The following is a 110589-nucleotide window of genomic DNA, read 5'->3' as shown; positions in this document are numbered from 1 at the left end:
CCGCCCGGGGGGGGGGGGGCCCCCCCCCCCCCCTGCGCGCTCTCAGAAATCGAGATCATTGTAATGGCGCGGCGGCGGGAATCCCGGAACCTGGTCGGCGAGGATCGACCGGAAGGCCGGGCGCGACTTGATCTTGGCGTACCAGTCCTTGACCACGTCCGAGCGGTTCCAGTCCACATCCGAGATGTAGTCGAGCGACGACAGATGCGCCGCGGCGGCGAAATCCGCCAGCGTCATCGTGTCGCCCGCCAGCCAGCGCCGGTGGTCGAGAAGCCATTGCATGTAGTCGAGGTGATACTTGATCGCCTTGGCCCCGGCCTTGATGCTGGCGCTGTCCGGATAGCCCTGTTTCATCACCTTCTTGTTGACCCGCTCGTAAAGCAGCTTCGAGGTCACCTCGTGATGGAACTTGTCGTCGAACCAGGACACGATCCGGCGCACCTCGAAACGCGCCGCGGGGTCCTTGGGCAACAGCGCCGGCTCCGGTCGCGTCTCCTCGATGTATTCGCAGATCGCCGTGCTCTCGGCCATCATGATCCCGTCGAGCCGCAGCACCGGCACCTTGCCGGCCGGGTTGCGGCGCATGAAGTCCGGATCCTGTTCCCAGTAGCGCTCCTCGACGAGGTCCACCTCGATCTTCTTCTCGGCAAGGCTCAGGCGCACCTTGCGGCAGAAGGGAGAGAGGGGGGCGTGGAACAGGCGGGCCATCAGGTCTTCCGGGGTTGCGTCTCGTCGCCGTCCTCAATGCCCGTTAGCCGCGCCCGTTTCAACTCTCGAAACAGGCCGCGCGCCCGTCCGCGCGAATCGTCGCTGCGCCGTCGGCGATCCCGCGCGCGCGGCGCTGCACGAAATCCGACGGACGCGACGCCGACCGACCCTTGGGATCGGGCAGGATCGCCGCCAGACGTGCGGCCTGCGTAGCCGACAGGTCCGCCGCCGAAACCCCGAAGTAATGTCGTGCCGCCGCATCGACCCCGAAGATGCCTTCGTCGAACTCGGCCACGTTCATGTAGACCTCGACGATCCGGCGCTTGGACCAGACCAGCTCCACGACCGGGGTCAGCAGCGCCTCCAGCAGTTTCCGGGTGTAGGTGCGCCCGTGCCAGAGATAGACGTTCTTGACCACCTGCTGGCTCAGGGTCGAGGCGCCGCGTTCGCCACCGTCCGCGATCGCCGCCTTGATCGCCTTGAGATCGAACCCCCAGTGCGTACAGAAATTGGCATCCTCCGCCGCAACCACGGAGCGCGCCATCACAGGCGCGATATCCTCGATCGGAGCCCAGGTGCGCTCGAGCCCGCCGAGACGTCGGGATTCGGAAAGCATGTAGGGCGTGACAGGCGGGTTCACGACAGAGAACAGCACGATCAGCCCCGCCAGCACGGCCGCCGCGATCAGGATCAGGCGGAACGCCCAGCGCAGGACGCGCCGCGGCACGTCGCGGATCGCCTGCAGCGGCGCTGCCTCTTTTTTCTTCGCCCTGCTTCGTCTTGCCATGGCCGCACAGTACCGGGCGCCCCCGGCGGACACATCCGAAAAACGCAAGGGCGCGGCGGCAGCCCGCCGGTCACGCGGCGCGGCGGCAACAGCACGCCGCGCCGGGGCCGGATCACTCGGCCGGCACCGCCTTCTGCTCGTGGCTGAGCGGGGCAGGCAGATGCACCAGCATCTCCTTCGGGCAGACCTGAACGAAGTTGTCCTTCTCGCTCTCCCAGTGCTGCAGGATCTCTGCCGCGCGGCGCGAGCCGGTCTCCTCGAGGTGCCGTTCGAGCAGCTCCTCGAGCTGGCCGAGCCAGTGATCGACGGAGACCGGGCAGGTCACCAGCGTCTCCATGTTCATCAGCGCCGGCGCCTTGCCCTCGGGGTCATAGAGATAGGCCATGCCGCCGGTCATCCCGGCCCCGAAGTTCGCCCCGATCTCGCCGAGGATCACCGCGACGCCCCCGGTCATGTACTCGCAACCGTTCGATCCGCAGCCCTCGATCACCACTCTGGCGCCCGAGTTGCGCACCGCGAAACGCTCGCCCGCGCGCCCTGCGGCAAAAAGGTAACCGTCGGTCGCCCCGTAGAGCACGGTGTTGCCGATGATGGTGTTCTTCGACGCCTCGATCGGCGAGGACATCGGCGGACGCACCACGATGGTGCCGCCCGACAGACCCTTGCCGACGTAGTCGTTGGCATCGCCCGACACTTCCAGCTTCAGCCCCGGCGCCGCGAAGGCCCCGAGCGACTGGCCGGCGGAGCCGGACAGCTTGACCGTCAAATGATCCGGCTGCAGCGCGTTACGCATCCCGAACTTGCGGACGATATGGCTCGAGGTGCGCGTGCCGACGGTGCGGTGGGTGTTCTGCACCGCGTAGGACAGCTGCATCTTCTCGCCGTCGTTCAGGAAACGTTCGGCATCGCGCACGATCTCGGCATCGAGCGTGTCCGGCACCGCGTTGCGCGGCTTGGTCCGGTCGTAAACGATATCCGCCGCGCCATCGACGGTGATCAGCAGCGGGTTGAGATCGAGATCATCGAGATGCGCCGAACCCCGGCTGACCTGCGCCAGCAGGTCGGCGCGCCCGATCACGTCGTCGAGCGAGCGCGCGCCGAGTTCGGCGAGGATCTCGCGCACTTCCGTGGCGTAGAAAGTGATGAGGTTCACCACCTTGTCCGCCGTGCCGGTGAACTTGTCGCGCAGGCGTTCGTCCTGCGTGCAGACGCCGACCGGGCAGGTGTTGGACTGGCACTGACGCACCATGATGCAGCCCATCGCGATCAGGGCCGCGGTGCCGATGCCGTATTCCTCGGCCCCGAGCATCGCCGCCATGACGATGTCGCGCCCGGTGCGCAGCCCGCCGTCGGTGCGCAGCGTCACGCGGCTGCGCAGGTTGTTCATCGACAGGACCTGGTGGGCTTCGGTCAGTCCCATCTCCCAGGGCAGCCCGGCGTACTTGATCGAGGTGGCGGGGCTGGCGCCGGTGCCGCCGTTGTGGCCCGAGATCAGGATCACGTCGGCCTTGGCCTTGGCCACGCCCGCCGCGATGGTCCCGACGCCCGACGAGGCGACAAGCTTGACCGTCACCTTGGCACGCGGATTGATCTGCTTGAGGTCGTAGATCAGCTGCGCAAGATCTTCGATCGAATAGATGTCGTGATGTGGCGGCGGCGAGATCAGCGTCACCCCCTTGGTCGAATGCCGCAGCCGCGCGATCAGGTCGGTGACCTTCATGCCCGGAAGCTGACCACCCTCGCCGGGCTTGGCGCCTTGGGCCACCTTGATCTCGAGTTCCTCACACTGATTAAGGTATTCGGCTGTGACCCCGAAGCGCCCCGAGGCCACCTGCTTGATCTTGGCCGAGGGGTTGTCGCCGTTGGGTTCGGGATGGAAATGCGCCGGATCCTCGCCGCCTTCGCCCGAGTCCGACTTGGCGCCGATCCGGTTCATCGCGACGTTGAGCGTCTTGTGCGCCTCGGGGCTGAGCGCCCCGAGCGACATGCCCGGCGTCACGAAGCGCTTGCGAATCGAAGTGATGTTCTCGACCTCCTCGATGGGAATGGCCGGGCCGAGCGCCTTGAAGTCCATCAAGTCGCGGAGGTGGATCGGCGGGTTCGAAAGCATCTTGGCCGAATACTGCTTCCACATCTCGTAGGAGGCACGGTTGCAGGCCATCTGCATCATGTGCATCGAGGTCGCTTCCCAGGCGTGTGTCTCACCCGACTTGCGCGCCTTGTAGAAGCCGCCGATGGGCAGCACGCTCTGCGCGTCGGCCCAGCCCTTGGCGTGGACCTCCTCGGACTTGCGCTGGATGCCGCTGACGCCGATGCCCGAAATCCGGCTGGTCATGCCAGGGAAATACTCGGCCACCATCGCCCGACTCAGGCCGACGGCCTCGAAGTTCAGCCCGCCGCGGTAGGACGAGACGACCGAAATCCCCATCTTGGCCATGATCTTCAGCAGGCCCTGGTCGATGGCATTCCGGTAGCGCGCCACCGCATCGGTCAGCGTCATGTCGAGCAGTCCGCGCTCGATCCGGTCGGCAAGGCTGTCCTCGGCCAGGTAGGCGTTCACGATGGTCGCCCCGCAGCCGATCAGCACGGCGAAGTAATGCGGATCGACGCATTCTGCCGACCGCACGGCCAGCGAGGTGAAGGTGCGCAGACCCTTGCGGATCAGGTGGCTGTGCACCGCGCTCGTGGCGAGGATCATCGGCATCGCCACCTTGCCTTCGCCCGATCCCTGATCGGTCAGGATCAGGTGCCCAGCCCCCGAGCGCACGGCATCCTCGGCCTCGTCGCGGATCCGCGACAGGCCCGCGTTGAGGTTGCCCTGCCCGGGCTCGAACGTGCAGTCGATGGTGACGGTGTCGACGTTGAAATGCTCCAGAAGCGCGTCGAACTGGGCGTTGGCCACGAAAGGACTGTCGAGCGTGATGATCTCGGTCTGGCTCGAATCCTCGTCGAGCACGTTCTTGAGGTTGCCGAACCGCGTCTTGAGGCTCATCACCCGGTATTCGCGCAGGCTGTCGATCGGCGGGTTGGTCACCTGGCTGAAGTTCTGCCGGAAGTAATGGCTGAGCGGACGGTATTGCGAAGACAGCACCGCCGAGGGCGTGTCGTCGCCCATCGAGGCCAGAGCCTCCTTGGCGTCCTCGGCCATCGGCGCGAGAATCTGTTCGAGATCCTCGACCGTGTAACCCGCCGCCACCTGCCTGCGGCGCAACTCGTTTCCGGTGAAGACCGGGGTCTCCTCGAGCCCGGTCAGCGCCTCGTCGAGGTCGTTGATCTTGCCAACCCAGTCGCCGAAGGGCTGCGACCTGGCAAGCCGGTCCTTGATCTCGGTGTCGTGAAACAACTCGCCCTCGGCCATGTCGACGGCCAGAAGTTGCCCGGGCCCAAGCGCGCCCTTCTCGACGATGCGGCTTTCGTCCTGCGGGACCATCCCCGCCTCGGATCCCGCGATCAGCAGCCCGTTGCCGGTGACCACGTAGCGCATCGGGCGCAGCCCGTTGCGGTCGAGCCCGGCACAGACCCAGCGCCCGTCGGTCATGGCGAGCGCGGCAGGACCGTCCCAGGGCTCCATCACCGAGTTGCAGTAGGAGTACATGTCGCGCCAGGCCTGCGGCAACTCCACCGCCTGCTTGGACCAGCTTTCCGGCACCAGCATGGTCTTGGCCATCGGCGCGTTGCGCCCGGCGCGCACCAGCACCTCGAACACGGCGTCGAGCGCCGCGGAATCGCTCGATCCCTGCGGCACGATCGGCTTGATGTCGTCGGCCAGCTCTCCGAAGGTCGACGAGGCCATGCGGATCTCGTGGCTCTTCATCCAGTTCAGGTTGCCCTTGAGCGTATTGATCTCGCCGTTGTGCGCGAGCATCCGGAAGGGCTGGGCCAGCCACCATTGCGGGAAGGTGTTGGTGGAGTAGCGCTGGTGGTAGATCGCGAAGGCGCTCTCGAACCGCTTGTCCTTGAGGTCGGGATAGAACTCGGCCACGTCCTGCGCCAGCATCATGCCCTTGTAGATGATCGACCGGCAGGACAGCGACGCGATGTAGAGGGAAGGCACCTGTGCCGCCGCGGCCGCCTTCTCGATCCGGCGCCGGATCACGTAGAGCTCGCGCTCGAATTGCTCCTCGTCGACGCCCTTTGCGTTCGAGATCAGGATCTGTTCGATTTCGGGCCGGGTCGCGTTGGCCTTCTCGCCCAGCACCGAGATGTCCACCGGCACGTGCCGCCAGCCGTAGATGTAGTAGCCCATGCGCAGGACTTCGGTCTCGACGATGGTCCGGCAGGTTTCCTGCGCCGCAAAATTGGTGCGCGGCAGAAAGACCTGCCCCACGGCGATCAGCTGGTCGGTGCGCGGGCTGTGGCCGGTGCGCTTGACCTGATCGTAAAAGAACTCGGTCGGGATCTGGACGTGGATACCGGCGCCGTCGCCGGTCTTGCCGTCGGCATCGACCGCGCCGCGGTGCCAGATCGCCTTGAGCGCCATGATCCCGCTTTCCACCACGTCGCGGCTCTTGCGCCCGTCGATGGAGACCACGAGGCCCACGCCGCAGGAGGAGTGTTCCTCGTCCGCGCTGTAGAGGCCGTTCTCGGCCATGAACGCACGCTTGGCCTCTTCGCGGGCGACCCATGCTTCATCATATTTGGCCATCTGAACCCTCCATCTGGACATGCGGGAAGTCCCGCTCGTATTCCTGTCTGCTGACCCGCGGGTGTGTGCCTTCCAGCGGCACGCAGGCAAAGGCGCGGTCGGCGTAGACCTCGCGTGTCAGCGGCGCGTCGCGCAGGTCCTCGAAGAGACCCGGGCAGAATTCGTAGTGGTCGGCATCGTCGTCGCGCAGCCACAGGTGCGTGCCGCAGGTGCCGCAAAAGGCGCGTTCCGCGAAAGAGGATGACCGGTAGCGCGCGGGTGTGCCAGTCACCGTCACAGCGGCATCCGGAGCGGCGAAACCCCAGAAGGCCGAGCCAGACCAGATCCGGCAGAGATCGCAATGGCAGGCCGAGACCCAGTCCTCGCGCTCCGTCACCTCGACCCGGACCGCGCCGCACAGGCAGGCCCCCTTCATGCCCCGTTCCCGTCGCTGTCGAGAACGCCGAACTTCTCGACGCATTGCGCGCGGGTCAGCGTCGTGCGGCCCTCGCCGGCATAGGCAAAGCTGTCCGGCTTGTGGTCGATGTAGATCTCGCTCGACATCTCCATGCCCCTCGGATCGTCGAACAACCCGATCGGCAATTCGGTGCCGCCCGACCATTCGCCCTCGAGCGTGACGCGGAAATAGAGGTTGGTGCCGCATTTGGTGCACCACGCCCGCTCGGCCCAGTCCGTGCTTTGTACCGTCGCGATGTTCTCGGACCCTTGCCAGTCCAGATCGCCGTCCTTGATCGTCACGCCCAGCAAAGCCGAGCCGGTCCAGCGCCGACACATCGGGCAGTGGCACGCCCCGAACCTGTCGGGAACGTTGCGCGCGGCAAAGCGCACCGCGCCGCACATGCAGCCGCCGTCCCGGTTCTTCACCATGAAGCGCTCCCCGCTGGTTCCATCGGCAAGCCGGTCATTCCGCGGCCACCGCCCGGTTCCGGTCGAACCCCTCGAGGATCGCCGCAGCACAATCGCGCCCGTCGCGGATCGCCCAGACAACCAGCGATGCGCCGCGCACGATGTCGCCCACCGCGTAGACACCCGGCAGGTCCGTCGCCCCGGAACCATACTGCGCAAGAACGGTGCCCCAGCGCGTGACCGGCAGATCGTCCTGATCCCAGAGCTTGGGCAATTCCTCGGGCTCGAAACCCAGCGCGAGGATGACCAGATCGGCGTCCTCGACGTAATCCGCACCGGGGATCACTTCGGGCGTCTGCCGTCCGCTGGCATCCGGCGCGCCGAGCCGCATTTTCTGCACCATGACGCCCGACACCGGGTCGCCGGTGAAGCCCTTGGGCGCCGACAGCCATTCGAAGACCACGCCTTCTTCCTCGGCGTTGGCGACCTCGCGCTGCGAGCCCGGCATGTTGGCCCGGTCGCGGCGGTAGAGGCATTTCACGCTCTTGGCACCCTGACGCACGGATGTGCGCACGCAGTCCATCGCCGTGTCGCCGCCGCCGATCACCACAACCCGCTTGCCGCTGGCGTTCAGCTCACCGCTGTCGAACTCCGGCACCTCGTCGCCGAAGCTCTTGCGGTTCGACGCGGTCAGAAAGTCGATGGCACGCACCAGACCCGGAGACCCGGCGCCGGGCCCCTCAATGCTGCGGCTCTTGTAAACGCCCGTGGCGATGATCACCGCGTCGTGGCGGCTTCGGATCTCGTCGAAACCGATGTCCTTGCCGACGTCGCAGTTCAAAACGAAGGTCACCCCGCCATCCTCGAGCTGCGCGTTGCGGCGCATCACCACATCCTTTTCGAGCTTGAACCCCGGGATCCCGTAGGTCAGAAGCCCGCCCGCGCGGTCGTAGCGGTCGTAGATCGTGACTTGCACGCCGGCGCGGCGCAGGACGTCAGCGGCCGCCAGTCCGCCCGGGCCCGCACCAATGATGCCAACCGATTCCGTGCGTTCCTGCGCGGGTTTGGGCGGTTCGACCCATCCTTCTTCCCAGGCGGTGTCGGTGATGTACTTCTCGACCGATCCGATGGTGACGGTGCCATGCCCCGACAGTTCGATCACGCAGTTGCCTTCGCACAGCCGGTCCTGCGGACAGATTCGCCCGCAGATTTCCGGAAAGGTATTGGTCGCCTGGCTGACCTCGTAGGCCTCCTTCAGGCGTCCCTGGGCCGTCAGCCGCAGCCAGTCGGGGATGTTGTTATGCAACGGGCAATGGCTTTGACAGTAGGGCACGCCGCACTGGCTGCAGCGGCTCGCCTGCTCAGCGGCCTTCTCGGCTGCGAATTCCGCGTAAATCTCCCGGAAGTCCTCGCGACGCACGTCGGCCGACCGTTTCTCGGGCATGTCCCGCTCAACGGTCACGAATTTCAGCATGCGCTCTCCGGCCATCTCGCACTCCCATCAGGCATTCCGTTCGGCACGCTTACTTCATGTCATACGCGATTAAAAGTCAGTACAGCTGACTTATTTGCGGGTAATTGGAGCGCGTTGCGTAGATTCTCGTATCAACAGTCTCAAATTTAGGTCCGCTTCGGTTATATTATGCAACTTCTTTTTGTTAACCAGCGAGTTATACAGTGCCTCAGCAAGCGCGTTCGCCGAAGGCCCTGAATGACCCTCTTCCATCTTTTCCTTGTCGCGATGATCCAGGGAATAACCGAATTCCTGCCGATCTCGTCCTCGGGCCATCTCATCCTTCTGCCCGGGCTGTCCGGCGGACCGGATCAGGGGCTGGCCATCGACGTCGCGGTGCATGTCGGAACGTTGGTGGCGGTCGTGCTCTATTTCTGGACGGACGTGAAACTTGCACTCACCGGCCTTGGACATCTCGCCCGCGGCAGAACGGACACGCCGGGTGCGCGACTGGCGATCCTGCTGATCCTCGCGACGATCCCGGTCATCATCGCCGGGTTTCTCATCAAGATCCTGGGCATCGACGAAATGCTGCGCTCGGTTGCCGTCATCGGCTGGACGATGCTGCTGTTCGGGCTCGTGCTCTACTGGGCCGACAGGACCGGCGCGGAGGAGAAAACCGCCTCCGACTGGACCGCGTCGGACGCATTGCGCATGGGGCTGGCACAGGTTCTGGCGCTGATCCCGGGCACCTCGCGTTCGGGCATCACGATCACCGCCGGACGTCGGCTCGGCTACGGTCGCGAGGGTGCGGCGAAGCTTGCGATGCTGATGTCGATTCCGACGATCCTCGCGTCCGGCGCGCTGCTCTCCCTCGACGTCGTGTCGAGCGCGGACTGGACGGTGGCCCGCGACGGGCTCATTGCCGCTGCCTTCGCCTTCGCGGCGGCCCTGCTTGCCCTCGCGCTGATGATGCGCCTGCTCAAGAGCGTGAGTTTCACGCCCTACGTGATCTACCGGGTGATCCTCGGGATCGCGCTGCTGATCTACGCCTATTCCTAGGTCCGCAGCTTGCGCGCCGAGTCCTTGATCGCGTCGTACTGGCCCGACGGGCGGAACCGCCAGAGATAATCGGGCAGGACAGCACCCATCGACACCGGTTCGATGCCGAGATCTTCGAAGCCGCGCGCGTCAGTCGCGACCAAGTTGTCATGCGCGAGGTTCTTGACCTGGTCGCGGGTCAGGATGCCGTTCGAGAAAAGACCGGCGGTGGCCCACTGCATGAAATCCAGCACCGAAGCCATGATCCGCGCGATCCAGTTCGGTGTGTTCATCACCAGGCGACGCCGGTGGATGACCTCGAGCATCTGGTGCATCAGCGCGCGGAAGCTTGCCACGTCCGGGCCGCCAAGCTCGTAGACCCCGGCAGGGGCCTCCTCGCGCACCGCCTTCTCGGCGGCCTTCGCGACATCGTCGACATAGACCGGCTGGAACCGCGTCGCGGCGCCGACCAGCGGCAGCACCGGGCTGAACCGGGTCATTCCGGCAAACCGGTTGAAGAACTCGTCCTCGGGCCCGAAGACGATCGACGGGCGCAGGATCACGGCCTGCGGAAAATGCTCGCGCACGCCGGCTTCGCCAAGCGCCTTGGTCCGGGCATAGTCGCTCGACGCATCCTCGTCGGCCCCGATGGCCGAGATCTGCACCAGCCGCGACACGCCGTTCTCGGCCGCGATCCGGGCGATGCGCGCCGCCCCCTCGGCCTGTACCGCGTCAAAACGGTTTTTGCCGGATTCGGCAAGGATGCCAACGCAGTTCACCACCGCCTCCGCACCCTGCATCACCTGCGCCACCGAGGCGTCGTCGCGGATGTTGCAGAACACCGGCTCGACCTGACCGACGACGCCGTAAGGCCGCACGAAGATCGCCTCGTTCGGCCTGCGGCAGGCCACCCGCACGCGCCAGCCGGCCTTCGCCATGCGCCGCGCGATGTAGCGCCCGATGAAACCGGAGCCGCCGTAGATGGTGACAAGCCTGGACATGCCGAACCTCGCTTCCTGCCTTCACCTTCCGGATGTACCGCCCGGGCCCCCCTGAAACAAGGCGCAAATCGCCGCGCGCCCCTGCCCCGCCGCGCGCTCTCGGGCCCCCAGCCAAATTCCCGACGCAATCCGCAGGATTCCGTTTGACACCCCTCCGGCGAGGTCTTAAACGCACCACTCACGACACCTGCCCAGGTGGCGGAATGGTAGACGCGCTGGCTTCAGGTGCCAGTGGCCGCAAGGCCGTGGAAGTTCGAGTCTTCTCCTGGGCACCAACACTTCTCGAGTTTGCGCAACAGGTTCGGTCCCGGCTTCGTCCCGGAGATCGAGGTGAGATGTATCGGCGCGCCTAGCCACACCCGGACATCAGGCCCGCAGCATTTGTAAGGCCAATGCCGAAAGCTCGCCTTGTCGGCGCGGGCGGGGCCGCCGTGGTCTAGCGGCCCCGTCGCCTGGTCCTAGAAAAGCTGCAGGTCCTTCGCGCCGCTCTGGATCTCGGCGAAATTCGGCATGTTCTGGATCGACACCGGAGCCGGGGCGGTGCCAGGCAACGGGACGGTCGGCTTCATGGCGGCCGCCATGCCGAAAACCGGTTGCTCGAGCTCGCCGCGGATGTCGCGCAGCAGCGTCTTGTGGTCCGGCATCGCCTTGAGGATGCGGGCGAGATCCTCGCGCGCGCCCTTCCAGTACTTGAACCAGATCGGCTTTTTCAGCGGTCGCAGCCGGTCGCGGATGCCCGGTCCGTAGCCGGTGTCGTAGACCTGCTTGCCCAGTAGGACCGTCTGGTAGACGCGGAAATCGAACAGGGTCGCGAACTCGATGTCGTGATCGAGCGGCAGGCGGTGCTGCCACAGCTCGAGGTTCTCGGCCAGCCGGTCCGGCAGCTTCATCTCGGTGCGCGCGTCGATCCAGTATTGGTCGTCGGTGCGGTTGCCCAGCCGGTAGTGCAGGCAGATGAAATCCAGAACCTCGTCGTAGAGCTTGTTGATCTGACGGTTGTACCTGTTCCGGAGCGTCGGCGAGATGTCCCGCGTCGGCAGGTGTTCGGCGAACCAGCGCACCGCGTGATCGACCATGTGGATCGCCGTGCTTTCAAGCGGCTCGATGAACCCCCCCGCAAGACCGATGGCCACGCAGTTCTTGACCCAGGCGTTGCGCACGCGCCCGATGCGCATCGGGATCACCCGCGGTGTCGCCCCCTTGCCGCTGTCACCAAGCCATTCAAGGTATTCGTCCGCCGCCTGGTCGTCGGTACGGTGCGCCGACGAGAAGACGTAGCCGGTTCCGACGCGATTGTAGAGCGGCACCCGCCATGTCCAACCCGCGCCGAGCGCCGTCGAGCGGGTAAGGCTTTCGATCTTTTCGGGATCGGGATGCTCGATCTGCAAGGCCATGGCCCGGTCGTTGGGCAGGTAGTCGGAGTAGTCCCGGAACGGCTCTCCCAGCGCCTGATTGATGATCAGGCCGCGGAAGCCGGTGCAGTCCACGACCATCTCGATGTCGTGGCGACCGGCACGTTCCAGCATCAGGTGGCTGACGTTGCCCTGTTCGTCGAGTTCGACCGATTGCACCTCGTCCTGGATATGCTCGACGCCGCGCTTTCTGCAGACCCGGGCAAGCATGCCCGCGAACTTCACCGCATCGAGGTGATAGGCGTATCCGAAGCGCTGCTCGAACTCGGGTTGCCCCAGCATTCGCGCGCCCTTGCACAGCCGGCCGAGGTCGTCATGCGGTGCCACCGATTGCGTGAAGTCCCGGTCTCCGTTGCCGAAGCGCAGGAAGTATTCAGCGGCCTCCAGCCCCTCGAGCATCTGGCCATGGGCGAAAGGATTGACGTAGTCGATGCGGTTGCCCTTGGCGTCCTTGTTCCAATTGCAGAACTTCACGCCCAGCTTGAACGAGGCGTTGGTTTCGCGGAAGAAATCCCGCTCGGAGATGCCCGCCTTGCGGATCGTGCGGGGCATGTGCGGAACCGTGGCCTCGCCGACACCGACGGTTGCGATGTTGGGGCTTTCGATCAGGCAAATGTGCGGGCGATCCTTGGGTGCCGAACTGCGCGCGAACTCGGTGTCGAGGATCAGCGCGGTCATCCATCCGGCGGTGCCGCCCCCGACGATGGTGATCTTGCGCAAACGATTGTTCATGGTGTCCTGCCCCCCCTTTTAGGTTTGCGGAGGTTTATAGCAGTTTTGCCGGGACCATCTAGGACCGTATGTGCGATTCGCCCCGCGATAACGCCGCAGGCCGCGCGCCCCACGGTCCTCTTCGATCCGCTACCGCGGTTCGGACAGGTCAAGGATCACCGGCATCTTTCCGGGCAATCCAGGCCCCGAGCGGATTGGCGGTCGCGCCGTGCAGGACGAGGCTGAACAGAACGGTGCAGGCGACAGTCAACGCCATCGTCTCTCCGTTCGGCACGCCGGCCTGCAGCACGATGATCACAAAGACGATGCTGGCCAGTCCGCGCGGACCGAACCAGCCCAGAAACAGCCGGGTCGACATCGGCTCGCCGGTGCCCCTGAGGGCGAGAACGTTGGGCAGAACCCGGACCACTGTCAGGCTGAGCAGGGCGTAAAGAACGACGGCCCACGTCGCCTTGTCGATCAGCGGGCCGAGCACGACGACACCAAACAGGAGCCAGGTCAGCAGCGCCAGCGTTTCGCCAATGGCTTCGGCGGCGTGGACCAGCCGGTGAGTACTGTCGCCGGCGATGAACCCGAAGATCATGCCGCCGGCAAAAGCGGCGATATAGCCGCTGCCGTGCAGGCTCTGGGCGGTGGCAAAGCAGGCCAAGGCCAGCGCCACCGTGGTCATCTGCACCCAGGTCTCCGAAACCAAGCCCCGTTTCCCGCAGACGCGCAGCAAGCCGCCGCCGATGAGGCTCAGTCCCGCACCCACCACAAGCCCGATGCCCAGCTCCTTCACAAGAAGCGTCAGCCCGTGGCCGCGCCCCGCGCTGGTGCCCATCTCGAGGGCGATGAACAGGAACAGGATCGGGACGCAGAGCCCGTCATTGAGGCCACTCTCGACGTTCAGACCCTCGCGCAGGCGCGACGGCACGTCAGGGTTGGTGACCACCGCCTTGCCAAGCGCGGCATCCGTCGCCGCCAGCATGGTCGCCAGAATCGCGGCCTCATAGACGCTGAGGCTTCCGAACAGCGCAAGGGCGGCAAGAAAGCCCAGCAGGATCGCGCCCGGCAGTCCGATCAGCAGCATCCGGCCCGGGATCGTGTAGCGTTCCCTCAGGACACGCAGGTTCGCGTTGGCTGCATCGATGAACAGAAACAGCGCCAGCGTCAGGTCGGCAAGTATTCTCATCAGCGTGTCGGGGTTGTCGCCGGGAAACCAGCCCAGCGCCGATGGCCCCATCAGGAAACCTGCGGTGACGAAGATCATCGGTCCCGAGACGACGGTTTGCTCGAGACTTTTCGACACGAGGCTGTAAAGGAACACGAAAGTGGCGAGGACAGCGAGCTGGTCATACATGGCGCTCTCCTAATCGTTCGTGCGCGGGACGGTGCCGAGACGGTCGTGCCGTGCAGTTTGCAAGCGCGTCATCACGGACAGGATCACCGCGACCGGGGGGCATGAGAGGCGTGGCGTCGCGCCCGGTCCTTTCCGGTGCCGAAAGGTCCGGCGTGTCTGGCCGTAGTCGATCAATGCCCGCCGAGCACAAGGGTCTGGATCGGCATCAGGATCGCCTGGATGCGCAGGATGGCCGCGTGGACAAGGCCGACCGCGTCGATGGCATGAAGCACGACCTTGCGCCCCGTGCCGATCTCCGGGTCGTCAAGCAGGTCGTGGTTGCTGGTATAGGTGTTCGCGATGCAGCTTGCGCCTTGCGGCAGCCCGTCGAGACCGCCTTCGACCAGCGGTTCGAGAATGACCGTGATGGTGCCCGTGGTCGGCATCTGCGAGATGTCGAAAAGCTGGTCGGTCGGACGCACCTGTCCGGACGCGATGACGTCCTGAACCTGGGTGACCACCACCGGAATGATCTCCCACGGCCGCGACGCGCAGGCGATCTCGCCGATCATTCCGGGCTTGATGACCTGGCTCTCAATCTGGCCGAACCCGGCGGCGAGCCCGGTCACGTTGCGCATCGGAACGAGGATGCCGGCCGGTCGCAGCATCGGGTTCACCACGTCACCGGGACGCAGCGAGAACTGCTGGACGTAGCCGTCGGTGCCCGCGACCACGAGCGTCTTGTCGAGCTGGACCTGCGCCTGGTGCAGTTCCGCCTCGGCGCGGGCCTTGCGCGACGGCAGGTGGAAATCGATCTCTGCCTGGATCGTGTCGCGCGCGGCGACGGCGGCGTCGACCGCGCCCTGCTGCGTTTCGACCTGCACCAGCGCCCGCTCGACTTCGCGCCCGGACACCGTCGTGTTTCCTTTCTGGAACAGGGCGTTGCGCGTCTCGTACTCGTCCTGCGCCTGTCTGAGCACGCCCTGCGCCTGTTCGATCCGGCCTTCCGCTTCCTTGAGCTGGGAGGCGGCGACGCGCGCCTGGGCGTCGATCTCGGCGATACGCCGTGTCGCGGTTTCGACCGCAGCGCGTTGTTCCAGATCGTCGAGACGGAACAGCGGCTGGCCCCGTTCGACCTGCTGGTTGATCTCGACGAAGGTCTCGGCAACCCGTCCGTTGCTTTCCGGCAGGATGGTCATCGTGCGGAAGATCGAGTTGGCCGACTTGGTCGAGGGGTGGAAGTAGAAGACCGCCGTAATCAGGCAGACCGTCAGCATGACGCACAGGGTGATACCCCAGCGCAGCTCGTACCAGACCGTGAACAGGTTGATTTCCCGCCCCACCCGTTTGCCCTGCACAAAGCGGCGGAACAGGAAGTCGGGCAGGATGGTGATGCTGGAACAGAGCAGGAATTCAAGCATGGCTCAGCGCTCCTGCGGCCCGGACCGGTCGGCCTCATCCGTCGGCGGAGCGTCCTGCGGCGTCAGCCCGGACATCCGGCCCAGCGACGCGGCCATCAGGTTGATCGGGGTCGAGAAGTCGGGAATAGGCACTAGCGCCAGCAGCAGCCCGACGATCCAGAACGCGTGATTATGCGTGAACAGCGCCAGCAGCGCGAGCACGGCGACGATTTCATACTGAACTTTCTGCCCGCGATGCGCCATGTGTTCGGGCAGCGCGTGAAGCTTCAGGTAGATCACGCCGATCCCGACCACGATGATCACCAGAAAGACCCCCATCGAAGTCAGAAGCCAGTCTCCGGACCCGGGCATAGTGATGAACGATGGCAGGTGATGCGGCGCCGCGGGGTGGAGGGTTGCCATCAGGTCCGCGTCTGTCGCCATGAGGTCTTTCCGCTTGTCGGTCAGGAGCGATACCGCCTTGTACGTCCGCTGCCGATTTCGATCCGGACAAGCAAAAGTTGATTGCCCCCACGCCAACACAATTAGACGAAGTTTCGCTCTCGCTCAACAATGCGCATGAGGATGCAAGGCCGCTCCGGTTTCGTGACTGAAGTTCCCGCAAGACCGCACAATTCATCCCGCCACCGGGACCGGCCGGATTGTCACGGGTAGCAGTTGGAAACCGAGCGCTGGGCGGCACCCGGCGCGGACAGCGCCGGGCGGGGAAGCGACATCAGAAATCGAGGTTTTCCACGCTCAGCGCGTTTTTCTGGATGAATTCGCGGCGCGGTTCGACCACGTCGCCCATCAGCTTCGTGAAAAGATCGTCGGCCTCGGCCACGTCGTCGATCTTGACCTGCAGAAGGGTGCGCGCGTCCGGGTCGAGCGTGGTTTCCCAAAGCTGATCCGGGTTCATCTCGCCCAGCCCCTTGTAGCGCTGCAGCGTCAGGCCCTTCTCGCCTTCCTCGAGGATCGCCTCGAGCAGACCGACAGGCCCGTGGATGACCTGGCTGCGATCCTTGCGATGCAGGGACGCGGGCAGGCCGTAGACGTCCTGCAACGCCTTGGTGAAGCTGCCGGTCTTTTTGGCCTCGCCGCCGCGCAGGATCTTGCCGTCGAGCGTCCGGACCTCCTCGACCCCGCGCAGGATCCGCGCAAGGCGGATCCCGTGGTCCTGGGTGATCCGGCCCTGCCAGCCGCGTTCGTATTCCAGCGCGATCAGGTTCAGCCGTGCCGCCACCTTGTCGGCCACGCCCTGCAGGTCGGCATCCACCGCACCCGGCGAGAAAGCCCCCGCAATGGCCGCCTGTTCCAGGATGTGGCGCGGGTAATGCGTCGGGAAGGCGTCGAGCACGCGCTTGAGCTGGCGCGCCTCCTCGACGACCCGGCGCAGGTCCTGCCCGGTGATCTCTTCGCCGTTGCCCTGCCGCAGCATGGCGCCCTCGATGCCCTGGTCGATCAGGTATTCCTCCATCGCCGCCTGGTCTTTGAGGTAGACCTCGGACTTGCCGCGGCTCACCTTGTAGAGCGGCGGCTGCGCGATGTAGAGGTGCCCGTGCTCGATCAGCTCCGGCATCTGTCGGTAGAAGAAGGTCAGCAGTAGCGTGCGGATATGCGCGCCGTCCACGTCGGCGTCGGTCATGATGACGATCTTGTGGTAGCGCAGCTTGTCGAGATTGAACTCGTCGCGCCCGATCCCGGTGCCCAGCGCCATCACGAGGTTGCCGATCTCCTGGCTCGACAGCATGCGATCGAAGCGCGCGCGCTCGACGTTGAGAATCTTGCCCTTGAGCGGCAGGATCGCCTGGGTCGAACGATCCCGCCCGGTCTGTGCGGAGCCGCCGGCGCTGTCGCCCTCGACAAGGAATACCTCGGTCTTGGAGGGATCCTTCTCGGAACAGTCCTTGAGCTTGCCGGCGAGGAAGTTCACGTCCATCGCCGTCTTGCGCCGCGTCAGATCACGCGCCTTGCGCGCCGCCTCGCGGGCGCGGGCGGCCTCGATGATCTTGCCAACCACGATGCGCGCCTCGTTCGGATGCTCCTCGAACCACTCGGCGAGCTTCTCGTTGACCAGACCCTCGACCGCCGGGCGCACCTCGGACGAGACCAGCTTGTCCTTGGTCTGGCTGGAGAATTTCGGATCCGGCACCTTCACCGACAGCACGCAGGTCAGCCCCTCGCGCGCGTCGTCGCCCGAGAACTGAACCTTCTCCTTCTTGGCGATGCCGCTCGATTGGGCGTAGTTGTTGATCGTGCGCGTCAGCGCCCCGCGAAAGCCCGCCATGTGGGTGCCGCCATCGCGCTGCGGGATGTTGTTGGTGAAGGGCAATACGTTCTCGTGGTAGCTGTCGTTCCACCACATCGCCACCTCGACGCCGATGTCGTCGCGCTCGCCGGTGATGAAGATCGGCTCGGGCATCACGGACGACTTGTGGCGGTCGAGATACTTCACGAATTCCTTGACGCCGCCCTCGTAGAAAAGTTCGGTCTGCAGGGTCTCGGCATGGCGTTCGTCGATCAGGATGATCCGCACGCCCGAGTTCAGGAAGGCGAGTTCGCGCAGACGCTTTTCCAGCGTCTCGAAGGAATAGTCGAGGTTGGAAAACGTGTCGGTCGAGGCCATGAAACGCACCTCGGTCCCGGTGCGCTCGGTCTCGCCGACGACGCGCAGGTGCTCGACCGTATGCCCGCCCTCGAAGCGCGCGTAGTGTTCCTTGCCCTCGCGCCAGATGCGCAGTTCCAGCCAGTCCGAGAGCGCGTTGACCACCGAAACGCCAACGCCGTGCAGGCCGCCCGAGACCTTGTAGGAGTTGCTGTCGAACTTCCCGCCGGCATGCAGTTGGGTCATGATGACCTCGGCCGCCGAAACGCCCTCGCCCTCGTGGATTCCGACCGGGATTCCGCGCCCGTTGTCGGCGACGGAAACCGAGGAATCCTCGTGGATCGTGACGGTCACGGAGTCCGCATGACCGGCCAGCGCCTCGTCGATGCCGTTGTCCACGACCTCGTAGACCATGTGGTGCAGACCCGAGCCGTCGTCGGTATCGCCGATGTACATGCCCGGACGTTTGCGGACAGCTTCCAAGCCCTTGAGAACCTTGATGGAATCCGCGCCGTATTCTTCGGGACGTCGCTCGTTTTCGGACATGCCGTCTCACCTTCTTATTGTCCGCGATTTATACGATTTCCGGCAGGGATTGTCACGCCGAAGACACAATATTTTGTGTCACAGCAGGGGGATGAGCAGACCGACGCAGATCAGCAGAACGCCGCAGACAAGGTTGATGCGCCGCATCGTGTCGCGCCCGGTCACGGCGCTGCGGAAATGCCCGACAAGTGCCGCAACGGCGAGGTTTCCGACCAGCGGAATCGCGACCGAACAGAAGATGATCGCCATCACGTCCAGCACGCTTACCGTGCGCAGGTCGAAGAACCCCGGCAGCACGCCCATGTAGAACAGCACGGCCTTCGGGTTGCCGAGAATTGCGACCAGCCCGGCCGCGAACCCGGCCCACCGTCCGGGGCGGGTCAGGCGGCTGTCCGCCCCGATCCGCGCGTTGGCGTGGCGGATGAGTTGCAAACCCATGACGATGAAGACGCCGCAGGCGACAAGGCGCAGCACTGCCATGAAGGTGTCGAAGACCGACAGGATCCAGCTGATCCCCAGAACGGCGACCAGCGGCCAGAGAATGTCGCCCACGCTTACGCCCAGCGCCAGGGGCCAGGCCGCGCCGAAGCCGCCCGAGAGCGCCCGCGCGGTGATCGCCAGCCAGACCGGCCCCGGCGTCAGGAACAGGATCAGCAACGCCCCTGAATACAACAGCAGGTCGGCGGCCGACGCGGTCACGCGACGGCCCCCACCTCGGAGATGCCGTCGCGCTCGGTCACCTCTAGATACTGCGCACGGTCTCCCAGCGCGTCGAAAAGCTGCGGCTCGGTCCCGGTCATCCAGGCCTGCGCGCCCAGAACGCAGATCTCGTCGTAGAGCGCCGCACGGCGGTCGGGGTCGAGATGGGCCGCGACCTCGTCGAGCAGCAGGATCGGCGCGGCGCCGAGGTCCTCGGCCAGCGCCCGGGCATTGGCGAGGATCAGCGAGACCAGCAAGGCCTTCTGCTCGCCGGTGGAACAGTCGCGCGCCGCCACGTCCTTCTCGGCGTAGGTGCCCCGCAGGTCGGACCGGTGCGGTCCGATCAGGCTGCGACCCGCGGCCATGTCCCGCGAACGATTGTCCGTCAGGGCCGCACGCAGTTCGTCCACGCTGCACGGCATGTCCGCCTCGGCCTGCACGAGGTCGAGCGCCGCCACCGGAAAGGCGGTCGCGGCCCCGTCCTGCGCCCTGCGCAGGCGCTCCAGCGCCGTGACGCGGTTCTCGTGGATCGCGATCCCGGTCTCGGCCATGCGGGCCTCGAGCGCGCCATACCAGGCCGGATCGCGCACCATGTCCTTCAGCAGCCGGTTGCGCTCTCGCATGGCTTTTTCATACGCGATCGAGGTCTCGGCATGCGACGGCGCAAAGCTGAGCGTCATGCGGTCGAGAAACCGCCGCCGTCCCTCGGCGCCCTCGATCCACAGCCGGTCCATCGCCGGGATCAGCCAGAGCACGCGGCAGAGCCGCCCCAAAGCGGTCTGCGGCGCCGGCTTCCCGTCCAGCCGGACCTGCCGCGCGGCACCGGTCTCGGACCAGATCTCGACCTCGTGGACGCCGTCCGGTGCCGCGACCACCGCCTGCACCTTCCAGCCCAGCGCCTCGGGCCGGCGTGTCATGTCCTCGGCACTGGCCCGGCGCAGGCCACGGCCCGGGGACAGAAGGGAGATCGCCTCGAGAAGGTTGGTCTTGCCCACGCCGTTACGCCCGTGGATCGCCACGGGGCGCGTGTCAGCGCTGAGACGCGCAACCCGGTGCGACCGGAAGTGGGACAGCACGAGGTCGGAAACGAAGAGGCGGCTCATGGCGCCCTACCCGTTTTCTGATCCAGAAAACGGACCGGAATTTTGCAAAATTCCGGCCGCTTCACACGCGCATCGGCATGACCACGTAGACTGCCGACGTGTCGTTGCCTTCGCGCATCAGGGTCGGGTCGCCGGAGGAGTTGAACAGGAACACCGCATTCTCGCGGTCGACCTGGCTTGCGATCTCGAGCAGGTACTTGGCATTGAAGCCGATCTCTAGCCGCTCGTCGCCATAGGCCACCGCCAGTTCTTCCTCGGCCGCCCCGCTGTCGGGCGCGTTGACCGACAGCACCAGACGATCCTCGTCGAGCTGCAGCTTGACCGCGCGCGACCGTTCGGAGCTCACCGTGGCGACCCGGTCGACGGCCCGCGCGAAATCGCTCGCGTCGACCTCCATCCGCCGGGTGTTGGCCTGCGGGATGACCCGTGTGTAATCCGGGAACGTCCCGTCGATGACCTTCGAGGTCAGGGTGATGTCAGGGGTCGCGAACCGCACCTTGGTCTCGGAGACCGAGACGGCGATCTTCATCTCGTCGTCCTCGAGCAGCTTGCGCAGCTCGCCCACGGTCTTGCGCGGCACGATCACTCCGGGCATCTCGCCGGCCCCCTCGGGCAGGTCGGCATCGATCCGCGCCAGCCGGTGGCCATCGGTCGCCACGCAGCGCAGGCTCCGCCCGTCTTCGGCATCCGCCACATGCATGTAGACACCGTTGAGGTAATAGCGCGTCTCCTCCGTCGAGATCGCGAACTTGGACTTGTCGAAGAGCCGCCGCAGCACCGGCGCGGGCGCCGAGAAGTTCGAGGCGTATTCCGAGCTTGCCATGACCGGAAAGTCTTCCTTCGGCAGGGTCGCGAGCGAGAAGTTCGACCGGCCCGCCTCGACAGTAAGCCGCCCGACCGCACTGTCGGCGGTCAGCGTCACCAGCGCCCCGTCGGGCAGCTTGCGCACGATCTCGTGCAGCGTGGTGGCGGACACCGTCGTCGCACCCGCGCGCTCGACCTGGGCCGGGGCCTTGTCGACCACCTCGATGTCGAGGTCGGTGGCCCGGAACGACACGGTGTCGCCCTCGGCCTCGATCAGGACGTTGGCGAGGATCGGGATGGTGTTGCGCCGTTCGACCACGGATTGCGCCTGGGCCACGGCTTTCAGTAGCGCCGCGCGTTCGATGCTGAGTTTCATTTGCCCTCATCCCTCCGGTCTGCCGGGATGGGCAAATTACCCCGTTCCCACGGCTTAACAAGCGTTTTCATGATTTCTCCGCGCTATTCGGCGGAGCGTCAAGGCACGCCCACGGTTGCGCCGCGAAAACCGGCATGTCGGGAGGAGGTGTGCGCGGACGGGCACACCATGGCCGCCCACTACCGGGCGCGGTCGGCGAGACTGAAGGGAAGCGCGGCCCGGCGATGCGGGCCGCGTCCGGCGTCAGGCTTCGAGCGCCCTGCGCAGCAGTTCCAGATCTTCGGCGATCTGGCCGTCGTTCTGCTTGAGCTCCTCGATGCGCTTGACCCCATGCATGACGGTGGTGTGGTCACGCCCGCCGAACCGGCGCCCGATCTCGGGCAACGAGCGGCTGGTCAGCTGCTTGCACAGATACATCGCCACCTGCCGCGGCCGCGCATAGCTGCGCAGGCGCTTCGGACCGATCATGTCGCTGAGGCGGATGTTGTAATGGTCCGACACCTTGCGCTGGATCTCTTCGACGGTGATCTTGCGCTCCGAAGCGCGCAGTACGTCGCTGAGGCAGTTCTGTGTAAGCTCCATGTCGATCTCGCGCCCGACCAGCGAGGCGAAAGCGAAAAGCCGGGTCAGGGCCCCTTCGAGCACCCGGACGTTGGTCGAGATGCGATGCGCGAGAAACTCCAGCACGCCGTCCTTGATCACCAGCCCCGGGTAATTGGCGCGCTGCGCCTCGACCTTGCTTTGCAGGATGCCGAGCCGCAGTTCGTAGTCGGTCGGGTGCAGGTCCACGATCAGCCCGCATTGCAGGCGCGACTTCACGCGGTCCTCGAGGTCCTTGATCTCGCCCGGCGCGCGATCGGCCGAGATGATGATCTGCTTGTTCTGGTCCACCAGCGCGTTGAAGGTGTGGAAGAACTCTTCCTGCGTGCTGTCCTTGCCGGCGATGAACTGGACGTCGTCGACCATCAGCACGTCGACCGAGCGGAAGATCTCCTTGAAGTCCATCATCTTGCGGTCGCGCAGCGCCTGGACGAAGCGGTACATGAACTGTTCAGCCGAGAGGTAGAGCACGTTGAGCTCGGGCTTGCGCTGCTGCAGTTCATGCGCGATCGCGTGCATCAGGTGCGTCTTGCCCAGGCCTACGCCGCCGTAGAGGAACAGCGGGTTGAAGGTCACGGGGCCGCCTTCGGCCACGCGGCGCGCGGCGGCATGGGCCAGCTCATTGGGCTTGCCGACCACAAAGCTGTCGAAGGTGAAGCGCTGGTCCAGCGGCGCGGTGTTGAGAACGCCGTTTGCCGCGGGTTTCGCCTCGGCTGCGGTGTCCTCTGCCGGGGCCGGCGCCGGGCGCTGGGTCTGCACGTTCGCCGGAACGGAAAAGGTCAGCCGGCGGACGTCCGGCACCTCGGATTTGAGTTCGTGCAGGATCAGGTCCGCGAAGTTCTGGCTGACGTAGTTGCCGAGGAAGTTCGTCGGCACGTCGAAGAAAGCCACGCCATCCTTCTGGCTGCGAAACTCGATCGGCTCGATCCAGGTGGTGTAGTTGTTCTGCCCTACAGTCTTCAGGAGCCTTTTCCGCAGCTGGCCCCATTGTTCTTTCGTCATAACCTTACCGCGTTCCTCTAGCGTTCCCATGTCAACACCGCCCCCGTGTATCGGGATCGGCGTCCGGCGCGGACATCGGCACAAACCTTCCCTTCCCGGCCTCCCCGCAGAAGCCGGCTTTGCCCCAAAAGGACAAACCGCAAGGTTGGCTTCAGGACCGCCGCGTCGGCCCAGTTCCGGACCGTTCACGCGGCAGATCGTGCCGACCGCACCTAGTCATTCGACAGGGCATGATGCCGGCAAAGGCCGGCGCATGCAGACTGTATCGTCGCGGGTCCCGCGACGCCCAGCCCCTGAAACCGATTGGATCCGCCGCAACACGGAAGGTTTCAGGGCCCGTTCCCCCAAGGCGAAATGAATCGCTGGATACTCGTACCAACTTCGCCTGCGAAGCGGCAACTGAACTTCAAACTTGACTCTGCATTTTGAGAAAAGAATCTGCGGCCGCCGAAAGGCCGTGGCAAATCGGCCATAGAAAGAAAAAGAACGCCGCACGGGGCGGCGTTCAGTTAAGCATTTGTCAACTTTTCGGAAGTGCCGGTCAGGCCAGCGACTTCACCCGCGAGGACAGGCGCGACATCTTGCGCGCAGCGGTGTTCTTGTGGAACACGCCCTTGGTGACGCCGCGCATCAGCTCGGGCTGGGCTGCCTTGAGCGCCGCCGCGGCCGCGTCCTTGTCGCCGGAAGCGATGGCTTCCTCGACCTTGCGCAGGTGGGTACGGATGCGCGAACGACGCGCCTTGTTGATGTCGTTGCGCTTGACGTTCTGACGCGCGCGCTTCTTGGACTGGGGCGTATTTGCCATGGTGCGATCACCTTCGGGTTCGTGTTGTCTCGGTCGCGCGATGCGAACCCGGTCCGGTCGGAAACGACCTGGGTGATTCTAGCCTGAGCGGGCTGCACGCGCATGTATCGGGCGCTCTATAGAGAGTTTGCGGCGGAATGCAAACCGCAATTCGACCGCGGCCTCGCGCGCCCGCTCACTTGTCGCGGAACTGCGCCTCGCGCTTTTCGAGGAAGGCCGACATGCCCTCCTTCTGGTCCTCGGTCGCGAACAGCGAATGGAACACGCGGCGTTCGAACAGCAGGCCTTCGCGCAGCGGCACCTCGTAGGCGCGGTTCACCGCCTCCTTGACGACCATCACTGTGATCATCGACTTCTCGGCGATCTTCTGGGCCGCGGCCATCGTCTCGTCCATCAGCTTCTTTGCCGGCACGACGCGGCTGACCAGTCCCGAGCGCTCGGCCTCGGCGGCATCCATGAAGCGGCCCGTCAGGTGCATGTCCATCGCCTTCGACTTGCCGACAAGCCGCGTCAGGCGCTGGGTGCCGCCGATCCCGGCAACCACCCCGAGATTGATCTCGGGCTGGCCGAACTTGGCGTTGTCGGCGCAGATGATGAAGTCGCACATCATCGCAAGCTCGCACCCCCCGCCCAGCGCGTAGCCCGACACCGCCGCGATGATCGGCTTGCGGATGCGCATGATCTGTTCGGTTTCGGGGGTGAAGAGATCGCCCGAGAAGGCTTCGACGAAGCTCTTGTCGCGCATCATCGCGATGTCGGCCCCGGCAGCAAAGGCCTTTTCCGAGCCGGTGAGAACGATGCAGCGGACCTTCTCGTTCTCCTGCGCCGCGGCGAGCGCCTCGGCAAGCTCGCCGAGCAGTTCGTCGTTCAGGGCGTTCATGGCGCTCGGCCGGTTCAGAGTGATCAGGGCGACATGGTTGTCCACGTCCACGATGATCGTTTCATAGGCCATGAAAAAGCTCGCGGTTGCTTCGGTATGAGGTTCGCAGCAATACCACGCGAACGCCCCTGTTCAACCTATCTTTGGCACCGCGCGCAAAAGAAAGAGGACCGTCCCGACTGCACGATCCGGCCGACGCTGGCGGTGCAATCGGGCGTGCGACAGGGCTGGTCCTCGCGCCCGTAGACGTGGAAGCTATGCTGGAAATATCCAAGCTCTCCATCGGCTTGCCGGAAATCGCGCAGCGAAGAGCCACCGGCCTCGATGGCTTCGCGCAAGACGTCTCTGATCACCGGAACAAGTGTCTCGACCCGGCCGGCGGAAATTCGGCCGGCATGACGCGTCGGCCTGATTTTTGCGCGAAAGAGCGCCTCGCAGACATAGATATTACCGAGACCCGCGACGACCCGCTGGTCGAGAAGTACCGACTTCACCGGGCTGCGCCGCCCCTTGAACGCCCCGACCAGATGCGCCGCGTCAAAGCCGTTGCCCAGCGGTTCAGGCCCGAGGCCGGCAAGCAGCCTGTGGGTCTCGGCGGCATCGGTCGGCACCAGGTCCATCGCGCCAAACCGGCGCGGGTCGTTGAAGGTGATGCGGGCGCCGGTGTCCATATGCAGCACCACGTGGTCGTGTTTCTCCGGCGCCGGATGATCATGCGCGAAAACGCCCAGCGGATCGCCAGACACGAGCATCCGGCCCGACATGCCCAGGTGTATGAGCAGCGTCTCGCCCGAGGCGAGGTCGGCCAGGATGTACTTCGAGCGCCGCCGCAACCGCAGGACCGTCTGCCCTGTCAGGCGCGCGGCCATGTCGGACGGAAACGGCCAGCGCAGGTCCGGCCGATTGACCTCGGCGCGCGCGATCGCGGCGCCCTCCATCACCGGCGCCAGCCCGCGGCGGACCGTCTCGACCTCTGGAAGTTCGGGCATCGGCCCCCTCGTGATTGGCCCTGTGACAAGGGGTCCATTGTGCATGCCCCCGCGCAGCCTATAACAAAGGTCCGAACGGCAAGGACCGCAAGAGCCCATGAGCGACAAGACAGACAGCACCACGCATTTCGGCTTCGAGACCGTGCCGGAAGGCGAGAAGGCCGGGCGCGTGCGCGGCGTCTTCAGCTCGGTCGCCAGCCGCTATGACGTCATGAACGACCTGATGAGCCTCGGCATCCACCGGATCTGGAAAGATGCGATGCTCGACTGGCTGGCACCGCGCCCGGGCCAAAAGCTGCTCGACGTGGCCGGCGGCACCGGCGACATTTCCTTCCGGTTCCTGCGCCGCGCGGGCAGCGGGCACGCCACCGTGCTCGACCTCACCGAGTCGATGCTGGACGAGGGTCGCAAGCGCGCCGAAGCGGCCGAACTCGGCGACAGCCTCGATTGGGTGGCGGGGGACGCGATGGCGCTGCCCTTCGAGGACGCGAGTTTCGACGTCTACACGATCAGCTTCGGCATCCGGAACGTGACCCGGCCGCAGGAGGCGCTGAACGAGGCGTTCCGGGTCCTGCGCCCCGGCGGTCGGCTGATGGTGCTGGAGTTCAGCCAGCTTCCCAACCCCGCGCTGCAGAAGGCCTACGATCTTTACAGCTTCAACGTGATCCCGCGCATGGGCGAGGTCGTGGCCCGCGACCGCGACAGCTACCAGTATCTCGTCGAGTCGATCCGCAACTTCCCCGACCAGGAGACCTTCCTCGGGATGGTGCGCGCAGCGGGGTTCGAAAACGCCAAGTACCGCAACCTCAGCATGGGTGTCGCCGCGTTGCATTCCGGCTGGAAACTCTGACATGCGCGGTCCGCACAACATCTGGCGCCTGATCCGGACCGGCGCGACGCTGGAACGCACCGGCGCGATGAACGTCGTTCTCGACGCCTTCGAGGCCCCTCCGGCCCTGCGCTTCGTCGCCCGGATGCTGGGCGTGCCGTTCAAGTGGCTGGGATATTCCGGCGATCCGGCGATGCCGCCGGCGACCCGGGCTCTGACAGCGCTGGGTCCCGCCTACATCAAATTCGGGCAGGTGCTCTCGACCCGGCCCGACATCGTCGGCGACGAGTTGTCGGTCCAGCTGCGCGTGCTGCAGGACAAGCTGCCGCCATTTCCGACAGAACAGGCGAAGGCCGAAGTCGAGCGCGAGCTGGGCCAGCCTACCGACGTCATCTTCTCCGAGTTCTCCGATCCCATCGCCGCCGCCTCGATCGCGCAGGTCCACAAGGCACGGCTTGCCGAGAACCGTGAACTGGTCGCGGTCAAGGTGCTGCGTCCGAACATCGAAAAGGCGTTCCGCAAGGACATCGACGCCTTCTACCTTGCCGCGCGCCTTGTCGACCTGCTGGCGCCCGGCGCCCGGCGCCTGCGCCCGATGGAAGTGATCGAGCATTTCGACGGCGTGGTGCGCGGCGAGTTGGACCTGCGGCTCGAATCCTCTGCCGCCTCGGAATTCGCCGCCAATACCGAGAAGGACGAGGGCTTTCAGCTTCCGACCGTGAAATGGGAGCATTCCGCGCGTCGCGTGATGACGCTGGAATGGGCCGAAGGCGTTCCCCTGGGCGACAATGCCGCCATCGACGCTGCCGGGCACGACCGGGTGGCGCTGAGCGAACGCGTGCTGACCCTGTTTCTCAGCCACGCGCTGCGCGACGGTTATTTCCACGCCGACATGCATCAGGGCAACCTCAAGGTCGCAGCCAACGGGAACATCATCGCCTACGACTTCGGCATCATGGGCCATATCGACGAGTACACGCGCCGGGTCTATGCCGAGATCCTCTTCGGGTTCATCCGGCGCGATTACAAGCGCGTGGCGCAGGTGCATTTCGAGGCCGGCTACGTGCCGATGGACAAGGACGTCGACGAATTCGCGCGCGCGTTGCGCGCCGTTGGCGAGCCGATCTTCGGCATGGACGCGACACGGATCTCGATGGGGCGCCTGCTGAGCTATCTTTTCGAGGTGACCGAACGTTTCGGCATGGAAACCCGGACCGAGCTGATCTTGCTGCAACGGACGATGGTCGTGGTCGAGGGGGTCGCGCGGTCGCTCAACCCGCAGATCAACATCTGGACCGTCGCGCGCCCGATCGTGTCGGATTACATCAACAAGTCCATCGGCCCGAAAGCGGTTCTGCGCGATCTGGGCCGCACGGCGCGCGTTCTGACCCGTTTCGGTCCGCGCCTGCCGGATCTGGTCGAGGCGGCTCTTGTCCGGCAAAGCAACTTTGAGCCACCCAAGCCCGGTGGCTTCAAACGCTGGATCGCCGGCGCCGCGATCCTCGGCGGCGCGCTGGGCGCCGCCGCAATCTGGCTGATTCAGGAATTGCTCTGACGCGGCTTACGCGACGCGTTCGATGGCCAGTGCGATGCCCTGCCCGCCGCCAATGCACATGGTGATCAGCGCCTTCGAGCCGCCGATACGCTCGAGCTCGTAAAGCGCCTTCACGGCGATGATCGCGCCCGTCGCGCCCACCGGATGTCCCAGCGCGATGGCCCCGCCGTTCGGATTCACCCTGGCGGCGTCGAAGCCCAACTCCTTGCTGACCGCGAGCGCCTGCGCCGCGAAGGCCTCGTTGCTCTCGATCACGTCGAAGTCGGCAACGGACAGCCCGGTACGGTCGAGCAACGCCTTCACCGCCGGAACCGGGCCGATGCCCATGACCTCCGGCCGCACGCCAGCATGGGCATAGCCGAGCACCCGTGCCTTGGGTTTCAGTCCGGCCTTCTCGGCCGCTTCCGCCGTCGCCAGCACGAGTGCGGCAGCCCCGTCGTTGATCCCGCTGGCATTGCCCGCGGTCACGCTGCCGTCCTTTCGGAACACCGCCGGCAGGCCGGCCAGCGCCTCGGCGGTGGTCATCTTGGGATGCTCGTCGGTGTCAAAGGGCACCATGTCTCGTTTGACCTGCTTTTCCACCGCGACGATCTGGCTGGCGAAACGTCCGTCCTCGATCGCGGCAGCCGCGCGCTCCTGGCTTTGCAGGGCGAAGCCGTCCTGTTCCTCGCGCGTCACCTGGTGCTCGCCCGCAACATTCTCGGCGGTCACCCCCATGTGGCCAGTGCCGAACGGGCAGTTGAGCGCGCCCAGCATCATGTCGAGGCTGCGCACGTCGCCCATCTTCGCGCCCCAGCGCGCATCCGGCATGATGAAGGGCGACCGCGACATGTTCTCGGCTCCGCCGGCGAGACCGAACTCCGCATCGCCCAGCATCAGGGACTGCACGACCGAAACGATGGCCTGCACGCCCGACCCGCACAGCCGGTTGACGTTCATCGCAGGCACGCTGTCGGGGATACCCGCGCCCATCGCGCCGACGCGCGACAGGTACATGTCGCGCGGCTCGGTGTTGATGACGTGGCCAAAGGCGACATGGCCGATCTGTCCCGGCTCGACGCCCGCGCGGTCCAGCGCAGCACCCGCGACGGTCGTGGCCAGGTCGCAGGGCGGCGTGCCGGCCAGCGATCCGCCGAAGCGTCCGATCGCCGTGCGCGCGCCGTCGAGTATCACGATTTCCTGTGTCATGGTTCAAACTCCCTTGTCGGTGTCGACTATGCGGAGCCACGCAGGGATTGTCAGCCGTTACCTTGCTGCACGCACCGGCGCCTTGACAGATCGGCGCGGTTCGTCGCATTTCTCCGTCATGACGGAAGACCGCGACGCTATCCTGACGCAGCTGCCCGCCCGCCTGAAGGAGGCACGGCGCGGCCAGGGCCTGTCGCTCGATGCCGTCGCCAAGCTTTCGGGTGTGTCGCGCTCGATGGTCAGCCAGATCGAACGTGGCGAGTCGAGCCCGACTATCGCGACGCTCTGGAACCTGACCCGGGCTTTGCAGGTCGATTTCGCCGGTCTGCTCGACGGCGCGGCAGCGCCGAGCCAGATCGAGGTGTGGCGCGACCGCCAGCTTCCGACCATCGACAACCTCGGGAAAGGCTGCCGGATCCGCATCCTGTCCCCGCCCGAGATGGCCGGTCGTCACGAGGTCTACGATCTCGTGATGGACACTGGCGCTGTTCTCGACAGTCAGCCCCACCGGCGCGGTGCGCGCGAACATCTGACCGTGGTCGAAGGCCGCGTCGACTTGACCAGCGCCGACGCGCACGAGAGCCTCGCCGCCGGGGACACGGCGCGCTACCCTGCGGACGTGCCGCACAAGATCTCGGCGACCGGCGGACCCGCGCGGGTCTTTCTCGTCGTGCAGGACAGCTGAACGGCACTCGACCGCGGAATCCGGCTTAACGGAGGATTTCCGCTAAACCGAATTTCCTCTATTCCGGAATCACGTCCGCAATGCTAGAAGCCTGGCAAAGGAGATGACAATGACCCAAGCCTTCCTGTCCCATGTCACCGAAATCCTCGCGCAGATCGAGGCGGACGGGATGATGAAGACGGAGCGCCTGATCACCTCACCGCAGGGCGGACGTATCACGGTCAACGAGCGCGAGGTCATCAACCTCTGCGCCAACAACTATCTCGGCCTCGCCGACCATCCCAAGCTGATCGCCGCAGCCGAGCAGGCGATGGACCCCAAGGGCTTCGGCATGGCCTCGGTCCGCTTCATCTGCGGGACGCAGGATCTGCACCGGGAACTCGAGCAGAAGCTCGCGGCGTATCTCGGCAAGGACGACTCGATCCTCTTCGCGGCCTGTTTCGACGCAAACGGCGGTCTCTTCGAGCCACTTCTCGGCCCCGAGGACGCGGTGGTTTCGGATGCGCTGAACCACGCCTCGATCATCGATGGGATCAGGCTCTGCAAGGCGAAGCGGTACCGCTACGCCAATTCCGACATGGACGACCTCGAAGGCCAGCTGAAGCAGGCGCGCGAGGACGGGGCGCGGCACATCATGATCGCCACGGACGGCGTCTTCAGCATGGACGGCTACCTTGCCAGGCTGCCCGAGATCACCGCGCTGGCCGAAAAATACGAGGCGTTGGTCATGGTCGACGACTGCCACGCGACCGGGTTCATGGGGCCGCAGGGGCGTGGCACGCCCGGACATTTCGGGGTCGACGTGGATATCCTTACCGGTACGCTCGGCAAGGCTCTGGGCGGGTCCATCGGCGGCTACATCGCCGGGCCGCAGCCCGTGATCGACCTCTTGCGCCAGCGCGCGCGGCCCTACCTCTTTTCCAACTCGCTGCCGCCCGCGATCGTCGCGGCGGGCATCGAGGCGCTGAATCTGGTCGAGGCGGGCGACGATCTGCGCACGCGGCTCTTCGACAATGCCTATTACTGGCGTGCCGGGTTGTCGGACCTCGGGTACGACCTGCTCGATGGCGAGCATCCGATCATCCCGGTCATGCTGGGCGAAGCGCAACTGGCGCAGGACCTCGCGGCTCGGCTCTTCGAGGAAGGTGTCTATGTGTCCGGGTTCTTCTTTCCCGTCGTCCCGCGTGGGCAGGCCCGGATTCGCACCCAGATGAACGCGGCACTCACCCGCGAGGATCTGGACCGGGCGCTCGCCGCCTTCCGAACCGCCGGAAAGGCCTGCGGAGTCCTGACTTAGAGACTGTTTTCTGCCGGAGGGCGAAACATGCAAACCAATGAAATGAAAGCGCTGGTCAAGGCCCATGCCCGCGAAGGACTCTGGATGCAGAGCGCCCCCGTGCCCGAGATCGGACCCGATGACGTTCTCATCCGGATCAACGCGACGGGCATCTGCGGCACCGATATTCACATTTGGAATTGGGACGACTGGGCGGCAAAGACCGTGCCGGTGCCGCTGATCACCGGCCACGAATTCGCGGGCGAGATCGTCGAGCTGGGGCGCAACGTGACCGACCTTGAGATCGGGCAACGCTGTTCTGGCGAAGGCCACCTGATCGGCAAGACCTCGCGACAAAGCCGCGCCGGCAAGTTCCACCTCGACCCGGCAACACGCGGCATCGGCGTGAACGAACCCGGCGCTTTCGCCGAGTACCTGCGCCTGCCAGCCTTCAACGTCGTGCCGCTGCCCGAAGAAATCCCCGACGAAATCGGCGCGATCCTCGATCCGCTGGGCAATGCCGTGCACACGGCGCTGAGCTTCGATCTGGTGGGCGAGGACGTGCTGATCACCGGTGCCGGGCCGATCGGGATCATGGCGGCAGCAGTTGCGCGTCATGTCGGGGCGCGGCACGTGGTGATCACGGATGTGAACCCGGATCGCCTGGCGCTCGCCGAGAAGGTCGCCGATGTGGTGCCGGTCAATGTCACGCGGCAGGACCTTTCGGAAACAGTCTCTGATCTGGGGATGAAGCAGGGGTTCGACGTCGGGCTCGAGATGTCCGGCAACCAGCGCGCGCTCGACCAGATGGTAGAGGCGATGACAATGGGCGGGCGCATCGCGATGCTGGGCATCCCACCGGGCAAGTCGCCCGTGGACTGGAGCCGGATCGTGTTCAAGGCGATCACCATCAAGGGCGTCTACGGCCGCGAGATCTTCGAGACATGGTACAAGATGATCGCCATGCTGCAGAACGGTCTCGACGTCTCGCAGGTGATCACTCATCGCTTTCCGGTCGATGACTTCGAGCAGGGATTCGAGGTCATGCGGTCCGGGCGCTCGGGCAAGGTTGTGCTGGACTGGCGTCAGCCGTAAGGCAGCGCCTGCCGACCCTCGTCACTCAATAGCCAAGCGTCGCGGCCCTCGAAGACCGCGGCATGCAGGTTGCGGAAATACCCCGCCCCGCCGTCGAGGTTCACCCGGTTCACGTATCGTGTCGGCCAGTCGAGCGCAGTGTGCCCATGTACCACCATCCGCCCGTGATCGGTGCGGTCCTCGAGGAAGCCCTGGCGGATCCAGACCAGATCCTCCTCGTCCTGCTCCTCGAGCGGCACGCCGGGGCGAATGCCTGCGTGTACGCAGATCAGGTCGTCAGTGACATGCATCGTCGGGAGCGAGGCAAGGAACTCCCGGTGCGCGTCCGGCACGGCCTCGACCGCCGCGGCATGGACCTCGGCCAGATCGGAGCGCTCGTGCGCCTCGACCCCGTAGGAGGCCATGGTCTTGTCTCCGCCGAGTCGCGGGTCGAACCAGTAGAGCCCAGGCCGCGTCGAGGGATCGTGTACCGTCCGCGCATCGATGAAGTTGCGCAGGTAGCGGTCATGGTTGCCCATCAGCGTGACCCAGTTCCGACCCGTACGCCGGGCCTCTGCCAGAAAGTCGATCACACCGGCGCTCTCAGGGCCGCGGTCCACGTAGTCGCCCAGCAGCACGACCCGGGCGTCCGGCCCACCGTCCGCCTCGATCAGCTCCATCACCCGGTGCAGTTCGTCGAGGCGACCGTGGATGTCGCCGATGGCATATATCGGTTCGCTCATGCCGAGCGGCCTAACCCATGGGCATGCGATTGGAAAGGGCGCTCAGCCTGCCGTGGGCAGGGGCGGCTCGCCGGCGTTCAGCGGCTCCATCAAGTCCGCGATCCGGTCGCGCAGCCAGCGGTGCGGAGCGGAGGCCGAGGCACGGCGATGCCAGACCATTCCGATCAGAGGCAGCGGCATCGGCATCGGCGGCGCATGGACGGTCAGGTCGAGCTTCCGCGCGATCTTGTACGCCATCTGCTGCGGGATCAATGCGACGTGATCGCTTTCGGCCACCGCACTGCAGACCCCGTAAAAGACCGGCATCGTCATCACCACCTGCCGCTTTCGGCCGACCTTGGCCAGGGCCGCGTCACCCATCGCCGAAAGGTTGCCCTCGGGCGAGAACAGGATGTGACCCAACGCACAGAACACATCCATCGGGACTGCAGCCGCCTCCGCCAGGTCTGCAAGCGCCGGGTGTCCGCGTCGGGCGATCATCGCGAAGCTCGAGTTGAACAACGGTCGCCACTCGGTCCAGGCGGGCAGATGCGCCGGACGCGGGATCAGAGCGAGGTCGACGTCGTAGGTTTCGAGCTTGCCGAGGTAGTTGTCCGGTACCAGATCGACCAGTTGCATGCGCATTCGCGGCGCTTCGCGGGCCAGCCGCTCGGCGAGCTGCGGCATCAGCATCTCGGCGAAGAAATCGCTGCCCGAAATCTTGAACCTGTCGGTCGAAACCGCCGGATCGAAGACCGGTGGCCCGGCAAGCACATGCTCGACCCGGTCCAGCAGATCTCCGAGCGGCAGGGCGAGCGCGCGGGCGTAGTCGGTGGGTTCCAGCCGCTGTCCGACCCGCACGAAAAGCGGGTCGTTCAGCGCGGCGCGCAAACGTCCCAAGGCCGCCGAGACCGCCGGTTGCGACAAGCCGATGCGCTGACCGGCCTTGGTCGTCGATTCCTCGCGCAAAAGCGCGTCGAGCACGCGCAGAAGGTTGAGGTCGAAGCTGCCCAAATTCATGAGACGAATAGATAACATACGATCAATCAATTTTGCGCATTAACTTTGAGGCGGCATCATCGACATGCCGGTTCGACGCCGGTTTTGAAACAGTTTCAGCATCCTGCCGGTCAGGACCGGCCATATTTTTCGAGTGAGGAGAACCGATATGAAGGATACCGATTTTACTGGTCTGCAATGGCTGGGCGTCACTTACGACATCATCCTGTCGAAAGAGGCGAGCGGCGGAACGATGTCGATCGTCGATTCCAACAGCCCCGCGGGCTCGGGTCCGCCGATGCACATCCACCACGATGCCGACGAGACCTTCGTCATGCTGACCGGGTCCTGCGATTTCGTGCGCGGCGGCGAGCGTCTGCGCGCCGGGCCGGGCGAGACGGTGTTCATTCCCCGCGGCACCGAACACACGTTCCGCGTCACCGACGACGGACCCAGCCGTCACCTGGTGATCCTGACGCCGGGCGGGTTCGAGGGCTTCTTTAAGGCGATGTCGGACGGTCAGTACGCAATTCCCGACGACATGGAGGATATCGGCCGCATCGCGGGCGAGCATCACCTGGAATTCACCGGACCGCCGCTGGAAGGCTGAAAACAGTCACTGAGACGGTCAAATCATACACGGGACAGAGGAACCTCCAATGAAAGGTCTATCTCTCGCATTCATGCTCAGCGGGATCGTCGCCGTCATCGTCGGGATGGTCTGGGGGCTGCAGATGGGCGCCAGCCAGGATCACACCATGGCGCCGGCCCATGCGCACCTGAACCTTCTGGGCTGGGTCAGCCTGTCGATCTTCGCGGTCTATTACCATCTCGTGCCCCGCGCCGAAGACAGCCGGCTTGCCAAGCTGCATTTTGCGCTGGCGGTGGGCGGGCTGATCCTGATGGTGCCCGGCATCGCCATGGCCAACGTGGGCCGTGGCGAGGGTCTTGCCATCGCCGGGTCGCTCGTCGTCTTCCTGTCGATGCTGGCCTTTCTCGTCGTTGTCCTGCGCACGCGCGAAACGGCGGACGCCTTGACGCCGGCCGGAACGTCTCGCGCCGCCTGAGCCCGGGACGAAAAAAGGGCGCCCCGCAGGCGCCCTTTCACGGTTGCTGACGTACCGCGAATTCAGGCGACGTCGAAGACCAGCGGCTTGACCTGGGTGAAGAGGCCGGTGTCCACCAGCTTGCCAATGACCGGGGCCGGCACTTCTTCGTCGACATAAAGCAGCGCGATGGCCTCGCCCTTCACCGCGGACCGTCCGAGCGTGAAGTTGGCGATGTTCACCCCGTTCTGGCCCATGGTCTGGCCCAGCGTGCCGATGATCCCCGGCACATCCTCGTTGGTGGTGTACAGCATGTGCGCGCCGACCTCGGCATCGATGTTGATGCCCTTGATCTGGATGAAGCGCGGCTTGCCGTCCGAGAACACCGTCCCGGCGATCGAGCGCTCGCGCTTCGAGGTCACCACGGTCACCTTGACGTAGCCGTCGAAGACCCCCGATTTGTGCTGGTTCGTCGTGGAGATCTGGATGCCGCGTTCCTCGGCCACCACCGGGGCCGAGACCATGTTCACCTCGGGGTTCACCTTCTTCATGATCCCCGCGATCACCGAGCAGTTCAGCGCCTCGAGGTTCATCTCGGCCACGCTGCCGTCATAGAGAATGTTGATCGCCTTGATCGGCTCGTCCGTCATCTGCCCGACGAACGACCCCAGGTGCCCGGCGAGCTTGACCCACGGCCCCATCACGCGGGCCTCCTCGGCCGTGACCGACGGCATGTTGAGCGCATTCTGCACGGCACCGGTCAGCAGGTAGTCCGACATCTGCTCGGCCACCTGCAGGGCGACGTTCTCCTGCGCCTCGGTGGTCGCGGCACCAAGGTGCGGGGTGCAGACCACGTTGGGCAGGCCGAAAAGAGGGTTCTCGGTCGCCGGTTCCTTCGAGAAGACGTCAAAGGCGGCTCCGGCGACATGGCCCGACTTGAGCGCCTCGGCCAGCGCCTCTTCGTCCACCAGTCCGCCACGCGCGCAGTTGATGATGCGCACGCCCTTCTTGGTCTTGGCGAGATTTTCCTTGGACAGGATGTTGCGGGTCTGATCGGTCAGCGGCACGTGCAGCGTGATGAAGTCGGCCCGGGCAAGCAGTTCGTCGAGATCCACCTTCTCAACGCCCATCTTGTCGGCCTTCTCCTGGCCCAGGAAGGGATCGTAGGCGATGACCTTCATCTTCAGCCCGCGCGCCCGATCGCAAACGATGCCGCCGATGTTGCCGGCACCGATCACCCCAAGGGTCTTGCCGGTCAGCTCGACCCCCATGAACTTCGACTTTTCCCACTTTCCGGCATGGGTCGAGGCCGAGGCTTCGGGGATTTGACGCGCGACGGCGAACATCATCGCGATGGCATGTTCGGCGGTGGTGATCATGTTACCGAAGGGCGTGTTCATCACGATGACGCCGCGCCGCGAGGCGGCGTTCTTGTCGATGTTGTCGGTGCCGATGCCGGCGCGCCCGATCACCTTCAGGTTCGGCGCGTTCTCGAGGATTTTCTCGGTGACCTTCGTGGCCGATCGGATCGCGAGACCGTCGTAATTGCCGATGATCTCGGCCAGCTTGTCCTTGTCCTTGCCCACGTCGGGCTGGAAATCGACATCGATGCCGCGGTCACGGAAGATCTGCACGGCAGCATCCGACAGCTTGTCGGAAATGAGTACCTTGGGGGCCATGTCTGGTGGTCCTTGAATTTATGGTGTCTTGGGGCCGGACGAACGGTTCTCCGCCCGGCGAAAGGGATCAGGCGTCGACGGACTGCGCCGCGATCTCGGTCTCGAAGGCCCATTCGAGCCAGGGCAGCATCGCCTCGATGTCCGATGTCTCGACCGTGCCGCCGCACCAGATGCGCAACCCGGCAGGTGCGTCGCGGTAGGCCCCGATATCCAGCGCCACCCCTTCGTCCGCGAGACGCTTGGCGACCGCCTTGGCGAAAGCTGCGCCATCCGCGATCCGGTCGTCGCTGAACTTCAGGCAGACCGAGGTGTTGGACCGCGTCGCGGGATTGGTGGCCAGGAAATCGATCCAGTCATGCGTCTCTACAAAGGCGGAAATCGCCGCCGTGTTGGCATCCGCCCGCGCGATCAGCCCGTCGAGCCCGCCCACGGATTTCGCCCAGTCGAGCGCCTGCAGGTAATCCTCGACGCAGAGCATCGACGGTGTGTTGATGGTCTCGCCCTTGAAGATGCCCTCGATCAGCTTGCCGCCCTTGGTCAGGCGGAAGATCTTCGGCATGGGCCAGGCCGGCGTGTAGCTTTCCAGCCGCTCCACGGCGCGCGGGCTGAGGATCAGCATGCCATGCGCCGCCTCGCCGCCCAGAACCTTCTGCCAAGAGAAGGTGGTGACATCGAGCTTGTCCCAGGGCAGGTCGACCGCAAAGGCCGCCGAGGTCGCATCGCAAAGCGTCAGGCCCGCGCGGTCCGCCGGGATCACGTCGCCCGAGGCCACCCGCACGCCCGAGGTGGTGCCGTTCCAGGTGAAGCAGACGTCGCGGTCGTAGTTCAGCGCAGCCATGTCGACGATCTCGCCATAGTCGGCGGTATGTACGGTGTGCGCGATCCTGAGCTGCTTGGCGACGTCCGTCACCCAGCCCGCGCCAAAACTTTCCCAGGCCACCATCTCGGCCGGACGCTCACCCAGCAGCGACCACATCGCCATTTCGAATGCGCCGGTGTCCGAGGCGGGTACGATGCCGATGCGGTAGTCGGCGGGCACGCCGAGGATTTCGCGCGTGGTCTCGATCGCGGCCAGCAGCTTGGCCTTGCCCTCGGCAGCGCGGTGGCTGCGCCCGAGCGGGGCAGAGGCCAGTTTCGCCAGATCATGTGCAGGGGGTTTGGCGCAGGGGCCGGAGGAGAACCGCGGATTGACCGGCCGCGATGCCGGTTTGGTCATAGCCATTGATGCTACCCTTCCAGATAAGCGCCCCTCGTTGGGGAGGGGTGTCCCGCGGACCGCAATAGGGCCGGTCGCCGGCTGGCACAATCGCAAAAAGCGGGCTAGAACGCCGCATCATCGCAATTTCGCGACATCGACGACGCCTATCGGAAACTTCCCCATGTACGTGGCTACCCTGCTCACCGCCCCGGCGGCCCCCTCGCTCGACCCCGCGCTGGTCGACTCTCTGCGCAACGCCTGGGGCGGCGGGGACGCCGTCTGGCTGGCCCCTGACGAAGCGGCGGAATTTCCGCTCGACCGCATGCCGGAAAATCGCTGGGAGGTCTGGGCCGACCTGCAGGGGATGGGCGTGGACCTCGTCGTGCTGCCCGCGCGCGGACGGCGCAAGGCGATGCTGCTGGCCGACATGGACAGCACCATGATCGAGCAGGAATGCATTGACGAGCTGGCCGACGTCGCCGGTGTCGGAGCGCGGGTCAAGGAGATCACCGCCCGGGCAATGAACGGTGAGCTCGACTTCGAAGGCGCGTTGCGCGAACGGGTCGGCCTTCTGGCCGGGCAGGACGCGGGCATCGTCGACAAGGTGCTGGCCGAGCGCATCACCTACATGCCCGGCGGTCGGACCCTCGTGGCGACCATGCGCGCCAACGGTGGCTATGCCGCGCTGGTTTCGGGCGGGTTCACCGCCTTCACCTCCCGTGTCGCCGAGGCGCTGGGCTTCGACGAGAACCGCGCCAACACGCTGGGAACCGAGGACGGCAGGCTGACGGGCATTCCCGTCGAGCCGATCCTCGGACGGCAGGCCAAGGTCGACGCGCTGGAAGAGATCACGGCACGGCTCGGCCTCTCCGAAGCCGAGGTGATCGCCGTCGGCGACGGGGCCAACGATCTCGGGATGCTCAAGCGCGCCGGGACCGGCGTGGCGCTGCACGCAAAGCCCGCGGTGGCCGCGGAATGCGAGGCGCGGATTAACTTCGGTAACCTGACCGCGCTGCTTTACCTCCAGGGCTATGCCCGCGCCGAATTCGTTTCGGGCTGATCCGGCGCCATCACTGCCACCTCTCGAACCGCCGCGATTCGTGCTAGACTGCGCGTCGGAATTGGCACGGGAGGACAAGACATGCCTGATTTCCTATTCGCCTATCACGGCGGCAAGAAACCCGAGACCGAGGAGGAAGGCGCGCAGGTCATGGCCGCTTGGCAAAGCTGGTTCGAGGGCATGGGCGAAGCCGTGGTGAACCCGGGCAATCCGGTCGGCATGTCGAAAACCGTCGATTCCACGGGCGTGCGCGATGACGGCGGCGCGAACCCGGTCTCGGGCTTTACTGTCGTGCGCGCGGAAAACATCGACGGCGCGCTTGAGATGTCGCGCGGCTGCCCGATGGTCGTCGACGGATCGGGTTCGATCGAAGTGGCTGAAATTCTCGAGATGTAGGGCTCAGCGCAGCGCGTCCGCGGCCCGGATCGACCCGACGTCGATGCCGCGACGGTTGCGCAGCGTCGCGTCGAGATACTTGCGCGTCGCCGGGTGCTCGGCGTCGAGTACGCCGAGACGCACGAGGATTGCCGCGATGGCGCATTCCGCCGCCCGCGTCCCGCCATCCAGGATCTTGAGCGCCACGCCCAGCTTCTGCTCGGGCAGGATGGCGACGAAGAACGCCTCGGCCCCGGTCTTGATCGCGACCTTGCCGTCCATCGCGCGCATCAGCTCGGTGCAGGCGCGGCCTTCGCCCGCGACAAGGTCGGGATGCGCGCGCATCGCCTCGTGCAGGCGTGTTTCGGGCGCATCGGCAGGCGCCGCGGCAAAGCGCGCCATCGCCCGGGCCATGCCCTGCAGCGAGCTTGCGTAGTTGGGTGCCGAGCAGCCGTCGATGCCCCAGCCGGGCGAGGTTTCGCCGGTCGCCTCCTCGAATGCCTCGAGACAGGCGGCCTGCACCGGGTGATCGGGGTCGATGTACTCCGGCCCTGCGCCCAGATGCTTGCCGAGCGTGAGGAAACCAGCGTGCTTGCCCGAACAATTGTTGTGGATCTGACAAGGCGATTCATGCGCGCGGATCAGCGCGTCGCGCGCCGGAATGTCGGCGGGTTCCTGCGGGCCGCAGCGCAGATCGCTTTCGCCCAAACCAGCGTCCTTCAGCCACCTGTCGACACGCTGCGTATGGATTTCGGCCCCGTTATGCGAGGCGCAAGCCAATGCGAGATGCTCGTCGGTGAGGCGCGCAGCATCCGCGGCCCCCGAGGTCAACAGCGGCAGCGCCTGGATCATCTTGGACGAACTGCGCGGATACACCACCGCCTGCGGGTCGCCCCAGGCCTCGACGATCTCGCCCGAGGCGTCGCAGATCACCGCGTGACCGGCATGAACCGATTCGAGGAACGGTCCGCGCCAGATTTCCGCCAGGGTCGTCGCCGTGCTCATCATTCCCTCGTGATTGATCGCAAATCCAATGAAACCGGGTCTTTCGCCCGGAGCGCCTTTCGCGTTACTGTGCCTCTTGTCGAGAAGATTGCGGGGCGATGCAAGAGACGGGCCAGAAAGGTCCGCCGGGCGTCGCCGCAGCGCGTTGAGGTCAAGGACAGCTGGAGGCTGCAAAACATGGTACTTTCCAGAACATTCGGAACGGCGTTTGCGGTTCTGGCACTGACGGCCACCGGGTCGTTGGCGCAGGACCAGAGCACCAACCGGGTGGCGGCGCAGACGGACTGGAGCGTGTTCGTCGAGAACAACCCCAAGGAATGCTGGGGCGTGTCGACCCCGAAGGAAACCGTCAACTCCAAGGACGGGCGCGTCGTCGCGGTGAACCGCGGCCAGACCCTGCTGATGGTGTTCTACCGGCCCAGCGCGAACGCAAGCGGTCAGGTCGCCTTTACAGGCGGCTACCCTTTCGCCAGCGGGTCCACGGTCAACGTGAACATCAGCGGCACCGAGTTCGAGCTTTTCACCGAAGGCGAATGGGCCTGGCCCGCAACCCCCGCCGACGACGCCAAGATCATCGCGGCGATGAAGCGCGGCGCGGATGCCGTGGTTTCGGGCCGCTCTGGACGCGGCACCGACACGAAAGACACCTTCTCGCTGCTCGGCTTCACCGCCGCGGTCGAGGATGCCGAGAAGCGCTGCGCCGGGTAACGCTGCGTCACATTGTGATCCCGACAGCCCCGTTCGCGGGGCTGTTTTGTTTTGATTTCGCGCCAAACGCCTATATGGAAGCCGCCTAACACTGGGAAAGGCCCGCGCCATGACCGCCAACGCACCGATCACGCAGGACGTGCACACGATCCCCCGGAAGCTGCCGGACGGGCCGGTGAACCTTGTCGGCCTGACCCGCGACCGGATGCGCGATGTCCTGATCGAGGCCGGAACGCCGGAAAAGCAGGCCAAGATGCGCGTCGGTCAGATCTGGCAGTGGATCTACCAGTGGGGCGTGCGCGACTTCGACGCCATGACCAACCTCGCCAAGCCTTACCGCGCGATGCTGAAAGAGCGTTTCGTGATCGCGGTCCCCGAGGTCGTTTCGAAACTCGTCAGCGAGGACGGCACCCGCAAGTACCTCGTCCGGATCGCCGGCGGGCACGAGGTCGAGATCGTCTACATTCCCGAAGACGGCCGCGGCACCTTGTGCGTGTCGAGCCAGGTCGGCTGCACGCTTACCTGCTCGTTCTGCCACACCGGCACGCAAAAGCTGGTGCGCAACCTGACTGCGGGTGAGATCATCGGCCAGGTCATGGTGGTACGCGACGACCTGGGCGAATGGCCCGAGATCGGCGCGCCCAAGGACGAAACGCGGCTTTTGTCGAACATCGTGCTGATGGGCATGGGCGAGCCGCTCTACAACTTCGAGAACGTCCGCGACGCAATGAAGATCGCGATGGACGCCGAAGGCATCCAGCTCTCGCGCCGCCGGATCACGCTCTCGACCTCGGGTGTGGTGCCCGAGATCGCGCGCACCGCCGAAGAGATCGGCTGCCAGCTTGCGGTCAGCTTCCACGCCACCACCGATGAGACCCGCGACCGGCTGGTGCCGATCAACAAGCGCTGGAACATCGCCGAGCTGCTCGCGGCGCTCAAGGCCTATCCCAAGGCGAGCAACTCCGAGCGGATCACCTTCGAATACGTGATGCTCGACGGGGTGAATGACAGCGACGAGGACGCCCGGCGGCTGGTGGAACTGATCAAGGGCATCCCGGCCAAGATCAACCTGATCCCGTTCAACGAATGGCCCGGCGCGCCGTACAAACGGTCGTCGAACAATCGCATCCGGGCCTTTGCCGACATCATCTACAAGGCCGGCTATGCCACGCCGATCCGCACGCCGCGCGGCGAGGACATCATGGCGGCCTGCGGGCAGCTCAAGTCCGCCACCGAACGGGCGCGCAAGTCGCGCCGGCAGGTCGAGGCGGAGGCGGGGCTGAGCCAAGGCTGATGCGCCGGCGCGACCTTCTCGTGATCGGGTCGGTCGCGGCTGTCGCGGTTGCGATTCCGCCGATCCTGCGCCACTGGCCGAGCGATTTCGACTTCGTGCCGATCAACGGCTTTCCGGGTTTCCGGCTTCTGCAAGGTGGCGCGATGTCCGCGGGACCGGTGGCGCTGATCGGTCTCGACTCCCCACAATCGACGCCAATTGCGGAGGTCTCCGACCCCTGTCTTGCGTTCTTCGGACCGTCCGGATGGACCGAGGGCCAACTGCCGATTGCAGTATTCAGTGACTATTTCTGCTCGGTCTGCGCCGATCTCGAGCGTCGACTGCACGCGCTGGAAGACAGCGGCGCGCCCGTGCGGCTGATCCGGCACGAACTGCCGCTGCTCGGCCCACGATCGCTGCACGCCGCCAGGGTGGCGCTCGCTTCGCGCCAACAGGGAGCTTACGAGGCCGTCAGCCGCGATCTCATGCAGCGCAACCTGTCGCCCGGCGCGGCGGCCGTGCGCGCCCTCGCCGACCGGCACGGCCTCGACCCGGATCGCTTGACGCGGGATGCGGCCTCCGAAGAGGTGAATGACGCTATTGCGGCCGAGCTTGCCCTCGGCCGCGCGCTGGGCATTCCAGGCACGCCTGCGACCTTCGTCGGGCGTACTCTCGTGATTGGAAACATCGAGGATGCGCGGCTCGACGCGCTCATCGAACTGGAACGCGATACCCCGTTCGATACCTGTGCCTGAGCGTCAGCCGCGCAGCTTGCTGACGATCCACAGCAGCAGCACGGAGCCCGCGACCGCGATGATCAGGGCCGACCAGAAGCCGCTGGCTCCGATCCCGAAAAAGCTGCCGATGAACGCCCCGAGATAGGCGCCGATGACGCCGACGATCAGGTTCTTCAGCAACCCGTGGTCGCGCTTCATGATCTTTTCCGCGATCCAGCCGGCCAGAAGTCCGACGATGAGGAAGGCAAACCATCCGATACCCATGACACTCGCTCCTTTTACGTATCAGTCCCTTACCGCTCACAATGCGGTGACGGCGCGTTTGTTCCGGGAACCCGGCAGGCCCCGAGGTGTTCGCCAGTGTTGCAGACGAGGAGGTTTCACCAAATGGCAAAAGGCTATAGCGAAGGCACCAAGGTCGAATGGGATTGGGGCAACGGCACCGGCACCGGCAAGGTGGTCAAGGTCTATACCCAGAAACAGACGCTCAAGATCGACGGCTCGGACGTCACCCGCGACGCGGACGAGGAGTGCCCCGCCTACCGGATCGAGCAGGACGACGGGGACACGGTCCTGAAGTCGCACAGCGAGGTCCGAAAGGCCTGACTGGTCACGACTAGAGGCGCGGGTCCTGCCGGCCCGGGATTTCCGAACGCGGCGGCGCCGGCTCCCACGCGTCGATCAGGTCGACCGCCTCCTGCGCGGTCTCGACGAAGCGGAACAGGTCGAGATCTTCCCGGGAAATCGTGCCGGCCCGCGACAGGGCCTCCCAGTTCAGGATTTCGTTCCAGAACTCCTCGCCGAAAAGCAGCAGCGGGATGCGCTGCATGCGCCCGGTCTGGATCAGGGTCAGGGTTTCGAAAAGTTCGTCCATCGTCCCGAATCCGCCCGGGAAAACGCAGACCGCGCGGGCGCGCATCAAAAAATGCATTTTGCGGATCGCAAAGTAGTGGAAGTTGAAGCACAGCTCGGGCGTGACGAAAGTGTTTGGCGCCTGCTCGTGCGGCAGAACGATGTTGAGCCCGATCGACATGCCGCCCGCATCCGCCGCACCGCGGTTGCCCGCCTCCATGACACCCGGACCGCCGCCCGTCACGATCACGTTCTCGCCCGGCTCTTCGTTGCTCTTGAGCGTCATCAGCCGCGCGAACTCGCGCGCCTCGTCGTAGAACCGCGACAGCGCGGCCAGGTAAGGTGTCTTGGCCTCGTCCTTCTCCGCCGGACGCGGCACCCGCGCACCGCCGAACAGCACAACGGTACTGCGAATGCCATGCGCGTCGAGCTCCATCTCCGGCTTCAAGAGCTCAAGTTGAAGGCGCACCGGCCGCAATTCTTGCCGGCACATGAAATCCTCGTCGAGAAAGGCAAGCCGGTAGGCCGAGGATCGGGTCTGCGGCGTATCGGGCACGCTCCGGCTGGCGGCACGATCGGTTCCGGCGTCGCGCAGGGGATGGCGGGGTTTCGGCATGATACTCTCCGGAATGGCACTGTCGGCCCACAGACTTGGCGGTTGAGCGCAAAGATGCAATGGCCGTCGAATCGATGACCGCGATTGCGCGTCGGGGGTCCGGACGCTATAGCCCCGGCAACCTGACGAAACGTTATTCGGAGTGTCCAAATGTCGAACGCCCAGCTCGAAACCGCAATCGAATCCGCCTGGGAGTCGCGCGACACGATCACGCCGTCAACATCCGGCGAAACCCGCGAGGCGATTGAGGCCACGCTCGACGCGCTCGACAGCGGCAAGCTGCGGGTGGCCGAAAAGCGGGACGGTGGCGACTGGCACGTCAACCAGTGGGCCAAGAAGGCGGTTCTGCTCGGCTTTCGCATCAAGGACATGGAACAACAGCAGGGCGGCCCGCAGGGTGGCGGCTGGTGGGACAAGGTCGACAGCAAGTTCGAGGGCTGGGGCGACAACCAGTGGCGCGCGGCCGGCTTCCGCGCGGTGCCGAACTGCGTCGTGCGCAAGTCGGCCTTCATCGCGCCGGGCGTCGTGCTGATGCCCTCCTTCGTCAACCTCGGGGCCTACGTCGACGAAGGCACGATGGTCGATACCTGGGCCACGGTCGGCTCGTGCGCGCAGATCGGCAAGAACGTGCATCTCTCGGGCGGCGTCGGCATCGGCGGGGTGCTGGAGCCGATGCAGGCAGGTCCCACGATCATCGAGGACAACTGTTTCATCGGCGCGCGGTCCGAGGTGGTCGAAGGGTGCATCGTACGCGAAGGCTCGGTTCTGGGCATGGGCGTGTTCATCGGCAAGTCGACCAAGATCGTGGATCGTGAGACCGGCGCGGTCAGCTATGGCGAGGTCCCGGCAGGTTCGGTCGTGGTGGCGGGTTCGATGCCGTCGAAGAACAATATCAGTCTCTATTGCGCGGTGATCGTGAAGAAGGTGGACGCGCAGACCCGCTCCAAGACGTCGATCAACGAGCTGCTGCGCGACTGATGACGGCCAAGGGTGACGGCAAGAACAAGGTCTCGCGCCAGCAGGTCTATACCCTGCTGGTGCAGGTCGGACGGCGGCCCGGCGACGGGCTGCCCGAGAAGGCCAGCGGCGCAGGGCTGGTGGTCTATGCCTCAGGCGTCGACGAAGCCGAAGCGGTGCGCGAAACCGTTGCCGTGCTGAAACAGGCCGAGATGGCCCCTCTCGACGTGACCGGCTACGGCACGCTTCCCGAGCGCGAAGCGCAGGGGCATGACATCTCGGAAGAAGAGCGCGGCCTGATGCAGCGCGCGCTGGAGGAAAACGCTGTGATCGTCGCCCAGATGGAGCCGTTCTATGGCACCCATCCCGGGATGGATGCAGACTGAGGCGTACCGGATTTTTGCAAAAATCCGGGCCGGAAAATTGCAATTTTCCGGGGCCGCGCGAGGACGTACAGTCGCGCAAAACCGGCAGATACAGGAGATTTCATGCCGACCGATCCCGCCCTGCTGACCGCCGACCTGATCCGATGCGCTTCCGTGACACCCGAGGATGCCGGAGCGCTTGCCGTGATCGAGGAGCGGCTTTCCGAAGCCGGGTTCGCCTGTACGCGCGTCGAGCGCGGCGGCATCTCCAACCTCTTCGCGCGCTGGGGTGATAAAGGCCATCCGAAAAGCTTCGGCTTCAACGGCCATACCGACGTGGTCCCCGTGGGCGACGCGGCGGCCTGGACCCACCCGCCTTTCGCCGCTGAACTCGTAGAGGGCGTTCTTTTCGGGCGCGGCGCCACAGACATGAAGTCCGGCGTGGCGGCCTTCGTCGCGGCGGCGGTCGATTTCGTGACCGAGACGCCTCCCGATGGCGCGGTGATCCTCGCGATCACCGGCGACGAGGAAGGCGACGCCGTGGATGGCACCATCGCCCTTCTCGATCACATGAGCGGGGCCGACGAGCGCATGTCGGTCTGCCTTGTCGGAGAGCCGACCTGCCCCGAGCGCATGGGCGAGATGATCAAGATCGGGCGGCGCGGATCGATGTCGGCCTGGATCCGGGTCGTCGGAAAGCAGGGCCATTCCGCCTACCCGCACCGCGCACTCAACCCGCTGCCTGCGCTCGTGCGTCTGCTCGACCGGCTGTCGAGCCACACGCTTGATGAGGGCACCGAGCATTTCGATGCCTCGACGCTGGCGGTGGTCACCGTGGATACCGGCAACCCCGCGACCAACGTGATCCCGGCCGAGGCGCGCGCCACGCTCAATATCCGCTTCAACGACCTGCACAGCGGCGCCAGCCTGACCGAATGGCTCGAACGGGAAACAGGCTCTATCGAGGCGGAATTCGGCGTTTCGGTCGAGATGACGGTGAAGGTTTCGGGCGAAGCTTTCCTGACCCCGCCGGGGCCGCTCAGCGACCTCGTTACGGCGGCGGTCGAGGCCGAGACGGGGATCGAGCCGGAGCTCTCGACCACGGGCGGCACTTCGGACGCGCGCTTCATCAAGGATCATTGCCCGGTGGTCGAGTTCGGTCTTGTCGGCCGGACCATGCACCAGGTCGACGAATGCGTGCCGGTCGAGCAGATCCACCAGCTCAAGGCGATCTACATCCGGGTCCTGCGCGACTATTTCGCATGAGGCGCACGCTTGTCGTGATGCTCAAGGAACCGCGTCCGGGCCGGGTCAAGACGCGGCTGGGACGCGAGATCGGCATGGTCGATGCGGCCTGGTGGTTCCGGCACCAGACCCGGCGACTGTTGCGCCGGCTGCGTGATCCGCGCTGGGACCTCGTTCTGGCGGTCTCGCCCGACCGAGAGGGATTGAGAAGCCGGGTCTGGCCGCATGACCTTGCCCGGATGCCGCAGGGACGCGGCGACCTCGGGCATCGCATGGCCCGCGCGCTGCGCTCCGCGCAACCAGGCCCGGTCTGTGTGATCGGCGCGGATATTCCCGGAATAGAGCCGAAACACGTCGCGGACGCCTTCGCCGCGCTTGGCGCGCAGGACGCCGTGTTCGGCCCGGCCCCGGACGGAGGATACTGGCTGGTCGGTCTGGCGCGGCGACGTGCCCTGCCGCCGGGGCTTTTCGACAGTGTCCGCTGGTCGACGAAACACGCGCTGGCCGACACACTGGCCACCTTGCCGGGCCACCGCATCGCACGCACAAGGACGTTGCGCGACATCGATAGCGCCGACGATTTGCGCATGACGGCACCGGGGGTGCGTGCTACCTGAGGGGCATGAGCCGCATCCCCTCAAAACCCGAAATCCTCGAATGGATCGAGCATCACCCGACCCTGACGGCCAAGCGCGACATCGCCAAGGCCTTCGGGATCAAGGGGGCTGCGCGCATCGACCTCAAGCGCGTGTTGAAAGAGCTCGAGGACGAGGGGCACCTGGAAAAGCGCAAGCGCCAGTACCAGGATCCCGACCGCCTTCCACCGGTCAGCGTGCTGGTGGTGACCGGGCCGGATCACGATGGCGACCTCTTCGCACGGCCCATCGAGTGGCATGGCGACGGGGTGGAGCCGGTGGTGCTGGTGATCCCGCGCGCCTCGGACCCGGCGCTCGGCGCGGGCGACCGCATCCTCGCGCGGCTCACCGTAACCAAGGGCGGCGACCACAACTACGAGGCGCGGCTGATCCGGCGGATCGGAACTAACCCGCGCCGGGTCATGGGCATCTTCCGCAAAGGCACCGACGGGGGGCGCATCGTGCCCATCGACAAGGGGTCGGACAAGGAATGGACGGTGGCCGCCGGGGCGACGCATGGCGCGAGGGACGGCGAGCTCGTGGAGGCCGAGCAGGCCGGGGCCGCCGGACGGCTTGGGTTGCCCAAGGCGCGCATCGTCGAGCGGCTGGGTGATCCCTCCGCGCCCAAGGCGGTCTCGCTGATCGCGATCCACCAGCACGGCATCCCCGACGATTTTCCGGACGATGTGATCGAGGAGGCGGACCGCAAGAAACCCGTGGGCCTCAAAGGTCGCGAGGACCTGCGCGACCTGCCGCTGATCACCATCGATCCGTCGGATGCGCGCGACCATGACGACGCCTGCTATGCCCATCCCGACGAGGATCCCGACAACGACGGCGGACACGTCATCTGGGTCGCGATCGCGGATGTCGCGGCCTATGTCACGCCCGGCTCGGCGCTCGACCGCGAGGCGCGCAAGCGCGGCAACTCGACCTATTTCCCCGACCGTGTCGTGCCGATGTTGCCCGACCGCCTCTCGGGCGATCTGTGTTCCCTGCACGAAGGCGTGCCGCGCGCCTGCATCGCGGTGCGCATCCGCGTCGACGCGACCGGCGCGAAAATCGGTCACAGCTTTCACCGCGGGCTGATGCGCTCGCCCGCCTCGCTGCACTACGAGGAGGTGCAGGCCGCCATCGATGGCGACCCGAGCGACCGCACCGGGCCCTTGTTAGAGCCTGTTCTGAGGCCGCTCTACGCTGCCTACGGTGCGCTGGTCGAAGCACGCAAACGGCGGCAGCCTCTGGACCTCGACCTGCCGGAACGGCGCATCGAACTGGATGAGGACGGCACCGTGCGTTCGGTCAATTTCAAGGACCGGCTGGATGCGCATCGCCTGATCGAGGAGTTCATGGTGCTGGCCAATGTCTGCGCCGCCGAGACCCTGATCGAGAAGCGTGTGCCGCTGCTCTTCCGGGTGCACGAGGAACCTTCGCCGGAAAAGCTCGAGGCACTGCGCGAGACCGCCGGGGCCGCCGGCTACACGCTGGCCAAGGGGCAGGTGCTGAAGACCGCGCATCTCAACCGCCTGCTCGACGCCGCCGCCGGGACCGACGAGGCGGAACTGATCAACATGAGCACGCTGCGCTCAATGACTCAGGCCTATTACGGGCCGGACAACCTGGGCCATTTCGGGCTGGCGCTGGCGCGCTATGCGCATTTCACCTCGCCGATCCGGCGCTATGCGGACCTGATCGTTCATCGCGCGCTGATCACGGCGCACGGCTGGGGCAAGGACGGGCTGCGGCCCGAGGATCACGACGGCCTCGAACAGACAGGCCAGCACATCTCGGACACCGAGCGGCGTTCGATGGCGGCCGAGCGCGAGACCACCGACCGTTACCTCGCCGCCTACCTGTCGGAACGTGTTGGGGCCGAGTTGACCGGGCGGATCAGCGGGGTCGCGCGCTTCGGGGCTTTCGTGAAGCTCGACGAGACCGGGGCCGACGGGCTGATCCCGATCCGTTCGCTGGGTCGCGAGTTCTTCCATTTCGACCGCGAGACGGCAACGCTCATGGGGGCGGACACCGGGACGATCATCGGCATCGGCCAGCGCGTGACTGTGCGGCTGAGCGAGGTCGTGCCGGTAACGGGGGGCATTGCGCTGGAACTTGTGGCGCTCGACGGCCAGTCGGTGCCGCGCGGCGCACCGGCGACACGCGGCCGCGGACCGAAACGACGCGGCGCGGTGCGGGCCAAGCACAAGACCGACAAGGTCAAGCGCAAGGTCAAACGGACGCGGCGCCGCTAGCCGAAGGCCTGCGTCACGCGGTCGATGTAATTGCAGATCTGGGTATCGGTGGCGACGCGCTGCTGCAGCCGGGTCTCGACCGGCGTCGCGCGCATGCCCGAGAGCATCGCCGCGACCGAGGCATCGGCTGCCGAAGGTCTTGCACCGAAAAGATACGCCCCCTGCCAGAGCCGCGTGGAAATCGCCTGCAGGTCGGGCTCGATCCGCGCCATGCGCTCGGGTTCCGTGAGGCGTCCCGTCCCCTGCGCGCGCACCGCTTTCAGAAGATCCCGCCGGACGATACCGCTGAGAAGGCCGCGAACGGGCCTTGGCACCTCGCTGAAGAACGCCTCGCGGACCTCTGCCCAGACCGCGTCGCTGCCCCATCGGTCCTGCAACAGGTGAAAGTAGAGATGTTCCTCGGCCATGCGGATGAAGGCGCGGGCGTTGGCGCGGTCGACATCCGACAACCCTTCTTCGAAACGCGCGCCGCGGTCTTCGAGAAAAGCGCGGATGGCGTCGCTGTCCGCGACCAGGCGATCCTCGGTGCGGATGACGGGAAGTTTTCCGTGCGGCATCTTGCGCGGGTCGAGCACGTCCTCGCGACGCCAGTCTTCACCGGCAGCATTCAGCAGCCAAGCCGCCTTGGTGCAGAACGGGCTGGCCGAGAACTCGCCGAACGCGGCGGGGTAGGTAAACAGGACGATCATCGGGTGACTCCGATCCCGGGGGCGTGGTCAGGCTAGGCGGTCGTACTGCCAAAATCCGGCAGCACGTGTGCTACAATGGTTTCATGACTCGCACGCATCGCCTCATCCAGATGATGGAGACCCTGCGCCGCCTGCCGGCGCCCGTCACCGCCCAGCAACTGGCCGGAGAGATGGAGATGTCGCTGCGCACGATCTACCGCGACATCGACGCGCTGCGCGGGATGGGCGCGGTGATCGATGGCGAGGCCGGGTTCGGCTACACCCTGGTAGAGGATGCCGCTCTTCCACCGCTGGCCTTCGAGGACGACGAACTCGAGGCGCTGGTGCTCGGCCTGCGTGACGTTGCGGTGATCGGCGACCCGGCGCTCGCCCGCGCGGCGCGCTCGGCGCTGGCCAAGATCAAGGCGCGGGTCCCGCCGCGGCAGGCGCACCGGCTGCAGCACGCGGTGCTCGACGCGCACAGATTCGCGCGGCCGCCGGTGATCCGCATCGACGTGGCGCTGTTGCGGAGTGCGACCTGGGACGAGGTCTCCGTGCGGTTCGACTACGAGGACGGGCAGGGGCGCGCCACCACGCGCGAGGTCGACCCGCTGGGGCTCGTTTATCTCGAGAACACCAACATGCTGATGGCCTGGTGCCACCTGCGGCAGGACTTCCGGGTGTTCCGGCTCGACCGGATGGACGCGCTCGCGCGGACGGGAAACAGCTTCCGGCCGCGTCGGGTGCCGATGCTGCGCGAGCATCTCGAACGCCTGCGCAAGGAGCGCATGGCCTGCGAGGCTTCGGCGGAGCCTCGCGCCGCGGCCGAATGACGCTTTCCCGAGCAAGTGCGCGGGAGTAGGATCGGTGCCAAGCAACAAGATCGAGCGGCAGGCGAGACGATGCGACAGGCAACCCTCGGAACTTCGGGCATTCTATCCGTGCTTGCGGCCTGCGCGGCCGTCGCGGCACCGCCGGGCGGTTCCGCCCGGCCCGAATCACGCCCCCCGGACGGGATCACGGTGGCGACGGCGATTTCGACCCGGCCATCCACGCGGCCCGCGGACGTGAGCGTGCCGCCGGTCCCGGTCGATCCGGCGATCCTCGCTGCACAGGCTGCGTTCGACGCCTGGGTCGCGGGGTTCCGTCCACGCGCCAGAGCCGCGGGTATAAAGGACGCCACCCTCGACGCTGCTTTCGCCGGGGTCACCTACGATCCCGAGGTGATCGCCAAGGATCGCAACCAGACCGAATTTAACCGGACGATCTGGGACTACCTCGACCGGGCGGTGTCGGAAACACGCATCGCAAACGGAAAGGCGGCGCTCGAGCTTCACGCAGCGCTGCTCGACCGGATCGAGGCGCGCTACGGGGTCGAGAAGGAGGTCTTGGTCGCGATCTGGGGCATGGAAAGCGCCTACGGCACCCATCGCGGATCGCTCGACGTGATCCGCAGCCTGGCCACGCTGAGCCACGACGGGCGGCGCGGAAAGTTCTTCGAAGCCCAGCTGATCGCGGCGCTGACGATCCTGCAAAGCGGCGACACCGCGCCGCGCGACATGACCGGCAGCTGGGCCGGGGCGATGGGACACACGCAGTTCATGCCCGGCTCGTATCTCGATCTCGCGGTCGATTTCACCGGTGACGGCCGGCGTGACATCTGGTCGGACGATCCCAGCGACGCGCTGGCCTCGACGGCGGCCTACCTTGCGCATCACGGCTGGACGAAGGGGCAGCCCTGGGGCGTGGAGGTCATGCTGCCGCAGGGGTTCGACTACGCACTGGCCGACCGGAAGCTGAAGAAAGCGCCCTCAGACTGGGCCGCGCTCGGCGTGACGGAAAGATCGGGGCGCGCGGTGCCAGATCACGGTCCGGCGGCGCTGCTTCTGCCTGCCGGCCACGAGGGCGCAGCCTTTCTTGTCTTCGACAACTTCCAAGCCATCGAACGCTACAATGCCGCCGACGCCTACGTGATCTCGGTCGGGCACCTGAGCGACCGGATCGCGGGCGGGGAGGCTTTCGCGGCCGAGTGGCCGCGCGAGGATCGCGCCCTGACCCGGGCCGAGCGCAAGGAGGTGCAGGCGCGGCTCACGGCAGCCAGTTTCGACACCGGCGGGGTCGACGGGATGATCGGGCCGAACACGCTGGCTGCGGTGCGCGCCTTCCAGAAATCGAAGGGGCTGGTGCCGGACGGCTACGCGGGACCGGGGCTACTGGACCGCCTGCGCTGAAGGAAAACGTCCGGGGCTGTGCGCCCCGGACGTGCCTCCGGCGGGGATATTTCTGAACCAGAGAAAGCCCGGTTTCGCCTCAGGCCGGGGACATGCCGCGCAGGCGTTCGGAGCGGCGGCGTAGCAGTTCCACGGTGGTCAGCAGGCAGATCGAGATCACCACGAGGATCGTCGCGACCGCGAGGATCGTCGGGCTGATCTGTTCGCGCAGGCCGATGAACATCTGCCAGGGTAGGGTCTTCTGACCCGCCGAGCCGACGAAGAGCACCACGACCACCTCGTCGAAAGAGGTGATGAAGGCGAAAAGCCCGCCCGAGATCACGCCGGGCAGGATGAGCGGCATCTGCACCCGGAAGAACGTGGTAACCGGGTTGGCCCCCATGTTGGCCGCGGCGCGGGTCAGCGAGTTGTCGAAGCCCACCAGCGTCGCGGTGACGGTGATGATGACGAAAGGAATGCCCAGCGCGGCGTGGGCGAGCACGACGCCGAGGTAGGTGCCCTGCAGGCCGATGCGGCTGTAGAAGAAATACATGCCGGCGGCCGAGATGATCAGCGGAACGATCATCGGCGAGATCAGGATCGCCATGATCGCGCGGCGGAAGGGCACATGCGGCTGGCTGAGGCCGATCGCGGCCAGCGTGCCGAACCCGACCGAAAGCAGGGTCGCCATGGGGGCGATCTTGACCGAGTTGGCCAGCGCCGCCTGCCAGTCGGAGTTGGTGAAGAAGTCGTCGTAATGCTTGAGCGAGTATCCTTCAGGGTCGAAGCGCAGCATCTCGGGGGTGAAGGTGAAGAAATCCTCGGCGTTGAAGCTGAGCGGCATGACCACGAGAATCGGGGTGATCAGGAACACTAGGATCGCGCCGCAGATCACACGGAAGGTGTAGTGCCAGAGGACCTGGCCGGGGGTCAAGTAAGGCACGAGGTGTGCCCGGTAGCGGCCCTCGGCGAGCCAGAAGGTGAACCAGCCGAAGAACCAGCCGAAGGCAGCGCCGATCAGCGCGGCCGAGATGCCGCCCATCAGGAAGCCGGCCAGCGCGAAGACGGCGACAAGGCCCCAGCGCCCGGCGCGTTCGTCCGGAACCAGGTTGACAAGACCCCAGGCCACGACGGCCAGAATGATCGCGCCGGCGAGGATGCCGAGGAACCCGTTGCCCTGCGCCGTGCCGACGAAGAGCCCGGCCAGCGCGCCGAAACCGGCGACGACGGGAATGTAGAAGGAGGCGGGTGTTTTCGTGGCCATGACTTCAGCCTCCCAGTTTCACGTTGTCGATGCCGACGATCCGGTCATAGGCCCAGTAGAGCCCGAGCACGACGATCAGCAGGATCGAACCCAGTGCGGCGGCCAAACCCCAGTTGAGCGAACTCGATATGTGATAGGCGATCCGGTTCGAGATGAACGTGCCTGTGGTGCCGCCGACAAGCTCGGGCGTGATGTAGTAGCCGATGGCGAGGATGAAGACGAGGATCGAGCCGGCGCCGATGCCGGGCACCGACTGCGGGAAGTAGACGCGCCAGAACGCCGTCCAGTTCGTCGCTCCGAGCGATTTCGCGGCGCGCAGGTAGGAGGGCGGGATCGTCTTCATCACCGAGTAGAGCGGCAGGATCATGAAGGGCAGCAGGATATGAGTCATGGCGATGATCGTGCCGGTCTGGTTGTTGATCAGCACCAGCCGGCTGGAATCGTTCACCACGCCGAGCCAGACCAGCGTGTCGTTGATCACCCCTTGCTGCTGCAGCATCACCTTCCAGGCCGAGGTGCGCACCAGGAGCGAGGTCCAGAACGGCAGCAGCACGAGGATCATCAGCAGGTTCGCGGTCCGTGCCTGCAGGTTGGCGAGCAGCCAGGCCACCGGGTAGCCGAGCAGGATGCAGCTGAGCGTGATCGCCATCGACATCACGAAGGTGCGGCCGAAGAGTTTGATGTAGATGCGCTCGTTCTCGGGGCGCGTAGTCGGGCCGTCGAAGGACTTCTTGAGATCGACGGCATTGAGGAAATAGCCGTTGGTGAGCGCCGGGCTGTAGGTGCGCAACGTCTGCCAGGTCTCGGACGAGACCCAGTCGTCGTCGATTTCGCCGAACGCCTCTTTGTAGGCGACGCTTTCGAAATCGGGCACCGCGGCAAGCGCCGTGGAAAGCTGTTCGCCGCCGAAGCCTGTCCAGCCGGAAAGGTCGGGCTGTGCGGCGAGATCGTCGTAAAGCGCGGAATAGACCAGCGCCCAGGGGTCCTCGTCGGCGAGGTTGTCCTCTTCCTCGTCCTGGACGAATTCGGCGAAGACCTCGAAGATCGCGACGGTCTGCGGCAGCGTGTCGGAAACGCCGTCACGCACCTCGAACGAGGGTTGCGCATCGCCGGAGTCCTCGTCCCAGGCGTTCTGCTCGGCCAGCCACTCTTCAGAGCCCAGCAGGGCGTTCCAGTTCTCGGCATGTTTCCAGAAGTCGTCGAGATCCTCGAACTGGTCCTGGTAGACCTCGGCGATGTCCTCGACCTTGCGGCCCGACTGACGGAACAGCGACGAAAGCCCGGTCTGCTCGTAGTTCAGGCGCGAGCCGAGGCGGGTGTGGGTCTTTTGCTCGGCGGCGATGAAGAAGTCGGTGTAGAGCGCCTTGAAGACCGGTTCGCGCGGCACAGCGTCGCCGGACTCGCCCGGATCCTCGTCGCCCAGCGCCGCAACCGTGCGGGGCAGCGTTTCCGAGACGATCTGGTTCTCGACCGAGCGGAAGAGCATGTCGGCGATGGGTGCGATGAACGTGACCAGCACGAAGATCAGCAGCGGCGCGATCAGCGCGAGGGCGCGCAGTTTCTGGCGGCGCAGTGCGCGGTTCAGGCTGGCCTTCAGCGGTGTGCCGTCGGCGGCGAGCATCTTGCCCGAGGCGGATCGGTCGGCGTTGCGCAACGCGTTGTCGGGTGTCGCCCCGGTAACCTGGTCAGGGCCTGTTGCGGCGTCGCTCATGCGTCTGCCTCCTCTTGCGCGCGGGCCCCGGCGGCGATCTCGTCCGCCGTCAGGTCGCGTGTATGGGTGGAAATCCACCACAAGTTTCCTGTCGCATCCTCGACGCCGCCGTCGCGGTCGCCGTAGAAGCGTTCTTCGGGTTCCATGATCGCCTTAGCGCCGGCAGCGAGCGCCTTGCGGTAGGTCGCGTCGACGTCAGGCACATGGACGTAGACAAAGCCGGGACGTTCCATGCCGGGCTGCGCGTCACCGAACATGATCGTGCTGTCTCCGATCCTGAGTTCAGCGTTCCAGAGTGCGCCGTTCTTGCGGAACAATGGCGCGCTGGTCTCGGTCGCGCCGAAGACGTGCTTGGCGAAGTTCACCGCGCGCATGGCGTCCGGCACGACGATGAAGGTCGAGGCCTGAGCGCGTCCGGGCGCCATCCACGACGGGCGGTCCGTCATTCGCTGCCCTCCACCACGATGATCGTGCTCTCCGCCGTTCGGCGGCGAATCTCGGCGACCCTCTGGTAGTCGGGGTCGTTGTAGGCGGCGAGCGCCTGGTCATAGGACGGGAACTCGACCACGATGTGGCGCTCGAGCGCGTCACCCTCGAGAATCTCCGCACGCCCGCCACGGACGATGAACCGTCCACCATGGCCCAACAGGATCGGCGTGTCCTTCTCGACGTATTCGCGATAGGCCTCGGGATCCTTCACGGTGATGTGGCCGATGATGTAGCCCTTGGGCATCTGGCGGTCCTTCCGGGGGGGGTCCGGGGCCCGCGCGGGGCCCCGGATGGTCCTGTCAGCGGCGGCTTATTGAGCCAGCCACGCCTGGAACTTGGCGTCGATGTCGTCGCGGTAGTCAGCCCAGAACTCGTAGTTGTAGAGGAATGTGTTCTTGGCGTTCTCCGGATCGGTCGGCATGTGCGGCGCCATGTCGATGCCGAGATCGGCATGCTGTCCGACCATCGGAGCCGACGACAGACGTGCCGGGCCGTAGCTGATGTACTTGGCCTGGTCTGCCAGACGCTGGGTGTCGGTGGCGAAGTAGATGAAGTCCAGCGCCCGGGCGAGACGGTCTTCCGGCAGACCTTCGGGGATGATCCAGCCGTCAAGGTCGAAGACCTGCGCGTCCCAGAGCATCGCGACCGGCTGGTCCTGCTCTTCGATGACCGAGAACAGGCGGCCGTTGTAGGTCGAACCCATCACGACCTCGCCGTCGGCGAGAAGCTGCGGCGTGTCGGCACCGGCCGACCACCAGATTACGTCGTCCTTGATCGTGGCGAGCTTGTCGAGCGCCTGCTGCTGGCCTTCTTCTGTGGCGAGCACGTCGTAGACTTCTTCCTTGGCCACGCCGTCGCAGATCAGAGCCCATTCCATGTTGTTGATCGGACGCTTCTCGAGGCTGCGCTTGCCGGGGAAGGCTTCGGTGTCGAAGACATCGCAGACCGAGGTCGGCGGCGTGTCACCCACCATGTCGGTGCGGTAGCCGAAGGTCGTGGAATAGACGATCTGCGGGATGAAGCAGTCGCTGACCAGAAGGTCGCCGAAGTCGTCCTCGGCCGAGGTGCCGTCGGGCGCCGCCGCGAGGTGCTCCTCGGGGTCGATCTCCATCGCGAGCCCTTCGTCACACAGGCGGATGGCGTCGGAAGCGACCACGTCCACCACGTCCCAGGTGATGTTGCCGGCTTCGTTCATGGCGCGCAGCTTGGCCACGGCCTCGTTCGAGCTTTCGTCCCAGACGATTTCGACGTCGGGGTGCATTTCCTTGTAGGGGTCGGCATAGGCCTTGACCTGGCTGTTCTGGTAGGCGCCGCCCCAGCTGACCAGGGTCATGGAATTCGCCATGTCCTGTGCGTGGGCAAGCCCGGCAGCGACCGACAGGGCGCTGGAAGCCAGAAGCGTTGTGGTGAGTTTCATGTACAGTTCTCCCGTTTATGTTCCCTCTGGGGATCACGAGCCGGCGTCGAGGGGTTGAGCACCGGCCTGACTTTGCGTCGCACCCCGCGTCACGGGATCGCGACAGGTCTCGCGGACGCTCAGGCGTCCAGGGCGCGGCAATCCTCGGGCAGCCAGCCGATCTCGATCTGCTGCCCGGGCTCCATGCGCACCTGGTCCGGCGCGTTCCGTGTCTTGACGATGAAGTCGTCCTTGCCGGCGACCCGCAGGCGGGTGCGGAAGATGTCGCCCATGTAGATGAATTCCTGCACCTCCGCTTTCAGCGTGTGGGCATCCTCGCGCAGGCGCGCCGGGTTGGTCTCGACACGCTCGGGACGGATCGAGACGCGCGTGCGTTCGCCGGCCTTGCTGACGTTGATCGGTTTGCAGTCGATCAGCTCGCCGTCGTCTAGCTGGACCAGCGCCTTGTCGCCCTTGATCTCCTTCACGGTGCCTTCAAGCGTGTTGTTCTCGCCGATGAACTGGGCGACGAAGCTGTTTTCGGGCTCTTCGTACAGCTTGTCGGGTGGCGCGAGCTGCTGGATGCGCCCGTCGTTGAAGACCGCGACCCGGTCCGACATGGTCAGCGCCTCGGTCTGGTCATGGGTGACGTAGACCACGGTGATGCCTAGCTGGTGAGCAAGGTGGGTGATCTCGAACTGCAGGCTTTCGCGCAGCTGTTTGTCGAGCGCGCCAAGCGGTTCGTCCATCAGGACCAGTTCCGGCTCGAACACGAGCGCCCGCGCCAGTGCCACGCGCTGCTGCTGGCCGCCCGAAAGCTGCGCCGGACGCCGACCGCCGAACTCGGACATCTGAACCCGGTCGAGCGAGACCTTGATCTTCTCCTCGCGCTCGGATTTCGACATCTTGCGCACCTCGAGTGGGAACGAGAGGTTCTCGGCCACGGTCATGTGCGGGAACAGCGCGTAGTTCTGGAACACCATCCCGATGCCGCGCTTGTGCGGCGGGATGTTGTTGATCGACTTGCCCCCGAGCCGGATGTCGCCGTGGGTCGCTGTCTCGAACCCGGCAAGCATCATCAGGCAGGTGGTCTTTCCCGATCCCGACGGCCCGAGCATCGTGAGAAACTCGCCCTTGGGCATGTCGAGGTTGAGATCCTTGACGACGAGAGTCTCGCCGTCATAGCTCTTTTGGACGCGGTCAAATTCGACAAACGCGCCATTCCTAGCAGTATCGGCCAATACATGGCTCCCCGTATGTTCCGGCGGTTTTCCGCACTTGTTGGCCCAAAGCTAACACGAAGGGGCGATGGGATTGCAAGCGGTTAGCGGAAACGGGGTCGTTTTGGGGGTTTGGAAGGCCGGATCGCGGTATTCCGGCGGGAAATTTGCCCGGCTTGCACACGCAGGACGCAGTCATTCAATTTCGGCGGGCACAACGCAAAAAGCCCCGCCGGAGACCGGCGGGGCCTTGTTTTCGATCGGACGCCTTGGTTCAGGCGGCCTTGAGAAGGTCTTCCTCGCGCACCTTGGCATATGTCTCGTCAAGCGCCTTGAGCGCGCGGCTTTCCAGAACGCCGATCTCTTCGGGCGTGATCACCAGCGGCGGCGAGATGATCATGCGGTCGCCGACGTGGCGCATCACGAGGTTGTTGGCAAAGCAGCGCTCGCGGCACATGTAACCGACGGTGCCCTTGTCGGCGGCGAATTTCGCGCGGCTTTCCTTGTGCGGGGTCAGCGGAATCGAGGCCATCAGCCCCGCCACGTTGGGCGTGCCGACCATCGGGTGCTCGGCGATCCGCTCCAGCGCGGCCTTAAGCGCCGGAGCGGCGGTGTCCCGGACGTGCTCGACGACTTTTTCCTCGCGCAGGATGCGCAGGTTCTCGGAGGCCACAGCCGCCGCGACAGGGTGACCCGAATACGTATAGCCGTGGTTGAACTCACAGGCGCCGATCACGGCGGCCACTTCGTCGCAGACGATCGAGCCGCCGATCGGCTGGTAGCCCGAGCTCAGACCCTTGGCCACGGTCATGATGTGCGGCTTGATGCCGACGGTCTGGCTGCCAAACCAGTTGCCCGTGCGCCCGAAGCCGCAGATCACCTCGTCGGCGATCAGCAGGATGTCGTGTTCGTCGCAGATGCGCTGGATTTCGGGCCAGTAGGTCGAAGGCGCGGTGATCACGCCGCCGGCCCCCTGCACCGGTTCGCCGATAAAGGCCGCGACGTTGTCCGCGCCGAGCTCGAGGATCTTTTCCTCGAGTTCGCGGGCGCGGGCGAGGCCGAATTCCTCGGGCGTCATGTCGCCGCCTTCACCCCACCAGTCGGGCTGGTTGATGTGATGCACGCCGGGAATGGGCAGCCCGCCCTGCTCGTGCATGTAGGTCATGCCGCCCAGCGAGCCCGACCCCACGGACGAGCCGTGATAGGCGTTCTTGCGCGAGATGATATGACTCTTGCCGGGCTTGCCCTTCTGCGCCCAATAGGTGCGCACCATGCGGATGTTGGTGTCGTTCGCCTCGGACCCCGACCCGGCGAAGAACACGTGGTTCAGATCGCCCGGCGCCAGCGCCGCGAGGTCCCTGGCCAGCGTCAGGGCCGGGATGTGCGTGGTCATGAAAAACGTGTTGTAGAACGGCAGCTCGCGCATCTGGCGTGCGGCGACCTCGGCCATTTCCTCGCGCCCGTAGCCGATGTTTACGCACCACAGGCCCGCCATCCCGTCGAGGATCTCGTTGCCCTCGCTGTCGGTGAGGAACACGCCCTTGGCCCGGGTGATGACCCGCGCGCCCTTCCCGGCGAGCTCCTCGTTGGTGGTGAAGGGGTGCATGTGGTGCGCGGCATCGAGCTTTTGCAGCTCGTCGGTCGGCAAGTGGTTGGCGAAGTTCATGTTCGGACCTGTCTGAAAGGAATAAAGAGCGGGTAGGACCCGTGCACGGGCAGAATATGATCAAATTATTCGACGGTCAATCGAATCAGCTAGGCAGCGTGTCGGGCTCGAGCGCGGCGCGGATCTGGAGCATGCCCTGGTGCACATCTTCTTCCATCGCGCGGGCCGCGGCCTCGGCATCGCCCGTTTTCAGGGCGGCAAGCAGGTCGACATGCTTGTCCGGCAGGTTGAGCGTGCCGTAGCGTCCGCAGACCACGCGCAACGAAGGCCCGAAGCGCAGCCAGAGGCCGTCGACCGTATCGGCCAGGATCGGGGCTTGCGCTGCGGCGTAGAGCGTTGCGTGGAAACGGTAATTCCACGTCAGGTATCCCGGTATGTCGCCCCGGTCGATGGCGTGGTTCAGGTGCGCATCCTGGGCCTCGAGGGTTTCCAGAAGGCTGTCGTCCATCTGCGCCACGGCCAGCCGGGCAAGCTGCGGTTCAAGGCTTTGACGCATGAAGTCCAACTGGTCGACGCAGGAGGAGGTCAGTTCCGGCACGCTCACGCGCCGATTGCCCTGCATCGACAGCGCACCGTCCGAGATCAGGCGACGAATCGCCTCGCGCACCGGCGTCATGCCGGCGCCAAGCTCGGCCGTCAGGCCCTGGATCGTGACCGCCTGCCCCGGCGCGAGGTCGCCGAACAGGATGCGGGCGCGCAGATCCTCGTAGACCGCCTGGTGCGCGGGTTGCTTTGCCGTCGTCTCGCCGCTGACTTCTGCCGGTCTTCTAGGCACTTGCTTGCACGTTCCCTGCCACTCCGTCGGTCTTCCGGTGCCACGCTTGCACCGGCTTTGCCCGCATGAAAGCATAAAGCATCTTGCCCAGCGAGGCAAAACTTGATCAAATTACGGCAAGCCGGAGGAAACCGGTGCCAGACAACGGGAGTATGTCATGAAATATCTGATGCTGAGCAGCGCCGCAGTGGCGCTGGCCGCAACCTCGGCGATGGCCGATGAGGTGCGGGTCTACAACTGGTCCGACTATATCGACGAGGAACTGCTCGAGAAGTTCGAGAGCGAAACCGGAATCGATCTCGTCTACGACGTCTTCGACAGCAACGAGGTCCTCGAGACCAAGATGCTCGCCGGCGGCTCGGGCTACGACGTGGTCGTGCCCTCGGGCACCTTCCTGCAGCGCCAGATCACCGCGGGCGCCTTCCAGAAGCTCGACAAGGACAAGCTGCCCAACGCCGGCAACATGTGGGACGTGATCGCCGAGCGCACGGCGACCTACGACCCCGACAACGCCTATTCGATCAACTACATGTGGGGCACCACCGGGATAGGCGTGAACGAGCCCAAGGTGAAGGAAATCCTGGGCGAGGATGCGCCCGTGGACAGCTGGGACCTCGTGTTCAAGCCCGAGAACATGGAAAAGCTGGCCGAATGCGGCGTGCATTTCCTCGACGCGCCTGCCGAGATGATCCCGGCCGCGCTGAACTACATCGGCGAGGACCCGGACAGCCACGACCCGGACATCATCGCCAAGGCCGAGGAAGTCTTCGGCCCGGTCCGTCCGCACATCCAGAAGTTCCATTCGTCGGAATACATCAACGCGCTGGCCAACGGCGACATCTGCGTCGCGGTCGGCTGGTCGGGTGACATCCTGCAGGCGCGCGACCGTGCCGCCGAGGCCGACAACGGCGTCGAGATCGCCTACTACGCGCCGAACGAGGGCGCGCAGATGTGGTTCGATCAGATGGCGATCCCGGTCGACGCACCGAACCCGGAAGCCGCGCACACCTTCCTCAACTTCATCATGGACCCCGAGAACATGGCGGCCGCGTCGAACTACGTCTACTACGCCAACGGCAACAAGGCCTCGCAGGAGTTCCTCGAAGAGGATGTGATCGGCGACCCGGCGATCTACCCGACGCCCGAAGCGATGGAGAACACCTTCACCACCACGCCCTACGATCCCAAGGTGCAGCGTACGGTGACCCGCCTCTGGACCAAGATCAAATCCGGAACCTGACGACGACAACCGGGGCGGGGCCAATGGCTCCGCCCTTTTCGATTCCGCCGGGGCACACCCGGCGCACGAAGGACATGACGTGAACCAGACCGTCTTTGCCCCCTGGGACGATCCCGGCGAAAACCCCCTCATCCGATTCAGGAACGTCACCAAGCGCTTCGGCGAGTTCACCGCCATCGACGACCTGACGCTGGACATCTACGAGCGCGAGTTCTTCGCCCTGCTCGGTCCCTCGGGCTGCGGCAAGACCACGATGATGCGGATGCTCGCCGGGTTCGAAAGCCCGACCGAGGGCGTCATCGAACTGGCCGGGCAGAACATCGCACCCGTGCCGCCGAACAAGCGCGCCGTCAACATGATGTTCCAGTCCTACGCGCTGTTTCCGCATCTGACGGTCTACGAGAACATCGCCTTCGGTCTGCGGCGCGGCAACATGCCCAAGAACGACATCGACGACCGGGTCGGCGAAATGCTCAAGCTTACCCGGCTGGAGAAATTCGCGCGCCGCAAGCCGCACCAGATTTCCGGCGGGCAGCGGCAGCGCGTGGCGCTGGCGCGGAGTCTTGCCAAGGCGCCGAAGCTCCTGCTGCTCGATGAACCGCTGGGCGCGCTCGACGCCAAGCTTCGCCAGGCGACGCAGTTCGAGCTGATGGACATCCAGGAAAAGACAGGCACCACCTTCGTCATCGTGACCCACGACCAGGAAGAGGCGATGACCGTCGCCAGCCGGGTCGCGGTGATGGACGAGGGGCGCGTCATGCAGGTCGACACGCCCGACAAGATCTACGAGGCACCGAACTCGGTCTACGTCGCGGACTTCATCGGCGAGGTGAACATCGTCGAAGGCAAGGCCACCGCCGTCGGACCGAGCCAGTACGAGGTTCACTGGGCAGAAGGCCAGCCGCCGTTGCGCGCGGCCTCGAACAAGCTTTTCTCGGACGGGCAGGCATGCCATCTCGCGATCCGTCCCGAAAAGATCGCGATCACCGCCGAGCGGCCCGAGGACGCGGTCAACGCTGTGCAGGGCAAGGTCCACGACATCGCCTATCTCGGGAACCTCTCGACCTATCACGTCGAACTGCCGACCGGGAAGATCATCAAGGCCCAGACCGCGAACACCCGCCGCATCTCGCGCCGGACCTTCACCTGGGAGGATGACGTCTGGATCAGCTGGTCCGGCACAGCCGGGGTGTTGCTGGACCGATGAGCACGGGTTCTCATAGGGAGGCGACCGGCTGATGCGACGCTTCGCCCTGATCGCGGTGCCTTACGCCTGGTTGCTGGCGCTGTTTCTCATCCCCTTCGTGATCGTCTTCAAGATCTCGCTGTCGGATGTCGCCCTTTCGATCCCGCCCTACACGCCGACGCTGGGCGACGGGCTGGCCGAGTTCTTCGCCGGGCTCGACTTCGAGAATTTCGTCTTCCTGACCAGCGACGATCTCTACTGGAAGGCCTACCTGTCGAGCCTGCGAATTGCGGTTGTGGCCACGCTGATCACGCTGCTTGTGGGCTACCCCATCGCCTACGGCATGGCCCGCGCGCCCGAGGAATGGCGTCCGACGCTGATGATGCTGGTGATCCTGCCGTTCTGGACCTCTTTCCTGATCCGGGTCTACGCGTGGATGGGCATTCTCAGTTCCGAAGGGTTGCTGAACCAGTTCCTGCTCTGGATCGGGGTGATCTCGACACCCCTGACGATCCTGAACACGACCACGGCGGTCTATATCGGGATCGTCTACACCTATCTGCCCTTCATGATCCTGCCGATCTACGCCGCCCTCGACCGGCTCGACGGCTCGCTGATCGAGGCCGCCGAAGATCTCGGATGCTCGCGCCTTTCGGCCTTCTGGCTGGTCACGATCCCGCTGTCGCGCAATGGCATCATCGCGGGGTCGTTCCTGGTCTTCATCCCGGCCCTGGGCGAATTCGTGATCCCTTCGCTGCTCGGAGGGTCCGGCACGCTGATGATCGGCAAAGTGCTCTGGGAGGAGTTCTTCAACAACCGCGACTGGCCGGTGGCCTCGGCGGTGGCGGTCGTGCTGCTGCTGATCCTGATCATTCCGATCGTGCTCTTCCAGCGCAACCAGCAGCGGCAGGCAGAGGCCGAGTCATGAACAGACTGAGCTGGTTCAACGTCACCTCCCTGACCCTTGGCTTCGCGTTCCTCTACCTGCCGATGGTCATCCTGGTGATCTATTCGTTCAACGAATCGAAGCTGGTGACCGTCTGGGCGGGCTTCTCCACCAATTGGTACGGCGAGCTTCTGCGCAACGAGGCCTTTCTCGACGCGGCCTGGGTCACGCTGCGGGTCGCCGTGGCCTCGTCGACGCTGGCGACGGTTCTGGGCACCATGGCGGCCTACGTTTTGGTGCGCGAGGGTCGCTTCTCCGGGCGCACGCTGTTCTCGGGCATGATCTACGCGCCGCTGGTCATGCCGGAGGTCATCACCGGCCTGTCGCTGCTGCTTCTCTTCATCGGCATCGGGCTCGACCGGGGCGTTCTGACCATCGTGCTGGCGCATACCACATTCGCGATGTGCTATGTCTCGGTCGTGGTCTCCTCGCGCCTGATGACCTTCGACGAATCGCTGGAAGAGGCCGCGCTCGACCTCGGTTGCTCGCCCTTCGAGGCGTTCCGGCTGGTGACCCTGCCGATCATCGCGCCGGCGGTGATCTCGGGCTGGCTGCTGGCCTTCACGCTGTCGCTCGACGATCTGGTGATCGCGAGCTTTACCGCCGGTCCCTCGGCGACCACGCTGCCGATCAAGATCTTCTCGGCCGTGCGGCTGGGTGTCTCGCCCGAGATCAACGCGCTGTCGACCATCATGATCGCCATTGTCACCGTCGGCGTGATCACCGCATCGCTGGTTTCCAAGCGCAACACCCTGCGCCAGCAGCGCGAGGAACAGGCCGCGGCACGCGCGCAATGAGGCGCATCTTTTCGGCCTATGCCTACGGGCCCGGTCCGCGGTCGGGCTGCTGGTGGGACGAGACCGCGAAACTGAATGCGCATGCAGCACTGACCGGCGATATCACCTGCGACGTGGCGATCATCGGCGGAGGCTTCACCGGGCTTTCGGCGGCGCTGCATCTCGCAGAGAGCGGCGCATCCGTCGCCGTGCTCGAGGCACATCACGTCGGCTGGGGTGCCTCGGGGCGCAATGGCGGGTTCTGCTGCCTCGGCGGCTCGAAGGCCGAGGACGCAGCGCTCGACCGTCGTTTCGGACGCGACGGGCGGATCGCGTGGCGCAGGGCCGAACGGGCGGCTATCGAGACGGTCGAAGGCCTCGTCGACCGGCTCGGCCTCGACGTGGACCGCCATTCGCGCGGCGAGACCATGCTGGCGCACCGCGCGCGTGATGCGGCGGGCTTCCCCGACCAGGCCGCCGCGGTGGCGGAGAATTACGGCGTCCAAGCCGAAGAGCACCCGCGCGACGCGCTGGATGATCTGGGGCTCTCCGGTCCGTGGCACGGCGGGCTGACGATCCCGCTGGGGTTCGGTCTGAACCCGCGCAAGTATCTCCTGGGGCTCGCTGATGCGGCAGTCGCGCGCGGCGTCCGGATCTTCCACGACACGCCGGTCGAACGGCTGGACCGTGACGGGCGGACCTACCGGCTGCGCACCCCTTCGGGCGAGGTCTCGGCGCCGCAGGTCATCGTCGCCACGAACGGCTATTCCTCCGAGGACGTGCCCGCGTGGCTTGCCGGGCGCTACATGCCGGCGCAATCGACCGTCCTGGTGACCCGACCGCTGGAAGAACGCGAACTGCAGGACGCCGGCTGGACCTCGGACCAGATGTCTTATGACACGCGCAACTTGCTGCATTACTTCCGCCTGATGCCGGACCGGCGGTTCCTGTTCGGCATGCGCGGCGGGATCCTGACCGGGCAGATCCCCGAGCGCGCGGCCCGCGCGGCGGTCCTGCGCGACTTCCGGGCGATGTTTCCGGCCTGGGCACAGGTCGACGTGCCGCACAGCTGGTCCGGACTGGTCAGCATCGCCCGTGACCTGATGCCCTATGTCGGGCCGGTGCCCGGATCGCCGGGTCTCTGGGCCGGGCTGTGCTATCACGGAAACGGCGTCGCGATGGGCAGCCATTCCGGCCGGCTGCTGGCCGGCCTCGTCGCGGGCCGCACACCCGACGACTACCCCGAGGCGATGCGGCGTCCGCTGACACGCTTTCCGCTTGGCCGGGCACGGCGTGCGGTCATGCCCGCGGTTTATGCAGGGTTTGCCCTCGCCGACCGGTGATTACGGGCAACATGCAGTTCCCCGCTTCAACCAAAAGGTTAATGACGCGCTTTGGTTGTGTTACCGTTACGTCATTTGAGGACGGGGGTGATTTGATTGAGCGACCACCTGATCATCGCGGTTCACGGCATCGGTGAACAGAAACCCGGCGAAACCATCAACGAGATCACCGGGGCTGCCATCGCCGAGGTCCCTCCGCACGAACGCCACCCGGTCGAGATCGAGCGCGACGTGATCGAGCTTGTGGAGGATGGCTTCACACCCGAAAAGCGCCGCGCCAAGCTTTTCCCAGTACACCTGCGGCGCGTGAAAAAGGCGATGCCCGGCGACGACGACGACGACGACGCACTTTTCGTCGAGGTCTACTGGGCCGACAAGTCTCCGGCGCCGAAGGGCCCGTTCTGGACCGCCTTCGACCTGCTGCGCGTCGTGCTGGGCCTTGGCTATCTCGCCATGGAAAATGCCGAGAGCAACCGCGACTTCTTTCCCATCGGCCTGGTGCATCTGTTCACCTGGATCTTCTACGGCCTGATCGCCCCGGTGAACGCGGCTCTGCTGATTGGCGTCGTCATCCTGCTGATCGACCTGACACCCGTCTTCACGGTGGGTGACAATTTCCCGGTGCGCTGGGTCTTCTACCTGCACGGCGTCTTCACCTTCATCGTGGGCCTCTACGTCTGGCTGCGCGTCGCGCGCACCTATCTCGTGCGCATCTTCGGCCGCGGCATGACGCTGCTGGGCGTCGCGATTTCGCTGGTGGCGGTTTCGGCGAGCCTCGGTATCCAGATTCCCACGGACTGGTGCGAACCGGTCCCGGAACAGGAACTGATGCGCTTCCTGCCGAGCCTCGACTGCTACACCGCCGGATCCATCAGCGTTCTGAGCATCTCCTGGGTGATGGCGGTGCTGATCGCGGTGCTCAACTACCCGGTCTCGTGGTTCTCGCGCCCGAGGCCGGCGCCCGAGGATGGCATTTCCGGGCGCCGTGTGATCTATCCCGCGATCTGTTCGGCGATGATCATCTTTTGGATGGTCTCGAGTTCGACGCTCTGGCTGCTGGCGCGCAAGCTCATAAACTCGGTCGAATTCGGCACCAGTTCGCTGCCCGAGGGCAATGACGGGATGTTCTTTATCCTGTTCGACCGCAACCTCGGCGCGGCCCTTCAGACCCTCAGCACCGCGACCGCCTGCGTGCTGGTCGTCCTGCTCGGCGCGGTGGCGCTGATGATCGCGCGCTATCACAGGCGCGAAGAGCTTTACACCAAGCCCGAGATCTTCAGCCGGGCGTTGCTCAATCCCGGAATTCGGGTGCTTCTGGGCCTGTCGCTGCTGGTGATCTTCACCGTGCTTGCGTTGCTGACCGTCATCAACCTCGATCCCGCCGCGTTCACCCAGGCCTTCCGCGACGATCTCGCAGACCGGCTGACCCGCTACAACGCGGTCGCGGCCGCGGTGCTGCTGGCCCTCGGCGTGGTGATCTACCAGTTCTCCGATTACCTCGCCGGCGGGCTCGGCGTGGTGCGCGACATCGTCACCTACGCGATCCAGGACCGCTGCCGCTGGCGCGCCGGTTACGCCGAGCGCAAGGTCAATTTCCGCGAACGCGCCGAGATCAACAACCGCTTCCGGCTGGTTCTGAAATACGGGCTCGAAACGGTGACGCCGAAATACGTTACGGTGCTGTCGCATTCGCAGGGCACTGTGATCGCGACCCAGATGCTGCAGGATGCCGAGGTCAAGGCGCTGCTGGCGAAGTTCGACAGCCCTAAGGTGACGCTCATCACCATGGGCTCGCCGGTCACCCATATCTATCGGCGCTATTTCAAGGAGTTCTTCCAGGCCTCGGTCGAAGACATGTCGCCGGGAACGCGCTGGATCAACATCTTCCGCAAGGATGATTTCGTCGGCACCCGGATCGACGAGGACACCGGGATCGAAGCCAACCTGAGCGTTCCCGCAGGCGGGCACACCGGATATTTCACCGATTACTACGTCTGGCGCCGGCTGCTCGACGATGTCGGGCTGAGAGTCTTTCCCGACGCGTGAAAGGCGGCGCCGGCGTGCCTGGCCCGCGGCATTCTAGCTAAGCGCCTTTTGCGCGCCACAATTTCCCAAAGCGGTCTTAATCCGCGGCGGTGACACTCCCGCTCGCACGCAAAGGTGCACCGGGGGTGAAATCATGTGGGAACTGACACGCGAGGGCGTGATCCAGGGCGCGCAGGCCAGTCATGTCCGCGGAGTGTCGGACATCGACGCGCTGCGGGTCGGCGGCATCTGGCATCTTTACGTGACCACGCGCACGTCACCGGGCATCACCGTGTTCGAGGTCGAATCCGGTTCCGTGACACTCGACGACCGGCAGACCACCTCGGGATCGGGCCTGCGCCCCGAACAGAGCGCAAGCCTGACCATTGCCGGCGACAGTTACATCGCGAGCATGGGCCGCAACTTCGCGGCCTATCCGCTGTTCACCCTGAACGCGAAAGGCGACATCAACGGCTCGGTCGGCTTCGCGTCCTCCGGCGGGCCGGCCGCGAGCATGGTCGCCTTGCAGCCGGTCGAGATCGGCGGCGCGGACTATCTTGTCGCAGCGCACCATGGTCCTGCGGCGCTGCATCTGCACGCGCTGTCCGTCGACGGGGCAATGAGCCGGGTGGATTCGACGGCGCTCGACTCCGGCGTGGTCAGCGCGCTTGGCGTCGCGACATCCGGCGGGAGCGCCTATGCGCTCAGCGCGACACATGACGGCACCTCGATCCGGTCGCATGCGATCTCGGCCGCCGGGTTCGCGGACGTCTCCGCCGAAGGCTTCGGGGGCGATGTCGGCATGGGCAACATCAGCGATATCGAAACCGTGCGGATCAAGGGCGCCAGCTTCGCCATCGCCGCCGGGCAGGCCACGTCGTCGCTCAGCGTCTTCAAACTTGGTGCAGGTGGCGTGCTTCAGGCCACGGATCACGTGCTCGACAGCCGCGCGACGCGATTCCAGTCGGTGACCGAACTGGCCGTCGCCAAGCAGGGCGACCGCGCCTTCGTCGCCGCCGCCGGGTCGGACGACGGCGTCACGCTGCTCGAACTGATGCCCGACGGTCGGCTGGTGCTGCGCGCCGTGCAGGCCGACACCAACGCCACGACGCTCGAGTCGGTGGGCGGGCTGTCGCTGTTCGCTGACGGTGGCAGGCTGCAGATCTTCGCCGGGAGCGGACGAGAGATCGGGATCACCCATCTCAGCGTGGGCACAGGCGCACCGGGCGATACCCGAGTCGGCGCGGCGTCCCACGACGACATCGCCAGCGGCGCGGGCGACGACATCCTGCTGGGCGCCGAGGGCAACGATACCTTGAAAGGGAACGGCGGTAACGACGTCCTGATCGACGGTGCCGGAAATGACGTGTTGCGCGGCGGGGCGGGCGACGATCTTTTCGTGCTCAGCCACGATGGCGGCCGTGACACGATCCTCGACTTCGAAAAAGGAGGCGACCGGCTCGACCTGTCCGACTGGCCGATGCTGCGCCGTTTCGGGCAGATCGACGTGGACAGCACCGCCTCCGGGGCCGTTTTGAGCTTCCGCAACGAGATCCTGACGATCCGCAGCGCGGGCGGCGGCAGCCTGAGCGCGGCGCAGCTCAAGGCCGCCGGTCCGGTCGCTCTGGACCACACGCTGCACGACGCATCGGCAGCGTCTGCCGGCGACACCGAAGCGTCATCGGAGCCGCAGCCGCGCCCGGTCCCGGCACCGCGGCCGAACATCGACAAGGACACGCCGATCCGAGGCGGGCCGGGCAACGACCGCCTCTTCGGGACACGCGGTGCGGAGCGGATCGAGGGCGGCGGCGGAAACGACACGCTGCTCGGCGCGGGCGGCGCGGACACGTTGGTCGGCGGTGCGGGGCGCGACGTGGCGGATTACGCATCTTCGACCCAAGGCCTGCGCCTGTCGCTGGCGCGGATGACCTCCAGCAGCGGCGATGCCCGGGGTGATGTTCTCAAGGGGATCGAGATCGTGTCGGGGTCGCGCCACGGCGACGAAATCACCGGGACCGGGTCGGCGGATCACCTGCGCGGAGCCGGCGGGAACGACCGCCTTGTCGGGCTGCGCAACGGCGACATGCTGAAGGGAGGCGCCGGGCGTGATACGCTTCTCGGCGGGCCGGGGCAGGACCGACTGGACGGCGGCGGCGATCGCGACCTGGTCAAGGGCGGTGGGGGTGACGACCGCCTGTCCGGAGCGGGCGGCTCCGATCTGCTGCGCGGGCAGGGCGGTCAGGACACGCTCTCGGGAGGGGCCGGGCGCGACCGGCTTTTCGGTGACGGCGGGATCGACCGACTCTCGGGCGGCGGCGGAAATGACAGGGTCTCCGGTGGCACCGGACACGACGTACTGCGCGGCGGCGGCGGGCGCGACACGCTGGCCGGGGGTCCGGGCAACGACTTGCTGACCGGCAACGCCGGCGCGGATGTCTTCGTCTTCTCGGGCGGCAGGGACCGGGTGCAGGATTTCCGTCACGGCACCGACACGCTCGAATTTCTGCCCGCGGCCTGGGGCGGCGGGCGCATGACGGCCAATCGGCTGGTATCGAAATTCGCCGAGAAGCAGGGTGATACCGTGGCCTTCGACTTCGGCGGCGGCGATGTCTTCAAGGTCGGCTTTTCGGGTCCGCTCGGTCGGCTGGTCGACGATATCGACCTCTGACCGTCACCCGATCTTGGCCCCCCAGAACGCCGTTTCACCGCCCAGGAAGTAACCGCTGAAATCCCGCATCCGGCCCTGCAGTTCCACCGTGTCCCCGGCAGACAGCGCTGCAAAGGCGTGGATCGACAGCGTCGTCTCCTGGTCCTCGTGCGCTGCGCTGATCTGCCCGCGCGAGCCGCGCATCACGTTCGCGCCGTTCACCAGCAGGCGCCCGCCCATCTTCGCACCTGCATTGCTGTCGAGCTTGAACACCAGCGCCGCGCCGAAGACATAGGTGCCGTCGACCGGCGCGGTGAAGGCTCCGGTACCGGCGTCGAAGGCCAGTTGATCGTTGTACTCTGCAGTGTTGATCGAAAGCGTGGTCCAGGCGTCGGCGGCTCCGAAGTTGTCGAAGTTCGTGTAGGCGGCAAACCGCGGCAATGTGGGCTGGTCGACGATCCCGCTGGCCCCGTCGATGCTGATCCCGTCGCGGAAACTGGCGCCGTCCGGCGAGGTCGCCAGACGCAGCCGGTCCGAGCCGAAATGCCCGATCAGCGCCCGGGTGGAGAAATCGGTCTGCAGCACGAGCCCGGCATCATCCGCGGAGGTCTCGCGGTTCAGGGTCTGCATCAGGCTCCCGTTGCCACCGTCGGCGTCGTAGAGCGCGGTCCAGAGTGCAGCGTTCAGCTTGGCCGAGAACGGCGTTCCCGGCAGCGAGGCCATGCCGAGCCCCAGCGCCTCGATGTCCTGAAACTCGGCGTCGTCGAGGTCGATCCAGTCGGTGCCGTCGAAGACGGTCAGGATCTGCCGGTCGAGCACATAGGCGCGCCATCCGGCGCGCGGCGCGTGAAAGATCCAGGCGCCGGCGTCGTAAAGCGCCACCGCGCGGCCCTGCCCGGCCCACGCGCCGGACGGCGTGGGCGGAAGAATGTACCGGTCGCCGGTCTGAGGCGCCGCGGGCGGGCCGGTCATCTCGTCCGAGACCACGCCAAGCTGCGTGACGACATCTAGGAGCCGCAGCGCCTCGTTGTGCGTGACGTGCTTTTGCGCCTGGCTCGGCTGGATGTATGGCAGCGACAGGATCGGGGAGGTTTCGGACATCGGGAACACTCGCGGACGGCGGAGGGGACCTTGGGAACCTGATCGAAAAACCTGACGCGACGGTTAGCCGCCCGACCGGTCGCGACACCGGCGATTAACGGCAGGCGCGCGCAATCTCGTGCGGGACTTCCCGACCGAGCTGCGTTAACCTATTGGCAGTTGAAAAGTGCGGCGCTGGTGCCGCACTCGACGTCTTGTTCGGGTTTCCGCAGCGGATTGATTGTCCCTGCCGGTCGTTTGGCTGTATCAAGCGCTTGAATCCGACGGGACAGGCGAACCGAGGGAGCCGAGTTGCGCTTTTCACTCAAAATTCTGATGGCGCTGGTCATGGTGCTGACCGCCGCGGCCTGCAACACGCCCCGCGGGGCTGCCATCCAGAGGGAAATCGTCCGCGAAGGCAAGCAGACCAACAACGACATCGCGATCGTTCCCGTGACCCGTGCGAACGTGCCCGCCATCCGGACCTGGCCGGTGACCGGCTGGAGTGGGCAGTACCACTGGCTCAGCAACGGCAAGGGCCCTGCGTCGAACGTGATCCGGACCGGCGATTTTATCGACCTGGTCATCTGGGACAGCCAGGACAACTCGCTTCTGACCGCGCCAACCGAGAAGAACGTCAACATCCAGGGCCTGACGGTCTCGCCGGACGGGACCATCTTCGTGCCCTACGTGGACGAGGTCGTGGTGCGGGGCCTGACCACCGACGACGCGCGCCGCAAGATCCAGTCCGATCTCGAGATGATCGTGCCCTCGGCGCAGGTGCAACTCGCGCATCGTCCGGGTCAGTCGAACTCGGTCGACGTCGTGCGCGGCGTGAGGCAGCCCGGAAGCTATCCGCTGCCGGGCCGGGACTACACCATTCTGTCGTTGCTGTCGCAGGCCGGCGGTGTGGATTCGAGCCTGCGCAACCCGGTCGTGCGTCTGATCCGCGGCAGCCAGTCCTACGAAATTCGCGCCGAGGCGCTATTCGAAGATGCCTCGCGTAACATTGCGCTGCGCGGCGACGACAAGGTCATTGTCGAAGAGGACGACCGTTATTTCATCGCGCTCGGCGCCACAGGCTCCGAACGGCTGGTCTATTTCGAGAAGGAGTACATCACCGCGCTCGAGGCGATCTCGATCAGCGGTGGTCTTGCCGACAACACCGCCGACCCCAAGGGCGTGCTGATCCTGCGCGAATACCCCGAAGGCTCGGTGCGTCCGGACGGCACCGGCCCGGAAAAGCGGCAGGTGGTCTTCACGCTCGATCTGACCTCGGCCGACGGGCTTTTCGCCGCGCGCAACTTCGAGATCAACCCGAACGATACCGTGCTGGCGACGGAAAGCCCGCTGAGCCCGACACGGACCATTCTCGCGCTGCTCACTTCGGCGGTGCTGCTGTCCGACAAGATCTGACGGGCTGGCCGGCAACGGCCCGAACTACAAAAAAAAGCGGCGCGCCTCCGAGAGGGCGCGCCGCTTTCGGTTTCAGTCGCTGTCGTTTCGGGTCAGAGCAGCTTGCCCATCGCCAGCGCTGTGTCGCTCATGCGGTTCGAAAAGCCCCACTCGTTGTCGTACCAGCTGACCACGCGCACCATGCCGCCGTCGGTGACGCGGGTCTGCGCCGGGGCGAAGCTCGACGAATGCGGGTCGTGGTTGAAGTCCATCGAGACAAGCGGCGCTTCCTCGTAGGCGAGGATACCCTTAAGCCGGCCCTCGGCGGCCTCGCGCATGGCGGCGTTGATCGCCTTGGCATCGGTCGGCTTGCGGGGCATGAAGCAAAGGTCGACCAGCGAGACGTTGGCCGTCGGCACGCGGACGGCGGAACCTTCGAGACGTCCCTCGAGATGCGGCAGGACCAGCGAGATCGCGCGCGCGGCCCCGGTTGACGTCGGGATCATCGACAGGGCGGCGGCACGGGCGCGGTAGAGATCCTTGTGCGGCGCGTCATGGGTCGGCTGGTCGCCGGTATAGGCGTGGATCGTGGTCATGTAGCCGGTCTCGATGCCCACGGCCTGGTCAAGAACCTGCGCGACGGGCGCAAGGCAGTTGGTCGTGCAGGATGCGTTCGAGACGATGACATCGTCGGCCGTCAGCTCGTCGTGGTTGACGCCGTAGACGATTGTCCGGTCCGCCCCGGTGGCCGGGGCCGAGACCAGAACCCGCTTGGACCCGTTTTCGAGGTGCAGCGCGGCCTTGTCGCGCGCGGTGAAGATGCCGGTGCATTCGAAGACGATGTCGACGTCGCTCCAAGGCAGCTCCTGAGGATTGCGCAGCGCCGTCATGCGGATCTCGTGCCCGCCGACTTTCATCGTGTCGCCGTCCAGCGCCACGTCGGTTCCCAGCCGGCCGTGCACGCTGTCGTACTTCAGCAGGTGCATCAGGGTTTCCGGCGTCGTCAGGTCGTTGATCGCGACCACGTTGATGTCGCCGGTATCCCGTTCGAGAAGCGCGCGGAGAACGCAGCGCCCGATCCGTCCGAACCCGTTGATTGCTATGTTGATCGACATTCCACAGTCTCCTGCATTTTTCCTTCCGGCATCCTTCTACAGACGCCGATTTCCGATTGGTAGCGCTAACTTCACAACTGTCGGCACCGGTCCGGTCTCGAACTGACCACCGCCGGACCAAGTTGCGACGAGCCTGCACCGGAGACCGATGCGAAGTCCATGCCGCGCGCGCCAGGAAACCGCGGCTTGACGGGTTGCCTCACCCGATCTGCCGGATGCGCCGCGAGCCGTTCTCTAGGTTCCAGTCGTGATGCTCGATCGCGTCGCGGATGTCCTCGTAGTAGATGAAGTTGCCGTTCTCAAGCACGGCCCCGGCGTCACAGAGATCGAGCACCATCTTGGTCGAGTGGGACACCACGATTGCACTTGAATCGGCCATGCGGGCCTTGAAGACGCGCCGGGCCTTGCGCTTGAAGTCCCGGTCACCGACCGACGTGACCTCGTCCACCAGATAGGTGTCGAACTTGATGCCCATCGAGATGCCGAAGGCGAGGCGCGACTTCATGCCGGACGAGTAGGTGCGCAGCGGGTTGTAGAAGTGGTGCCCGAGGTTCGAGAAACCGCCGACGAAGTCCATCAGCTCGTCGGTGTCGACACCGTAAAGACGCGCGATGAAGCGGGTGTTCTGGGCGCCCGAGAGCTCGGCGTGAAAGCTGCCCGAGAAGCCGACCGGCCAGGAAATCGTGCCTGTCGACCAGATGCGCCCGCGATCCACCGGCATGGTGCCCGCGATCATGCGCAGCATCGACGACTTGCCCGCCCCGTTGCGTCCCAGAAGCGCGACGCTGACCCCGCTGGGAAAGGTCGCGTTGATCCCCGCGGCAACCACGGTGCGATGTCCGCCGCGCGTGTAGGATTTCCAGACGTTCTCGAGGCGGATCACCCCGTCACCTCCGGTCCCGCAGCGCGTAGGACAGCAGGACGATGGTGGCCCAGGACAGCAGCGCAAACAGCGTCGTGACGATCAGAATGGTGTCCCACTCGGGATAGGTGGAGCGCTCAGCCCGTGTCGGTTTTACGTATGCTGCGAGGTACCGGCTCTTGCGCTGCGCCTCGGCCTGGGCGGTGTCGAAGGTCGACAGCGCGGCCAGGTAGGCTTGCTCGGCGAACTCGCGGTCCACGGTCAGGCTCTCGTACTCGCCGATGATCGTCGAGTAGGCCTGGCTGTCGCGCACATTGAGCGCGCCGAACTTGTTGCGCTCTTCGCTGATGCGGTCGTTGATGACCTCGATCTTGCGGTTCACTTGTTCGAGACGCGGGTCGTTGGACTGCGACGTCTGCTCGAGCAAGTCGAGCTCGATCAGCGCCGCGGCAAGCTGTTCCTGTAGCGTGGTGACGAGGCTGATCTGGCCCTGGATGTCCGCGTTCGGGTCGACGATCTGGTGTTCGTTGCGGAAGGCGGTGATCGCCAGCCGCGCGTCCTTGAGGCGTTCGACGGCCTTTTCCAACTCTTCGCGCGCGTAGCGCGTGGCGTCCTCGCGCGCGATCGAGCTGAGCTCGTTGATCATCAGCGAACTCTCGTCGTAGATCGCCTGTGCGATCTGCTGGGCATCGTCCGGGTCGAAGGCCAGCACCAGCAACTCGATCGTACCAGCTGTGCTGTCGTAGTAGATCTTCGTCATCGACTGCCAATATTCGGTCAGGTCCTCGATGGTGCCGCTGGTGTCGTAGGCGAAATAGACGTCCTGTTCCGGTTTCGAATAAAGCGCACGCAAATCGAGCCGTTCGTCGATACGACGCACCAGTTCCTGGCTCTGGATATACTCGTAGAGAATGTCGGGGTCCGAGGAACTGCCGCTCGAAAGCGCGGTGAGCCCGCCGAGGATTTCCATCGCGGACGAGCTTTCCTCGCGCTGCACCGAAAAAGCGACATGGCTGACGTACTGGTCTGCCGCGCGATTGTTGAGATACCACCAAACGGTCGCGACCGGCAGTACGACGAGGAGGAAAAAGCTCAGGACTGTGCTGACATGCCGGCGCCGGGTCCGGGCGGGGCGGGCCGGTCGCGGAACGTTGCCGAGTGCCGCGTCGCGCTGCTGGTTGCGGCGCTGCGCCTTGGGACGCGCGACCTCCATCTGCTGCTGCTTGCGTTTGGCGGGCGGCTTGTCGCCCTGGTTGCGGCGGCCCTGTTCGGCGGCGGGCTTGCGCGGCGCACCCGAGCCGCGACCGTCGCCCCCAGACGGGTCGTCGCTCTCCTGCGGTGCGTCGCCTCTGGAATTTCTCAACGTATCGTCCAAGTCCGGCACCTTCGTGTCGCTCCGCCGCATCTTATGTGTTTTATCCTCTAAGCGAGGCGTACTAAAGTGCTATCTGGCACGGTAAAGGTTTCGTCATGTCGCTCGCTCTTCCTTCCGGTCGTCCGCGGCCCGCCAATGGCCGCCGCTTCAAGGCGTTTCGGGCCGTCGGCGCGCTGATCATGCGCGAGATGACCACGACCTATGGCCGGTCCCCGGGCGGTTATCTCTGGGCGATCATGGAACCGGTGGCGGGCATCGCCTTGCTGTCGGCCGTCTTCAGCCTCGTCGCGCGGACGCCGCCCCTTGGCGTGAACTTCCCGATGTTCTACGCGACCGGCTTTTTGCCGTTCATGATGTACACCCAGCTTGAGGGCAAGATCTCGAAGTCGATGAAGTTCTCGAAGTCGCTTCTGTTTTACCCGAGCGTCACCTATGCCGACGCGATCCTCGCACGGTTCACCCTGACCTTCCTGACCCAGATGACGGTCTTTTTCGTCCTGTTGTCGGGCATCATGCTGATCTGGGAGACGCGAACCGCCATCGACCCTTGGATCCTGATGAGCGGGATCGGCGCGGCGGCGATCTTCGGAGTGGGCATCGGCACGATGAACTGCTTCGTGCGAGCCTACTTCCCGGTCTGGGAACGGTTCTGGAAGGTGCTCAACCGTCCATTGTTCCTGATTTCCGGGATTATCTTCCTGTTCGACGACGTGCCGCCTTTCGCGCAGCAATACCTGTGGTGGAACCCGCTTGTGCATCTGATCGGCCAGATGCGCAGGGCCTTCTATCCACAATATCGCGGGGAATACGTCGAACTGCTTTACCCCGTCGGCGTCGGCATGGCGCTGTTGGTGATCGGCCTGATCTTTCTCAACCGCTACAACCGCGAGATCCTGGACCAGATGTAGGCGCCCGCCAAGCGTCAGAGCTTCGACAGGTAGGTTCCGTAATCGTTCTTGGCGTAGCGCTCCGCCTCGCGGGCGAGATCGTCGCGCCTAATCCATCCCTTCTGGAAGGCGACCTCTTCGGGGCTCCCGATCTGCTGACCCTGCCGCTGCTCGATCGTGCGCACGAAATTACCTGCGTCCAGCAGGCTGGCATGGGTGCCGGTGTCGAGCCATGCATACCCGCGCCCCATACGCTGCACGGTCAGGCTGCCCTCGGCGAGATACATCTCGAGCAGCGTGGTGATCTCGAGTTCGCCGCGGGCGGAGGGTTCGATCTGCCTCGCCTTTTCCGGAGCGGTGGCATCGACGAAGTAAAGCCCCGTGACCGCGTGGTTCGACGGCGGCACTTCGGGTTTCTCGATGATGCCGCGCACGGTGCCGGTCTCGTCGAAATCGACCACGCCATAGCGTTCCGGGTCGGCCACCTGGTAGCCGAAAACCGTGCCGCCACTTTCCTGCGCATCCGCCTCGGCCAGAAGCTCGGGCAGGCCGTGACCGAAAAAGATGTTGTCGCCCAGCACCAGGGCCGAAGGCGCGCCATCCAGAAAGTCCTCGGCAAGGATGAAGGCCTGCGCCAGGCCATCGGGCGAGGGCTGGACGATGTAAGTCAGACTGACGCCGCAATGGCTGCCGTCGCCCAGCAAGCGCTTGAACTGCGCCTGATCCTCGGGCGTCGTGATCACCGCGATGTCGCGGATACCGGCCAGCATCAAAACGGTCAGGGGATAGTAGACCATCGGCTTGTCGTAGATCGGCAGCAGCTGCTTCGACACGCCCATCGTGATCGGGTAAAGCCGCGTACCGGAGCCGCCGGCGAGGATGATGCCCTTGCGTCGTGTCATGTATCCGCCTTCTGGTGATCAAGTTCGGCAAGCACCTGCGCCAGCCCTTTTCGCCAATCGGGACGCGCGATGCCAAAGACCTCGGTCGTGCGCGCGCAGTCGATGCGCGAGTTGAGCGGCCGCTGCGCCGGGGTTGGGTAATCGCGCGTCGGGATGTCGGCGACCTCGCACGACAGGCCGGACTGCGCGAAGATCTCGCGCGCGAAATCCGCCCAGCTTACATCCGGCGCGCCGCTGAAATGGTAGGTGCCGGAATGCTCCGGGTTCCCGGCGAGAGCGCGTGCGATCGTGGTACAGGCCGACGCGATTTCGGCCGCCGGGGTCGGTCCGCCGACCTGGTCGGCAACGATGGTCAGCCGGTCGCGCTCGGCCCCGAGCCGCAGCATTGTCTTCACGAAATTGCCCCCATGCGCGGAAAACACCCAGGAGGTCCGAAGGATGGCATGCGCCTTGCCCGCCGTGCCGCGGACCGCCTCTTCGCCGCGCAGTTTCGTGCGCCCGTAGGCCCCGAGCGGCCCCGTCGGATCTTCGGGGCAAGAGGGCCGCGTGCCGGCCCCGTCGAAAACATAGTCAGTGGAAACATAGATGACCGGCAAGTCGCGCACCGCACAGGCCCGGGCGATCGCACCGGGCGTGCTGGCATTGACCGTCAGCGCGAGGTCTTCCTCGCTCTCGGCCTTGTCGACGGCGGTGTAGGCCGCCGCGATGATGACCGCGTCGGCGTCGGTCCGCTCGACATGGTCGACACACCGTGCCGGATCGGAGAAATCGGCATCCTCGCGCCCGAGCGCCAAGACCTCGACCCCGTCACTGGCATGGCGACGCAGCTCCGTTGCGACCTGCCCGGTCTTGCCGAAAACCAGCAGTTTCATGCCGTGACACCCAGCCGATGACCGACACCCTTGCGGTCCTGCAGGGCGCGCCACCAGGCCTCGTTGTCGAGGAACCACTGCACGGTTTTTTCGAGCCCCTGTTCGAGCGTCACGGACGGACGCCAGCCGAGTTCTCCGGCAATGCGCGACGGGTCGATCGCGTAGCGCAGGTCGTGCCCGGGTCGGTCGGCCACGAATTCGATCAGATCGGCATGCGGTGCTTGGCCGGGTCGTTTCTCGTCGAGGATGGTGCAGATCATGCGGACGAGGTCGATGTTGCGGGCCTCGTTCTCGCCGCCGATGTTGTAGCTCCGCCCGACCGCTCCGCGCTCCAGCACGGTCAGCAGGGCGTCGGCGTGATCCTCGACGTAAAGCCAGTCGCGCACGTTCTCGCCCTGCCCATAGACCGGGATCGGCTTGCCTGCGAACGCATTCAGGATCACCACCGGGATCAGCTTTTCCGGGAAGTGGTAGGGCCCGTAATTGTTGGAGCAGTTCGTCATCACCACGGGCAGGCCATAGGTTTCGTGCCAGGCCCGGACCAGGTGGTCGCTGGCGGCTTTCGACGCGGAATAGGGACTGTTCGGCGCGTAAGGTGTCTCTTCGGTGAATTGTCCGGTGTCACCCAGCGATCCGAAGACCTCGTCGGTCGAGATGTGGTGGAAACGAAACGCCTCGGGCCGTCCCTTGCCTTCCCAAAACGCGCGCGCCGCTTCGAGCAGGCAGTAGGTGCCGGTGATGTTGGTCTCGATGAAGTCGCCGGGTCCGTCGATAGACCGGTCGACGTGGCTTTCTGCGGCAAGATGCATCATCGCGTCGGGTTCATGCGCCGCGAGAACCCGCGCGAGCGCCGGACGGTCACGGATGTCGACGTGTTCGAAGGCGTAGCGCGGATCGTCTGCCACGCTTGCTATGTTGTCGAGACAAGCGGCATAGGTCAGCGCATCGAGGTTGACGACATCGTAGCCGCGCTCGACGGCAAGCCTCACGACCGCGGATCCGATGAACCCGGCGCCGCCGGTGACGAGCAGTTTCATGGATCAATCCCCGTAGACAAATGGGCTGTCGAAATTCGACAGGGTGGGCGCGGCGCTGTCCTTGTCGGAGAGCACGGGGTCGATGCCGCCCAGCCCCCAGTCAATACCGATCTCGGGGCTGTCGTAGTGCACGGCACCGTCGCACTCGGGCGCATAGTAGTCCGAGCACTTGTAGATGATTTCGGTGTCCGGCTGCCGGGTGACGAAACCGTGCAGGAAACCGGCCGGGACCAGCAGCTGCTTTCCGTTCTCGAAGCTCAACTCGACGCCAACCCAATCCCCGAACGTGGGCGAGCCCTTGCGGATGTCGACGGCCACGTCGAACAGCGCCCCGCGCCCGCAGCGCACCAGCTTGTCCTGGGCATGCGGAGGTGACTGGAAATGAAGCCCGCGCACAGTGCCGGTCTGCGCGGAGAGCGAATGGTTGTCCTGTACCCAGTCGAAAGTCAGCCCTTCCGCCTCGAACTGCCGGCGGCTCCAGCTTTCGCTGAAGAACCCGCGCTGGTCTCCGAACCGTTTCGGCGTGAGTAAGAGCACGCCGTCGAGTTTCGTTCGTTCAACCAGCACAAGACTCTCCTGAAATCATCAATAGAACGCCGTCCCCTTAGCAATTTGGGCACGGACTGTCATCCGCGAAGCGCCGGAACAGTTCGCCGTCGGCACGAAACGTGGGCATCGCGGCATGCGCAAGGCAATATCGCGGCGCGGGACTTAATAAATGCCGAAGTACTCCGCTTGTTCCCAGGCCGAGACCGCGGTGCGATACCGGTCCCATTCCGCGCGTCGGATGGTTACGAGGTGGTCGACACAGGCATCGCCCAGCGCCCCGCGGTAGAAACGCGACGCCTCGAAGGCTGCAATCGCCGCATTCAGGGTCTGCGGCAGGCGTGGGGCGTCGGCGTCGTACGGACTTTCGACAGCGGCCGGCGCGGCAAGTCCGCGGTCTATGCCGTCGAGCCCTGACAGGATCTGGCTGGCGAAGTAGTGGTAGGGATTGGCCGCAGGTTCGGCTACGCGGTTCTCCACCCGGCTCGCGGGGTCGTCGGGATGCATCAACGCGCGCACCATGGCACCGCGATTGTCGCGGCCCCACTGTATGCGGTCCGGGGCAAGTTGCTGCGGGCGGTAGCGCTTGTACCCGTTAACGGTCGGCGTGGTGAGCAGGCAGCTCTCGGCCGCATGCTCCAGCAGACCCGCGATCCAGCCGCTAGCCGTATCGCTGAGCGTACCGCCGTCCTGCGGCACCATCAGGTTCTCGCCGGTGGCGTCGTCGATCACCGACTGGTGCAGGTGCCAGCCGCTTGCCGCGCAATTCTCGAGTGCCGGGCGGCACATGAAAGTCGCATGCAGACCCCGCGCGGCGCAGACCTCTTTCACGAGCGTGCGGAAGATCACCATGTTGTCGGCATGGGTCAGGGGATCCGCCGGGTCGAAGGTGAACTCGAACTGGCTCGGCCCCATCTCGATCTCCATCGAGCGGATCGGCAGACCGATTGCGGCGGATGCCCGGCGCAGATCGTCAAGCACGGTCTCGGCGGCGGCATAGCGCAGCTCGGTCAGGTATTGGTAGCCCGGCGTCAGGTTGCGCGTCCCGGGCGGTCGCGCCGGCATGGTGGCATCGCCGTGCGCCAGACGGGAATCGTCGAGCGCGAAAACGTGGAACTCGACCTCCAGCCCGACCAGCATCCCGAGGCCCCGCTCGGCAAGCCGGGCGATCGCCTTTTTCAGAATCGTGCGGGCATCGAAGGCGATCGCCGCGCCCGACAGGTGGCGGGCATCGCAGAGAATCCATGCCGAGGCGTCGGTCCAGGGCAGGGAGCGGAAGGTCTCGGGGTCCGGAACCATCAGGATGTCCGACGCGCCCTGCAGCCCGCCGGGCACATCGCCGGCCCCGGACCAGACCGGAAACACGGTGCGGTGCGACGTATCCTTCAAGAGCAGGGTCGAAGTGACGTTCATCCCGGAGCGGAACAGCGCAGGCAGCGCGGAGGCGACGATGGTCTTGCCGCGCAGGATACCGTGCTGGTCGGCGAAGAGAACGCGCACGGTCTCGACGTCACTCTCGCCGACCCTGCGGCAAAGATCACGCGCGGCGGCCACCGCCTCAGGCGTCAGCAGCCCGTCGCGGGCCAGCCGCCCCTGCGCGATCTCGTCGAGCCGGTCGGTCACGCGCCGCTCACAGGCTGGCGTCCCAGTCCGCGCAGGCGGCGCGGCGCGCGCGGTCGCTTTCTGCATAGGCGCTTTGCCAGTCGCCTCCCGAGGCGATGGTGTCGTTCGAGACCGGCCCGAAAACCTCCCGCGAATCGGTGTCGTTCCACATCGGAAGCGCCCCGGCCTCACCATCCTTCAGGCTGGCGATGGCGGCGCGCAGCTTGCGCCGGTAGGCGATGATCGCCACGTCACTCTTGCCGAGATGCTCCTTCGTACGGTCGAAGATCCGTCCCGGACTTTCCACCGCCCACTGGTCGTGCACATTGATGTCGAGCCCCATCCCGGTATAGGTCTCGCGCGCCTGTTCCTCGGGGTCGAAGCCGTATCCGTTGCGCTTGTTCTTGAGCGGCGCGTAGTCGGGCAGGCGATGCTCTTTCAGGCGCTGGGCGCGCATCAGCTCCTTGTCGACCGGTTTTCCGAAGCTCGTGAACATGGAGTACCAGTAGCAGGTTTCGTCATCGACGGGCACGTGCCATTGCGTGATGATCATCTCGCGCGACATCGGGATCGAGATCGCTTCGGGAAAGATCTGGTTCGTGACCCGGACATGTGTGCGTCCGTCGTCGAGATGCCGAAGGGCGACGATGCGCAGGCCATAGTCGGTGTCCTCGACGGTGATCTCAGGGCGAGGGTATTCCCGCAACAGCCGCGTCATCGGGATCTCGGTGTCCGCCGCCTTGTCGCGGAACTGCTTGCCGTAGCCTTCCTCGGGGTCCTCGTCCTGCAGGAAGCGATGCAGGAACGAGGCATGCGCCGGGTCGATCCCGACCTCGAGCGCCTGCAGCCAGTTGCACTCCCAAAGACCCTTGAACGCGAAAACGTGGCTTCCGGGCGCGCGGAAGCAGTCGAAATTCGGAAACGGCGGCGGATCGCCCGGACCCATGTAGGCAAAGACGATGCCGTTCTTCTCAACGACCGGGTAGGCGGTGGTGCGGATGCGTTCGTGCATGCGCGAGCCTTCGGGCTCGGCGGGTTGTTCGACGCACTGGCCCGTGCGGTCGAAATGCCAGCCGTGGAACGGGCAGCGCAGCCCATTGTCCTCGAGCCGGCCATAGCACAGGTCCGCGCCACGATGCGGGCAGCCACGGGCGATCAGCCCCAATTCGCCCTGGCTGTCGCGAAACAGGACAAGGTCCTCACCCAACAGCCGGACCGGCACGACGGGGCGGTTTCCGGCAAGCTCGTCCGACAGGGCAGCAGGCTGCCAGTAGCGCCGCATCACCGCGCCAGCCTCGGTGCCCGGTCCGATGCGCGTGATTGTGTCATTGAGTTCCTTGCTGATCATTGTCGGTCCTCCCGGTGGCGTCGGCTGCCTGAACCTTGCATTTGTCAAATAACGCACGGATTGTTATATATTACAGAGTTTCGACTTTCCGCCGACCTGTCAAGCGCGGAGGCGAGCCGGGAAGGACGCGCAATGCCAGAACCTCAGACGACTTCGCCGCGCGATGTCTCCGGAACGCTCGTCAAGGGGCTGGCGGTGCTGTCGGCCTTCGACGAGACCCGGCAGGATCTGACCATGCCGCAGATCGTCGAGATCACAGGGCTGGATCGCGCCGCGGTGCGGCGGCTTGTCCTGACGCTGGCGCACCTTGGATACCTGCAGAAGTCCGGCCGCAGCTTTCGCCTGACCCCGCGCGTTTTGCGCCATGCGGGCGCCTATCTGCGCGCCAATCGCATCGGGGCGCTGGTGCAACCGGTGCTGAACCGCTTTGCCGAGGATCTCGGCAGCACGATCTCGTTGGCGGCGCTCGACGACCGGTCCGCCCTTTACATCGCGCAATCGACGGCGCGCGCCTCGGCCCCCTCGCTGGGATTCACCGTCGGCAGCCGACTTCCCGCCCCGAGCACGGCGGTCGGACGCATGCTGCTGGCCGGGCTCGACCGCGACGCCGCGCGCGCCCTGATCCGACAGATGGACGTCATCCGCCACACGCCACGGACCGAAACCGACCCGTCTGCAATCGCCCGGGCCGTCGACACCGCGCGGGTGCAGGGATGGATCACCGTCGACGGCGAATTCGAGGCAGGTGCCATGGGGCTTGCGGTTCCGGTCGCGGCAGACGCTGCGGGCCCGATGGCACTGGGCATGTCGGAACCCTCGGTGACCGTCGGCACAGCGGACGCGGTGGACCGCTGCATCGGCCTGCTTCAGGCCTGCGCCAATACGCTGGCCCGGTCCGGCGCGCTTTAGGGCCGGAGCGTCCCGCCGCTGGAGTCGACCGCAGGTTCGTCTTTCGGCGCCGCTGGCGTCGTATCGGCCTCTTCGCCGACCGGTTCCGCCTCGGGAATCTCCGCCGTGTCGTCCGGCACCGGTTCGGGCGCCGGTTCCTCGAGCGTTCCGACGATCAGCGGCAGCATCTGGACACCCCCCGGCATCGCGACCTCGGTCATCGGCGGCGTCTTCCAGTCGAGCGTGTCGAACCCGGCGCAATTCTCGCAGATCGGCACCCAGTGGGTGTGGATATGCTGGCAGTTGTCGCAGATCCATTGCGGGCCGCGCGATACAGTCAGCGCCCGCGCCAGCCAGCCGCGCACCACCGTATCCGGGGCACCTTCGCCGCGTTCGATCGCCGCCATCAGCGTGACCGAGCGCACCGTCGGATCGGTTTCGACGAGGTTGCCCAGCGCCCGGCGCGCCGCCGGAAAGTCCTCGGCGGCGATGTAGAGCTCGGCCAGCAGCATCCGGGTTTCCGGATGGTCCGGCTTGATCCGGGTCAGAGTGCTGAACCGCTTGATCCGTGCCTCGGGCTTCTCGTCGGGTTCGATCGCCGCGAAGGTCGCCGCGAGGTCGGGATGCGGATGCGCCTCCCAGGCTTTCTTGAGAATTCGCGTGGCATAGCGCTTGTTGTCCTGGTCGATGTGGCTGCGCGCCGCCATGATCGCCGCCGGGATCAGGTCCGGCGACTGCTTGTTCGCCGCGATCGCCGCCTCGCGCGCCTCGATGCTCTTGCCCTCGTCGAGCACGTCCTTCGCTTCGGACAGCGCCAGCACCGCGTCGCGCCGTTTATGCACGTCGCGCGGGAGGCTGCCGTACTTGAGCTTGGCGTTCAGCGTCTTGCGCGCGCCTTCCCAGTCGTGTTTGTCGGCCTGCAGCTTGAGCAGGATGTCCTGCGTCTCTTCGTGCTTGGGCTTGAGCGCGAACGCCTTTTCAGCCAGCAGCATCGCCGTGTCGGTGTCGCCGTCCGCAAGCTTTTGCTTCATGATCCCGCGCACGCCGACAAAGCGCGTCGCGTCATCCGCCACCAGCTTGCGATAGGTCTCCTCGGCCTTGCGCCGGTCCCCGGCCATCTCGGCGGCCTGTGCCGTCAGCAGGTTGGTCAGCGCGGGCTTGTTGAGATAGCGGTCCGCCTTGGCGGCCTTGTTCATCGCCACCCGGCCCTCGCCGCTGGCCAGCGCCATCAGTCCCTCGGACAAAGCCTCGAACCCCTTGCGCTCGCGATTGCGGTCGAAATAGCGCGACAGCGCGGTCTCATCCCCGTTCAAGAACTTCAGCGTCGCAATCAGCAGGGTCAGCAGCTTGAGGAAGATCCAGACAAGGATCACCAGCACGACCGCGGCGATCACCGATTCGAGCGGGCCGAAATTGTATTCAGTGCCCGCCACGGTGACTTGCACCCCGCCTTGGCTTTCCAGCAGGTACTTGGCAGCCAGCGCCAGCAGCGCGATGGCACACACGAAGAGGACGATTTTGACCAGTGACCACAGCATGTCCAAGTTCCTCAGTTAGTCGTCAGGCTTTTCGACAGGGTATCGGCCGCCGCCTGCGCTTGGGCGCGCGCCCGGGCGGTTTCGAGCCAGTCCGACATGGCATCCTGCGAGACCTGCGGCAGGGCTTCGATCTCGCCCAGCGCCGCGTCGAGCCGGCCGTCGTTCAGCGCGGCTTCGGCCCGTGACAGCACGGCGTCGGGGTCATCGCCCTCGCGCGGGCTGACCGAGCGCGCACCAAGCTGGCGCTTCAGGAACCCGGTCAGACCGGCGCTCGCGTCCGGCCCCGCGCGCGCGGCAGACAGCGCGGCCCGCGCGGCATCCGGGAAGCTCTCGCGCAGTTCTCCCATCGTCGGCACGCCGGTCGGCGCGGCCTCCACAAGCTCGGGCGGCACGTCGACCGCCCCGGTCTCCTGCAGGTCGCTCAGCGCAAGCTCGAAACCCGAGCCACTGTCCACCGCAGTCACGACCCGGGTCAGCGCGGCCCTCGCAAGCGTACGCCGGGCCTCCGCCTCTGCTTCGGATTGCGCCCCGTCGATCTCGCCCGACAGCCGCGCGATTTCCTGGTTCTGCTGGTCCAGCGCCTGTTTCTGCGCGTCGATCGCTTGCCGCTGCTGGTCGAGTGTCTGCCGCAATCCCGCGAACGCCTCCTGTTGGGCCGCGTCGTCGGACGGTACGGCGATCGGGCGTTCCTCGACCGATTGCAGCCGGGCCTCGACGCTGTCGATCGCGCTCTGCACTTGCGACACCATCGCGCGCACGGCATCGATCTCGGCGGTATCCGATGCGGCCGGTTCGATATTCGTCACCGCGCCCTCGACAGTGTCGATGCGCGACGACTGCGCGGCCACCGCGCTGCCGAGCCGCTCGATATCCGCCTGGATTTCTGAAAGGTCCACGCTCGGGCGCTGCAGGGCCGCGGGCAAGTAGTTGTCCAGCACTTCGGCGCGGCCCAGCAGAAACCCGATCACCGCGGCGATGACACCGCCGAGGACCGCCGGCCAGATGCTCGGATCGTCGGCGGGCGCTTCATCTGTTGCCTCCGGAGGCGGAGCGGTCTCGGACGCGCGGTAGTCCTCTACCTCGTCATCCTCGTCGTCATAGACGTCCCGGTCGTCATCGTAGGCGTCGCCCTCGTCGTCGTCGACCGGGTCCCAAGACATGTTCTCGTCGGGATCCGCGTCGAATTCGTCCTCGGTCGACGCATCGGACGCGTCGTCATCAAGAGGTGCGTCGCCGGTCTCCGGTGCGACCGGATCGTCGAGCTTTGGATCGCCCGACAGCTCCGGAACCGGTGGCGTCTCGGCGGCCTCCGCCGTGTCGGACGAGGCCTTTTTCGTCAAGTCGGCCGCGCCCTTCCCGGTCTCTTCGGCCGTCGTGAACTTCGGGTCCTCCGGTTTGGTCGACTTCGCCACGGCATCCACCTTCTCGATTCTGCGTGCACAGCGGTCTTGCACCCGGAAAGCTTACTCGCCGCCGCGTGACCCCTCAACCCAAGCTAAGCCGAAAGCGATTTTTTCAATGGTGCGAGCCATTTCATCCAGCGTTGGAGATCGCGGGATGTGCATTGTCCGACCGCCGCGACCGACCACCGGTCCGGCCACTGCGCGGCTCAGGGCGACCGGAACGAACGCCTCGCCCTCGCGCAGGCTCTCGGCAAAAAGCATCGCCGTACGCGGCGAGAACAGCGGCACGATGGGGCTCGGACGGGCAGCCAGCGCCGCGCGGGCGGCGTCGGTCAGGGGCCGGGCGCGCTGCTCGTAAAGGACGAAGGTGTCGACCGTATGCCCGGCTTCCGTCAGGCGCCGCGCAATCTCGCCGCGCCGGTGGCGTCCGGCGAGATGCACGAAGTGTCCCGGCTCCTGCATCGCCAATTCGGCGACCAGCGCGTCCGCATTCTCTCCGGACAGGACCGCGTGCCAGCCGCGATCGCGTGCCAGCGCCGTGGTGCGCGCGCCGACGCAGAACGCGATCCGGTCCGCGCCCTCCGGCGCCAGCCGCACCGCGTTCGAAGAGGTGAAGATCACCGCATCGATCTGCGAGAGGTCCGGCGTGACGGTCAGCGGAACGATCTCGATCAACGGGCTGAGGATCGGCAACAGCAGGTCACGGGCGCGCGGCGACAGGCATTCCAGAAGCGCGTCGTTGGTGCCTTCGGGGCGCGTCAGGATGATCGGTATCTGCGCTGCCCCCAATGCGGCGCTCCCCGGGATTGTTTGCCAGACCCGCCGGTGTTACCTGCGGGGAAAGCCGCATGCAACGGTATTGGACCTTGAACGAGACGCACACTGTCCTGGGGATTGAAAGCAGCTGCGACGACACTGCCGCGGCCATCGTGCGACGACGCGCGGATGGGCAAGTCGAAATCCTGACCTCGGTCGTTCACGGCCAGACCGAACTGCACGGCCGCTTTGGCGGGGTCGTGCCTGAAATCGCCGCGCGCGCCCATGCCGAAAAGCTCGACACGACGGTCGAAGAGGCTCTGGCCGGGGCCGGTCTGGCCCTTTCCGACATTGACGCCATCGCGGTTACCGCCGGCCCCGGCCTGATCGGCGGCGTACTGTCGGGCGTGATGTGCGCCAAGGGGCTCGCGATGGCGACCGGCAAACCGCTGCACGCGGTCAACCACCTCGCCGGTCATGCCCTGACGCCGCGCTTGACCGACGACGTGGCCTATCCCTACCTGTTGCTGCTGGTCTCGGGCGGTCACTGCCAGTTCCAGATCGTGCGCGGCCCGGACGATTTCGAACGGCTCGGCGGCACCATCGACGACGCGCCGGGCGAGGCCTTCGACAAGGTCGCGCGGCTGCTGGCCCTGCCGCAGCCCGGCGGACCGGCGGTCGAATCCTGTGCCGAGGCCGGCGATCCCGCCCGGTTCGCCTTGCCGCGCCCTCTGCTCGACCGGCCCGGCTGCGATCTGTCGTTCTCGGGCCTGAAAACCGCCGTTCTGCGCACCCGCGACGCGCTGGTAGCCGAGCACGGCGGGCTGCGTCGGGCCGACCGGGCCGATCTTGCCGCCGCGTTCCAGGACGCCGTGGCCGACGTGCTGGCCGAAAAGGCACGCCGCGCGCTTGCGATCTATCTGGCCGATGCGCCCGTCACGCCCTGCCTCTGCGTCGCAGGTGGCGTTGCCGCCAACGCCACCATCCGCGCCCGCCTCGAGAACGTGGCACGGGAGACCGGCGCGGAGTTTGTCTCTCCGCCGCTGGCGCTTTGCACGGACAATGCCGCGATGATCGCCTATGCGGCGCTCGAGCGGTCCGGCCCGGGGGACGGGCTGGAGTTCTCCGCCCGGCCGCGCTGGCCGCTCGACAGCTCGAAACCCGCGATGCTGGGCGGCGGCCGCAAGGGCGCCAAGGCATGAGCGTCGCGGTACTCGGGGCCGGAGCGTTCGGGACCGCGCTTGCCATCGCGGTTTCGCAGAACGGTCCGGTAACGCTCTGGGCGCGCGACCCGAAGGCCGCCGAGGCCATGCGCGCGCACCGGGAGAATGCCACGCGTCTGCCCGGACGCCCCTTGCCGGACAGCGTGACGGTGACGGCCGACATCGCAGAAACGACGGGACATGACACGGTGCTGCTGGCCATACCGCTGCAGAAGCTGCGCGGCTTTCTCTCCGCACACGGCGCGGCGCTGGAGGCACAGACGCTGGTCGCCTGCTGCAAGGGCATGGAACTGGCCACCGGTCTCGGGCCGGTTTCGGTCATCGCGGATTGCCTGCCACGCGCCCGCGCCGCGATCCTGACGGGGCCGAGTTTTGCCGTCGACATCGCCGCCGGGCTGCCGACGGCGCTGACGCTTGCCTGCGCGCAGCCCGAGACGGGTGCCCTGCTGCAAGAGCGCCTGTCGACCCGTGCGCTGCGTCTCTACAGGACCACGGACGTGACCGGGGCCGAACTTGGCGGCGCGCTCAAGAACGTGATCGCCATCGCCTGCGGTGCGGCGATCGGGGCCGGCCAGGGCGAGAGCGCGCGCGCGGCACTGATGACGCGGGGCTATGCCGAGATGCAGCGCCTCGCGGTAGCACTGGGCGCGCGCGCCGAAACCCTCGCCGGGCTGTCGGGCTTCGGAGACCTGGCCCTGACCTGCGCCTCGGAAAAGTCGCGCAACTACCGCTTGGGACTGTCGCTCGGTCGCGGAACGGACTTCGACAGGGCAACCACCGTCGAGGGTGCCGACACCGCCTTGGCGGTGCGCGAACTTGCCCGGCGGCAGGGCGTCGATCTTCCGATCACCTCGGCGGTTGCGGGTCTCGTGGAAAAGCGATTGGATGTCGCCGACGCCATTTCGGCGCTGCTTTCGCGCCCCCTGAAGGAAGAATGACATGCTCGTTGCGCTCGTCGCCAAGGACAAGGCCGGTGCCCTGCCGGTCCGGCAGGAAAACCGCCCCGCCCATCTCGAATACCTGCAAGCCTCGGCCGAAACCGTGCAGCAGGCCGGCCCGCTGCTCGACGACGAGGGCGGCATGATCGGCTCGCTGATCGTGCTCGACGTCCCGGACATGGCCGCGGCGCGGGACTGGGCCAACAACGATCCCTACGCGAAGGCCGGCCTGTTCGACACGGTCACGCTGACCGCTTGGAAGCGGGTGATCGGCTGATGGCCTACTGGCTCTTCAAGTCAGAACCCTCGACCTGGAGCTGGGATGACCAGGTCGCCAAGGGAGACGCGGGCGAGGAATGGGACGGCGTGCGCAACTACCAGGCACGCAATTTCATGCGCGAGATGAAACGTGGCGACCGCGGCTTCTTCTACCATTCGCAAAGCGAGAAGGCCGTCGTCGGTGTCGTCGAGGTGATTGCCGAAGCCCATCCCGACAGCACGACCGATGACGCGCGGTGGGAGTGCGTCGACATCAAGGCGGTGACACCCGTCGAAACGCCCGTGACGCTCGACGACATCAAGGCCGAGGAACGCCTGTCCGAGATGGTGCTGGTCAAAAACTCGCGGCTGTCCGTGCAGCCGGTGACGGACGCCGAGTGGGAAATCGTCTGCGACATGGCGGGCATTTCGGCCTAGACTGGCTTCGCGCAACTGCGGAGACACCCCATGGGCATACTGAGCGTCCTCATCGCTGGCATCTCCGGCTTCATTTTCGGGGCCATCTGGTACACGGTTTTTGCGACACGCTGGATGGCGGTTTCCGGCGTTGCGCTGGACGCGGAGGGCAAGCCCATCAATCGCAGCAATCCGGTGCCCTACATCACCTCGCTTGTCGGCTGCATTCTCGTGGCAGGGATGATGCGCCACACCTTCGTCCTCAGCGGTATCGACACGCCAGGCGAAGGCTTCGTCGCCGGGCTTGGCATCGGGCTGTTTCTCGTCACGCCATGGATCGCGACCTTCTACGCCTTCGGCGGCAAGCCACGGGATCTTGTTCTCATCGACGGCGGGTATGCGACCTTCGGCTCAACCGTGATCGCAACCGTCCTGACGCTGTTCTGAAGCGCGCCGTGCCGCGCTTTCGGCGCGAGGTCACGGACAAAACGAAAAGGGTCCCGACCCCGCGCCGGAACCCTTTCCTTACCCCACATGCTCCCAGTCCACCGCATGTGTTCGAAACTCGGTCCGGCCGTTCTGGCCCGGTGCAGGGGTAACCCGGCAGCGGTGCAAAATCAAACAGCAAGAACCCTGCATATGTCTCAAATGAGAAACGCCGCCCGTGGCGGACGGCGTCTTGTCGAAACTGCGGCGGCGGTTCAGCCGTAAACCGATTCCTTGCCGAAATGCTTGGTCAGCAGATAGTAGACGACCGCGCGGTACTTGTTGCGCTCGGACTTGCCGTAGGTGTCGATGGCCTTGTAGATCCCGCCCATCAGCTCGGGCCCGTCCGGCAGGCCGAGCTTTTTCATGAGAAAGTTCTCCTTGATCGTCTCCAGCTCGGAGGTCTGCGAGCCCGCGACCGTGCTGGCGTCGTCATTGTATATCGCCGGCCCGCAACCGATGGTGACCTTGGTCAACAGGTCCATGTCCGGCGTCATGCCGCACTTGTTCCTGAGATCCTCAGCGTATCGCGCGATCAGATCGTCTCTCTTTCCCATGAATCTCTCCCTCTAATGACACCGCGGCCAGTCAGGCTGACCCCGCGGAAGACCCTAGTGGGATCGAGCGGCCCGACAAAGAAATTTCTGGCGCCGGGTCCGCGCGCAGCCGTTCGTCGCCGAGCCCGCTGCGCGGAGACGATCAGTAGCGGTAATGTTCCGGCTTGAACGGGCCTTCGGGCTTCACGCCGATGTAATCGGCCTGCTCGGCATCGAGCTGCGTCAGCTTCACGCCGATCCGCTCGAGATGCAGCCGCGCGACCTTCTCGTCGAGATGCTTGGGCAGGATGTAGACGTCGTTGTCGTACTTGTCGGCGCGCGACCACAGTTCGATCTGCGCCAGCACCTGATTGGTGAAGGACGCCGACATCACGAAGGACGGGTGGCCGGTGGCGTTGCCGAGGTTCAGCAGGCGGCCTTCGGACAGCAGGATGATGCGGTTGCCCGAGGGCATCTCGATCATGTCCACCTGGTCCTTGATGTTGGTCCACTTGTGATTCTTCAGCGCCGCGACCTGGATCTCGTTGTCGAAGTGACCGATGTTGCCGACGATTGCCATGTCCTTCATCCCGCGCATGTGCTCGAGCCGGATCACGTCCTTGTTGCCGGTGGTGGTGATGAAGATATCGGCGCTGTCGATGACGTCCTCCAGAAGCACCACCTCGAACCCGTCCATCGCCGCCTGCAGCGCACAGATCGGATCAACCTCGGTCACCTTCACGCGTGCGCCCGCGCCGCGCAGAGAGGCCGCCGAACCCTTGCCGACGTCCCCGTAGCCGCAGACCACGGCGACCTTGCCGGCCATCATCGTGTCGGTCGCACGACGGATGCCGTCGACGAGGCTTTCCTTGCACCCATACTTGTTGTCGAACTTCGACTTGGTCACGGAATCATTCACGTTGATCGCCGGGAAGGGCAGGTGGCCCTGCTTCTTGAGTTGGTAAAGCCGGTTGACGCCGGTCGTGGTCTCTTCGGACACGCCCTGGATCGCCTCGCGCTGCTTGGCGAACCAGCCCGGGCTTTTCGCGATGCGCTTGCGGATCTGAGCGAAAAGCGCGACCTCCTCGTCGGACTTCGGCACCGCGATCAGCTCTTCCTCGCCGGCCTCGACGCGCGCGCCGAGCAGGATGTAAAGCGTCGCATCGCCGCCGTCGTCGAGGATCATGTTGCAGGTGCCTTCGGGGAAATCGAAGATCTTGTCGGCGTAGTCCCAATATTCCTCGAGCGTCTCGCCCTTGATCGCGAAGACCGGCGTACCGCCGGCCGCGATCGCCGCCGCCGCGTGATCCTGCGTCGAGAAGATGTTGCAGGACGCCCAGCGCACGGATGCGCCCAGCGCCACCAGCGTCTCGATCAGGACCGCGGTCTGGATCGTCATGTGCAGCGATCCCGCAATCCGCGCGCCCTTGAGCGGTTTGCTCTCGCCGTACTCCGCGCGCAGTGCCATCAGGCCCGGCATCTCGGTCTCGGCGATGTCGAGTTCCTTGCGCCCGTAGTCGGCGAGGTTGATGTCCTTGACGATGTATTCGGTGCTCACGGGTTCATCTCCATTGGGTCTGCGCCGCCTTTACCATCGCGCCCCGGGGCGCACAATGCGGCCAGCCCGCGCGCATTCGCGGGGCATTGCGGCCGGGCGGCAGTCGGTCCAGAAGGGACCGCGTGATCGGCGAGGACAGGACCATTCGATGAAACAGCCCCGCGCATGGCAGAGAATGCTCTCGGGTCGCCGGCTCGACCTTCTCGACCCGACCCCGATGGACATCGAGATCGAGGATATCGCCCATGGGCTGGCCTTCGTCGCACGCTGGAACGGCCAGACGCGCGGTGACCATGCCTATTCGGTCGCGGAACACGCGCTGCTGGTCGAAACGCTGTTCTGCAGGATCGCGCCGTCGGCCCCGGCGCGCTGGAAACTGGCCGCCCTGCTGCACGATGCGCCGGAATACGTCATCGGCGACATGATCTCGCCGGTGAAGGCCGCCGTCGGTCCGAACTACGGGGCGCTGGACGACCGGCTGACGGCGGCGATCCACCTGCGGTTCGGTCTGCCGGCAACGCTGCCCAAGACGGTGAAGAGCCAGATCAAGAAAGCCGACCGCATCAGTGCCTGGATGGAGGCCACGCGCATCGCCGGTTTCTCCGAAGCCGAGGCGACCCGGTTCTTCGGCGCGCCGGCAGCGGGGCTGATCGACGGGCTCGACATCGTGCTGCGCCCGCCGGTCGAAACGCGCAGGGATTTCACCGCGCGCCACGACGCGCTGCTGAAAGAGATGTCATGATCTGCGTTCGCCCGGCCACCGCGCTCGACACCAAGAGCATGGCGCGCCTGCTCAACGAGATCATCGCCGAGGGCGGCACGACCGCTCTGACACGGCCGGTGACCGGCGAGGACATTTCCGACTGGATGGCCCGCGGCGGTGATCTTTCGGCCTGGCATGTCGCCATCGACGACCGCGAAGAGGTCGTCGGCTTCCAGTGGATCAATCCGAACCCCGACCTGCCGCCGGAAGCTGCCGACATCGCCACCTTCGTGCAGATCGGTCAGACCGGCCTCGGCATCGGCTCGAAACTCTTCGCCGCCACTGCCGAGGCCGCGAAACGGCTGGGATATGTATGGATCAACGCCACGATCCGCGCCGACAACACCGGCGGACTGACCTACTACCAGAGCCGCGGCTTTCGTGACTACGGCCTGCGTGAAGGCGTCCGGCTGGACACCGGCCAGATCGTCGACAAGCGGCTCAAGCGCTACGATCTGTGATCCGGTTGCGGCGGGCAGCGTCAACCGCCCGCCGCGCGGGCTCCGGTGCAACGGGGATCACCAGAGGTCCCGATAGGGGTTGAACCGGTAGGGGTCGTGGCTTGGCGGCTGTCGGTGCTGCGGCACGAAGCGGTCGGCCCAGGGGTGGTCATCGTGCCGGTCCGGATAACGATCGTGTCGCCGGCTCTGCCCGGTTGCGGTCATCAGGACATCTGCGAGAAGTGTAAGCATGACTGTCTCCTTTCTTGTCGTCATGTCCATCACTGTAGGTGTTTGCACCGCCATCACCGAATCAGTATGCTTGACCACATGTAAGTCAGACTAACAGGTGAGCGATGCCGCTGAACGCCCTGCCGTCCCTCGCGGCGCTGCGCGCCTTCGAGGCCGCCGCGCGCAACCGGAGCTATTCGGCCGCGGCCCGTGAACTCAATGTCACCCATGCCGCGATCGCCCAGCACGTCCGCACGCTCGAAGATCATTTCGGCGCCGAGTTGATGCGGCGCGAAGGGCAGGGCATGGCGGTGACTGACGTCGCCCGCGACTTCGCCGACAACCTTTCGGACGGCTTCGCCCGGATCGCCGGCGCGGCGCGCGACCTCGCCGAGCGCGACGCGGTGCGCCCGCTGCGCGTGGCGCTGACCCCGTCCTTTGCCGGAAACTGGCTGATGCCGCGCATCGGTCGCTTCTGGGAAGCGCACCCCGAGATCGCGGTCGAGTTTTCACCCGGAGCGGAACTGGTCGACCTGCGGCGCGACGGGTTCGATCTCGCGATCCGCTACGGGCACGGCACATGGACGGGCGTCGAGACAGAGCGGCTGGTCTCCGCCGGCCACGCGGTCGTCGCGGCGCCAGAGCTTGCCCACCGGCTGAAGATCCGCGCCCTCGAGGATATCCGGGATGCGCACCTTCTCATGGAGGCAGGTCGCGACGAAGAGAAGATCTGGGCGCGGGCCAACGGGCTCGACCTCGACGCGCTGCGCGTCACCGAACTCGACAACCTGATGATGGTCTACCAAGCGATCCTTGCCGGGCAGGGGATCTCGATCCTGCCCTGGGCCCTCGTGGAGCGCGACGTCGCCGCGGGCCGTCTTGTGGTGCTCTGCGAGGCTGCCAAGACAGAGCTCGCCTACTACATCCTCACCCGGCCCGGGCGGGTCTCGCCCCGGGTCCGGCAGTTCGTCCGCTGGCTGAAACGGCAGGTCGCCTGAGGGTCAGCGCGGCGAGCGCTTGGCAAGGATGCGCTGCAGGGTGCGCCGGTGCATCGAGAGGCGCCGCGCGGTCTCGCTCACGTTGCGGTCGCAAAGCTCGTAGACCCGCTGGATATGCTCCCAGCGCACCCGGTCGGCGCTCATCGGGTTTTCCGGCGGCGGTGGCATGTCGTCGCCCTTGGCCAGCAGCGCGTTCACGATATCGGTGGCGTCGGCGGGTTTCGACAGGTAGTCGGTCGCCCCGATCTTGACCGCGGCCACGGCGGTCGCGATGGCCCCGTAGCCGGTCAGCACCACCACCCGCGCATCGGGTCGCTTTTCCCGAAGGACTTCCACGACATCGAGCCCGTTGCCGTCCTCGAGCCGCAGGTCGACCACCGCGAAGGCCGGCGGCCGCGCCGTGGCGATCGCGCGACCGGCGGCCACCGATTCCGCCATCTCGACCTCGAAGCCGCGCTTTTCCATCGCCTTTGCAAGCCGGCGCAGAAACGACTCGTCGTCATCGACGAGAAGCAGGGACTTGTCTGCCCCCAGAGCGCGTTCACTGATATCGGCCATTGCGTGTCATCCCGTTGTGTAAAGGGGGATTTATGGCAGAGGACCGGACTCGTCAAACGCGGGGCGTCAGGCCTCGGGCGCGTTCTCGGCGAAACAGGCGACCGACTCCGCCATCTCTTCCGCCGTCGTCTCGCGCCGGTAGAACTCGGCAAAGCCGGTGCCTGGCATCACGAGATAGGTGAAAGTCGAGTGATCGACGGGGTAGAACTCGTCGCCGTTGTCATGCGCCTTGTAGTAGGTGCGGTAGGCTTCGCTGGCCGCCTTGACCTGCTCGGGCGACCCGGTCAGGCCGATCGCGCGGTCATGCAGGTTGGCCGCGAAATCCCCGACCACCTCGGGCGTGTCGCGCTTGGGATCGATCGAGATGAACACCGGCGTGACCGGCACGTCGCGCTCGAGCAGCAGGTCGACCGCATCGGCATTGCGCGCCATGTCGAAGGGGCAGACGTCCGGACAGAAGGTGTAGCCGAAGTAGACCAGCGACGGTTCGGTGATGACATCCGTATCGGTCACCGTCTCGCCGGTGGCATCGACCAGTTCGAACGGCCCGCCGATGCTGCCGGCACCACCCGCAACCTGCGCTGCGCGGCAGGAGGCGAAAGGGTCTCCGTCCGCCGGTTGGCGGGTGAGGTACCACGTGCCTGCCAGAAGGGCCGCGACGGCAACGGTGGAAAGCGTGGCGATGGTGCGCATTTCGATTTCGATCCTGTATGATCGGCTTGAACTCTTCCGGGGCACTCCTAGCGTTCCGGCGCAGCATTGGAAACTCAAGAGCCGGTGAGGCCATGACCGATACAGACGTCAGACCGCTCGGCGGGCGCATGTGGTCCAACTGGATCCGGCTGCGCACGATCATCCTGCTGCGCTGGTTCGCCATCGCCGGGCAGCTGACGGCCATCGCGATCGCCACGCGGGTCTTCGATATCGAGCTCGAGCTGGGCCTGTGCTACCTCGTGATCGGGGCTTCGGCGATCTCGAACCTCGTGGCGGTTCTGGTCTTTCCCGAGAACAAGCGCCTGTCGGAAGTCGAGAACATGCTCATGGTCCTGTTCGACCTTTTGCAGCTCAGCTTCCTGCTCTTCCTGACCGGTGGGCTCAACAATCCCTTCGCGCTTCTGATGCTTGGCCCGGTGACCATTTCGGCCGCCGTGCTGACACTGCGCTCGACTCTGGTGGTGGGCGGCACAGCGGTCCTGCTGGTCAGCCTGCTCGCTGTGTTCCACTTTCCTCTGCAGCATGTCTCGGGAACGGTGCTGGAGATTCCGCAGATCTTCGTCTTCGGCAACTGGATCGCGCTCATCATCGCGATCGTTTTCATCAGCGCCTACTCGGTCCGGGTGACCACCGAGATCCACTCGATGTCCGACGCGCTGGCCGCGACGCAGATGGCGCTGGCGCGCGAGCAGAAGCTGACCGACCTCGGCGGCGTGGTGGCGGCCGCCGCGCACGAACTCGGAACGCCGCTTGCGACGATCAAGCTGGCCAGTTCGGAACTTCTAGAAGAGCTTCAGGACCGCCCCGACCTGCGCGAGGATGCCGTCCTGATCCGGGCGCAGGCGGACCGCTGCAGCGATATCCTGCGGAACATGGGTCGGGCGGGAAAGGATGACCTGCACCTGCGCCAGGCGCCGCTGATGGCCGTGCTCGAGGAAGCCGCCGAACCGCACCTGACCCGCGGCAAGTCGGTACATTTCGCCGAAGCCGAAACCGCCGGGGCGCAGCCCTCGATCCTGCGCAAACCCGAGATCGTGCACGGCCTGCGTAACCTGATCCAGAACGCGGTCGATTTCGCCCGTCGCAACGTCTGGATCCAGGCGGACTGGTCCGAGGACCGGATCGCGATCCGCATCCTCGACGACGGGCGCGGCTATCCGCCGCACCTGCTGGGGCGCATTGGCGATCCTTTCGTCGGGCGCAGACGCGGGCCCGGAGAGCGCCCGCTTCGGCCCGAGTACGAAGGGATGGGTCTCGGTCTCTTCATCGCCAAGACGCTGCTCGAACGCTCGGGCGCGGAACTGACCTTTGCCAATGGCAACGACCCGTTCATCGACCGCGACAGCGACGACCAGCACATCGGCGCCATCGTCGAGGTCCGCTGGTCTCGCGCCAACATCGACGCCCGCACCGGAACGACGCCGGTGCCGACCGGGCACAACCAGCCAATCCGGGCCTGACGCGATGCACGTCTGGGACCATCGCGACACATCTTAACGCTGCGTTAACTCCGAAAACCGGATAATGTGGGCGTGTGCTTCTGAAGGGACAGGGTTCCACATGCCGCTGATCGAAGCCGTGATCGTCTTCTGCGCGGCCGCACTGAGCGTGGGCGTCGCGGTCTTCTGGATCGCGCGCTCCGGTGCGGGCCGTGGCGCGTCAGGACCGGGCTTCGACGACGGCATGTCCTTTCTGTTCGACAGCGACGTCCTGCACCACGCCTCGAACGCGGCGCTGCACCTGCACGGCGTCCGACCTGGCCGCGACACCTGGGCCAGCCTACGCGCGCTTTACCTGGGACGCTTCCCGCGCTTTCCCGACAGCCCGCCGACCGCCAGCGGCGAGATCTCGATCCGGGCCGTGCACGACCACGACGGCGGACGCCTGCGGATCTCGCAAAGCGGCGCCTTCACCCGCGTCGTCGTCGAGGAGGAAGACCAGAGCCTCGACAGGCTGGCCGGCAAGGACCTGATCTCGACCCTCGTGGAACTCGAGCATTTGCGCCGGGCCAGCGATACCACACCGCATCCGGTCTGGCAGGTCGACGCCCAGGGCAAGGTGATCTGGTGCAATGCCGCCTACAGCCAGCTCTACAGGACCCTGCACGAGCGAGAGCCTGACCGGGACGTTCCGGTTTTTGCCGATCTCGACGCCCAGTTGGCAGGCGCCGCCGCCAAGCGCATCGCGATCGACCAGCCCGACAAACCGGGCTGCGACTGGTACGATGTCTCGGTGATCAAGGCGGGCGAGGTGCGGATCTTTCACGCCGTCAACGTCAATGCCGTGGTGCAGTCCGAGATCGCCCAGCGCAACTTCGTGCAGACCCTGGCCAAGACCTTCGCACATCTGTCCATCGGTCTCGCGATCTTCGACCGCAAGGGGCAGCTGGCGCTCTTCAATCCCGCGCTGATCGATCTGACCAGCCTGCCTGCAGAATTCCTCAGCGCACGTCCGACGCTGCTGTCCTTCTTCGATCGGCTGCGCGAAAACCGGCGCATGCCCGAACCCAAGAACTACCGATCCTGGCGCCAGGAGATTGCCGAAGTGGTCACGGCCGCCACCGACGGGCGCTACCAGGAGACCTGGACGCTCGAGTCGGGCCAGACATACCGCGTGCGCGGCCGCCCGCATCCCGACGGCGCCATCGCCTTTCTGATCGAAGACATCAGCGCAGAGGTGTCGCTCACACGCAATTTCCGCGCCGAACTGAAGCTTGGCCAGAGCCTCATGGACAGTTTCGACGATGCGCTCGTGGTGTTCTCGCCCGCTGGCGTGCTGAGCTTCTGCAACGCGGCCTATCGCAAGCTCTGGAAGCTCGACCCCGACAACGCCTTTGCCGACGTCACCATCGCGGACTCGATCGCCGAATGGAAACGACTGTGCGAACCCGGCGCGCGTTGGGCGGCGCTGACCGACTTCGTACTCGATTACGGCGACCGCGACCCGTGGAGCATGCCGGTTTCGCTGCGGTCGGGCGAGCAGTTGACCTGCCAGGTCGCGCCCATTGCGAGCGGCGCCACGCTCGTTCGCTTCAGCACGGCCCCCGAGCCCGCAGCGCCACGCAGGCAGCGCAAACCGGCGGGCAGCGCGGCGCGCTAATCGACTTGCAGCGGACGGCGGCACGGGTAACTTGGCCGCATGTCCCCGCGCCGCGTGACCAAGACCCTGTCGTCCGAAGCCGAGACGGCGCGCTACGCCGCGGCGCTGGGCGCGCAGTTGCGCGAAGGCAACACGATCCTGCTGAGCGGCCCGGTCGGCGCGGGCAAGACGCATTTCGCGCGGAGCCTGATTCAAGCCATCCTGACCGAACCCGAGGACGTGCCCTCGCCCACCTTCACGCTGGTGCAGACATACGACACGCGCCAGGGCCCGCTGTGGCATGCAGATCTCTACCGCGTCGGATCGACCCTCGAAATCGAGGAATTGGGACTTGCCGAGGCCTTCGCGACGGCGATCTGCCTCGTCGAATGGCCGGACCGGCTGGGCGCGTTGCGACCCCCGAATGCGCTCGACATCACTCTGACCGATGGAGGCGACGAATACGCCCGCGTCCTGACCGCGTCCTGGACCGATACCGGCTGGGACGCGCGCGTCGAGGGTGACCCGACATGACGGCGCGCGCCGATCTCGCGCGAGATTTCCTCGACCGGGCAGGCTGGGGCGATGCGCGGCGCACGCTGCTCGCTGGCGACGCCTCGCAACGCCGCTACGACCGGCTGAAACGCGGGTCCAAGGCCCGCGCGGTGCTGATGGATGCAGACCCCGCGCGCGGCGAGGACACACGCCCGTTCATCACAATCGCCGAGCACCTGCGCGGCATCGGCCTCAGCGCACCCGAGATTCTTGCCAGCGATCCCGCGCACGGCTTCCTGCTGCTCGAGGATCTCGGCGACGACGTGTTCGCGCGTCTCGTCACCAATGCGCCCGAGCTCGAAACCAGTCTCTACGACGCCGCGATCGACGTGCTGCCGGTGTTGCAGGACCACGCCGCTCCGGCACTATCCCGGCTCGATGCCGCGACCTGTGCCGATCTCGCCGCCGCGATCTTCGAGTGGTACCATACCGGTTCCGAAGCGGAGACTTCCGCGCTGGCCGCCGAATTTCGGGAGAGGTTCGAGAACCTCTGCCAGCCGCTCGACACCGTGGCCCCGGTGTTGATGCTGCGCGACTACCACGCGGAGAACCTGATCTGGCTGCCGGAACGGGCCGGCGTCGCAAGGGTCGGGCTGCTCGACTTCCAGGACGCGATGCTGGCCCATCCGGCCTACGACCTCGTGTCGATCCTTCAGGACGCCCGCCGCGACGTGCCGCCGGCCCTCGAGACGCACAGCCTCGACCGGTTTCTCGCCGCGACCGGCCACGACCGCGCGGCCTTCGGAGAGGCCTACGCCACCCTCGGCCTGCAACGCCAGTTGCGGATCCTCGGCGTCTTCGCACGGCTCAGCCGACGGGATGGCAAGGCGCGCTACATCGACTTTGTGCCCCGGGTCTGGGCGCTGGCCCAACGCAACCTCGCGCATCCCGCGCTGTCCGGCATCGCGTCGTTCCTTGCGGACACCCTGCCGCCCCCGACCCCCGACCATCTCGCCAGACTGAGACAGACATGCCAGACCGCCCCGACACCGTGATGCTCTTCGCCGCCGGTTTCGGGACCCGGATGAAGCCGCTGACGGAACGGATGCCGAAACCGATGATCCCGGTCGCGGGCAAGCCGCTGATCGACCATGCCCTCGCGCTCGTCGCGCCGCTTCGCCCGCGCGTCGTGGCCGCCAACCTGCATTACCGCCCCGAGCCTTTGGTCGCCCATCTCGCGCCGCGCGGGGTGCAACCCATCGTCGAGACACCCGAGATCCTCGACACCGGCGGCGGGCTGAAGAACGCGCTGCCCCTGCTCGGCAAGGGACCGGTGATCACGATGAACACCGACGCGATCTGGATCGGACCGAACCCGCTCGAACTGTTGCGCGCCGCATGGGAGCCAGAGCGGATGGACGCGCTGCTGATCTGCGTGCCCGCCGCGCGCGCAGTTGGCCGCATCGAGCCCGGCGACTTCACTTGCGACGCCGAAGGTCGGCTCGGCCGGCGCGGTGATCTGGTCTACGGCGGCGCGCAGATCCTCAAGACCGACCGCGTCGCCGCGCGGCCCGAACGGGTCTTCTCGCTCAACGCGATCTGGGACGAAATGAAGGCCGAGGGACGGCTGTTCGGCATCGTGCATCCCGGACACTGGTGCGACGTCGGAACGCCCGCCGGGATCGGTCTCGCCGAGGACATGCTGAGGCAACACGATGTTCGATAGCTCCGCGACCCCGCGTGTCTTCACGCTCGAACCCGGCGTCGATTTCCCGCGGGCGGTGGCCGAGGGCCTGCGCGAACGGCTGACCGGCCAGCCCCCGGAGGCGATCGCGCGGGTCGACCTGATCGTCAACACCCGCAGGATGCAGCGCCGCCTGCGCGCCCTCTTCGATTCAGGCCCCGCGACCCTGCTGCCGCGCATCCGGCTGGTGACCGACCTCGACACACTCGAGCCGGGCCTTGCGATGCCCGCCTCCGTGCCCGCCCTGCGCCGGCGGCTGGAACTGATGCAACTGGTCGCGCCCCTGCTCGCGGCCGAACGCGACCTCGGCGGGCGAACGTCGCTTTTCGATCTGACCGACAGCCTCGCCGCGCTGATCGACGAGATGGAGGGCGAAGGCGTCACCGCCGAAAAGATCGCCGGGCTCGACGTCAGCGACCAGTCGGGCCACTGGCAGCGCGCGCTTGCCTTCCTGCGGATCGCACAAGGCTACGTCGACCGCGCCGACACGGGACCCGGGCCGGAGGCGCGGCAGCGCGGCCTCGTCGCCCGGCTGGTCGAGCGCTGGGCCGAGCAGCCGCGCGAAACGCCGGTGATCCTCGCCGGCTCCACCGGATCGCGGGGGACGACGAAACTGCTGATGGAAGCCGTGGCCCGCCTGCCGCAGGGGGCGGTGATCCTGCCGGGCTTCGATGCCGACATGCCCCGCGCGGCCTGGTCGCAGCTCACCCGGCAGGACTTGTCCGAGGATCATCCGCAGTACCGGTTCTTCGACCTCATGCAATCGCTGGACCTGGGTCTCGACGACCTGCGCCCCTGGACCGCGCGGGCGGCCCCGCCGTCGCGGGCGCGCAACGCGCTGGTGTCGCTGTCGCTGCGACCGGCGCCCTTTACCGACGCCTGGCTCTCGGAAGGTCCACGCCTGGGCCCGCTGGCGGAGGCAACCGCCGACACGACCCTTGTCGAGGCCCCGACGCCGCGGGCCGAGGCGCTGGCCATCGCGATGCGACTGCGCCAGGCCGCCGAGAACGGCGAAACGGCGGCGCTGATCACGCCGGACCGCATGTTGACCCGGCAGGTGACCGCGGCGCTCGACCGCTGGCGCATCTTGCCGGACGATTCCGCCGGCATGCCGCTGCACCTGTCGCCTCCGGGGCGCCTCTTGCGCCATGTCGCGGGGCTCTTCACCACCCGGCTTGACGCCGAGGCGCTGCTTACGCTGCTCAAGCACCCGCTGACCCACAGCGCCGGAAGCCGCAGCGACCACCTGCTGAACACCCGCCGGCTCGAACTGCGGATCCGTCGCCACGGTCTGCCCTATCCGGACGCCGACGGGATCGCGCGGCTGATGTCCGGTGTCGACAAGGATCCCGCCAGGCAGGCCGCCGCGGACCGCTGGGCCATCTGGGTCGGCGAAACCTTCACCGGGCGCGAAGCCCCCGGCGCGCGCGCCCTGACCACCTGGGTCGACGAGCACATGGCGCTGGCCACGGCGATCGCCGGCGGGCCGGAACCGGAGGGACCCGGCGCGCTCTGGCAGATGAACGCGGGCGATGCCGCCGAGAACGTCATGACGGGGCTGGCCGAGCAGGCGCCCCATGGCGGAGAGGTCTCGGCGCTCGACTATGCCACGCTGCTCGACGGCCTTCTGTCGGCCGGCGAGGTGCGCGACCGCGACGCGCCGCACCCGCGTATCATGATCTGGGGCACGCTCGAGGCGCGGGTGCAGGGCGCGGACCTCGTGATCCTCGGTGGCCTGAACGACGGAACCTGGCCGGAACCGGCGCGCCCCGATCCCTGGCTCAACCGCCGGATGCGGCTCGATGCCGGGCTGTTGCTGCCGGAACGCCGCATCGGGCTTTCGGCGCACGACTACCAGCAGGCGATCGCGGCGCCGCAGGTCTGGCTGACCCGCGCGATCCGCTCGGACGATGCCGAGACCATTCCCTCGCGCTGGATCAACCGCTTGCAGAACCTGATGGGCGGGCTCGAGGCGACGGGCGGGCAGGCGGCGCTGAGGGACATGCGGGCGCGCGGCGATGCCTGGCTCGACCGGGTCGCGGCGCTGGAGCAGGTCACCCGCATTCCCGGCGCGCCGCGCCCCTCTCCCTGCCCGCCGGTTGCCGCGCGTCCGACCCAGCTTTCGGTCACCGAGATCAGGACGCTGATCCGCGACCCTTATGCGATCTACGCGCGCCATGTCCTGAAGTTGCGCCCGATCGGTCCGCTGGTGCAGGCGCCCGACGCGCTGATCCGGGGCACGCTGGCGCATGACGTGATGGAGCGGTTCGTGAAAACGGCAACCGCGGATCCGGCGCGGCTGACAGCAGACGCCTTGATGGAGGTCGCCGCCGAGGTGATGCGCGACGGCGCGCCCTGGCCCGCGGCGCGGACGATGTGGCTGTCGCGTGTCGGGCGCATCGCGGAGTGGTTCGTGACAGGCGAGATCGCGCGGCAGGCCGTGGCGACCCCCGTGGCCTTCGAGGAGGACGCGACCGGCCGGATCACGTGGCCCGACATCGGGGTCAGCCTCAAGGGACGGGCGGACCGGATCGACCGGACCGAGGATGGCCGGATCATCCTCTACGACTACAAGACCGGCGCGCCGCCGTCGAAGAAGGAACAGGCCGCCTTCGACAAGCAGTTGCTGATCGAGGCCGGGATGGTCGAGGCCGGAGCCTTTGCCCGCATCGGACCCGCGCCGGTCCTGTCGGCGGTGTTCATCGGCCTCGGCAAGGGTCAGGAAGTTGCCGCGCCACTGGCCGACGAACCCCCCGCCGAGGTGCTGGCCCGGCTCAAGGCGCTGCTGTCTGAGTACCGCGCGCCCGACCAGGGGTTCACCGCGCGTCGGGCGATGCAGCGCGTCGCTTTTGCCGGTGACTACGACCAGCTTGCCCGGTTCGGCGAATGGGACGAGACCGACACGCCCTTGCGCGAGGTTCTGACATGAGCGCGCCGAACGACGCCTCCGCCGCGCAGATCCGCGCCGCCGACCCGGCCTTCTCGACCTGGCTCTCGGCCAATGCCGGGTCGGGCAAGACGCGGGTCCTGACCGACCGCGTCGCACGCCTGCTGCTGGGCGGGGTCGACCCCCGGGCGTCGCACAAGGCGGTCGATCCGCAGCATATCCTGTGCCTGACCTACACCAAGGCGGCGGCCTCGGAGATGCAGAACCGGCTCTACAAGCGGCTCGGGCAGTGGGCGATGATGTCCGACGACGCGTTGCGCGCCGCACTGCGCGAACTGGGCGAGGACGGCGCGATCCCGGCCGAGAAGCTGCGCGAAGCGCGCCGGCTTTTCGCGCGGGCGCTTGAGACGCCGGGCGGGTTGAAGATCCAGACCATCCATTCCTTCTGCGCCGCGCTGCTGCGGCGCTTTCCGCTCGAATCCGGGGTCAGCCCGCAATTCACCGAGATGGACGACCGCGCCGCCGAGCTGCTGCGGGCCGGGATCGTCGACCGGATGGCCGAAGGCCCCGATGCGCCGCTGGTCGACGGGATGGCGCGGCACCTGACGGACGAGAATTTCGGCGCGATCACCGCCTCCATCGTGCGCATGGGTGATGCCTTTGACACACCACTGGACCTCGCGGACCTGCTCGGACTTTTCGGTCAGCCGGCCAGCCTGACAGAGGCGGGCATCGCGGGGTCCGTTTTTCCCGGTGGCGAACGCGACCTGCTCGACCGGTTCATCCCAACTATGCGCGCGAAGGGCGGCAACGACGGCAAGGCGGCCGAGAAGCTGGCCGCGATCGCGACGCCGGGGTTCGACGATCTGCCGGTTCTCGAGGACGTGTTCTTGACGAAATCCGGTGCCAACGCCTTCTGCGCCAAGATCGGCAAGCTGCCCACCAAGCCGACGCAGGATGCCCTGTCGGCGGACATGCCCGCGTGGAACGCCTTCATGCAGCGCGTGGAAGACGCGCGCGAGCCACGACTGGCCTTGCTGGCGGCGCAGAAGGCGCTGGCGCTGCATCGCTTCGCGGCGCGGTTTCTCGAACACTACAATGCCGCCAAGCGCGATCACGGCTGGCTTGACTTCGACGACCTGATCCTGCGCACGCGTCGCCTGCTCGACGATCCGGCGGTGGCGGCCTGGGTGCTCTACAAGATCGACGGCGGGATCGACCACATCCTCGTCGACGAGGCGCAGGACACCAGCCCGTCGCAATGGGACGTGATCCGCAAGCTGACCCTCGAATTCGCCAGCGGCGCCGGTGCGCGCCCGGACGTAGCCCGCACGATCTTCGTCGTCGGCGACAAGAAGCAGTCGATCTATTCCTTCCAGGGTGCCGACCCCCTTGAGTTCGACCGCATGGAAAAGGATTTCCGGCAGCGGCTGGAGGCGGCCGAACAGCCGTTTCAGTCCGAGACACTGGCCTATTCCTTCCGCTCATCCTCGGCGGTGCTGCGGATCGTCGATCACTGTTTCGGCGAGGCCTCGGGGACCGGGTTCGACCCCGCGCCGCAGCACATCGCCTTCAAGCACCGGCTGCCGGGCCGGGTCGACATCTGGCCGGTGGTTCCGCGGCAGGACACGCCCGAGGATGGCGACTGGACCGACCCGGTCGATCGCCCGGGCGAACGCCACCACACGGTGATCCTGGCGGAACGCATCGCCCGCCAGATCCAGGAGCTGACACAGACACCGCATTACATTCCCGCCGACGTGGACGGGCATCCCGGTCATGTCCGGCGCCGAATCCGTCCGGGCGATTTCCTGATCCTCGTCCAGCGCCGGTCGGACCTCTTTTCCGAGATCATCCGCGCCTGCAAGGCCCTGAACCTTCCCATCGCCGGGTCCGACCGGCTGAAGGTCGGCGCGGAACTCGCGGTGCGCGATCTGGCCGCACTGCTGGCCTTTCTCGCCGTGCCCGAGGATGACCTGTCGCTGGCGACGGCGCTGAAATCGCCGCTCTTCGGCTGGAGCGAGCAGATGCTCTTCGATCTCGCGCACGCGCGCGACGGGTACCTCTGGCAGGCGCTGCGAGGCCGAGGCGCGGAGTTTACCGAGACGCTCGCGATGCTGCAGGACCTCCTGAACGAGGTCGACTTCCGGCGGCCCTACGACCTCATCGAGCGCATCCTGACCCGCCACGAAGGGCGCGCGCGGTTGCTGGCGCGGCTTGGGGCCGAGGCCGAGGACGGCATCGACGCTTTGCTCAGCCAGGCACTGGCCTACGAACGCAACGCGGTGCCGAGCCTGACCGGGTTCCTGGTCTGGATGGAGACCGACGATCTCGAGATCAAGCGGCAGGTCGATTCCGCTTCCGACCAGATCCGGGTGATGACGGTGCACGGCGCAAAGGGACTCGAATCGCCCATCGTGATCCTGCCCGACACGGTGCGCCGGCCGCCGCAGATCCGCGACAGCGTGGTGGACGTGGGCGGCCACCCTGTCTGGGCGACGCCCGCCAACGAGCGCCCGGCGGCGATGCGCGACAGGCTCGACGCGATGCGCGCGGCCGAAGAGGCCGAGCGCCTGCGCCTGCTTTACGTCGCACTGACGCGGGCCGAGAAATGGCTGATCCTCGCCGCCTGCGGGGACCTGCCGACCTCCGGCGACAGCTGGTACCAGGCGGTTCAACGCGCGATGGACCCGTCCGGCGCGGAAGAGATCGAGGTCGACGGCGAAAAGGGCAAACGCCACGCACACGGCGACTGGGATGCCCTCCCGGTGGTCGAGCCCGAAGAAAAGGTCGTGCATCCGCCCAGCCTCGAGCCGTTTTTCGCCGCACCGGCCCCTGCGGAACCGCCGCAGCGCGCAACGCTTTCGCCCTCCGATCTCGGCGGCGCGAAGGCACTGCCGGGCGATCTCGGAGAGGACAGCGAGATCGCAAAGCGCCACGGCACGCTGGTCCACGACCTGCTCGAACATCTCGCAGCGCGGCCCGCGCCCGAGCGCCCGGGACTGCTGGCCGCGATGGCGCCGGAAGACGGGACCGCCGCCTTCGACGCGGCAGGGGCGGAGGCGCAGGCGGTTCTGGGCGATCCGTCCCTTGCCTGGATCTTCGCGTCCGGCACGCTGGCCGAGGTGCCGATTTCGGCGGAACTCGGCCGGCACCGCCTGCACGGCGTCATCGACCGTCTCATCGTCGAACCCGACCGCGTGCTGGCGGTCGACTTCAAGACCAACCGGGTGGTGCCCGCGACCCCCGGGACCTGTCCCGACGGCATCCTGCGGCAGATGGGTGCCTATGCCCATGCACTGGCGCAAATCTGGCCCGACCGCCGGATCGAGACCGGTATCCTCTGGACCCGCGACGCCAGCTTCATGGCTCTGCCGCACGACATCGTGAGCGACGCCTTGCAGTCAGCGCCATATCTTGACGAAGCGCCGGGGCCTTCATAGGTTCAGCGCCTAACCGAAGCCTGTCAGGAGATCACGATGGCAACCCACGCCGTTACGGACGACACGTTCGACGCCGAAGTCAAGAAATCAGACATCCCCGTGGTGGTGGATTTCTGGGCGGAGTGGTGCGGCCCGTGCAAGCAGATCGGTCCGGCCCTGGAGGAACTTTCCGAGTCGATGGAAGGCAAAGTCAAGATCGTCAAGGTCAACGTCGACGACAACCCTAACTCTCCCGCACAGATGGGCGTGCGCGGCATCCCGGCGCTGTTCATCTTCAAGGACGGGCAGGTCGTGTCGAACATGGCTGGTGCGCGCCCCAAGGCGGCGCTGCAAAGCTGGATCGAAGAGTCGATCTGAACGATCCGGACACCACGGCGGAGGGAGCCTGCAACGGCTCCCTTTTTTCTTGAGAAAAATTTCATTTGACATTTACGCCCCCAGGCTGGCCGCGTTGCAGACGGTCCCAGCAAGGTCCATATAGGGCGGGACGCAAGGAGACAGAGACATGGCGGACCCGGATTTCCCCGGCTGGCACGGTACGACGATCATCGGCGTGAAGAAAGGCGACGAG

At 66.0% G+C, this 110589-nt stretch carries 102 protein-coding genes and 1 tRNA gene (1 of these 103 running past the window's edge); 49 read left to right on the top strand and 54 right to left on the bottom strand.

The window, feature by feature from the left end:
- Positions 1-42: 42 nt before the first annotated feature.
- The 6 genes from fzlA to R5H30_RS09350 all read right to left on the bottom strand — a co-directional run bounded on the left by fzlA (position 43) and on the right by R5H30_RS09350 (position 8475).
- Positions 43-708 carry an FtsZ-binding protein FzlA gene (gene fzlA / locus R5H30_RS09375; protein ID WP_318327999.1) on the bottom strand — a complete coding sequence of 222 codons (666 nt, stop codon included), beginning with the start codon at positions 706-708 and terminating at the stop codon, positions 43-45.
- A gap of 58 nt (positions 709-766) precedes the next feature.
- Positions 767-1495, bottom strand: a complete 729-nt coding sequence (mtgA, locus tag R5H30_RS09370) for a monofunctional biosynthetic peptidoglycan transglycosylase (RefSeq protein ID WP_318327998.1) — start codon at positions 1493-1495, stop codon at positions 767-769.
- A 112-nt stretch (positions 1496-1607) separates the two neighbouring features.
- The gene (gene gltB, locus R5H30_RS09365) at positions 1608-6140 is read right to left on the bottom strand and encodes a glutamate synthase large subunit (protein ID WP_318327997.1); all 4533 of its coding nucleotides are present in this window, start codon (positions 6138-6140) and stop codon (positions 1608-1610) included.
- On the bottom strand, positions 6127-6555 hold the full coding sequence (locus R5H30_RS09360) for a GFA family protein (RefSeq protein WP_318327996.1): 429 nt from the start codon (positions 6553-6555) through the stop codon (positions 6127-6129). The genes gltB and R5H30_RS09360 overlap by 14 nt, the downstream gene beginning before the upstream one ends.
- Entirely contained in the window at positions 6552-7007 is a 456-nt protein-coding gene (locus R5H30_RS09355; protein ID WP_318327994.1) for a GFA family protein, read from the bottom strand. Before R5H30_RS09355 ends, R5H30_RS09360 begins: the two co-directional genes overlap by 4 nt.
- A 34-nt stretch (positions 7008-7041) precedes the next feature.
- A complete protein-coding gene (locus R5H30_RS09350) occupies positions 7042-8475 on the bottom strand; it encodes an NAD(P)-dependent oxidoreductase (RefSeq protein WP_318327993.1) in 1434 nt (477 codons plus the stop codon).
- Between the two features lie 222 nt (positions 8476-8697).
- Here R5H30_RS09350 and R5H30_RS09345 point away from each other — a divergent pair, with 222 nt between their 5' ends.
- Positions 8698-9501 carry an undecaprenyl-diphosphate phosphatase gene (locus R5H30_RS09345; protein ID WP_318327992.1) on the top strand — a complete coding sequence of 268 codons (804 nt, stop codon included), beginning with the start codon at positions 8698-8700 and terminating at the stop codon, positions 9499-9501.
- On the opposite strand, the gene R5H30_RS09340 is transcribed toward R5H30_RS09345, so the two are convergent.
- The gene (locus tag R5H30_RS09340; RefSeq protein ID WP_318327991.1) at positions 9498-10481 is read right to left on the bottom strand and encodes a complex I NDUFA9 subunit family protein; all 984 of its coding nucleotides are present in this window, start codon (positions 10479-10481) and stop codon (positions 9498-9500) included. The genes R5H30_RS09345 and R5H30_RS09340 overlap by 4 nt on opposite strands.
- A gap of 189 nt (positions 10482-10670) precedes the next feature.
- Here R5H30_RS09340 and R5H30_RS09335 point away from each other — a divergent pair.
- Positions 10671-10756: transfer RNA gene (locus R5H30_RS09335), tRNA-Leu, on the top strand.
- A gap of 183 nt (positions 10757-10939) precedes the next feature.
- On the opposite strand, the gene R5H30_RS09330 is transcribed toward R5H30_RS09335, so the two are convergent.
- From R5H30_RS09330 to mutM, 12 genes are all read right to left on the bottom strand, one after another.
- Complete coding sequence (locus R5H30_RS09330) at positions 10940-12625, bottom strand: tryptophan halogenase family protein (RefSeq protein WP_318327990.1); 1686 nt, start codon at positions 12623-12625, stop codon at positions 10940-10942.
- Positions 12626-12773: 148 nt separating this feature from the next.
- Entirely contained in the window at positions 12774-13967 is a 1194-nt protein-coding gene (locus R5H30_RS09325) for a cation:proton antiporter (RefSeq protein WP_318327989.1), read from the bottom strand.
- A gap of 170 nt (positions 13968-14137) precedes the next feature.
- Positions 14138-15367, bottom strand: coding sequence for an HlyD family secretion protein (locus tag R5H30_RS09320; RefSeq protein ID WP_318327988.1), 1230 nt, complete (start codon positions 15365-15367; stop codon positions 14138-14140).
- A 3-nt stretch (positions 15368-15370) separates the two neighbouring features.
- Positions 15371-15790, bottom strand: coding sequence for a hypothetical protein (locus tag R5H30_RS09315; protein WP_318327987.1), 420 nt, complete (start codon positions 15788-15790; stop codon positions 15371-15373).
- Positions 15791-16082: 292 nt separating this feature from the next.
- Positions 16083-18497 carry a DNA topoisomerase (ATP-hydrolyzing) subunit B gene (gyrB, locus tag R5H30_RS09310; RefSeq protein ID WP_318327986.1) on the bottom strand — a complete coding sequence of 805 codons (2415 nt, stop codon included), beginning with the start codon at positions 18495-18497 and terminating at the stop codon, positions 16083-16085.
- Between the two features lie 78 nt (positions 18498-18575).
- Positions 18576-19196, bottom strand: coding sequence for a LysE family translocator (locus R5H30_RS09305; protein WP_318327985.1), 621 nt, complete (start codon positions 19194-19196; stop codon positions 18576-18578).
- A complete protein-coding gene (gene recF / locus R5H30_RS09300) occupies positions 19193-20299 on the bottom strand; it encodes a DNA replication/repair protein RecF (RefSeq protein WP_318327984.1) in 1107 nt (368 codons plus the stop codon). Before recF ends, R5H30_RS09305 begins: the two co-directional genes overlap by 4 nt.
- A 61-nt stretch (positions 20300-20360) precedes the next feature.
- Positions 20361-21479, bottom strand: coding sequence for a DNA polymerase III subunit beta (gene dnaN, locus R5H30_RS09295; protein ID WP_318327983.1), 1119 nt, complete (start codon positions 21477-21479; stop codon positions 20361-20363).
- Positions 21480-21722: 243 nt separating this feature from the next.
- The gene (dnaA, locus tag R5H30_RS09290; RefSeq protein WP_318327982.1) at positions 21723-23081 is read right to left on the bottom strand and encodes a chromosomal replication initiator protein DnaA; all 1359 of its coding nucleotides are present in this window, start codon (positions 23079-23081) and stop codon (positions 21723-21725) included.
- Between the two features lie 541 nt (positions 23082-23622).
- On the bottom strand, positions 23623-23886 hold the full coding sequence (rpsT, locus tag R5H30_RS09285; RefSeq protein ID WP_318327980.1) for a 30S ribosomal protein S20: 264 nt from the start codon (positions 23884-23886) through the stop codon (positions 23623-23625).
- A gap of 175 nt (positions 23887-24061) precedes the next feature.
- A complete protein-coding gene (locus tag R5H30_RS09280; RefSeq protein WP_318327979.1) occupies positions 24062-24838 on the bottom strand; it encodes an enoyl-CoA hydratase in 777 nt (258 codons plus the stop codon).
- 65 nt (positions 24839-24903) lie between these two features.
- The gene (gene mutM / locus R5H30_RS09275; protein ID WP_318327978.1) at positions 24904-25755 is read right to left on the bottom strand and encodes a bifunctional DNA-formamidopyrimidine glycosylase/DNA-(apurinic or apyrimidinic site) lyase; all 852 of its coding nucleotides are present in this window, start codon (positions 25753-25755) and stop codon (positions 24904-24906) included.
- 97 nt (positions 25756-25852) lie between these two features.
- Here mutM and ubiE point away from each other — a divergent pair, with 97 nt between their 5' ends.
- Positions 25853-26605 carry a bifunctional demethylmenaquinone methyltransferase/2-methoxy-6-polyprenyl-1,4-benzoquinol methylase UbiE gene (gene ubiE / locus R5H30_RS09270; RefSeq protein WP_318327977.1) on the top strand — a complete coding sequence of 251 codons (753 nt, stop codon included), beginning with the start codon at positions 25853-25855 and terminating at the stop codon, positions 26603-26605.
- A 1-nt stretch (position 26606) separates the two neighbouring features.
- A complete protein-coding gene (gene ubiB / locus R5H30_RS09265) occupies positions 26607-28139 on the top strand; it encodes a 2-polyprenylphenol 6-hydroxylase (RefSeq protein ID WP_318327976.1) in 1533 nt (510 codons plus the stop codon).
- Positions 28140-28145: 6 nt separating this feature from the next.
- Here ubiB and R5H30_RS09260 read toward each other — a convergent pair whose 3' ends face one another.
- Positions 28146-29327 carry an acetyl-CoA C-acyltransferase family protein gene (locus tag R5H30_RS09260; protein WP_318327973.1) on the bottom strand — a complete coding sequence of 394 codons (1182 nt, stop codon included), beginning with the start codon at positions 29325-29327 and terminating at the stop codon, positions 28146-28148.
- 118 nt (positions 29328-29445) lie between these two features.
- On the opposite strand from R5H30_RS09260, the gene R5H30_RS09255 reads away from it, so the two are divergent.
- The 3 genes from R5H30_RS09255 to tdh all read left to right on the top strand — a co-directional run bounded on the left by R5H30_RS09255 (position 29446) and on the right by tdh (position 32383).
- On the top strand, positions 29446-30012 hold the full coding sequence (locus tag R5H30_RS09255) for a helix-turn-helix domain-containing protein (protein WP_318327971.1): 567 nt from the start codon (positions 29446-29448) through the stop codon (positions 30010-30012).
- 109 nt (positions 30013-30121) lie between these two features.
- Complete coding sequence (locus R5H30_RS09250; protein WP_318327970.1) at positions 30122-31309, top strand: glycine C-acetyltransferase; 1188 nt, start codon at positions 30122-30124, stop codon at positions 31307-31309.
- 27 nt (positions 31310-31336) lie between these two features.
- Entirely contained in the window at positions 31337-32383 is a 1047-nt protein-coding gene (tdh, locus tag R5H30_RS09245) for an L-threonine 3-dehydrogenase (RefSeq protein WP_318327969.1), read from the top strand.
- Here tdh and R5H30_RS09240 read toward each other — a convergent pair.
- Together R5H30_RS09240 and R5H30_RS09235 are read right to left on the bottom strand one after the other, a co-directional pair.
- The gene (locus R5H30_RS09240; RefSeq protein ID WP_318327968.1) at positions 32374-33105 is read right to left on the bottom strand and encodes a metallophosphoesterase family protein; all 732 of its coding nucleotides are present in this window, start codon (positions 33103-33105) and stop codon (positions 32374-32376) included. The genes tdh and R5H30_RS09240 overlap by 10 nt on opposite strands.
- 42 nt (positions 33106-33147) lie before the next feature.
- Positions 33148-34104 carry a LysR family transcriptional regulator gene (locus R5H30_RS09235; protein WP_318327967.1) on the bottom strand — a complete coding sequence of 319 codons (957 nt, stop codon included), beginning with the start codon at positions 34102-34104 and terminating at the stop codon, positions 33148-33150.
- Positions 34105-34252: 148 nt separating this feature from the next.
- Here R5H30_RS09235 and R5H30_RS09230 point away from each other — a divergent pair, with 148 nt between their 5' ends.
- Both R5H30_RS09230 and R5H30_RS09225 read left to right on the top strand, forming a co-directional pair.
- Positions 34253-34693, top strand: a complete 441-nt coding sequence (locus R5H30_RS09230; RefSeq protein WP_318327965.1) for a cupin domain-containing protein — start codon at positions 34253-34255, stop codon at positions 34691-34693.
- 49 nt (positions 34694-34742) lie between these two features.
- Positions 34743-35150 (top strand): hypothetical protein, encoded by a 408-nt coding sequence (locus R5H30_RS09225; RefSeq protein ID WP_318327963.1) that lies wholly within the window; start codon positions 34743-34745, stop codon positions 35148-35150.
- Between the two features lie 62 nt (positions 35151-35212).
- Here R5H30_RS09225 and serA read toward each other — a convergent pair whose 3' ends face one another.
- Entirely contained in the window at positions 35213-36808 is a 1596-nt protein-coding gene (serA, locus tag R5H30_RS09220; protein ID WP_318327962.1) for a phosphoglycerate dehydrogenase, read from the bottom strand.
- A gap of 67 nt (positions 36809-36875) precedes the next feature.
- Entirely contained in the window at positions 36876-38030 is a 1155-nt protein-coding gene (locus tag R5H30_RS09215) for a phosphoserine transaminase (RefSeq protein ID WP_318327961.1), read from the bottom strand.
- 157 nt (positions 38031-38187) lie between these two features.
- Here R5H30_RS09215 and serB point away from each other — a divergent pair, with 157 nt between their 5' ends.
- Positions 38188-39066 (top strand): phosphoserine phosphatase SerB, encoded by an 879-nt coding sequence (gene serB / locus R5H30_RS09210; protein WP_318327960.1) that lies wholly within the window; start codon positions 38188-38190, stop codon positions 39064-39066.
- An 81-nt stretch (positions 39067-39147) separates the two neighbouring features.
- Positions 39148-39462, top strand: a complete 315-nt coding sequence (locus R5H30_RS09205) for a YciI family protein (protein ID WP_318327959.1) — start codon at positions 39148-39150, stop codon at positions 39460-39462.
- 3 nt (positions 39463-39465) lie between these two features.
- On the opposite strand, the gene R5H30_RS09200 is transcribed toward R5H30_RS09205, so the two are convergent.
- Complete coding sequence (locus R5H30_RS09200) at positions 39466-40449, bottom strand: asparaginase (protein WP_412105123.1); 984 nt, start codon at positions 40447-40449, stop codon at positions 39466-39468.
- Between the two features lie 174 nt (positions 40450-40623).
- On the opposite strand from R5H30_RS09200, the gene R5H30_RS09195 reads away from it, so the two are divergent.
- From R5H30_RS09195 to R5H30_RS09185, 3 genes are all read left to right on the top strand, one after another.
- The gene (locus R5H30_RS09195; RefSeq protein ID WP_318327957.1) at positions 40624-41154 is read left to right on the top strand and encodes an invasion associated locus B family protein; all 531 of its coding nucleotides are present in this window, start codon (positions 40624-40626) and stop codon (positions 41152-41154) included.
- A 109-nt stretch (positions 41155-41263) separates the two neighbouring features.
- A complete protein-coding gene (gene rlmN / locus R5H30_RS09190; protein WP_318327956.1) occupies positions 41264-42448 on the top strand; it encodes a dual-specificity RNA methyltransferase RlmN in 1185 nt (394 codons plus the stop codon).
- On the top strand, positions 42448-43182 hold the full coding sequence (locus R5H30_RS09185) for a DsbA family protein (protein ID WP_318327955.1): 735 nt from the start codon (positions 42448-42450) through the stop codon (positions 43180-43182). The genes rlmN and R5H30_RS09185 overlap by 1 nt, the downstream gene beginning before the upstream one ends.
- 3 nt (positions 43183-43185) lie before the next feature.
- Here the strand turns inward: R5H30_RS09185 and R5H30_RS09180 are convergent, their stop codons facing one another.
- Positions 43186-43428: a GlsB/YeaQ/YmgE family stress response membrane protein gene (locus tag R5H30_RS09180; protein ID WP_318327954.1), complete on the bottom strand. Its 243-nt coding sequence runs from the start codon at positions 43426-43428 to the stop codon at positions 43186-43188.
- 123 nt (positions 43429-43551) lie between these two features.
- On the opposite strand from R5H30_RS09180, the gene R5H30_RS09175 reads away from it, so the two are divergent.
- Complete coding sequence (locus R5H30_RS09175; RefSeq protein WP_318327952.1) at positions 43552-43770, top strand: hypervirulence associated TUDOR domain-containing protein; 219 nt, start codon at positions 43552-43554, stop codon at positions 43768-43770.
- 10 nt (positions 43771-43780) lie between these two features.
- Here R5H30_RS09175 and R5H30_RS09170 read toward each other — a convergent pair whose 3' ends face one another.
- Positions 43781-44632 carry an LOG family protein gene (locus tag R5H30_RS09170; protein WP_318327951.1) on the bottom strand — a complete coding sequence of 284 codons (852 nt, stop codon included), beginning with the start codon at positions 44630-44632 and terminating at the stop codon, positions 43781-43783.
- Positions 44633-44782: 150 nt separating this feature from the next.
- Between R5H30_RS09170 and dapD the strand changes: the two genes are divergently transcribed.
- The 5 genes from dapD to rnr all read left to right on the top strand — a co-directional run bounded on the left by dapD (position 44783) and on the right by rnr (position 50083).
- Positions 44783-45610, top strand: coding sequence for a 2,3,4,5-tetrahydropyridine-2,6-dicarboxylate N-succinyltransferase (dapD, locus tag R5H30_RS09165; RefSeq protein ID WP_318327950.1), 828 nt, complete (start codon positions 44783-44785; stop codon positions 45608-45610).
- The gene (locus tag R5H30_RS09160) at positions 45610-45975 is read left to right on the top strand and encodes a DUF8846 family protein (protein ID WP_318327949.1); all 366 of its coding nucleotides are present in this window, start codon (positions 45610-45612) and stop codon (positions 45973-45975) included. The genes dapD and R5H30_RS09160 overlap by 1 nt, the downstream gene beginning before the upstream one ends.
- Before the next feature lie 102 nt (positions 45976-46077).
- Entirely contained in the window at positions 46078-47220 is a 1143-nt protein-coding gene (gene dapE, locus R5H30_RS09155; RefSeq protein ID WP_318327948.1) for a succinyl-diaminopimelate desuccinylase, read from the top strand.
- Positions 47217-47816 (top strand): TIGR04282 family arsenosugar biosynthesis glycosyltransferase, encoded by a 600-nt coding sequence (locus R5H30_RS09150; protein WP_318327947.1) that lies wholly within the window; start codon positions 47217-47219, stop codon positions 47814-47816. Before dapE ends, R5H30_RS09150 begins: the two co-directional genes overlap by 4 nt.
- A gap of 5 nt (positions 47817-47821) precedes the next feature.
- On the top strand, positions 47822-50083 hold the full coding sequence (gene rnr, locus R5H30_RS09145; RefSeq protein ID WP_318327946.1) for a ribonuclease R: 2262 nt from the start codon (positions 47822-47824) through the stop codon (positions 50081-50083).
- On the opposite strand, the gene R5H30_RS09140 is transcribed toward rnr, so the two are convergent.
- Positions 50080-50772, bottom strand: coding sequence for a glutathione S-transferase family protein (locus R5H30_RS09140; RefSeq protein WP_318327945.1), 693 nt, complete (start codon positions 50770-50772; stop codon positions 50080-50082). The two genes, rnr and R5H30_RS09140, sit on opposite strands and share 4 nt — an antisense overlap.
- Positions 50773-50855: 83 nt before the next feature.
- On the opposite strand from R5H30_RS09140, the gene R5H30_RS09135 reads away from it, so the two are divergent.
- Together R5H30_RS09135 and R5H30_RS09130 are read left to right on the top strand one after the other, a co-directional pair.
- Complete coding sequence (locus tag R5H30_RS09135; protein ID WP_318327944.1) at positions 50856-51584, top strand: helix-turn-helix transcriptional regulator; 729 nt, start codon at positions 50856-50858, stop codon at positions 51582-51584.
- A 69-nt stretch (positions 51585-51653) separates the two neighbouring features.
- Positions 51654-52982 (top strand): lytic murein transglycosylase, encoded by a 1329-nt coding sequence (locus R5H30_RS09130; protein ID WP_318327943.1) that lies wholly within the window; start codon positions 51654-51656, stop codon positions 52980-52982.
- 79 nt (positions 52983-53061) lie between these two features.
- On the opposite strand, the gene R5H30_RS09125 is transcribed toward R5H30_RS09130, so the two are convergent.
- From R5H30_RS09125 to R5H30_RS09090, 8 genes are all read right to left on the bottom strand, one after another.
- Positions 53062-54225, bottom strand: a complete 1164-nt coding sequence (locus R5H30_RS09125; protein WP_318327942.1) for an ABC transporter permease — start codon at positions 54223-54225, stop codon at positions 53062-53064.
- 4 nt (positions 54226-54229) lie between these two features.
- The gene (locus tag R5H30_RS09120) at positions 54230-55936 is read right to left on the bottom strand and encodes an ABC transporter permease (protein ID WP_318327941.1); all 1707 of its coding nucleotides are present in this window, start codon (positions 55934-55936) and stop codon (positions 54230-54232) included.
- The gene (locus tag R5H30_RS09115; protein WP_318327939.1) at positions 55933-56382 is read right to left on the bottom strand and encodes a VOC family protein; all 450 of its coding nucleotides are present in this window, start codon (positions 56380-56382) and stop codon (positions 55933-55935) included. Before R5H30_RS09115 ends, R5H30_RS09120 begins: the two co-directional genes overlap by 4 nt.
- Positions 56379-56669 carry a DUF1330 domain-containing protein gene (locus tag R5H30_RS09110; RefSeq protein ID WP_318327938.1) on the bottom strand — a complete coding sequence of 97 codons (291 nt, stop codon included), beginning with the start codon at positions 56667-56669 and terminating at the stop codon, positions 56379-56381. Before R5H30_RS09110 ends, R5H30_RS09115 begins: the two co-directional genes overlap by 4 nt.
- A 66-nt stretch (positions 56670-56735) precedes the next feature.
- Positions 56736-57842: an extracellular solute-binding protein gene (locus R5H30_RS09105; RefSeq protein ID WP_318327937.1), complete on the bottom strand. Its 1107-nt coding sequence runs from the start codon at positions 57840-57842 to the stop codon at positions 56736-56738.
- Positions 57843-57961: 119 nt separating this feature from the next.
- Positions 57962-59062, bottom strand: coding sequence for an ABC transporter ATP-binding protein (locus R5H30_RS09100; RefSeq protein WP_318327935.1), 1101 nt, complete (start codon positions 59060-59062; stop codon positions 57962-57964).
- Between the two features lie 253 nt (positions 59063-59315).
- Positions 59316-60707: an aspartate aminotransferase family protein gene (locus tag R5H30_RS09095; protein WP_318327933.1), complete on the bottom strand. Its 1392-nt coding sequence runs from the start codon at positions 60705-60707 to the stop codon at positions 59316-59318.
- An 85-nt stretch (positions 60708-60792) separates the two neighbouring features.
- On the bottom strand, positions 60793-61482 hold the full coding sequence (locus R5H30_RS09090) for a GntR family transcriptional regulator (protein ID WP_318327932.1): 690 nt from the start codon (positions 61480-61482) through the stop codon (positions 60793-60795).
- Between the two features lie 157 nt (positions 61483-61639).
- Between R5H30_RS09090 and R5H30_RS09085 the strand changes: the two genes are divergently transcribed.
- From R5H30_RS09085 to R5H30_RS09055, 7 genes are all read left to right on the top strand, one after another.
- Positions 61640-62722 (top strand): polyamine ABC transporter substrate-binding protein, encoded by a 1083-nt coding sequence (locus tag R5H30_RS09085; RefSeq protein ID WP_318327930.1) that lies wholly within the window; start codon positions 61640-61642, stop codon positions 62720-62722.
- 79 nt (positions 62723-62801) lie between these two features.
- A complete protein-coding gene (locus R5H30_RS09080) occupies positions 62802-63929 on the top strand; it encodes an ABC transporter ATP-binding protein (RefSeq protein WP_318327929.1) in 1128 nt (375 codons plus the stop codon).
- Between the two features lie 31 nt (positions 63930-63960).
- Positions 63961-64836, top strand: coding sequence for an ABC transporter permease subunit (locus tag R5H30_RS09075; protein WP_318327927.1), 876 nt, complete (start codon positions 63961-63963; stop codon positions 64834-64836).
- Positions 64833-65651 carry an ABC transporter permease gene (locus R5H30_RS09070; RefSeq protein ID WP_318327926.1) on the top strand — a complete coding sequence of 273 codons (819 nt, stop codon included), beginning with the start codon at positions 64833-64835 and terminating at the stop codon, positions 65649-65651. The genes R5H30_RS09075 and R5H30_RS09070 overlap by 4 nt, the downstream gene beginning before the upstream one ends.
- Positions 65648-66973: an NAD(P)/FAD-dependent oxidoreductase gene (locus R5H30_RS09065; RefSeq protein WP_318327925.1), complete on the top strand. Its 1326-nt coding sequence runs from the start codon at positions 65648-65650 to the stop codon at positions 66971-66973. The genes R5H30_RS09070 and R5H30_RS09065 overlap by 4 nt, the downstream gene beginning before the upstream one ends.
- 96 nt (positions 66974-67069) lie before the next feature.
- Complete coding sequence (locus tag R5H30_RS09060) at positions 67070-69019, top strand: hypothetical protein (RefSeq protein ID WP_318327924.1); 1950 nt, start codon at positions 67070-67072, stop codon at positions 69017-69019.
- Between the two features lie 133 nt (positions 69020-69152).
- Positions 69153-71666, top strand: a complete 2514-nt coding sequence (locus tag R5H30_RS09055; RefSeq protein ID WP_318327923.1) for a calcium-binding protein — start codon at positions 69153-69155, stop codon at positions 71664-71666.
- Positions 71667-71669: 3 nt separating this feature from the next.
- Here the strand turns inward: R5H30_RS09055 and R5H30_RS09050 are convergent, their stop codons facing one another.
- Positions 71670-72746 carry a DUF2793 domain-containing protein gene (locus tag R5H30_RS09050; RefSeq protein ID WP_318327922.1) on the bottom strand — a complete coding sequence of 359 codons (1077 nt, stop codon included), beginning with the start codon at positions 72744-72746 and terminating at the stop codon, positions 71670-71672.
- 315 nt (positions 72747-73061) lie between these two features.
- Between R5H30_RS09050 and R5H30_RS09045 the strand changes: the two genes are divergently transcribed.
- Positions 73062-74141: a polysaccharide biosynthesis/export family protein gene (locus R5H30_RS09045; protein WP_318327921.1), complete on the top strand. Its 1080-nt coding sequence runs from the start codon at positions 73062-73064 to the stop codon at positions 74139-74141.
- A 92-nt stretch (positions 74142-74233) separates the two neighbouring features.
- Here the strand turns inward: R5H30_RS09045 and gap are convergent, their stop codons facing one another.
- The 3 genes from gap to R5H30_RS09030 all read right to left on the bottom strand — a co-directional run bounded on the left by gap (position 74234) and on the right by R5H30_RS09030 (position 77460).
- Complete coding sequence (gene gap, locus R5H30_RS09040; RefSeq protein ID WP_318327919.1) at positions 74234-75235, bottom strand: type I glyceraldehyde-3-phosphate dehydrogenase; 1002 nt, start codon at positions 75233-75235, stop codon at positions 74234-74236.
- A 199-nt stretch (positions 75236-75434) separates the two neighbouring features.
- Positions 75435-76118 (bottom strand): ABC transporter ATP-binding protein, encoded by a 684-nt coding sequence (locus R5H30_RS09035; protein WP_318327918.1) that lies wholly within the window; start codon positions 76116-76118, stop codon positions 75435-75437.
- 4 nt (positions 76119-76122) lie between these two features.
- The gene (locus R5H30_RS09030; protein WP_318327917.1) at positions 76123-77460 is read right to left on the bottom strand and encodes a KpsE/RkpR family capsule polysaccharide export protein; all 1338 of its coding nucleotides are present in this window, start codon (positions 77458-77460) and stop codon (positions 76123-76125) included.
- 107 nt (positions 77461-77567) lie between these two features.
- On the opposite strand from R5H30_RS09030, the gene R5H30_RS09025 reads away from it, so the two are divergent.
- Positions 77568-78380, top strand: coding sequence for an ABC transporter permease (locus R5H30_RS09025; protein ID WP_318327916.1), 813 nt, complete (start codon positions 77568-77570; stop codon positions 78378-78380).
- A gap of 14 nt (positions 78381-78394) precedes the next feature.
- On the opposite strand, the gene rfbA is transcribed toward R5H30_RS09025, so the two are convergent.
- The 6 genes from rfbA to R5H30_RS08995 all read right to left on the bottom strand — a co-directional run bounded on the left by rfbA (position 78395) and on the right by R5H30_RS08995 (position 84666).
- The gene (rfbA, locus tag R5H30_RS09020; RefSeq protein WP_318327915.1) at positions 78395-79261 is read right to left on the bottom strand and encodes a glucose-1-phosphate thymidylyltransferase RfbA; all 867 of its coding nucleotides are present in this window, start codon (positions 79259-79261) and stop codon (positions 78395-78397) included.
- Complete coding sequence (gene rfbD / locus R5H30_RS09015; protein ID WP_318327914.1) at positions 79258-80133, bottom strand: dTDP-4-dehydrorhamnose reductase; 876 nt, start codon at positions 80131-80133, stop codon at positions 79258-79260. Before rfbD ends, rfbA begins: the two co-directional genes overlap by 4 nt.
- Positions 80130-81170 (bottom strand): dTDP-glucose 4,6-dehydratase, encoded by a 1041-nt coding sequence (rfbB, locus tag R5H30_RS09010; RefSeq protein ID WP_318327913.1) that lies wholly within the window; start codon positions 81168-81170, stop codon positions 80130-80132. The genes rfbD and rfbB overlap by 4 nt, the downstream gene beginning before the upstream one ends.
- A 3-nt stretch (positions 81171-81173) precedes the next feature.
- Positions 81174-81737 (bottom strand): dTDP-4-dehydrorhamnose 3,5-epimerase, encoded by a 564-nt coding sequence (gene rfbC, locus R5H30_RS09005; protein ID WP_318327912.1) that lies wholly within the window; start codon positions 81735-81737, stop codon positions 81174-81176.
- Between the two features lie 144 nt (positions 81738-81881).
- Positions 81882-83339 carry a glutamine synthetase family protein gene (locus R5H30_RS09000; protein WP_318327911.1) on the bottom strand — a complete coding sequence of 486 codons (1458 nt, stop codon included), beginning with the start codon at positions 83337-83339 and terminating at the stop codon, positions 81882-81884.
- Between the two features lie 7 nt (positions 83340-83346).
- Complete coding sequence (locus R5H30_RS08995) at positions 83347-84666, bottom strand: Rieske 2Fe-2S domain-containing protein (RefSeq protein ID WP_318327910.1); 1320 nt, start codon at positions 84664-84666, stop codon at positions 83347-83349.
- Positions 84667-84798: 132 nt separating this feature from the next.
- On the opposite strand from R5H30_RS08995, the gene R5H30_RS08990 reads away from it, so the two are divergent.
- Complete coding sequence (locus R5H30_RS08990) at positions 84799-85575, top strand: IclR family transcriptional regulator domain-containing protein (protein WP_318327909.1); 777 nt, start codon at positions 84799-84801, stop codon at positions 85573-85575.
- On the opposite strand, the gene R5H30_RS08985 is transcribed toward R5H30_RS08990, so the two are convergent.
- The 3 genes from R5H30_RS08985 to R5H30_RS08975 are packed head-to-tail and all read right to left on the bottom strand — an operon-like array spanning position 85572 to position 89284.
- A complete protein-coding gene (locus R5H30_RS08985; protein WP_318327908.1) occupies positions 85572-87092 on the bottom strand; it encodes a heme biosynthesis protein HemY in 1521 nt (506 codons plus the stop codon). The genes R5H30_RS08990 and R5H30_RS08985 overlap by 4 nt on opposite strands.
- A gap of 11 nt (positions 87093-87103) precedes the next feature.
- A complete protein-coding gene (locus tag R5H30_RS08980) occupies positions 87104-88504 on the bottom strand; it encodes a COG4223 family protein (protein WP_318327906.1) in 1401 nt (466 codons plus the stop codon).
- A 51-nt stretch (positions 88505-88555) separates the two neighbouring features.
- Entirely contained in the window at positions 88556-89284 is a 729-nt protein-coding gene (locus tag R5H30_RS08975; RefSeq protein ID WP_318327905.1) for a uroporphyrinogen-III synthase, read from the bottom strand.
- A gap of 77 nt (positions 89285-89361) precedes the next feature.
- Between R5H30_RS08975 and tsaD the strand changes: the two genes are divergently transcribed.
- The 5 genes from tsaD to R5H30_RS08950 are packed head-to-tail and all read left to right on the top strand — an operon-like array spanning position 89362 to position 92534.
- On the top strand, positions 89362-90453 hold the full coding sequence (tsaD, locus tag R5H30_RS08970) for a tRNA (adenosine(37)-N6)-threonylcarbamoyltransferase complex transferase subunit TsaD (RefSeq protein WP_318328319.1): 1092 nt from the start codon (positions 89362-89364) through the stop codon (positions 90451-90453).
- Entirely contained in the window at positions 90450-91412 is a 963-nt protein-coding gene (locus R5H30_RS08965; protein WP_318327904.1) for an NAD(P)H-dependent glycerol-3-phosphate dehydrogenase, read from the top strand. The genes tsaD and R5H30_RS08965 overlap by 4 nt, the downstream gene beginning before the upstream one ends.
- Before the next feature lies 1 nt (position 91413).
- Positions 91414-91689, top strand: a complete 276-nt coding sequence (locus tag R5H30_RS08960; RefSeq protein WP_318327903.1) for a YciI family protein — start codon at positions 91414-91416, stop codon at positions 91687-91689.
- Positions 91689-92108 (top strand): EVE domain-containing protein, encoded by a 420-nt coding sequence (locus tag R5H30_RS08955; RefSeq protein WP_318327902.1) that lies wholly within the window; start codon positions 91689-91691, stop codon positions 92106-92108. The genes R5H30_RS08960 and R5H30_RS08955 overlap by 1 nt, the downstream gene beginning before the upstream one ends.
- A gap of 30 nt (positions 92109-92138) precedes the next feature.
- Positions 92139-92534: a DUF1761 domain-containing protein gene (locus R5H30_RS08950; RefSeq protein ID WP_318327901.1), complete on the top strand. Its 396-nt coding sequence runs from the start codon at positions 92139-92141 to the stop codon at positions 92532-92534.
- Positions 92535-92788: 254 nt separating this feature from the next.
- Here R5H30_RS08950 and R5H30_RS08945 read toward each other — a convergent pair whose 3' ends face one another.
- Together R5H30_RS08945 and ahcY are read right to left on the bottom strand one after the other, a co-directional pair.
- Positions 92789-93130, bottom strand: a complete 342-nt coding sequence (locus R5H30_RS08945) for a DUF2853 family protein (RefSeq protein ID WP_318327900.1) — start codon at positions 93128-93130, stop codon at positions 92789-92791.
- Positions 93131-93272: 142 nt separating this feature from the next.
- A complete protein-coding gene (ahcY, locus tag R5H30_RS08940) occupies positions 93273-94667 on the bottom strand; it encodes an adenosylhomocysteinase (RefSeq protein WP_318327899.1) in 1395 nt (464 codons plus the stop codon).
- 148 nt (positions 94668-94815) lie between these two features.
- Between ahcY and R5H30_RS08935 the strand changes: the two genes are divergently transcribed.
- Together R5H30_RS08935 and R5H30_RS08930 are read left to right on the top strand one after the other, a co-directional pair.
- Positions 94816-95409: an HD domain-containing protein gene (locus tag R5H30_RS08935; RefSeq protein ID WP_318327898.1), complete on the top strand. Its 594-nt coding sequence runs from the start codon at positions 94816-94818 to the stop codon at positions 95407-95409.
- Positions 95406-95891 (top strand): GNAT family N-acetyltransferase, encoded by a 486-nt coding sequence (locus tag R5H30_RS08930; protein ID WP_318327897.1) that lies wholly within the window; start codon positions 95406-95408, stop codon positions 95889-95891. Before R5H30_RS08935 ends, R5H30_RS08930 begins: the two co-directional genes overlap by 4 nt.
- A gap of 57 nt (positions 95892-95948) precedes the next feature.
- Here R5H30_RS08930 and R5H30_RS08925 read toward each other — a convergent pair whose 3' ends face one another.
- Positions 95949-96122, bottom strand: coding sequence for a hypothetical protein (locus R5H30_RS08925; RefSeq protein ID WP_318327896.1), 174 nt, complete (start codon positions 96120-96122; stop codon positions 95949-95951).
- A 104-nt stretch (positions 96123-96226) separates the two neighbouring features.
- On the opposite strand from R5H30_RS08925, the gene R5H30_RS08920 reads away from it, so the two are divergent.
- Positions 96227-97099, top strand: coding sequence for a LysR family transcriptional regulator (locus tag R5H30_RS08920; RefSeq protein WP_318327895.1), 873 nt, complete (start codon positions 96227-96229; stop codon positions 97097-97099).
- 3 nt (positions 97100-97102) lie between these two features.
- On the opposite strand, the gene R5H30_RS08915 is transcribed toward R5H30_RS08920, so the two are convergent.
- Together R5H30_RS08915 and R5H30_RS08910 are read right to left on the bottom strand one after the other, a co-directional pair.
- Positions 97103-97657, bottom strand: coding sequence for an ActR/PrrA/RegA family redox response regulator transcription factor (locus R5H30_RS08915; protein ID WP_318327894.1), 555 nt, complete (start codon positions 97655-97657; stop codon positions 97103-97105).
- Between the two features lie 66 nt (positions 97658-97723).
- Complete coding sequence (locus tag R5H30_RS08910; protein WP_318327893.1) at positions 97724-98350, bottom strand: SCO family protein; 627 nt, start codon at positions 98348-98350, stop codon at positions 97724-97726.
- Between the two features lie 92 nt (positions 98351-98442).
- Here R5H30_RS08910 and regB point away from each other — a divergent pair, with 92 nt between their 5' ends.
- The 9 genes from regB to hslV form a co-directional block, all read left to right on the top strand.
- Complete coding sequence (gene regB, locus R5H30_RS08905) at positions 98443-99831, top strand: sensor histidine kinase RegB (protein ID WP_318327892.1); 1389 nt, start codon at positions 98443-98445, stop codon at positions 99829-99831.
- 100 nt (positions 99832-99931) lie between these two features.
- Entirely contained in the window at positions 99932-101470 is a 1539-nt protein-coding gene (locus R5H30_RS08900; protein ID WP_318327890.1) for a PAS-domain containing protein, read from the top strand.
- Between the two features lie 39 nt (positions 101471-101509).
- Positions 101510-101983: a tRNA (adenosine(37)-N6)-threonylcarbamoyltransferase complex ATPase subunit type 1 TsaE gene (gene tsaE, locus R5H30_RS08895; protein ID WP_318327889.1), complete on the top strand. Its 474-nt coding sequence runs from the start codon at positions 101510-101512 to the stop codon at positions 101981-101983.
- The gene (locus R5H30_RS08890; protein ID WP_318327888.1) at positions 101980-102999 is read left to right on the top strand and encodes an aminoglycoside phosphotransferase family protein; all 1020 of its coding nucleotides are present in this window, start codon (positions 101980-101982) and stop codon (positions 102997-102999) included. The genes tsaE and R5H30_RS08890 overlap by 4 nt, the downstream gene beginning before the upstream one ends.
- The gene (locus R5H30_RS08885) at positions 102975-103670 is read left to right on the top strand and encodes a nucleotidyltransferase family protein (RefSeq protein ID WP_318327887.1); all 696 of its coding nucleotides are present in this window, start codon (positions 102975-102977) and stop codon (positions 103668-103670) included. Before R5H30_RS08890 ends, R5H30_RS08885 begins: the two co-directional genes overlap by 25 nt.
- Positions 103660-106617 carry a double-strand break repair protein AddB gene (gene addB, locus R5H30_RS08880; protein WP_318327886.1) on the top strand — a complete coding sequence of 986 codons (2958 nt, stop codon included), beginning with the start codon at positions 103660-103662 and terminating at the stop codon, positions 106615-106617. The genes R5H30_RS08885 and addB overlap by 11 nt, the downstream gene beginning before the upstream one ends.
- Positions 106614-110018 (top strand): double-strand break repair helicase AddA, encoded by a 3405-nt coding sequence (addA, locus tag R5H30_RS08875; protein WP_318327885.1) that lies wholly within the window; start codon positions 106614-106616, stop codon positions 110016-110018. The genes addB and addA overlap by 4 nt, the downstream gene beginning before the upstream one ends.
- Before the next feature lie 36 nt (positions 110019-110054).
- Positions 110055-110375, top strand: a complete 321-nt coding sequence (gene trxA / locus R5H30_RS08870; protein WP_318327884.1) for a thioredoxin — start codon at positions 110055-110057, stop codon at positions 110373-110375.
- A gap of 148 nt (positions 110376-110523) precedes the next feature.
- A protein-coding gene (hslV, locus tag R5H30_RS08865; protein WP_318327883.1) for an ATP-dependent protease subunit HslV crosses the window boundary here: on the top strand, positions 110524-110589 show its beginning. 492 nt of this gene lie beyond the right edge of the window; 66 of the gene's 558 nt are visible here — the first part of the coding sequence; the start codon lies at positions 110524-110526; its stop codon lies beyond the right edge, outside the window.

The sequence above is a fragment of the Roseobacter sp. FCG-D35 genome (genome assembly GCF_033436665.1).
GTDB lineage: Bacteria > Pseudomonadota > Alphaproteobacteria > Rhodobacterales > Rhodobacteraceae > JAWQFO01.
The sequence above is the reverse complement of the archived record's forward strand: the minus strand, read 5'-3'. Positions and strand labels throughout refer to the sequence as shown.

What these genes read in the sequence shown, in the direction of transcription:
- regB (WP_318327892.1), top strand. Translation starts at nt 98,443, where the DNA reads ATGACCGATACAGACGTCAGACCGCTCGGCGGGCGCATGTGGTCCAAC.
- R5H30_RS09070 (WP_318327926.1), top strand. Translation starts at nt 64,833, where the DNA reads ATGAACAGACTGAGCTGGTTCAACGTCACCTCCCTGACCCTTGGCTTC.
- R5H30_RS09200 (WP_412105123.1), bottom strand. Translation starts at nt 40,449, where the DNA reads ATGATGAGCACGGCGACGACCCTGGCGGAAATCTGGCGCGGACCGTTC.
- rnr (WP_318327946.1), top strand. Translation starts at nt 47,822, where the DNA reads ATGAGCCGCATCCCCTCAAAACCCGAAATCCTCGAATGGATCGAGCAT.
- R5H30_RS09355 (WP_318327994.1), bottom strand. Translation starts at nt 7,007, where the DNA reads ATGGTGAAGAACCGGGACGGCGGCTGCATGTGCGGCGCGGTGCGCTTT.
- R5H30_RS09110 (WP_318327938.1), bottom strand. Translation starts at nt 56,669, where the DNA reads ATGCCCAAGGGCTACATCATCGGCCACATCACCGTGAAGGATCCCGAG.
- R5H30_RS09350 (WP_318327993.1), bottom strand. Translation starts at nt 8,475, where the DNA reads ATGGCCGGAGAGCGCATGCTGAAATTCGTGACCGTTGAGCGGGACATG.
- R5H30_RS09345 (WP_318327992.1), top strand. Translation starts at nt 8,698, where the DNA reads ATGACCCTCTTCCATCTTTTCCTTGTCGCGATGATCCAGGGAATAACC.
- R5H30_RS09115 (WP_318327939.1), bottom strand. Translation starts at nt 56,382, where the DNA reads ATGACGGACCGCCCGTCGTGGATGGCGCCCGGACGCGCTCAGGCCTCG.
- addA (WP_318327885.1), top strand. Translation starts at nt 106,614, where the DNA reads ATGAGCGCGCCGAACGACGCCTCCGCCGCGCAGATCCGCGCCGCCGAC.
- R5H30_RS09025 (WP_318327916.1), top strand. Translation starts at nt 77,568, where the DNA reads ATGTCGCTCGCTCTTCCTTCCGGTCGTCCGCGGCCCGCCAATGGCCGC.
- dnaN (WP_318327983.1), bottom strand. Translation starts at nt 21,479, where the DNA reads ATGAAACTCAGCATCGAACGCGCGGCGCTACTGAAAGCCGTGGCCCAG.
- rfbA (WP_318327915.1), bottom strand. Translation starts at nt 79,261, where the DNA reads ATGACACGACGCAAGGGCATCATCCTCGCCGGCGGCTCCGGTACGCGG.
- dnaA (WP_318327982.1), bottom strand. Translation starts at nt 23,081, where the DNA reads ATGACGAAAGAACAATGGGGCCAGCTGCGGAAAAGGCTCCTGAAGACT.
- R5H30_RS09170 (WP_318327951.1), bottom strand. Translation starts at nt 44,632, where the DNA reads ATGCCGAAACCCCGCCATCCCCTGCGCGACGCCGGAACCGATCGTGCC.
- R5H30_RS09235 (WP_318327967.1), bottom strand. Translation starts at nt 34,104, where the DNA reads ATGAATTTGGGCAGCTTCGACCTCAACCTTCTGCGCGTGCTCGACGCG.
- R5H30_RS09320 (WP_318327988.1), bottom strand. Translation starts at nt 15,367, where the DNA reads ATGCTTGAATTCCTGCTCTGTTCCAGCATCACCATCCTGCCCGACTTC.
- R5H30_RS08960 (WP_318327903.1), top strand. Translation starts at nt 91,414, where the DNA reads ATGCTCGTTGCGCTCGTCGCCAAGGACAAGGCCGGTGCCCTGCCGGTC.
- R5H30_RS09225 (WP_318327963.1), top strand. Translation starts at nt 34,743, where the DNA reads ATGAAAGGTCTATCTCTCGCATTCATGCTCAGCGGGATCGTCGCCGTC.
- R5H30_RS09280 (WP_318327979.1), bottom strand. Translation starts at nt 24,838, where the DNA reads ATGGCCTATGAAACGATCATCGTGGACGTGGACAACCATGTCGCCCTG.
- R5H30_RS09325 (WP_318327989.1), bottom strand. Translation starts at nt 13,967, where the DNA reads ATGTATGACCAGCTCGCTGTCCTCGCCACTTTCGTGTTCCTTTACAGC.
- R5H30_RS09260 (WP_318327973.1), bottom strand. Translation starts at nt 29,327, where the DNA reads ATGACACAGGAAATCGTGATACTCGACGGCGCGCGCACGGCGATCGGA.
- R5H30_RS08920 (WP_318327895.1), top strand. Translation starts at nt 96,227, where the DNA reads ATGCCGCTGAACGCCCTGCCGTCCCTCGCGGCGCTGCGCGCCTTCGAG.
- R5H30_RS09045 (WP_318327921.1), top strand. Translation starts at nt 73,062, where the DNA reads ATGGCGCTGGTCATGGTGCTGACCGCCGCGGCCTGCAACACGCCCCGC.
- ubiB (WP_318327976.1), top strand. Translation starts at nt 26,607, where the DNA reads ATGCGCGGTCCGCACAACATCTGGCGCCTGATCCGGACCGGCGCGACG.
- R5H30_RS08995 (WP_318327910.1), bottom strand. Translation starts at nt 84,666, where the DNA reads ATGATCAGCAAGGAACTCAATGACACAATCACGCGCATCGGACCGGGC.
- gap (WP_318327919.1), bottom strand. Translation starts at nt 75,235, where the DNA reads ATGTCGATCAACATAGCAATCAACGGGTTCGGACGGATCGGGCGCTGC.
- R5H30_RS09125 (WP_318327942.1), bottom strand. Translation starts at nt 54,225, where the DNA reads ATGGCCACGAAAACACCCGCCTCCTTCTACATTCCCGTCGTCGCCGGT.
- R5H30_RS09135 (WP_318327944.1), top strand. Translation starts at nt 50,856, where the DNA reads ATGACTCGCACGCATCGCCTCATCCAGATGATGGAGACCCTGCGCCGC.
- R5H30_RS08955 (WP_318327902.1), top strand. Translation starts at nt 91,689, where the DNA reads ATGGCCTACTGGCTCTTCAAGTCAGAACCCTCGACCTGGAGCTGGGAT.
- R5H30_RS08900 (WP_318327890.1), top strand. Translation starts at nt 99,932, where the DNA reads ATGCCGCTGATCGAAGCCGTGATCGTCTTCTGCGCGGCCGCACTGAGC.
- R5H30_RS08935 (WP_318327898.1), top strand. Translation starts at nt 94,816, where the DNA reads ATGAAACAGCCCCGCGCATGGCAGAGAATGCTCTCGGGTCGCCGGCTC.
- R5H30_RS08990 (WP_318327909.1), top strand. Translation starts at nt 84,799, where the DNA reads ATGCCAGAACCTCAGACGACTTCGCCGCGCGATGTCTCCGGAACGCTC.
- addB (WP_318327886.1), top strand. Translation starts at nt 103,660, where the DNA reads ATGTTCGATAGCTCCGCGACCCCGCGTGTCTTCACGCTCGAACCCGGC.
- dapD (WP_318327950.1), top strand. Translation starts at nt 44,783, where the DNA reads ATGTCGAACGCCCAGCTCGAAACCGCAATCGAATCCGCCTGGGAGTCG.
- R5H30_RS09360 (WP_318327996.1), bottom strand. Translation starts at nt 6,555, where the DNA reads ATGAAGGGGGCCTGCCTGTGCGGCGCGGTCCGGGTCGAGGTGACGGAG.
- rfbB (WP_318327913.1), bottom strand. Translation starts at nt 81,170, where the DNA reads ATGAAACTGCTCGTCACCGGCGGCGCCGGGTTCATCGGATCCGCGGTC.
- R5H30_RS09150 (WP_318327947.1), top strand. Translation starts at nt 47,217, where the DNA reads ATGAGGCGCACGCTTGTCGTGATGCTCAAGGAACCGCGTCCGGGCCGG.
- R5H30_RS09160 (WP_318327949.1), top strand. Translation starts at nt 45,610, where the DNA reads ATGACGGCCAAGGGTGACGGCAAGAACAAGGTCTCGCGCCAGCAGGTC.
- gyrB (WP_318327986.1), bottom strand. Translation starts at nt 18,497, where the DNA reads ATGTCCGAAAACGAGCGACGTCCCGAAGAATACGGCGCGGATTCCATC.
- R5H30_RS09195 (WP_318327957.1), top strand. Translation starts at nt 40,624, where the DNA reads ATGGTACTTTCCAGAACATTCGGAACGGCGTTTGCGGTTCTGGCACTG.
- R5H30_RS09050 (WP_318327922.1), bottom strand. Translation starts at nt 72,746, where the DNA reads ATGTCCGAAACCTCCCCGATCCTGTCGCTGCCATACATCCAGCCGAGC.
- R5H30_RS09095 (WP_318327933.1), bottom strand. Translation starts at nt 60,707, where the DNA reads ATGAACTTCGCCAACCACTTGCCGACCGACGAGCTGCAAAAGCTCGAT.
- R5H30_RS08930 (WP_318327897.1), top strand. Translation starts at nt 95,406, where the DNA reads ATGATCTGCGTTCGCCCGGCCACCGCGCTCGACACCAAGAGCATGGCG.
- R5H30_RS08910 (WP_318327893.1), bottom strand. Translation starts at nt 98,350, where the DNA reads ATGCGCACCATCGCCACGCTTTCCACCGTTGCCGTCGCGGCCCTTCTG.
- ubiE (WP_318327977.1), top strand. Translation starts at nt 25,853, where the DNA reads ATGAGCGACAAGACAGACAGCACCACGCATTTCGGCTTCGAGACCGTG.
- R5H30_RS09075 (WP_318327927.1), top strand. Translation starts at nt 63,961, where the DNA reads ATGCGACGCTTCGCCCTGATCGCGGTGCCTTACGCCTGGTTGCTGGCG.
- R5H30_RS09185 (WP_318327955.1), top strand. Translation starts at nt 42,448, where the DNA reads ATGCGCCGGCGCGACCTTCTCGTGATCGGGTCGGTCGCGGCTGTCGCG.
- R5H30_RS09180 (WP_318327954.1), bottom strand. Translation starts at nt 43,428, where the DNA reads ATGGGTATCGGATGGTTTGCCTTCCTCATCGTCGGACTTCTGGCCGGC.
- tsaE (WP_318327889.1), top strand. Translation starts at nt 101,510, where the DNA reads ATGTCCCCGCGCCGCGTGACCAAGACCCTGTCGTCCGAAGCCGAGACG.
- mutM (WP_318327978.1), bottom strand. Translation starts at nt 25,755, where the DNA reads ATGCCCGAACTTCCAGAGGTCGAGACGGTCCGCCGCGGGCTGGCGCCG.
- R5H30_RS08985 (WP_318327908.1), bottom strand. Translation starts at nt 87,092, where the DNA reads ATGCTGTGGTCACTGGTCAAAATCGTCCTCTTCGTGTGTGCCATCGCG.
- R5H30_RS09230 (WP_318327965.1), top strand. Translation starts at nt 34,253, where the DNA reads ATGAAGGATACCGATTTTACTGGTCTGCAATGGCTGGGCGTCACTTAC.
- R5H30_RS08950 (WP_318327901.1), top strand. Translation starts at nt 92,139, where the DNA reads ATGGGCATACTGAGCGTCCTCATCGCTGGCATCTCCGGCTTCATTTTC.
- mtgA (WP_318327998.1), bottom strand. Translation starts at nt 1,495, where the DNA reads ATGGCAAGACGAAGCAGGGCGAAGAAAAAAGAGGCAGCGCCGCTGCAG.
- rlmN (WP_318327956.1), top strand. Translation starts at nt 41,264, where the DNA reads ATGACCGCCAACGCACCGATCACGCAGGACGTGCACACGATCCCCCGG.
- recF (WP_318327984.1), bottom strand. Translation starts at nt 20,299, where the DNA reads ATGAGCCGCCTCTTCGTTTCCGACCTCGTGCTGTCCCACTTCCGGTCG.
- R5H30_RS09085 (WP_318327930.1), top strand. Translation starts at nt 61,640, where the DNA reads ATGAAATATCTGATGCTGAGCAGCGCCGCAGTGGCGCTGGCCGCAACC.
- fzlA (WP_318327999.1), bottom strand. Translation starts at nt 708, where the DNA reads ATGGCCCGCCTGTTCCACGCCCCCCTCTCTCCCTTCTGCCGCAAGGTG.
- R5H30_RS09055 (WP_318327923.1), top strand. Translation starts at nt 69,153, where the DNA reads ATGTGGGAACTGACACGCGAGGGCGTGATCCAGGGCGCGCAGGCCAGT.
- R5H30_RS09120 (WP_318327941.1), bottom strand. Translation starts at nt 55,936, where the DNA reads ATGAGCGACGCCGCAACAGGCCCTGACCAGGTTACCGGGGCGACACCC.
- R5H30_RS09315 (WP_318327987.1), bottom strand. Translation starts at nt 15,790, where the DNA reads ATGGCGACAGACGCGGACCTGATGGCAACCCTCCACCCCGCGGCGCCG.
- R5H30_RS09215 (WP_318327961.1), bottom strand. Translation starts at nt 38,030, where the DNA reads ATGGCTATGACCAAACCGGCATCGCGGCCGGTCAATCCGCGGTTCTCC.
- R5H30_RS09065 (WP_318327925.1), top strand. Translation starts at nt 65,648, where the DNA reads ATGAGGCGCATCTTTTCGGCCTATGCCTACGGGCCCGGTCCGCGGTCG.
- R5H30_RS08885 (WP_318327887.1), top strand. Translation starts at nt 102,975, where the DNA reads ATGCCAGACCGCCCCGACACCGTGATGCTCTTCGCCGCCGGTTTCGGG.
- serB (WP_318327960.1), top strand. Translation starts at nt 38,188, where the DNA reads ATGTACGTGGCTACCCTGCTCACCGCCCCGGCGGCCCCCTCGCTCGAC.
- R5H30_RS09330 (WP_318327990.1), bottom strand. Translation starts at nt 12,625, where the DNA reads ATGAACAATCGTTTGCGCAAGATCACCATCGTCGGGGGCGGCACCGCC.
- rpsT (WP_318327980.1), bottom strand. Translation starts at nt 23,886, where the DNA reads ATGGCAAATACGCCCCAGTCCAAGAAGCGCGCGCGTCAGAACGTCAAG.
- R5H30_RS09105 (WP_318327937.1), bottom strand. Translation starts at nt 57,842, where the DNA reads ATGAAACTCACCACAACGCTTCTGGCTTCCAGCGCCCTGTCGGTCGCT.
- trxA (WP_318327884.1), top strand. Translation starts at nt 110,055, where the DNA reads ATGGCAACCCACGCCGTTACGGACGACACGTTCGACGCCGAAGTCAAG.
- R5H30_RS09250 (WP_318327970.1), top strand. Translation starts at nt 30,122, where the DNA reads ATGACCCAAGCCTTCCTGTCCCATGTCACCGAAATCCTCGCGCAGATC.
- R5H30_RS09255 (WP_318327971.1), top strand. Translation starts at nt 29,446, where the DNA reads ATGACGGAAGACCGCGACGCTATCCTGACGCAGCTGCCCGCCCGCCTG.
- R5H30_RS09140 (WP_318327945.1), bottom strand. Translation starts at nt 50,772, where the DNA reads ATGATCGTCCTGTTTACCTACCCCGCCGCGTTCGGCGAGTTCTCGGCC.
- R5H30_RS08915 (WP_318327894.1), bottom strand. Translation starts at nt 97,657, where the DNA reads ATGGCCGATATCAGTGAACGCGCTCTGGGGGCAGACAAGTCCCTGCTT.
- R5H30_RS09240 (WP_318327968.1), bottom strand. Translation starts at nt 33,105, where the DNA reads ATGAGCGAACCGATATATGCCATCGGCGACATCCACGGTCGCCTCGAC.
- R5H30_RS08945 (WP_318327900.1), bottom strand. Translation starts at nt 93,130, where the DNA reads ATGGGAAAGAGAGACGATCTGATCGCGCGATACGCTGAGGATCTCAGG.
- R5H30_RS08890 (WP_318327888.1), top strand. Translation starts at nt 101,980, where the DNA reads ATGACGGCGCGCGCCGATCTCGCGCGAGATTTCCTCGACCGGGCAGGC.
- R5H30_RS09205 (WP_318327959.1), top strand. Translation starts at nt 39,148, where the DNA reads ATGCCTGATTTCCTATTCGCCTATCACGGCGGCAAGAAACCCGAGACC.
- serA (WP_318327962.1), bottom strand. Translation starts at nt 36,808, where the DNA reads ATGGCCCCCAAGGTACTCATTTCCGACAAGCTGTCGGATGCTGCCGTG.
- R5H30_RS09340 (WP_318327991.1), bottom strand. Translation starts at nt 10,481, where the DNA reads ATGTCCAGGCTTGTCACCATCTACGGCGGCTCCGGTTTCATCGGGCGC.
- tdh (WP_318327969.1), top strand. Translation starts at nt 31,337, where the DNA reads ATGCAAACCAATGAAATGAAAGCGCTGGTCAAGGCCCATGCCCGCGAA.
- R5H30_RS08925 (WP_318327896.1), bottom strand. Translation starts at nt 96,122, where the DNA reads ATGCTTACACTTCTCGCAGATGTCCTGATGACCGCAACCGGGCAGAGC.
- gltB (WP_318327997.1), bottom strand. Translation starts at nt 6,140, where the DNA reads ATGGCCAAATATGATGAAGCATGGGTCGCCCGCGAAGAGGCCAAGCGT.
- rfbD (WP_318327914.1), bottom strand. Translation starts at nt 80,133, where the DNA reads ATGAAACTGCTGGTTTTCGGCAAGACCGGGCAGGTCGCAACGGAGCTG.
- dapE (WP_318327948.1), top strand. Translation starts at nt 46,078, where the DNA reads ATGCCGACCGATCCCGCCCTGCTGACCGCCGACCTGATCCGATGCGCT.
- R5H30_RS09175 (WP_318327952.1), top strand. Translation starts at nt 43,552, where the DNA reads ATGGCAAAAGGCTATAGCGAAGGCACCAAGGTCGAATGGGATTGGGGC.
- R5H30_RS09130 (WP_318327943.1), top strand. Translation starts at nt 51,654, where the DNA reads ATGCGACAGGCAACCCTCGGAACTTCGGGCATTCTATCCGTGCTTGCG.
- R5H30_RS08965 (WP_318327904.1), top strand. Translation starts at nt 90,450, where the DNA reads ATGAGCGTCGCGGTACTCGGGGCCGGAGCGTTCGGGACCGCGCTTGCC.